Source organism: Nocardioides sp. zg-1230 (genome assembly GCF_013155335.1).
Taxonomy (GTDB): Bacteria; Actinomycetota; Actinomycetes; order Propionibacteriales; family Nocardioidaceae; genus Nocardioides.
On sequence record NZ_JABJQZ010000006.1, the window covers coordinates 1 to 114,435 of the forward strand.

Below are 114,435 nucleotides of genomic sequence, written 5' to 3' on the forward strand. Positions count from 1 at the left end.
CTGGCCCATATTTGCGGTTGGGGCGCCCCACCCTCGTTGTTGATGCCCCGACTCGACGTGCTGAGAGCGTCAGGACTAGCCAGCTCGACGTGCTGTGAGCGTCAGGACCAGTCCACTCGTCAGTGGAACCGCTTGCCGGTCGCCTTCTCCGAGATGCCCTTCACGTCGAGCATGAAGGTGAGCCCGCCGTTCCAGAACGAGAACCCGGCGCCCGTGATCATCGCCAGGTCGATGTCCTGCGGAGCGGCGACGACACCCTCGTCGAGCATCAGGCGCGCCTCCTCGGCCAGGCCGGCGAGCGTGCGCTCGCGCACCTCGTCGGCCGTCAGGACGACCGGGTGCTCGGGCTTCTCGAGCAGCTCCTCGACCTCGGGGTCGAGGCGGCCGTCGGGGCCGTAGTAGGCGCCCTTCCTCGCCGCGACGATCCGCTCGAGGGCGGGGGAGACGTAGAAGCGGTCGGGGAACGCACCCTTCAACGTCTCGTTGTTGTGCAGCGCGATGGCCGGCCCGACCAGCGAGAGCAGCACGAACGGCGGCATGGGCGCGATGCCGGCGAAGGCGCTGTCGGCGACGCCGACGGAGGTGCCCTCGTCGACGATGCGGCCGACCTCGCTCATGAAGCGACCGAGCAGTCGGTTGACGATGAACGACGGGCTGTCCTTGACCAGGATCGTGGTCTTCTTCAGCGCCTTGCCGGTGGCGAACGCCGTGGCCAGGGTGGCGTCGTCGGTGGCGTCACCCTTGACGATCTCCAGCAGCGGCATGACCGCGACGGGGTTGAAGAAGTGGAAGCCCACGACGCGCTCGGGGTGCTCGAGGTCGGCGGCCATCTCGGTGATCGACAGCGACGAGGTGTTCGTCGCCAGCACGCACTCGCTGCTGACGACCTTCTCGACGTCGGCGAAGACGGTCTTCTTGACCGACATCTCCTCGAAGACGGCCTCGATCACGAAGTCGGCGTCGCCGAAGGCGACCTGCTTGTCGGTCGCCCCGGACACGAGCGCCTTGTGGCGATTCGCCTTGTCCTGGTTGATCCGGCCCTTGGCCAGCAGCTTGTCGATCTCGGCGTGCACGTAGGCCACGCCCTTGTCGGCCCGCTCCTGGTCGAGGTCGGTCAGCACGACCGGCACCTCGAGGCGCCGAACGAAGAGCAGCGCGAGCTGGCTGGCCATCAGGCCGGCACCCACGATGCCCACCTTGGTCACCGGCCGGGCGAGCGACTTGTCCGGTGCGCCGGCGGGGCGCTTCGCCCGCTTCTGCACCAGGTCGAAGGAGTAGAGCGACGCGAGCAGCTCGGCGGTCTGCGACATCGCCTCGAGGGCGTCGTCCTCCGCGGCGAAGCCCGTGTCACGGTCGGTGTCACGCGCTGCGGCGATGAGCTCGACCGCCTTGGCCGCGGCGGGGGAGCCGCCACCGGTCTTGGCCGCGACGATCGCGGTGGCCCGCTCGATCGCAGCGTCCCAGGCCTCACCGCGGTCGACCTCGGGCCGGTCGACGACCGTCTCGCCGCGCAGCACGGACGCCGCCCAGAGCAGCGACTGCTCCAGGAAGTCCGCACCGTTGAAGACCGCGTCGGCCAGCCCGAAGTCGTACGCCGCCTGCCCACCCAGGGTCTTGCCCTGGTTGAGCGGGTTCTCGACGATCAGGGTGACCGTCTTGTCGGCGCCGACGAGGTTGGGCACGAGCCACGCGCCGCCCCAGCCGGGCACGAGCCCGAGCATGACCTCGGGCAGGCCCAACGCCGGCGCGGAGTCCATCACGGTGCGGTAGGTGCAGTGCAGCGCCACCTCGAGGCCACCGCCGAGGGCGAGGCCGTTGATGAGGCCGAACGACGGCTTGCCGCCGTCCTGCAGCTTGCGGAACACGGCGTGCCCGAGCTCGGCCACGGTGCGTACGGCGTCGGGGCCGCCGCCCTGGATGGCGTTGAGGTCGGCGCCGGCGGCCAGGATGAACGGCTTGCCGGTCACGGCGATCGCGTCGATCGCGTCGTCGGCCAGCGCCGCGTCGATCGCGGTGTTGAGCGCGAGGAGCGACGCGGGACCGAACGTGTTCGGCTTGGTGTGGTCCTCGCCGTTGTCGAGGGTGATCAGGCCGATGGTCGCGCCGGGCAGGGCGACCGTGCGCAGATGGGCCTGCGTCACGCGCTCGGCGTCGGAGACGATCGCCTGTGCGCGCTCGAAGATGCTGGAGTCGTTCACTTCGTCTCTCCGTTCGCGTCGCTGGAGCCGGTCCAGTGCGGGTTCTCCCAGATGACGGTGCCGCCCATCCCGATGCCGATGCACATGGTGGTGAGGCCGTAGCGGACCTTGGGGCGCTCCTCGAACTGGCGCGCCAGCTGGTTCATCAGGCGTACGCCGGACGACGCGAGGGGGTGCCCCATCGCGATCGCGCCGCCGTAGGGGTTCACCCGCGCGTCGTCGTCGGCGATGCCGTAGTGCTCGAGGAAGGCGAGCACCTGGACGGCGAACGCCTCGTTGACCTCGAACGCGTCGATGTCGTCGATGGTGAGGCCGGCCAGCCGGAGGGCCTTCTCCGTCGCCGGGATCGGGCCGGCGCCCATCACCTCGGGCTCGACGCCGACGAAGGCGTAGGTGACCAGGCGCATCTTGACGGGCAGGCCGAGCTCGCGCGCGGTCTCCTCGTCGGCCAGCAGGGCGGCGGTGGCGCCGTCGTTGATGCCGGCCGCGTTGCCGGCGGTGACGTTGCCGTGCGAGCGGAACGGCGTCTTCAGCCCGGCCAGCGACTCCATCGTGGTCTCGGGACGCATCGGCTCGTCGGTCGTGGCGAGGCCCCAGCCGGCGTCGGCGGAGCGGGTGGCGACGGGGACGAGGTCGGGCTGGATCTTGCCCGCGTCGTAGGCCGCCTTGGTCTTCTGCTGGCTGCGCACGGCGTACTCGTCGACCCGCTGCTTGGTGATGCTGGGGTAGCGGTCGTGGAGGTTCTCCGCGGTCTTGCCCATGACCAGCGCGTCGGGGTTCACGATCCGCTCCGACAGGATGCGCGGGTTGGGGTCGACGCCCTCGCCCATCGGGTGGCGGCCCATGTGCTCGACGCCGCCGGCGATGGCCACGTCGTAGGCCCCGAAGGCGATGCCCGACGCGGTGTTCGTGACGGCCGTCATCGCGCCGGCGCACATGCGGTCGATGGAGTAGCCCGGGACGCTCTGCGGCAGGCCAGCGAGCAGCGCGGCGGTGCGGCCGATGGTGAGGCCCTGGTCGCCGATCTGGGTGGTGGCGGCGATCGCCACCTCGTCGACCCGCTCGGGCGGCAGGGACGGGTTGCGGCGGAGCAGCTCGCGGATGCTCTTGATGACGAGGTCGTCGGCCCGCGTCTCGGCGTACTGGCCCTTGGCCTTGCCGAACGGGGTGCGCACGCCGTCGACGAAGACGACCTCACGCTGTGGTCGGGACACTTGGCTTCTCCCAGGCTCTGAGGGGGACGGGGTGCGCTCACGTTACCCCCGGGTAACAATGCCTGCCCACCAGGCCGGGTGTGTGTCGGGTCACGGACGTCGACTCACTAGGCTCTCCCCATGGCCGACCGACTCGTGCACATCGTCGACGACGCCGAGGTGCTCGCCGACGCCGGTGACCTCACCCTCGTCGTCGTCCTCACCGGATTCCTCGACGCGGGCAAGTCTGCAGAGCTGGCCGCGCGACACCTGGCCGACCTGTCGGACGGCAAGGTGGTGGCCACCTTCGACGTCGACGCCCTGCACGACTACCGGGCCCGTCGCCCACCCGTCACCTTCATCCGCGATCACTACACCGACTACGAGGCGCCCCGGCTGGTCGTCCGCGCGCTGCGCGACACCGGCGGCACGCCGTTCCTGCTGCTGGCCGGGCCCGAGCCCGACATCCGGTGGGAGGCCTTCGCCCGCGCCGTCCGCGAGGTCGTCGAGCGCTTCGACGTGAGCCGGGTCGTCAGCATGGGCGCCGTGCCGATGGCGGTGCCGCACACCCGGCCGATCGCGATCACCCCGCACGCCAACCGACCCGACCTGGTCCCCGGGGAGAGCCCGTGGCAGGGCGAGCTGCGGGTGCCGGCAAGCGCCCAGGCGCTGCTGGAGATCCGGCTGGGGGAGTGGGGCATCGACGCGTTGGGCTTCGTCGCCCACATCCCGCACTACCTCGCCCAGATGGAGTATCCCCAGGCCGCACTCGTGCTCCTCGAGCACCTCGAGATCGGCGGTCACCTCACCATCGACCTCGGCGAACTCCGCGAGGCTGCCGAGATCACCGAGACCGAGGTCGACCGCTACCTCTCCACCCACGACGAGGTCGGTGAGGTCGTCCGGGGGCTCGAGCAACAGTACGACTCCTTCCGCGAGGCCGAGGCCAGCGGGTCGTCGCTGCTCTCCGACGACGAGCCGCTGCCCACGGGCGAGGAGATCGGCAGCGCCTTCGAGGCCTTCCTGGCCGACCTCGACGACCAGGGCCGGGACCAGTCGAAGGACAACGGCGACGACGCCGGCGGCTGGGACGGCCGCTGATGGCGGGCAGCGCCGACGAGCTGGCGACCCTCCTCGACCTCGAGCGCCTCGAGGTCGACCTCTACCGCGGGGCGCAGGCACGCACCGAGCGGCAGCGGGTCTTCGGCGGGCAGGTGGCCGCCCAGGCGGTCGTGGCCGCGACCCGCAGCGTGGACAGCCAGTTCGTCCTGCACTCGCTGCACTCCTACTTCCTGCGGCCGGGTGACACGACCGTGCCGATCGTGTACGACGTCGAGCGCATCCGCGACGGCCGCTCGTTCGTCACCCGACGGGTGTCGGCCCGCCAGCACGGCCGCCCGATCTACTACATGACGGCGAACTTCCAGATCCCGGAGCCGGGACTGGAGCACCAGGACCGGATGCCGGAGGTGCCCAGCCCCGAGCAGGGGATGCCGCTGGTGGAGCTGGCCCGCTCGCGCGGCCCCGAAGCCGCTGAGCACTGGGAGCGGGAGTGGGCGGCGCTCGACATCCGCCACGTGGGCGTCACGGGACAGGGCCTGCCCGAGGACCCCGACCACCCGGCGCGGGCCCGGCTGTGGATCAGGGTGGACGGCGACCTCGCCGCCGACCCGACGGTCCAGCAGGCGGCGTTCACCTACGCCAGCGACCTCACGCTGCTCGGCGCCGCGCTCGTGCCGCACGGCATCCACATCGCCTCGCCGCGCCTGCAGCCGGCCTCGCTCGACCACACGATCTGGTTCCACCGGCCCTTCCGCGCCGACGAGTGGTGGCTCTACGACCAGTTCTCGCCGTTCGCCGGCGGCGCGCGCGGCCTGGCGCTGGCCCGGGTCTTCTCGCAGTCGGGCGAGCTCGTCGCGACGGTCGCCCAGGAGGGCCTGATCCGGGTCCGCGACGACCGCTCCTAGCCGAGACCCGGGCGGTCTCAGGCCGGCGTGGCGCGTCCGAGCAGGTGCGGGGAGCCGTCCTTCGGGTTCGTCATCGCGAAGGCCCAGCCACCGTCGTCCTGATGCGCGGAGTAGCGCACGGTGCCCGGCAGGAAGACCGGCTTCTTGAACGCCACCTCCACGGTGACCGCCTCGGGAAGACGGTTCTCGATCGCGGCGACCGAGCGCGCCAGCGTCCACATGCCGTGGGCGATCTGGCGCCGGAAGCCCAGCGCCCTGGCAGTCACCGGGGTGAGGTGGATCGGGTTCGCGTCACCGGACACCCGGGCGTACGAGCGCCCGAGGTCACCGGGCAGCCGCCACTCGACGCCACCGGCCGGCGGGTCCGGCACCTCCAGCCCTCGGGCAGGGTCACCCTCGACGGACCGGCCGCGGCGCAGGTAGGTCGAGGTCGACTCCCACGCGGTCTCGCCCTCGGCGGCCACGGTGGTGGTGAAGTCGAGCAGGACGCCCCGGACGTGCGGGCGCGGCGCGGCGACCGAGGTGGTGACGTCCAGCGCCTCGCCGATGCCGATCGCGCGGCGAGCGGTGATGACGTTCTCGACGTGGACCATCCCGATGGCCGGGTAGGGGAAGGCCGCGTCGCCCATGATCGCCATGTGGAGTGGGAACGCCAGCAGGTGCGGAAAGCTCACCGGTACGACGTCGCGGCGCGGGAAGCCGCACACGGCGGCGTACGCGTCCACGCGGGAGCGCTCGACGACCACGGCCTCGCGGGCGTAGGAGAGGCCGGTGAAGTCACGCTCGGGTCCCTTGCGGATCCCGGGGAGGCGGTTGACGACCGGGACGGCCGGCAGCGCGGCGCGGGCGAGGGTGGCGAGCCCGCCCGGCTCGCCGGTGAGCATCCGCGGTTGCTCGAGGGCCATCAGGCGCCCAGCATCATCTGGCCGCACACGCGCACGACGTTGCCGTTCACGGCGCCGGAGCCGGCGCTCGCGAACCAGGCGATCGTCTCCGCCACGTCGACGGGCAGGCCGCCCTGGGCCATCGCGTTGAGGCGCTGGCCGACCTCGCGGGTCGCGAACGGCACGGCGGCGGTCATCTGCGTGATGATGAAGCCCGGCGCGACGGCGTTGACCGTGATGCCGTCGGCGAGCTCGTCACGCAGGCTCTCGACGAGGCCGATCACGCCTGCCTTGGACGTCGCGTAGTTGGTCTGGCCGACGTTGCCGGCGATGCCCGCGATCGAGGCGACACCCACGATGCGCCCGCCGGGGTTGATGACACCCTGGTCGAGCAGCTCGCGGGAGATCAGCTCGGGTGCGGTGAGGTTGACGGCGATGACACTGCTCCACCGGTCCTCGGCCATGTTGGCGAGCTTCTTGTCGCGGGTGATGCCCGCGTTGTGGACCACGACGTCGACGCCGCCGTGGTGCTCGCGCAGGTGGTGGGCGATGCGCTGCGGTGCGTCCTTCGCGGTGATGTCGAGCACGAGGTGGTCGCCGTCGAGCTCGCCCATCAGGGTCTGGAGCTCGCTGGCGGCCTGCGGCACGTCCACCCCGACGACGGTCGCGCCGTCACGGTGCAGCACGCGCGCGATCTCCTCGCCGATGCCGCGGCTGGCGCCGGTCACCAGCGCGACCTTGCCGGCCAGGGGACGGCTCCAGTCGGTGATCTCGTCGGTGGTCACGGCGCCGTGCGCACCGATGCGGACCACCTGGCCTGACACGTAGGCCGACTTGGGGGAGAGGAGGAAGGCGAGCGTGGAGGCGATCGCCCCGTCGGCGGCAGGGGCGACGTACACGAGCTGCGCGGTGCCGCCGCGGCCGATCTCCTTGCCGAGGGAGCGGGTGAAGCCCTCGAGCGCGCGCTGCGCCACGCGCTCGGATCCGGTGCGCTGCTCCGGCGGCGTACCGATCACGACCACTCGCGGGCAGGTCTCGAGGCGGCGCATGAGCGGGGTGAAGAACTCCTGCAGGGCGACGAGCCCGGCGGTGTCGGTGATGCCGGTGGCGTCGAACACCAGCGCCTTGGCGCGTACGCCGTCCGCCAGCGCGGTGGCCGAGGCGATCCCCAGCCCGTCGAGCGTCGTGGGCAGCGCCTCGGTGAGCCGGCCCTCGCCGCCCAGCACGACAAGCCCGTCGACCAGCGGTGACCCGTCGGTCCACCGCTCCAGCGGCGTGGGGTTGGGCAGGCCGAGGTTGTTGACGAGCAGCTTGCCGATCGGGGTGGACACGAAGCCCTGGTAGCGGTCGCTCATGGTGGCGGTGTTCCCTCTTCGCTGGTGGGACGGGACGGTGGTGTCGATGTGTAACGCCTGCTGTAACTCGGAGTCCACTTTTCGTGACGTGGCCCTCACGCCGTTGGCGGTGGGCGCCTCACCGGCAAGGATAGGAACATGCAGCCCACCACCCGTCCGGTCGCCGTCGTCGGCGGCAACCGCATCCCGTTCGCCCGGTCCAACACCGTCTACGCCGGCGTCTCCAACCAGGAGATGCTGACCGCCGCGATCGACGGCCTCGTCGACCGGTTCGAGCTGCGCGGTGAGCGGCTCGGCGAGGTCGTGGCCGGTGCGGTGCTCAAGCACTCGCGCGACTTCAACCTCACCCGCGAGTGCGTGCTGGGCTCCCGGCTGGCGCCCGAGACCCCGGCCACCGACATCCAGCAGGCCTGCGGCACCGGGCTGCAGGCGGCGATCCAGGTGGCGAACAAGATCGCCCTCGGCGTCATCGACGCGGGCGTGGCCGGCGGCACCGATACGACCTCGGACGCCCCCGTCGCGATCAGCGACAAGCTGCGCAGGAAGCTGATGAGGGTCAACTCCGCCAAGGACACCGCCAGCCGGCTGAAGGCCCTCGGCTCCATCCGTCCCGGAGACATCGGCCTCGACATCCCCCAGAACGGCGAGCCCCGCACGAAGCTCTCGATGGGCGAGCACGCCGCGCTCACCGCACTCGAGTGGCGGATCACCCGGGAGGCGCAGGACGAGCTCGCGGCCCGCTCCCACCACAACCTGGCCCGCTCCTACGAGGAGGGCTTCCACGACGACCTCGTCACGGCCTTCCGTGGCGTCGAGCGGGACAACAACCTCCGCCCGGACTCGACGGTCGAAAAGCTCGCCACCCTCAAGCCGGTCTTCGGCAAGGGCACGGCCGCCACGATGACCGCCGGCAACAGCACCCCACTCTCCGACGGTGCCTCCGCGGTGCTCCTCGCCAGCGACGAGTGGGCCGAGCAGCGGGGACTGCCGGTCCTGGCGCACCTCGTCGACGCGGAGACCGCCGCGGTCGACTACGTCAACGGCCACGAGGGCCTGCTGATGGCGCCGGCGTACGCCGTCCCCCGGATGCTGGAGCGCAACGGCCTCACGCTGCAGGACTTCGACTACTACGAGATCCACGAGGCCTTTGCCTCCCAGGTGCTGTCCACGCTGGCCGCGTGGGAGGACCCGGTGTTCTGCAAGGAGCGCCTCGGCCTCGACGCGCCCCTCGGTGCGATCGACCGCGAGAAGCTGAACGTCAACGGCTCCTCGCTCGCGGCCGCGCACCCGTTCGCCGCCACCGGCGGCCGCATCCTCCCCGTCGCCGCCAAGCTGCTCGCCGAGCGGGCTGAGTCGACGGGCAAGGGGGGCCGGGCGCTCATCTCGATCTGCGCCGCCGGCGGCCAGGGCGTCGTCGCGATCCTGGAGCGCTGACGGGGCGGTTCCTCGCGCGCGACCCGGGACGGGTGCCCGCTCGGTGGTCGTAGCGCGAGGAACCGCCCGCTCGGTCAGGTACGGGTGAGTCGGAACCACTCGCCGCTGCGGGCGTCCGACGCCCGGTCCGGTGCGGTCGTGTCGGTCGAGCCGACCCCCGAGATGGCGGTCACGGTCCAGCCGCGATAGGCCCGCTCGATGTCGTGGCGGACGACCTGCTTCGGGCGCACGGGCCAGGCCCGAGGGCCTCCCGTGCGCATGAGGATTGTGGCGTCGGACACGGCGAGCTCGGTGACGCCACCCGCCATGAGGGTGCGACCGGCGTCGTCGAGGCTCTGGAAGCAGCCGATGTCGAGGAAGAGGTCGAACCGGCTGCCGACACCCGAGTGGACCAGGTGGCGCACGTCGCCGATGACGAAACGTGCGTCCTCCAGGCCGTTGCGACGCACGGCGACGTCGACGGCCTGGCGCACGTTGTCGACCCCCATGGCGTCCCAGCCGCGATCGAGCAGGAGCTTGGTGTTGAAGCCGCGGCCGCAGCCGAGGTCGATGGCGCGACGCACCCGGTCGGGCCGCAGCGCTTCCTCGCGCTCGAGGAGGTGCTCGAGGGTGGGCCGGTCCTGTCGGCTCGCCTTCTCCCACGGGGTGATCCCGGTGCGGTATGCGGTGGCGTAGCCGATGCTCATATGGAGTTCCTGACCTGCGTGAGCGGAAGGTACCGCTTCTCTCGAGCGTACTCCTGTCCCATCCCGGGGCCCGCCCGACTGCTAGGGTCACGAGCGATCGACATCCTTTAACGAGCCGTCCCGTGAGGCGGAGAAGGAGGTCCGGCGAGCAGATGCCTGCCACCACCAGCAGTGACACCAACCCGGGGACCGGCCCCGAGCACAACAGCGAGCGGCCGGACCGCACCGTCCTCGACGCCCGTGACATCTCCCGGGCGCTGACCCGGATCTCGCACGAGCTGCTCGAGCGCAACAAGGGCGCCACCGACCTGGTGCTGCTCGGCCTGCACACCCGCGGCGTACCGCTCGCGAAGCGGATCGCCGAGAAGATCGCGACCGTGGAAGGCGCCCCGGTCGCGGTCGGCGAGCTCGACGTCACGATGTACCGCGACGACCTGCGCTCGCAGCCGACCCGACGCGCCCACAAGACGGCGCTGCCCCCCGGCGGGATCGACGAGAAGGTCGTGGTCCTCGTCGACGACGTGCTGTTCTCCGGGCGCACCATCCGGGCCGCCCTCGACGCGCTCGCCGACCTCGGCCGCCCGGCCGCGGTGCGGCTGGCCGTCCTCGTCGACCGCGGGCACCGCGAGCTGCCCATCCGCGCCGACCACGTCGGGAAGAACCTCCCCAGCGCCCTCGCCGAACGCGTCAGCGTGCGGCTGGCCGAGGTCGACGGCAGCGACGAGGTGACCATCTCGTGAAGCACCTGCTCTCCATCGACGACCTCTCGACCGACGAGATCCACCAGCTCTTCGAGACCGCGGCCGACATGCACGACGTGCAGAGCCGCGAGGTCAAGAAGCTGCCCGCGCTGCGCGGCCGGACAGTCGTCAACATGTTCTTCGAGGACTCCACCCGCACCCGGTCGTCGTTCGAGATCGCCGGCAAGTGGCTCTCCGCCGACGTGATCAACGTCAGCGCCAAGGGCTCCAGCGCGTCCAAGGGCGAGAGCCTGCGCGACACGGTGCTGACCGTCTGCGCGATGGGGGTCGACGGCCTCGTCATCCGTCACCCCGCCAGTGGCGCCGCCGTGCAGGTCAGTCAGTGGGTCGATGCCGCGGTCGTCAACGCCGGCGACGGGATGCACGAGCACCCCACGCAGGCGCTGCTCGACGCCTACACCCTCCAGCGCCACCTCGGCTCGCTCGAGGGCCGCCACGTGGCGATCATCGGCGACCTGACCCACAGCCGGGTCTTCCGCTCCAACGTCCAGTGCCTGACCCGGCTCGGCGCCCGCGTCACCGTCGTCGCGCCGCCGACGCTGATGCCCAGCGGCATCGGTGCGTGGTCGGCCGCGGCCGGGTTCGAGACGTCGTACGACATCGACGCCGTCCTGCCGGACGCCGACGCCGTGATGATGCTGCGGGTGCAGCGGGAGCGGATGTCGGGCGCGTTCTTCCCGAGCCCGCGGGAGTACACCGTCGGCTACGGCCTGACGCGCAACCGGCTCGCGCTGCTCAAGCCGGACGTTCCCATCTGCCACCCGGGGCCGATGAACCGCGGCCTCGAGATCGCCGCCGACGCCGCCGACGCGGCCCAGTCGGTCGTGCTGGAGCAGGTCTCCAGCGGCCTGGCGATCCGGATGGCCGTGCTCTACCACCTGCTGGCCGGGGACACCCGGGGAGGGATTGCCTGATGTCGCTGGTGATCAAGGGAGCCTCGCTGCTCGGCGAGCAGACCCGGGACCTGTACGTCGACGACGCGGGCGTGCTCGTCGACGAGGCGCCGTCCGGCGCGGAGACGATCGACGCCGACGGCCTCGTCGCCCTGCCCGGGCTCGTCGACCTGCACACCCACCTGCGTGAGCCGGGACGCGAGGACGCCGAGACCATCCTCACCGGCTCCCAGGCCGCCGCGCTCGGCGGCTACACCGCCGTGCTCGCGATGGCCAACACCTCGCCCGTGACCGACACCGCCGAGGCCGCGACCCGCGTGTGGGAGCTCGGCCGCGAGGCGGGCCTGGTGCACGTGCAGCCGGTCGGTGCGGTGACCCGCGGGCTCGCCGGAGAGGAGCTCGCCGAGCTCGGGCTGATGCACCGCTCGCGCGCCGCCGTGAAGGTCTTCTCCGACGACGGGAAGTGCGTCCACGACGCCCGGGTGATGCGCCGGGCGCTGGAGTACGTCAAGGCCTTCGGCGGCGTCGTCTCCCAGCACTCGCAGGACCCGTCCCTGGCCGGCCCCGCCGCCTGCTGCCACGAGGGCGAGCTGTCCGGCCGGCTCGGGCTGCCCGGCTGGCCCGGGATCGCCGAGGAGGTCATCGTGGCCCGCGACGTGATGCTCGCCCGGCACACCGGGTCGCGGGTGCACGTCGCCCACGTGTCCACCGCCGGCTCCGTCGAGGTGCTGCGGTGGGCCAAGGCCCAGGCGGAGCGCGACGGCACGTGGGAGGTCACCGCGGAGGTCACTCCCCACCACCTGCTGCTGACCACCGACCTGCTCACCGGCTACGACCCGACCTACAAGGTCAACCCGCCGCTGCGCCCGCAGGAGGACGTCGACGCACTGCGCGAGGCCCTCACCGACGGCACCATCGACGCCGTCGCCACCGACCACGCCCCGCACGCGCGCCACGACAAGGAGCATGCGTTCGTCGACGCGGCCTTCGGGATGCTCGGCATCGAGACGGCGCTGGGCGTGGTCCGCACCGCGCTGCCCGAGCTGTCGTGGACCGATGTGGCCCAGGTGATGTCGGTGACGCCGGCGCGGATCGCCGGGCTGGCCGAGCAGGGACAGCCGCTGGAGCCCGGGTCGCCGGCCCACGTCGTGCTCGTCGATCCCGAGGCCGCCGTCACGGTCGACCGTGACGCCTCGGCCTCGCTCTCGCGCAACAACCCCTGGCACGGCCGCAGCCTCACCTCACGGGTGGTGCACACGGTCCACGCCGGCCGGGTGACCGTGCGCGACGGCGCGCTGGCTTGAGCCGGCGTACCTCCACCCTCGACGGTGAGTCGCCCAGAGACTCAACCTGCATCCCGGGCGTGTCGCGCGTGGACGAGCGGTCCGAGGGCTCAGCGGCGGCGCGGGCGAAGGTCGAGGACGTTGTCCTGCCCGCGGTCGCGCAGCGTCGTACGACCGCGGGCGACGGTGACGGCGTTGCGGTCGCCGGTGAGCGCGACCTTGTCGGCGCGGCGCAGCCCGAGGTCGTTGTCCGAGCCGGTGATCCGCGTGCGGTACGCCTTGCGGGCCGTCACGGCGTCGGCGCCACGCAGCCGGAGGGCGTTGACGACGTCGGCGGTGAGCGACGAGGAGGTGCTGGCCAGCTTGGCCGACTCGACGAGACCTGAGACGGTGACCCTCGTGCCGGCCCCGGTGACGAGCAGGGACCGCGCGGACGGGGTGGTGAGGCTGTTGCCGGCGCCCGTCACCTCGACGTCGTAGAGAGGCTTGGCGGTGACCGTGTTGCCCGTGCCCTCCAGGACGAGGCGGGTGGCGGCCGGCATCGTGACGGTCGCGTCGTCGGCGGTCACTCGTACGACGCCGCACGCGCCGCGCAGGTCGTAGGCCACGTCGTCCCACGCGAGCACCGTCTCTGCGCCGGTCTCGCACTGGACGGGCAGCGCGAGCCCGACGGCCTGCGCGGGAGCGGCGATCACACCTGCCGCCAGCGCGGCAGCGAGGGCGGTGGGCAGGACGCGGTGGCGAGAAGTCACATACCGACAGTACGCAGGGCAGCGGGCGCGTGGGTGGTGGGCTCGGTCACACGTCGGCCGCGCTCCCGGTCGCCGGGTCGCGGTCGGTGAGGCAGTAGACCTGGCCACCGGGGGCGGTCAGGACGGTCCAGTGGTCGAAGACCTCCTCGAGGCGTGCGCCGAGGCGCACGTGCTCCTCGGTGTCGGCGGCACGGTCGGCCGTGGCGAGGTCCGGGTGCGCGCGCACCGGGCCGTCGGGCTCGTCGAGGCGCTGCAGCAGGATGCGCAGCCGGCCGTACTCGACCAGCCGGGCGAACTGGGGGAGCGTGCCGACCTGGACCCCGCGGCCCGTCAGCCCGGACCAGAAGGCGACCTCCGACTCCCAGCGCGCTGCCGGGATGTCGAGGCAGACCTGGTCGAGCACGGTCGAGCCGTCGCGGACCAGGCTCGGCTCGCCGTCGACGAGGGTGTGGCAGAAGACCAGGCCGCCGGGGGATCGCATGACCTCCACGTCGTGGTAGCGCCACGCGACCGTGGCGCCGAGCTCACGGCTCCGCTCGGCCAGGGCGGGCCGGTCGGCCGAGTCGAGGTCGAGGTGCACGCCCGCGGGCCCGTCGACGGCCTGCACCTTGACGTACGCCGCTCCTCCCGGCGGCAGCAGCGTGAGGAACTGCCCGTCCTCGCCGCGCCGCTCGGACGGCGTCCAGCCGGTGACGGCGGACCAGAACGCGACCGCCTCGTCGTACGCGCCTGCCGGGGTGTCGAGGAAGAGCTGGATCCAGTCGGGTCGGGCGGTCATCGAACGATGATCACACGCCGTAGGGTCGAGCGATGGACGCCCGTCATCCCGCCGACTTCCCGCCTGCCGTTCCGCAGCTGCTGCACACCGTGCTCGACGCCACGGACGTGCGCCGGGAGGCGGAGTTCTGGCGGATGCTCCTCGGGCTGACCTACCGGCCCGGCGACGAGGCGCCCGACGAGGGCGCGGACGGCGACGACGACGACAGGGACTGGCTCGTCCTCACCCACCCCGACGGCCGTCGCTGCCTGGCCGTGCAGGAGGTGGCGGAGCTGCCGGAGAGCCGGTGGCCGGAGCCGGGCCACCCGTCGGTCTCGCACCTCGACACCACCGTCCCGTCGCGGTCCGCGCTCGACGCGGTGCACGACCTCGTGCTCGAGATCGGCGGCGAGCTACGGCTCGACCGCACGGACGACCCGGACGAGCCGCTGCGCGCCTACGCCAGCCCCGAGGGCCACATCTTCTGCGTGTTCGTCGCCTGAGCACCGCGATCGCTCAGGCGAGCCCGAGCCCGCGGGCCTCCTCCCAGAGGTCGTCGCAGACGCTCGGATGGGCGGCGTGCTCGATCAGGTTGCGCGCCTGCTCGCGCTCGCTGCGCCCCCACATCCAGGCGATCCCCTGCTCGGTGACGACCGCTCCGTGCTGGAACGACGTCACCGGCTCGTCGACCAGTGGCACGATCGTGGAAACGTCGGCGCGGGGGTGCCAGCTGCGTAGGGCGAGGAACGCCCGGCCACCGGGTGAGTGGCTGGCGCCGACGGTGAAGTCGGTCTGCCCGCCGAAGCCGCTGTAGATACGGGTGCCGATCCGGGACGCGTTGGCCTGGTCGAACAGGTCGACCTGCAGCGCGGTGTTGATCGACGTCATCGCCGGCTGCTGGGCGATCGAGGCGGGGGAGTTGGTCGTCTCGGTGCGCAGCATCTGCACCCGGGGGTTGTCGTCGACCCAGTCGTAGAGCGCCTGGCTGCCGAACACGAACGACGTACGCAGCGGGGTGCCGCGGTCGAGCGCGCCGGCCTCCTCGAGGACCAGGACGCCGTCGCTGAACATCTCCGTCCACACCTTCAGCCCGCGGCGCTCCAGCACACCGGCGATCGTGGCGTCCGGCACCTCGCCGATGCCGGCCTGCAGGGTCGCCCCGTCGCCGATCTCGGCGGCCACGCGGGAGCCGATCAACCGGGCGTCGTCGCTCGGCGGCCGGGCGACGTGGGTGGTCAGCGGCGCGTCCACCTCGACCCCGAGGTCGATGGCGTCGAGCGGGAGCACCGCGTCGCCGAAGGTCCAGGGCATCCGCGGGTTGAGCTGCGCGACCACGAGAGCACCGCGCTGGCGGGCCGCCTCGATCGCAGCCGGCAGCACGTTGACCTCGAGGCCGAGCGAGACCTGTCCGTCGCGCGGCGTCGTGGTGTGCACCACCACGACGTCGGGGGCGAGGGGCCCGTGGAAGAGCCGGGGCACCATCGACAGCCGGCAGGGCACGTAGACCAACCGGGGGTGACGCCGGAACCCCGGACCCACGAACGTCGTCTCCGGGACCACGCCGTCGTGCAGCGGCAGGTCGGGCTGCGCGTTGAGGGCGTGCAGCCGTGCCGCGGGCAGGTCGCCCAGCAGCGACGCCAGGAGGGTGACCGGCGAGGCGAAGTTGCCGCTCGTCACCACCCTCGGCAGTGCGAAGGGGGCGCAGTGCTCGCGCACCTCACGGGCGGCCTGGTCGATCTCGACGACGCGCATGGGACCAGCGTGGCAGCCGACGCCGGTAAATCGGTGGGCCGTCCGGCCCGGACCGCCTAGGCTGTTGGTCATCATGTGGATCCAGGGCTGACCCGACTCGCGTCCGCGGCGGCGCACACCTGCGCCCGAGGCCCGGCGAGTCCTCCCTCTGATCCGTCGAGGACGTCCGCATGCCTGCTTTCCCCTCCTCCCCGTCCCGCACCACCGTCGCTCCGTCGGTCCTGGCTCCACTCGTGGTCAGCGGGCTGTCGGTCACCTACCCGGAGCGCACCGTCCTGAGCGGCGTCGACCTGCTCGCCCAGCCGGGTCGCCGCATCGGCCTCGTCGGCGAGAACGGCGTCGGCAAGTCGACGCTCCTGCGGGCCGTCGCCGGGCGGCTGCCGACCCGGGCCCGGTCCTCGGGCACCGTCACCGCGCCCGACGACCTCGTGCTGCTCGGACAGGAGGCGCCGTTCCGCGACTCCGCGACGGTCGCCGAGGTGCTCGCCCTCACCTTGGCGCCACTGCGCCGGGCCGTGGTCGACGTCGAGCGGCTCGCCGCCGGGGTCGGTACCCCCGACGGCGCCGCGGCCTACGAGCGCGCGCTCGAGACGGCCGTCGCGCACGACGCCTGGGACGCCGACCGCCGCGCCGAGGTGGCCGCGGCGCGGCTCGGCCTCGCCGGCCTCGGGCCCGACCGCGTCGTCGGCACCCTGTCCGGCGGGCAGCGCACCCGCCTCGCCCTGGCCACGATCATGACGACCCGTCCCACCTGCCTGCTGCTCGACGAGCCCACCAACCACCTGGACGACGACGCGATCGAGGTGCTGACCGGCTTCCTGCGCGACCTGCCCGGCGTCGTCGTCCTGGCCAGCCACGACCGGGTGCTGCTCGACGACGTGTGCACCGACCTGGTCGACCTCGACGCCGGCGAGCTGGGCACCGACGGCAACGGCGGACGCCGCTTCGGCGGCGGTTGGTCGGACTACGAGGCGGCGCGTGCCGATGCCCGCCGGCGCTGGGAGGAGACGTACGCCGCCCAGCAGGAGGAGATCGGCCGGCTTCGGGAGGCGACCCGGATCGGCACCGATGCCATCGCGCACGACAGGGGACCGACCGACGGGGACAAGTACATCTACTCCTTCAAGGGCGGCCGGGTGGCGCAGACCCTGGCCCGTCGCAAGAAGGACGCCCAGCGGCGGCTCGATGTCGCCGAGCGCGAGCAGGTGCGCAAGCCGCCGGCGCCGCTGCGGTTCCGCGGGGACCTCACCGCGCCCGCCTCCGGGTGTCTGGTGCAGGCTCGCGACCTCGAGGTCGCCGGGCGGATGCGGGTCGACCGGGTCGACCTGGCCGCCGGTGAGCACCTGCTGCTGACGGGGCCGAACGGGTCGGGGAAGTCCACCCTGCTCGGCGTCCTGGCCGGTCGGCTGGCACCCACGGGCGGCACGGTGCAGGTCTCGGCCCGCACGGTGCGCGAGCTGACCCAGGACCCGGAGGTCACCGACCGCCACCGCTCCGCCCTGGCGACGTACGACGACGCGGTGCGGCACCTGCCCGGCGCACCGGCCCTGCGGGAGCTCGGCCTCCTCCACCCGCGCGACCACCGCACGCCGGTCGGCAGCCTGTCAGTGGGCCAGCGGCGACGGCTCGGCCTGGCGGTCGCGATCGCGGCGGCGCCCGACCTCCTGCTCCTCGACGAGCCGACCAACCACGTCTCGCTCGCGCTCGCGGGCGAGCTGGAGGAGGCGCTCGCGACGGCACCGGGAGGGGTCGTCCTCGCCTCGCACGACCGTTGGTTGCGCCGCCGCTGGACCGGACCGGAGCTCGCCCTCGTGCCGTGGTGACACGAGCACCGGGGAAGCCGCAGCGCCGGTGGACACGATGCCGTCGCACGACTGCTGCGCTGGTAGGGTCGGCGACGGCTCGAACATCCTTTAACGATCCGTCCCGTGAGGCGGAGAAGGAGGTACGGCATGGCTCTGCCTGCCCCTGCCCAGTCCCGACCGGCACTGCTGGTCCTCGAGGACGGGCGCACCTTTCGCGGTGAGTCGTTCGGAGCCGAGGGCGAGACCTTCGGCGAAGCGGTCTTCTCCACCGGCATGTCCGGCTACCAGGAGACGCTGACCGACCCCAGCTACCACCGCCAGGTCGTCGTGATGACGGCCCCCCATGTCGGCAACACCGGCATGAACGACGAGGACACGGAGTCCTCGCGGATCTGGGTCGCCGGCTACGTCGTGCGCGACCCCGCCCGGGTGCCGAGCAACTGGCGCAGCGTGCGCAGCCTCGACGACGACCTGCGCGACCAGGGCGTCGTCGGCATCAGCGGTGTCGACACCCGCGCGCTGACCCGCCACCTGCGCGAGCGCGGCGCCATGCGCGTCGGCATCTCCACGACCGAGACCGACCCGCAGCGGTTGCTCGATCGGGTGCTCGAGTCGGGCCAGATGGCCGGTGCCAACCTCAGCGAGGCCGTGAGCACCGCCGAGCCCTACGTCGTCCCCGCGGTCGGCGCCAAGCGCTTCACCGTCGCCGCGATCGACCTCGGCATCAAGTCCAACACCCCGCGGATGATGAGCGAGCGCGGCATCGAGGTGCACGTGCTGCCCGCGACGTCGTCCATCGAGGACGTGCAGGCCGTCGCCCCCGACGGGCTGTTCTTCTCCAACGGCCCGGGAGACCCCGCGGCCACGACCGGCCAGGTGCGCCTGCTGCAGGACGCCCTGCGCGCCGGGATCCCCTACTTCGGCATCTGCTTCGGCAACCAGCTCTTCGGCCGCGCGCTCGGCTTCGGCACCTACAAGCTGAAGTACGGCCACCGTGGCATCAACCAGCCCGTGATGGACCGCACCACCGGCAAGGTCGAGGTCACCGCGCACAACCACGGCTTCGCGGTCGACGCCCCGCTGGAGGGGTCGACGACCACCGAGTTCGGCGAGGCGACCGTCAGCCACGTGTGCCTCAACGACGACGTCGTCGAGGGCCTCGAGCTGCGCGACCCCGAGGATGCAGGCGGGCGTCTCAAGAGCTTTTCCGTGCAGTACCACCCGGAGGCCGCCGCCGGCCCCCACGACGCGGCGTACCTCTTCGACCGCTTCACCGCGCTGATGGAAGGGAAGGCCTGAGATGCCGAAGCGCACCGACATCGAGAGCGTCCTGGTCATCGGCTCGGGGCCGATCATCATCGGCCAGGCCTGCGAGTTCGACTACTCCGGCACCCAGGCGTGCCGGGTGCTGCGCCAGGAGGGCCTGCGGGTCGTGCTGGTCAACTCCAACCCGGCCACGATCATGACCGACCCCGAGTTCGCCGACGCGACCTACGTCGAGCCGATCACGCCCGACTACGTCGAGAAGGTCATCGCCAAGGAGCGCCCCGACGCGTTGCTCGCGACCCTCGGCGGCCAGACCGCGCTCAACTGCGCGATGGCCCTCGACAAGGCCGGCGTGCTGGAGAAGTACGGCGTCGAGCTGATCGGCGCGTCCATCGAGGCGATCGAGCGCGGCGAGAACCGCCAGCAGTTCAAGAAGATCGTCGAGCAGCTCGGCGGCGAGTCGGCCCGCAGCGTCATCTGTCACTCGATGGACGACCTGCTCGCCGCCGCCGACGACCTCGGCTACCCGATGGTCGTCCGCCCGTCCTTCACGATGGGCGGCACCGGGTCCGGGATGGCGTACGACGAGGCCGACCTGCGCCGCATCGGCGGCGCCGGCCTGGCCGCCAGCCCGACCACCGAGGTGCTCCTCGAGGAGTCGATCCTCGGCTGGAAGGAGTACGAGCTCGAGGTCATGCGCGACAGCGCCGACAACAGCGTCATCGTCTGTTCCATCGAGAACCTGGACCCGATGGGCGTCCACACCGGGGACTCGATCACGGTCGCCCCGGCGCTGACGCTCACCGACCGCGAGTACCAGAAGATGCGCGACCTCGCGATCGCCATCATCCGCGCCGTCGGCGTCGACACCGGCGGCTGCAACATCCAGTACGCCGTCAACCCGGCCGACGGTCGCCTGATCGTCATCGAGATGAACCCGCGTGTCTCGCGCTCGTCGGCGCTGGCGTCGAAGGCCACCGGCTTCCCGATCGCCAAGATCGCCGCCAAGGTCGCGATCGGCTACACGCTCGACGAGATCCAGAACGACATCACCGAGGAGACCCCGGCGTCCTTCGAGCCCACGCTCGACTACGTCGTGGTCAAGGTGCCGCGGTTCGCGTTCGAGAAGTTCCCCGAGGCCGACCCGACGCTCACCACCCACATGAAGTCGGTGGGCGAGGCGATGGCCATCGGCCGCAACTTCACCGAGGCACTGCAGAAGGCGCTGCGCTCGCTGGAGAGCAAGCACGCGCCGTTCGACTGGCACAAGGAGTACGTCGAGCTCGACAAGGCGTCGCTGCTCGAGGAGATCCGGGTCCCGCACGACGGCCGGCTCAAGAAGGTCATGGACGCCATCCGCGCCGGCGCGACGCCGGAGGAGATCTTCGAGGCGACCGCCATCGACCCGTGGTTCGTCGACCAGCTCGCACTCATCAACGAGGTCGCGGTGCAGCTCATCGAGGCCACCGAGCTGACGCCCGACCTGCTGCGGCTGGCCAAGCGCCACGGCTTCTCCGACGAGCAGGTCGGCAAGATCCGCGGCCTGTCCGCCGACGTCGTCCGCGGGGTGCGACACGCGCTGGGCATCCGGCCGGTCTTCAAGACCGTCGACACGTGTGCGGCCGAGTTCGCCGCGCGCACGCCGTACCACTACTCCTCCTACGACGAGGAGACCGAGGTGCAGCCCCGCGCCGAGGGCAAGGAGGCCGTGATCATCCTCGGCTCCGGGCCGAACCGCATCGGCCAGGGCATCGAGTTCGACTACAGCTGCGTCCACGCCTCGCTCGCGCTGGCCGAGGCCGGCTACGAGACGATCATGGTCAACTGCAACCCGGAGACGGTGAGCACCGACTACGACACCTCCGACCGGCTCTACTTCGAGCCGCTGACCCTGGAGGACGTCCTCGAGATCGTCCACGCCGAGCAGCAGGCCGGCCCGGTCGCCGGCGTCGTGTGCCAGCTCGGTGGGCAGACCCCCCTCGGTCTCGCGCAGGGCCTCGCCGACGCGGGGGTGCCCATCGTCGGCACCACCCCCGAGGCGATCCACCTCGCCGAGGAGCGCGGCGCCTTCGGGCGCGTCCTCGCCGACGCCGGCCTCCCGGCGCCCAAGCACGGCACCGCGACGTCGTACCCGCAGGCGCAGCGGATCGCCCACGAGATCGGCTACCCGGTCCTCGTGCGTCCGTCCTACGTGCTCGGCGGGCGCGGCATGGAGATCGTCTACGACGACGCCGCCCTCGAGCACTACCTCGAGCGCTACGTCGCCAACGGGCTGATCAACGAGCGCCAGCCGGTGCTGGTCGACCGGTTCCTCGACGACGCGGTGGAGATCGACGTCGACGCGCTGTTCGACGGTGAGGAGCTCTTCCTCGGCGGCGTGATGGAGCACATCGAGGAGGCCGGCATCCACTCCGGCGACTCCTCCTGCGCGCTCCCGCCGATCACGCTGGGCCGCGAGGAGATCGACCGGATCCGCCGCTCCACCGAGGCGATCGCCCGCGGGCTCGGGGTGCGCGGGCTGCTCAACATCCAGTTCGCGCTCGCCTCCGACGTGCTCTACGTCCTCGAGGCCAACCCGCGCGCGTCGCGGACCGTGCCGTTCGTGTCCAAGGCGACCGCGACGCCGCTGGCGAAGGCCGCGGCCCGGGTGATGCTCGGCGAGTCGATCGCCGGCCTGCGCGCCGCCGGGGTGCTGCCGGCCGAGGGCGACGGCGGGCACCTGCCCGACGGGTCGCCGATCGCGGTCAAGGAGGCGGTCATGCCCTTCGACCGCTTCAAGACCTCCGACGGTCGCACCGTCGACGCGCTGCTCGGTCCCGAGATGCGCTCGACCGGCGAGGTGATGGGGTTCGACGCCTTCTTCGGCACCGCCTTCGCCAAGGCGCAGTCGGCGGCCTACGGCTCACTGCCGCTGTCGGGCAAGGTCTTCGTGTCGGTCGCCAACCGCGACAAGCGGCACATGATCTTCCCGGTCAAGCAGATCGCCGACATGGGCTTCGAGATCCTCGCGACCGCGGGCACCGCCGAGGTGCTGCGCCGCAACGGCGTCGAGGCCACGGTGGTGCGCAAGCAGTCCGAGGGCGAGGGCCCGGGCGGCGAGCGGACGATCGTCGGGCTGATCCGCGACCGCGAGGTCGACCTGGTGATCAACACGCCGCACGGGGCCACGAGCGGCGGCTCGCCGCGCGCGGACGGCTACGACATCCGGACGGCGGCCGTACTGACCGACATCCCGTGCATCACCACCATCCAGGGACTCGGCGCCGCGGTGCAGGGGCTCGAGGCGATGCGGCGCGGCGAGATCGGCGTGCGCTCGCTGCAGGACTGGGCGCAGCTCGCCGCGGACTCCCGGACCGTGTGACCGTGCGGCCCTACGACGTCCTCTTCGAGCAGGCGCTGACCCGGTTCGACCCCGAGCGGATCCACCACGCGGCCTTCCGTGCGATCCGGGCGGCGGCGCCCGTCACGGGACGGACGGTCCGCGTGCCGTCCGCGCCCGTGCGCGCGCTGGGCCTGACGTTCCCGCACCCGCTCGGCCTGGCGGCCGGCTTCGACAAGAACGCCGTCGGGATCGACGGGCTCGCCGCCCTCGGCTTCGGCCACGTCGAGGTCGGCACCGTCACCGGCGAGGCGCAGCCCGGCAACCCGACGCCGCGGCTGTTCCGGCTGCCCGACGACCGGGCGATCGTCAACCGGATGGGCTTCAACAACGACGGCGCCGAGGTGGTGGCCCGCCGGCTCGCCGCGTGGCGGGCCGGCGGGGGATCGACGATCCTCGGCGTCAACATCGGCAAGACGAAGGTCGTGCCCGAGGAGGAGGCGGCCCGCGACTACGAGAAGTCGACCGGGCTCCTGGCCCGCTACGCCGACTACCTCGTCGTCAACGTGTCCTCGCCCAACACGCCCGGCCTGCGCGACCTGCAGGCGGTGGAGAAGCTCGAGCCCCTGCTGCAGGCCGTACGCCGTCGCGCCGACGAGGTGCGACCCGACGACCGCGTGCCGCTGCTGGTGAAGATCGCCCCCGACCTCAGCGACGACGACGTCCTGGCCGTCGCCGACCTCGCCCTCGCGACCGGGCTCGACGGCATCATCGCCACCAACACGACCATCAGCCGCGACGGCCTCGCCACCTCGACGTCCCGGGTGGAGGAGATCGGCGCAGGTGGCCTGAGCGGGCGCCCGCTCACCCAGCGGTCGGAGGACGTCGTACGCCTGCTGCGCGAGCGCGTCGGTCCCGACCTCACCCTCGTCGGGGTCGGCGGCATCACGACCGTCGACGACGCCCGGCGGCGGCTCGCGGCCGGTGCCGACCTGTTGCAGGGCTACACCGCGTTCGTCTACGAGGGCCCGCTGTGGCCGCAGCGGATCGTGAAGGGCATCGTCCGGGGGCTCGCCACGGATGGCTGAGGTGCGGGGAGCAGGGGAGGGGAAGACCCACCCGAGCGTGCACGTCGACGGCGAGGTGGTCGCCACCAAGCGCGTCGGCGGCTACCGCCACCTGACCCTCACCGCGCCGGGCGTCCCGGAGCGGTTCCGCGCGGGCAACTTCGTCGCCGTCAGCGTGGCCGGACACGTCGCCAGGCGGGCGCTGTGGGTGCACCGCGTCCGGGCGTCCAGCGCGTTCGGCCCCACCCTCGACGTCGTCGTGGAGGAGCGGGGGAGCGGCACCGCCTGGCTCGCCGCGCAGCCCGTCGGCGCCCGGATCGCGATCACGGGCCCGCTCGGCCGGCCCTTCGCGCTGCCGAAGGAAGCCGTGTCGTGCCTGCTCGTCGGTGAGGGCTACGCCGCCGCCCCGCTCTTCCCGCTCGCCGAGCGGCTCCGTGAGCGCGGGTGCGCGGTCTCGCTCGTCGTCTCGGCGCCCGACGAGGCCCGCCTGCTGTCCGCGCTCGAGGCGCGCCGCTCCGCCCGGTCGGTCACCGTCCTGACCGCCGACGGCTCCGTCGGCCAGCGCGGCACCGTCGCCGACCACGTGGACGACCTCGTACGCCGCAGCGACGCCGACGTGGTCTACGCCGCCGGGCCCCACGCCGTGCTCCGCAGCGCCGCCGGCGCAGCCGAGCGGGCCGGCGCCTGGAGCCAAGTTGCGGTCGAGACCCCGACCCCGTGCGGCACCGGCCTGTGCCACGGGTGCCCGCTCCCCGTCGTCGGCGAGGACGGTGTCGAACGGGTCGTCCGCGCCTGTGCCGAGGGCCCCGTGGTCCGGGGCGACCGGGTTCGGTGGGACGCCCTCGGCAATGGGTTGGGAGATGGCTTGTGAGCGCCGGCCTGCCGGGCCCCGTGATGGTCGCCTCCGGGTGCGGCGGCACCGGGCGCGAGCTCGAGCCGTACGCCGGCCCCGACGGCCTCGTCGGCCTCGACCTCGTCACCCGCTCGATCACCCTCGACCCGCGCGCCGGCGGTCCCGGCCCGCGCATCGCCGAGGTGCCGGGCGGGCTCGTCAATGCCGTCGGCCTGCCCAACCCCGGGCTCGAGCACTTCCTCGCCACCGAGCTGCCGTGGCTGGTGCGGGCGGGCGCGCGCGTGCTCGTGTCGATCGCCGGCTCGACGATGGGGGAGTACGCCGACCTCGCCCGTCGCCTCAGCCGCGCCCCCGGCGTCGCCGGGCTGGAGGTCAACGTCGGTGCGCCCGACGAGGCGGGCGCCGGCCTGTTCGAGGTGCGCGAGCCCTACCACTCGGCCAGCGTCATCGCGGCCGTGCGCCGCGAGTTCCCCTCCGACCGGCCCGTCCTCGCCAAGCTGCGCCCCGACGTGTCCCGCATCGTCGAGGGCGCCCGCTCGTGCCACGAGGCCGGTGCCACCGCGGTCGTGATCGGCAACGCCGTGCCCGCCGCGTTCCCCGACGGGCGGGCCGGTGGCCTCAGCGGTCCGGCCGTCGCCCCGGTCGCGCTGCGCTGTGTCGTCGAGGTGCACCGCGCCCTGCCCGACGTCCCGACCGTCGGGTGCGGCGGCGTCCACGACGTCCGGTCGGCCAACGCCTACCTCGACGCCGGCGCGAGCGCCGTACAGGTCGGCACCGCCCTGCTCCACGACCCGACGACCGTGGCCCGGCTGCGGGCCGCGCTCGACCCGTCCCGGTCCCACCCCTCACAGGAGGACGCATGACCCCCTTCGGCACCCGTCTGGCCCGCGCGATCGAGGAGCGCGGACGCTTCTGCGTCGGCATCGACCCGCACGCGGCCCTGCTGCACGAGTGGGGCCTCGACGACGACGTCGCCTCCCTGGAGCGGTTCGCGCTCACCGTGGTGGAGGCGGTCGCACCCGTGGTCGGGGTCGTGAAGCCGCAGAGCGCCTTCTACGAGCGGTTCGGCAGCCGCGGGGTGGCGGTCCTCGAGCGCGTCGTGGCCGAGTCCCGCGCCGCCGGGGCGCTGGTGCTGATGGACGCCAAGCGCGGTGACATCGGCTCGACCAGCCAGGCCTACGCCGACGCCTACCTCGACCCCTCCTCGCCCCTCGGCTCCGACGCCCTCACCGCGAGTCCCTACCTCGGCTTCGGTTCGCTCGACCCGATGGTCGAGGCCTGCCGGCGCCACGGTGGCGGCCTGTTCGTCCTCGCCCTCACGTCCAACAAGGAGGGACCGGAGGTGCAGCACGCGTGCACCGGAGACGCCACGGTCGCCGGGAACGTGCTGGCGCACCTGCGGGCGGCCAACGCGGGCGCCGAGCCCGTCGGCTCGTTCGGCGCGGTCGTCGGCGCCACGATCGGCGAGACCGACGAGGACCTCGACATCAACGGCCCCCTGCTGGTCCCCGGCTTCGGTGCCCAGGGCGGCACGGTCGACGACCTGACGCGCATCTTCGGGCCCGCCGCGCGGTGGGCGCTCCCCAGCTCGTCGCGCGAGGTGCTGCGTGCCGGTCCCGGCATCGGCGCCCTGCGCGACGCCGCCCTGCGGGGCAACGACGCCGTGCGAGGCTTGGGGGCGTGAAGCCCCTCGCTCCGGCGCTCCTGCTGGTCTGCGTGGCCTGCCTGGCGGTGACCGGCTGCTCGAGCGACCCGCAGGCCGACTACTGCGAGGCGGTCGACGAGCACCAGGTCGCTCTCAGCGAGGTCGCGGCGTCCGAGGACGCCGGAGCCGTCTTCGAGGCCCTCGACGACTACGAGGAGCTGGCCGAGGTGGCCCCGCGTGACATCGCCGACGACTGGGCGGCGGTCGTGGAGCCGTTGCGCACGCTCGAGGAGGTGCTCGAAGCGCACGACGTCGATGCGTCGACGTACACCCACGACGAGCCGCCCGCCGGGCTCGACGCCGCGGCCCGCAAGGAGATCGAGGCGGCCGCCCGGGCGGTCGGCGCGCAGCGCACGGTGGAGGCGATGACCGAGGTCGAGCAGCACGCGCTCGACGTGTGCGGGACGCCGCTGTCGAGGTAGTGAAGCGGGAGCGACGGGCCGGGGTGTCGCCCACGTCACCTCGTCCGGGCAATCGCACGGGCTCGATTGCCTGCCCCGTCGCGACGTGACTAGATTGACCCGCACCGTCCGGAGCCTCCTCCGACGTCTCTTGACCGCACGTCCGACCGCACGTCCGACCCCAGAAGGATCGCTTTCGTGGCCTTGCCCCCTCTGACGCCCGAGCAGCGCCAGGCAGCCCTCGACAAGGCTGCGGCCTCCCGACGCGAGCGGGCCGAGGTGAAGAACCGCCTCAAGAACTCGGGCGGCTCGATCGTCGACGTCCTCCGCGAGGGCCAGACCAACGAGGTCATCGGCAAGATGCGTGTCGTCGAGCTGCTCCAGTCGGTGCCCGGCCTCGGCCGCGTGCGGGCGCGCCAGACGATGGAGCGCCTCGGCATCGCCGAGAGCCGCCGCGTGCGCGGCCTGGGCGTCAAGCAGGTCGCTGCGCTCGAGCGTGAGTTCGGCCCCGACGCCTCGTGACCGATCCCGCTGAGACGCCTGCCGCCGGCTCGACCGGCACCACCCCTGCCGGTTCCACCCCCACCCGTTCCCGGCTGATCGTCCTCGCCGGACCCACGGCCGTGGGCAAGGGCACGGTGGCCGCCGCTGTGCGCGAGACGCACCCCGAGGTGTGGATCTCCGTGTCCGCCACGACGCGCGCACCCCGCCCCGGCGAGGAGAACGGCGTGCACTACTGGTTCGTCTCCGACGAGGAGTTCGACGCCATGATCGACAAGGGCGACCTCCTCGAGTGGGCCGTGGTCCACAAGGCGGCCCGCTACGGCACCCCGCGCGGTCCGGTCGACCTCGCCCTGGCCTCCGGCCACCCGGCGATGCTCGAGATCGACCTGCAGGGCGCCCGGCAGGTGCGGGAGACGATGCCCGAGGCCCTGTTCGTCTTCCTCAAGCCCCCGTCGTGGGACGAGCTCGTACGACGTCTCGTCGGGCGCGGCACCGAGACCGAGGCCGAGCGGGAGCGCCGCCTCGAGACCGCCCGGGCCGAGCTGGCCGCCGAGAGCGAGTTCGACGTCACCATCGTCAACCACGAAGTTCACGCCGCTGCCGACGAGTTGGTAGCCTTGATGGTTGGACCTGCTCCATCCGCACCCTGACGAGATCTGACTAGCGAGGCACCCACACCGTGGCTTCTCCCACCATCGCCGCCGAGGGCGTGACCAACCCCTCGATCGACGACCTGCTCACCAAGACCGACAGCAAGTACAAGCTGGTGCTCTACAGCGCCCAGCGCGCCCGCCAGATCAACGCCTACTACTCCCAGCTCGGCGAGGGCCTGCTGGAGTACGTCGGTCCGCTCGTCGACACCCACGTCCAGGAGAAGCCGCTGTCGATCGCGCTCCGCGAGATCAACGACGACCTCCTGACCTGCGAGGACATCGACCCCGCCGCCGAGGCCGCCGCCGCCGAGGCTGCTGCCGGCGACGCCACGGAGTGACGCGAGCCTCCCGATGACCATCAGGGTCGTCCTGGGAGTCACCGGCGGCATCGCGGCCTACAAGGCCTGCGAGCTGCTGCGCCGGTTCACCGAGTCGGGGCACGACGTCACCGTCGTGCCCACGGCCTCGGCGCTGCAGTTCGTCGGCGCCCCCACGTGGTCCGCCCTGTCGGGCAAGCCGGTGGCCACCGACGTGTGGACCGACGTCCACGCCGTGCCCCACGTCCACATCGGCCAGCAGGCCGACGTGGTCGTGGTCGCGCCGGCGACAGCCGACCTGCTCGCCCGGGCCGCCCACGGTCTGGCCGACGACCTGCTCACCAACACGCTCCTCACCGCACGGTGCCCGGTGGTGTTCGCCCCGGCGATGCACACCGAGATGTGGGAGCACCGCGCCACGCAGGCCAACGTCGCCACCCTGCGCGCGCGCGGCGCGCTCGTCATCGAGCCCGCCGTCGGCCGCCTGACCGGCGCCGACACCGGCAAGGGCCGGCTGCCCGAGCCGGCCGAGATCTACGAGCTCGTGCGCGGGCTCCTCGACCGCGGACCCGACGCCACCCAGGACCTCGCCGGGCGCAAGGTGGTCGTCTCCGCCGGCGGCACCCGCGAGTACCTCGACCCGGTCCGCTTCCTCGGCAACCGGTCATCCGGCCTGCAGGGCTACGCCCTCGCCCGGGCGGCAGCCTCGCGCGGAGCCCACGTCACCCTCGTGAGCGCCAACGTGACCCTGCCCGACCCGGCCGGCGTGAGCGTCGTACACGTCGAGACGACCGAGCAGCTGCGCGAGGCGGTCGTCACCGCGACCGCCACGGCGGACGCGGTCGTGATGGCCGCGGCCCCCGCCGACTTCCGGCCCACCGCGGTGAGCCAGGCCAAGATCAAGAAGGCCGACGACGGGTCCGCGCCGGCCATCGAGCTGACGCAGAACCCCGACATCCTGGCCGAGATCTCCCACGACCGGACCCGCGAGGACGCCGTCATCGTGGGCTTCGCCGCCGAGACCGGTGACGCCACCGGCTCGGTGCTCGACCTCGGGCGGGCCAAGCTGGCCCGCAAGGGCTGCGATCTCCTCGTCGTCAACGACGTCAGCGGGGGAGCGGTCTTCGGCAGTGCCGACAACGAGGCGGTCGTCCTGGCGGCCGACGGGGCAGCCGTGGAGGTCCCGCGCGGGTCCAAGACCGCGCTCGCCCACGTCATCTGGGACGAGGTCGCCCGGCGATTCGCCGGGTGAGACACACGTCCCGGATGCTGGTCAGCAGGTACGTTTTGACCGAACCGTTCGACAGAAGAAGCGAGTGACGACGTGGCTGGACGCCTCTTTACCTCCGAGTCCGTGACCGAGGGTCACCCGGACAAGATCGCCGACCGCATCAGCGACTCGGTCCTCGACCACCTGATGGCCGAGGACCCCGACAAGGCCAACCTGCGGGTGGCCGTCGAGACGCTGCTGACCACCGGCCTCGTCGTCGTCGCCGGTGAGGTGCGCACGGGTGCCTACGCCCCGGTGGCCGACATCGTCCGCAAGGCGATCCTCGACATCGGCTACGACTCCTCCGAGAAGGGCTTCGACGGCCACACCTGCGGCGTGCAGGTCGCGATCGGCGCCCAGTCGAGCGACATCGCCGCCGGTGTCGACGCCGGTCACGAGTCCCGCGTGGGCTCGTCCGAGGACGAGCTCGACAAGCGCGGCGCCGGCGACCAGGGCCTGATGTTCGGCTACGCCTGCGACGACACCCCGCAGCTGATGCCGCTCCCGATCACCATCGCCCAGCGGCTCGCGCAGCGCCTGACCGAGGTCCGCAAGGACGCCACGCTCGGCTACCTCCGTCCCGACGGCAAGACCCAGGTCACCATCGAGTACGACGAGAACGACCGCCCCCTGCGCATCGACACCGTCGTGCTCTCCACCCAGCACGACCCCGACGTCGAGCACGCCCAGCTCGAGGCCGACATCAAGCAGCACGTCATCGACGTGGTGCTCGCCGAGCTCGACCTGCCCTCCGAGGGCTACCGGATGCTGGTCAACCCCACCGGCACCTTCGTCATCGGTGGCCCGATGGGCGACGCCGGCCTCACCGGCCGCAAGATCATCGTCGACACCTACGGCGGCATGGCCCGCCACGGCGGCGGCGCGTTCTCCGGCAAGGACCCCTCCAAGGTGGACCGCTCGGCCGCCTACGCGATGCGCTGGGTCGCCAAGAACGTCGTGGCCGCCGGTCTGGCCACCCGCTGCGAGGCGCAGGTCGCCTACGCCATCGGCAAGGCCGCTCCCGTGGGGGTGTTCATCGAGACCTTCGGCACCGGCGTCGTCACGGACGAGCAGATCCAGGACGCCGTCCTCGAGGTCTTCGACCTCCGCCCGGCCGCGATCATCCGTGACCTCGACCTGCTCCGCCCGATCTACGCCCAGACCTCGGCCTACGGCCACTTCGGCCGCGAGCTCCCCGAGTTCACCTGGGAGAGCACCGACCGCGCCGACAAGCTCAAGGCCGCCGTCGGCATCTGAGGCCCGGCGCCCCTCGGGGACTCCCCGCTCGAGCGGGGGGTCCGCACCTGGAGGGGCACACAACCCCCACCAGGTGTCGGAGTTCCCCACCAGGTCGGGGTGTCGGCGCCCGCTGACACAATCGGCCGCATGAGCACCCACGAAGCCCCGGAAGCAGACATGCTCCCGGGGCTTCGTGCTGCCGTCGACGACGCGAAGGCCAAGGCGGCTGCCACCCGGCGCCGCAAGGCCGCGGCGTGGCAGCCGGCCGAGACCGACCCCGTCGCCCGGGTGCTCGTCGACATCGCGCTCGCCCACCTCGACCGCCCGTTCGACTACGCCGTCCCCACCGCGATGGCCCAGTCCGCTGTCCCGGGTGCCCGGGTGAAGGTGCGCTTCGCCGGCCAGGACGTCGACGGCTACGTCGTCGAGCGCGCCAGCACCACCGACCACACCGGCGCCCTGCAGCCGCTGCGTCGGGTGGTGAGTCCCGAGCCTGTGCTCGCCCCCGAGATCGTCGAGCTCAGCGAGGTCCTCGCCCGACGCTACGCCGGTGCCCGGTCCGACGTGCTGCGCCTGGCCGTCCCACCCCGCCACGCCGCCACGGAGAAGGTCGACTCACCTCCCGCACCCGCCCCGCCGGACCTCGACGCGCCCACGGCGTGGTCGGCGGTCGAGCACGCCGACGCGTTCCTCCGGCGCCTCGGCGCCGGGGAGGCGCCCCGAGCCGTGTGGTCGGCCGCACCCGGTGACGACTGGCCCGCCATGGTCGCCGAGGCGGTGGCCACGACGTACGCCACCGGGCGCGGCGTGCTGGTCTGCGTCCCCGACCGCCGCGACGTCGCCCGGGTGGACGCCGCCCTGGCACACCTGCTGCCGGGACACCACGTGTGCCTGACCGCCGACGGCGGCCCGGCCGCTCGCTACCGCGACTTCCTGGCCGTCTGCCGCGGCGCGCGACGCATCGTCGTCGGCACCCGCTCCGCCGCCTTCGCGCCCGTGCACGACCTCGGGCTCGTCGTCATCTGGGACGACGGCGACGACCTGCACGCCGAGCCGCGGGCGCCCTACCCGCACACCCGTGAGGTGCTCCTCCTGCGGGCCGGTCAGCAGGGCACGGCGGCGCTGCTCGGCGGAGTGGCCCGCACCCCGGAGGCCGAGCAGCTGGTCGCCTCCGGCTGGGCGCACGAGCTGACGGTGCCCCGCCAGGTGCTGCGGAGCCGGGCCCGGGTCGAGGTCGTGCCGGCCGAGGACCGCTCCGTCGGCACCCGCGTCCCCCGCGCGGCCTACGACGCCATCCGTCGCGGCCTCGCGGGCGGTCCCGTGCTCGTGCAGACCCCGCGCGCGGGCTACGCCGCCTCCCTGGCGTGCGACACCTGCCGCGCGCCCGCCCGGTGTGTCGTGTGCACCGGTCCGCTGGTCGTCGACGGTCCGGCCGTGCCGCCGCACTGCCGCTGGTGCGGGCACGTCGAGCCGGCGTGGGCCTGCTCCACCTGCGGCGGCCACGGCCTGCGCGCTCCCGTGCGTGGGGAGGCCCGCACCGCGGAGGAGCTGGGCCGGATGTTCCCCGGCACCACGGTGCGCAGCTCCAGCGGCGATCGCGTGGTCGACCGGGTCAGCGCGTCACCCGACCTCGTCGTCGCCACCGTCGGGGCCGAGCCAGTTGCCGAGGAGGGCTACGCGGCCGTCGTCGTCCTCGACACCTGGCTGAGCCTGGCGCGTGCCGACCTGCGGGCTGCCGAGGAGGCCCTGCGCCGGTGGTTCAACGCGGCCGTGCTGGTTCGTCCCGGTGGTCACGTCGTGGCGGTCGGCGACCCGGCGCACCCGGCGCTCCAGGCGCTGGTCCGCTGGGACCCCGCCGGCTTCGCTCGCCGGGAGGTCCACGAGCGGTCCCAGGCCCACCTGCCGCCGGCCGCCCGGCTCGCGACGGTCACCGGTGACCTCGGCGCCCTCGACGACGTCCTCCACCTGCTCGACCTGCCCGACGGCGCCGAGGTGCTCGGCCCCGTCCCGGCCGACGACGAGCACCGGGTGCTGCTCCGCGTGCCACGCTCGAGCGGCGAGGCGCTCTCCCGCTCGCTCGGTGACCTCCAGCGGGTCCGCTCGGCCCGCAAGCTCGACCCCGTCCGGATCCAGGTCGACCCGCTCACCATCTGAGGCCGCCCACAGCCCGGCCCGCCGGCCCGTCGCCTGCGGGGGCGTCGTGCGTCATGGCGCCCGGCCGCCCCGAGGACCACCGGCCATGACGTCATGACGACCGCTCCCTAGACTTGGCCACTGCCCGGTCGACCCCGAGCACGCCCACCACCTCGACGAGCGAAGGAGCTCCGTGGCCGTCCAGCCCATCCGTCTCTTCGGTGATCCCGTGCTGCGCCAGCGCGCGATCGAGGTGGACGACTTCGACCGCGAGGTCCGCCAGCTCGTCACCGACCTGACCGACACGATGCTCGCGGCCCCGGGGGCGGGTCTCGCGGCGCCGCAGATCGGCGTGGGCCTGCGGGTCTTCACCTGGAACGTGGAGGGCGAGGTCGGCCACCTGGTCAACCCGTCCCTCGAGCTCTCCGACGAGACGCAGGACGGCGCCGAGGGGTGCCTCTCCCTGCCCGAGCTGACCTACGACTGCCTCCGCGCGCTGTCGGTGGTCGCGACCGGCTTCGACATGTACGGCGAGCCGCAACGCATCGAGGCCTCCGAGCTCCTCGCCCGCGCCATGCAGCACGAGACCGACCACCTCGACGGCATCCTCTTCATCGACAGGCTCGACACCGCAGCCCGCAAGGCGGCGATGAGGGAGATCCGCCAGTCCGAGTGGTTCGGCCTGGAGCGGCCGACGGTCCGGCTGAGCCCCCACCCGACGAACGGGTTCGCCCGATGAAGGCCACGAGCTGATGCGCGTCGTGTTCGCCGGCACCCCAGAGGTCGCCGTGCCCGCCCTCGACGCGATCGCCGCCAGCCGCCACGAGCTGGTCGGGGTCGTCACCCGGCCCGACGCCCCGAGCGGTCGCGGTCGTCGGCTGGTCGCCAGCCCGGTCGCCCAGCGGGCGGAGGAGCTCGGCGTACCCGTCCTGAAGCCGGAGCACCCGCGCGACCCGGACTTCCAGGCTGCCCTCGCCGCGCTGCGTCCCGACGCCTGCCCCGTGGTGGCCTACGGTGCGCTGCTCCCGCAGTCGGCGCTCGACCTGGTGCCGCACGGCTGGATCAACCTGCACTTCTCGGTGCTGCCGTCGTGGCGCGGCGCCGCGCCGGTGCAGCACTCGCTGTGGGCCGGCGACGAGGTCACCGGCGCGACGACCTTCCGCATCGTCAAGGCGCTCGACGCCGGACCGGTCTTCGGCGTGATGACCGAGACGATCCGGCCCACCGACACCGCCGGAGACCTCCTCGCCCGCCTCGCCGAGGGGGGAGCCGGCCTGCTGGTGCAGACCCTCGACGGGATCGAGGACGGCACGCTCGAGGCACGTGAGCAGCCCGAGGACGGCGTCTCGTTCGCGCCGAAGATCCTCGTCGACGACGCCCGCATCGACTGGACCCACCCCGCCGTCGCGATCGACCGCCAGGTGCGCGCCTGCGACCCCGCCCCCGGCGCCTGGAGCACCTTCGAGGGCGAGCGGATCAAGATCGGGCCGGTGCGCCCCGTCGACCGGGAGCCCCTCGAGCCGGGCGTCATGGAGGTCACCAAGAACGCCGTCCACGTCGGCACCGCCACGTCGCCCGTCGAGCTGGGCCAGGTCAAGGCGTTCGGCAAGAAGCAGATGGCCGCCGCCGACTGGGCCCGCGGCGTACGCCTCGAGTCGGGCACCCGGCTCGGCGAGCAGGACGCCCCGTCGTGAGCACGCCGGCGCGTCCCGAGGACGTCGACGAGATCTGCGGCAGCCTGCCGGAGACCGAGCTCGGCATCTCGTGGGGCGACCGGCCGACGTGGAAGGTCCCCCGCGGCGACAAGGGCAGGGGCTTCGTCCTCTACCGGGCGCCGCACAAGACCGCGGTCGACCCCGAGACGGGGGAGATGTACGACGACCTGGTGGTGATCACGACGCCCACCGAGGTGGAGAAGCACGCCCTGGTCGAGGACGGGTCGACGCCGTTCTTCACCATCGACCACTTCAAGGGCTACAGCGCCGTGCTGGTGCAGCTGTCGCGGCTCGGCGAGATCAGCCGCGACGAGCTGGAGGAGATCATCACCGACGCATGGGCGGCCAGGGCGCCGAAGAAGCTCGTGCAGGAGCACCTCGGTGGGTGAGCGCCGCCGCCCCGTCGACAAACCCCGGCGCGCGGCGCTCGACGTGCTGACGGCCGTGCGCACCGACGACGCCTACGCCAACCTCGTGCTGCCCCAGGTGCTGCGCAAGCACGGGCTCCAGGGCCGTGACGCTGCGCTCGCCACCGAGCTCTCGTCCGGGGCCATCCGGATGCACGGGTTGTACGACGCCGTCATCGACGCCTGCCTGACCAGGCCGAAGCTCCAGCCGGAGGTGCGCGACGTCCTGCGGCTCGGCACCCACCAGCTGCTCTCCATGCGCGTCCCCGACCACGCGGCGATCTCGACCAGCGTCGACCTCGTCCGTGCGACGGTCGGCCAGGGGCCCGCCGGGCTCGTGAACGCTGTGCTGCGCAAGGTCAGCCGACGCGACCTCGACGCCTGGGTCGCCGAGGTCACCCCCGATCGGCAGGACGACCCTCGGGGCCACCTCGCGGTCGCCCGGTCCCACCCGCGCTGGGTCGTCGACGCGCTGGGTGAGGCGCTGACCGCCTCGCTCGGGGCCGACGACGAGCTCGACGCGCTGCTGGAGGCCGACAACGCCCCGCCGCGGGTCACCCTGGTCGCCCGTCCGGGCATGGCGAGCGTCGAGGAGCTGGAGGCCGCGGGCGGCACCCGCACCGGCCGGTCGCCGTACGCCGTCACGCTCGCTGGCGGCGACCCGGCCGCCGTGCCTGCGGTCGCCGAGGGACGAGCCGGCGTCCAGGACGAGGGCTCCCAGCTCGTCGCCCTCGCGCTCGCCGACGCCGCGGTGGACGGCCGGGACGAGCGGTGGCTCGACCTGTGCGCCGGACCGGGGGGCAAGGCGGCCCTGCTGGCCTCCCTCGCCGCGCAGCGCGGAGCCGTGCTCGTCGCCAACGAGCGCCAGCCCCACCGCGCCGGTCTCGTCGCCTCGGCCCTGCGTGCTGCTCCGGCCGGCGCCGCACACGTGCTGGCCGGTGACGGGATACGCCCGGCGTGGCTCCCGGGCACCTTCGACCGCGTGCTCGTCGACGCGCCGTGCTCGGGGCTCGGTGCCCTCCGGCGTCGCCCGGAGTCGCGCTGGCGTCGTACGGCCCAGGACGTCGAGGAGCTGGTCGCGATCCAACAAGTCCTGCTCGACGCGGCGCTGGAGTCGGTCCGCCCGGGTGGGGTGGTGGTCTACGCGACCTGCTCGCCGGTGGTCGTGGAGACCAGCGACGTCGTACGCGCCGTGCTGGAGCGCCGAGACGACACCGACGAGGTCGACCGTTTCCAGCTGTGGCCGCACCGTGACGGCACCGACGCGATGTTCGCCGCCACGCTGCGCCGCCGCGGCTGACGGCGAGACGAGGACCTTGGGGCGTCAGTCGTCCTGCAGGTGACGGAGGTAGGCCCACGGCTCGGCGAGGTAGCGTCGCCAGTGGTCGACGACCTCGAGATCCTCCCAGGCGGACTCGCGCAGCCCCCACGGGCCGACCTCGAGGATCCGGGCGCCGGGCATCGCGGCGAGCACGGGGGAGTGGGTGGCGCAGAGCACCTGTCCCTTGCGGGCCACCACCCGCTGCAGCGCGGCAACGAGCCCGAGCGTGGAGGAGAACGACAGCGCCGCCTCCGGCTCGTCGAGGCAGAAGAAGCCCTGCCCGGTGAACCGCGACTCGAGCACCGCGAGGAACGACTCGCCGTGGCTCATCTCGTGGAAGGCGACGTCGTCGTCACCACTCGTCCTCGGATGGTCCTCGATGTAGGAGTACCAGCCGTGCATCGTCTCGGCGCGCAGGAAGAAGCCCCACCTGCTCGCCCCGGGGCCCCTGACCAGCTGGAGCGCCTCGCCGAGCGGTGACTCCGTCGCCCGCGAGGAGTGCCGGCTGTGCGTGCTGCCACCCTCGGGCGACAGGCCGAACGCGATGGCGACGGCCTCGACCAGCGTCGACTTGCCGGAGCCGTTCTCGCCGACCAGGAAGGTGACACCCGGGCCGAGGTCGAGGCCGTCGCGCAGCACCTGGGCGACGGCGGGGATGGACGCGGGGTAGCGGTGGGCGGCGAGAGCCTGACCGGCGCTCGCCTCGACGCGGCGCACGGGGTGGCGAGCGACGTCCTGACCCCGCAGCGGCATGTCGTCAACCTAGCCGGCGCCTCGGACAGTCCGTCGCCTCAGACGGGCCGAGGCCACAGCCCGGCCCAAGGTTGTCCGTGGATTGGCCACCAATTGGGGTGACTTCCACGCCTGGACGGTTCACATCCTTTGCTTTGACCACCATGATGGAGTCAGCTCGGCACACCGGAGGGGTGTGCCGTGTCACGGGGAGCAGGAATCCATGCACGTGCGCAACATCATGACGGCCGTGGCCGCCACCACCTTGACGATGACCATGGGGACGACCCTGGTCACCGCTCCCGCGCATGCGGCGGGTGGGACGCGCACCGTGTCGGGCCCTGCCACGGGTGACCCCGACGTCTACCTGACCTACGTCGGGTGTGCAGACCTGCTGGGGGCCGCCGCTGCTCCCGCGTCCCGGATCAACCTCGGTCCCTACGCCGCCCCGCTCGGGCGCCGCTCGCTCGGCCTCGTCCCGTCGGGCGCGGGCAGCGCGGCCGGTCCCTACGCCTCGTTCGGCTCTCTCGCCGCCCTCGACACCTCGGTCGCGGTCGCGGCGACCGGTGGGAGCTCTGGCGTCTCGTGGGTCATGGCCGTCACCCGGCAGAGCCCGGCGGGCACCGCATGGCGCGGTCGCGCGGCCGTGTCGGTCCCGGCCGGCTCCTGGACCACGGTCTCCTCCGCCGCGCTGTCCTACGACTGGGCGCTGGTCGACCTCGCCTCCGGCGCCACGGTCGACCGGGTCGGCTCGGCCACGCCCGCCCAGTTCGCCGCAGCGCACGGCGACGGCGCGGGGTTCGCGGTCACCGGCTTCGGCTGTGACGGCAAGGCCTTCAACCTCGACGCCGTGCGCGCATCCGGCTCGACCCTCGACTTCGAGGGTGTCTCGTTGACGACCACCGTCGCAGCCTCCAAGCAGCAGGCCGACCCGGGGCAGGAGGTCGAGCTGATCGGACGGGTCACCGACGGCTCCGGCCGGGTGACCGGCGACCCGCTCGTGCTGGAGTCGCGGGCCCCCGGCGGCCAGTGGGCCCCGGTCGGCAAGGCCGTCCTCGCCGGTCGCGACGGCGTGGCGCGCGTCGTCGTACCCGTCGCGGAGACCACCGAGTTCCGCTGGCACCGTCCCCAGAGCCAGTACGCCGACGAGGGCTGGTCCGACACCGTGACGGTGACGGTTGAGCAGCCGCCGGAGCAGCAGGCCCCGTCTGAGCAGCCAGACGGCCAACAGGACGGCGGCCAGCAGGACGGCGGCCAGCAGGACGGCGGCCAGCAGGACGGCGGCCAGCAGGACGGCGGCCAGCAGGGCGAGTCCGAGGCTCCTGCGCCCTGAGAACCTCTGGCGTCGGCGCTCACGGCTAGGCTCCTCGACATGGCGTCGCCGTTCACCGAGGTCGAGGTCGACGACCGCGTCGTCAAGGTCACCAACCCCGACCGGGTGTACTTCCCGCCCACCGATGCGGCCCCGAGCGGGGCCACCAAGCTCGACCTGGTGCACTACTACCTCGCCGTGGGCGACGGGATCGTCAACGCGCTGTTCGAGCGCCCGTGCATGCTGCATCGGTTCCCCAAGGGCCTGGCCGGGGAGAAGGTGCACCAGAAGCGGCTGCCGGCGGGCGCGCCCGAGTGGGTCGAGACCGTCCAGCTGTTCTTCCCCCGGTGGAAGCGGACGGCCGACGAGCTGTGCGTGACCGAGCTCGCCAGCGTCATCTGGGCGGTGCAGATGTCGACGGTCGAGTTCCACCCGTGGAACAGCCGGCGCGCCGACACCGAGAAGCCCGACGAGTGGCGCATCGACCTCGACCCCGGGCCGGAGTGCGACTGGGCCACGGTGCAGCGGGTGGCCCACGTCGTCCACGAGGTGCTCGACGAGCTGGGTGCGGTGGGCTTCCCCAAGACCAGCGGTGGGTCCGGGATGCACGTCTACGTGCGGATCCCGCCCGACCACGGCTTCCAGGACGTACGACGCGGCGCGCTGGCCTTCGCGCGGGAGGTCGAGCGGCGGGCCGGGGGAGACGTCACCACCGCCTGGTGGCGCAAGGACCGCGACCCCACGCAGCTCTTCGTCGACTACAACCAGAACGCCCGCGACCACACGATCGCGGCGGCCTACTCCGTCAGGGGCGTCCCCGAGGCCCGGGTGTCGGCGCCGATCCGGTGGGACGAGGTCGACGACTGCGTGCCCGACGACTTCACCATCTTCACGATGCCCGAACGCTTCGCGCAGATCGGCGACCTGCACGCCGACATCGACGACCACCCCTTCGACATCGGCCCACTCCTGGAGTGGGCGGTGCGCGACGAGGCCGAGGGCGCCGAGGCGCCCCCGGAGCCTGAGGAGGCGTAGGCCCCACAGCCGGCACACAGGCCGTCCTCATGGTCCTCTCACCCTCGCGACCTACCGTCGAGGGATGCACCAGCACAGCTCGGCCCAGCCCCGCACCGACCGGGTCGCGGTCGTCGTCAACACCGCAGCCCGGCAGGGGGCACGGGCACTGCCGCTGGTCGAGGCGGCGATGCGCGGTGTGTCCGACGACGTGACGGTGCACCCGGTGCACGGCGGTCTCGAGCTGCTGGAGGCGCTCGCAGTCGCTGTCGAGTCCGAGCCGGACCTCCTCGTGGTCGGCGGCGGCGACGGGACGATCGGGTGCGCGGCGGCGATGGTCGCCCACACCTCCGGTGCCCTCGGCGTGCTGCCGCTCGGCACGGCCAACGACTTCGCCCGCACCCTGGAGATCCCCGGCGACCTCGCGGCCGCGGTCGACACGCTCGTCCACGGCCACGTCGTCGACGTGGACCTCGGTCGCGTCGACGGGCGTGCCTACCTCAACGTCGCCTCCGTCGGCCTGTCGGTGGCGGTCACCCAGCGGCTGACCCCGGCGCTGAAGCAGCGGCTCGGGCGCTTCGCCTACCCGGCGGCGACGCTTGCGGCCTACCGCTCCCACCGGCCGTTCGCCGCCCGCCTCGAGCTCGACGACGGCACCACGCTGGAGCTCTCGGACCTCATGCAGGTCGCCGTCGGCAACGGCCGGCACTACGGGGGCGGCCTGACCGTCGCCCCGCAGGCGTCGATCGACGACCACCTCCTCGACGTGTACGCCGTCGAGCAGGGGCGGCTCCGCGACCACCTCTCGGTCGCCAGGCTGCTGCGGACCGGCCACCTCGTCGAGCACGACCGGGTGCACCACGTCACCACCCGACGCATGCGCCTGGTCACCGACGAGCCGCTGCCGGTCAACCTCGACGGCGAGATCGCGGCCACCACGACCGCGACGTTCGAGGTCGGCCGCAACGCGCTCCACGTCGTCGTACCGGCCTCCAGCCGAGCCGCGCGACTCGACGGCACCCGGGGTCACTAGGCTCGTCCCCGTGGGCATCCAGATCACGCCGAGCATCCTCAACGCCGACCTGTCGCGCCTCGCCGACGAGGTGGCCCGCATCCCCAGCGCCGACTGGGTGCACGTGGACGTGATGGACAACCACTTCGTCCCCAACCTCACCCTCGGCCTGCCGGTGATCGAGGCGCTGGGCAAGCACGCCTCCCAGCCCCTCGACGCGCACCTGATGATCGAGGACGCCGACCGCTGGGCACCGGCCTACGCCGAGGCGGGCTGCGGCTCGGTCACCTTCCACGCCGAGGCCGCCAAGGCGCCGGTGCGGCTGGCCCGCGAGATCCGCGCCCAGGGCGCCCGCGCGTCGATGGCGCTCAAGCCCGCCACACCGATCGAGCCCTACGAGGCGCTGCTTCCGGAGCTCGACATGGTGCTCATCATGACCGTCGAGCCCGGCTTCGGCGGCCAGAAGTTCCTCGACCTGTGCCTGCCCAAGATCCGCACCGCGCGCGAGCTGATGCGCAAGCACGGCGTGGAGACGTGGCTCCAGGTCGACGGTGGGGTGTCGCTCGAGACCATCGAGCGGTGCGCCGAGGCGGGCGCCGACGTCTTCGTCGCCGGCTCGGCCGTCTACTCCGCCGACGACCCTGACGCCATGGTGCGCGAGCTGAGGACGGCGGCGGAGGCCGTCTCGACGTGAGCCGTCCGGCGACGGTCGACGACATCCACGCCACGGCTCGTGCGATGCCGCACGTGAGCGTGGCGCGTCCGGACAGGAACCCGGTCTACCAGGTCGGCGGCAAGTCGTTCGTCTTCTTCCGTACGCCGCGACCTGACGCGGTCGACCCCGAGACGGGGGAGCGCTACGACGACGTCGTCGTCATCTGGGTCGCGTCCGAGGGGGACAAGCAGGCGCTGCTCCAGGACGAGGGTCTCCCGTTCTTCACGACCCCGCACTTCGACGGCCACCCGTCGGTGCTGCTGCGTGCCTCGCGGGTGGGTGAGATCCAGCGCGACGAGCTCGTCGAGATCGTCGAAGAGGCGTGGCTCGCGCAGGCGTCGGACCGTCGCGGCCGCGCGTGGCTCGCGTCGCGGGACCTCGAGCCGTAGGAACGGGTCCGTAGATTGGCGGCATGATCGAGTCCGTGTGGGACTACCCCCGTCCGCCCCGGGTGGAGAAGAGCACCGAGCACGTCGTCGTCACGCACGGTGGTCTCGTCGTTGCCGACACCATGTCGAGCCTTCGGGTGCTCGAGACCAGCCACCCGCCGACGTACTACCTCCCGGTCGGCGACTTCACCGGCGGCCTGCTGAGGCCGGGTCAGGGCACGTCGTGGTGTGAGTGGAAGGGCCAGGCCTCCTACTACGACCTCGTCGTCGGGGATGCGGTGCTGCCTGCGGTCGCCTGGTCCTACCTGACACCGACGAAGGGCTTCGAGGCGCTGGTGGACCACGTCGCGCTCTACCCGGGCCGCGTCGACCGGTGCACGGTGGACGGTGAGGTCGTCGAGCCGCAGCCGGGCAGCTTCTACGGCGGCTGGATCACCTCGCGGGTGACCGGCCCGTTCAAGGGCGTCCCGGGCTCGTCGGGCTGGTAGCCCTCCCGGTCGTGCCGACCGCGAGCTCAGTGCAGGCCGCGGTTGTTGACCTGCTGGCTCTCCAGGTGTGGCGCGTGCCGGGCGTGGTCGTCGAAGCGTCGCTGGTCGGCCATGAGGGTCTCGCCCTCGAGCTGGTCGGCGCGCGTCTGCACGCGCTCGAGCCGCGCGGCCCAGGTGTCGACGTCGCGTGCGACGTCGTCCAGCCTGGCCGCCGGCAGCACGATCGCGTCACCCTCGCTGCGGAGGCCGGGCTCCACCGATTCCAGCCCGTCGGCCTCGTACGCCGTGAGCGGGCGGGTCAGCCTGATCCGCACGGGGTAGGTCTCCCGGTCCACGTCGGCCGGGTCGACCGCCAGCTCCACGATCCCGAGATCCGGCCTGTGCCTTCGCGTTGCCATCGTCGTCCCCCTTCACCGGGACCGGGGTGGCCCCGCCTCCCGAGTCGACCACGGCACGCGCGCGATGTCTATGGGGTCCGCGCCCCACACGCCCGGACGGTCAGCCGGCGAAGAGGGTGAGCCGCTGCCGGATGATCTTGCGTCGTAGGACGACGCGGCGCTTGCCGTCGTTGCCGATGCGGAGCCGGTCGAGCTCCCAGCCACCGTGCTCGGCGCGCTCGACGAGCACGCGGGTGACGACGTTGCGGGAGAAGTCCTTGGGGAGGACGAGCGTCTCGAACTCCCACTCCACCCCGCGGCCCGGTGGGCGGCGCTGGATCCTGGTCATCGTCTCTCTCCCGTCTCTCGAGGGGTGGTGCTCAGTCGGCCGACACGTCGTCGAGGGCCTCGATGATCTCCGGGGGCAGCGTCAGCTCCTCGATGCCGAGGGCGCCCTTGAGCTGGGCGGCGGTGCGGGCACCGACGATCGGGGCTGTCACCCCGGGCCGGTCCCGCACCCAGACCAGCGACACCTCGAGGGGCGTCCACCCGAGCCCGTCGGCGGCACGGGCGACCGCCTCCACGATCCCGCGGCCGCGCTCGTCGAGGTAGGCGCCCACGAACCGGGCGAAGTGCTCGGTGGCGGCGCGCGAGTCCGACGGCGTACCGGTGCGGTACTTGCCGGTGAGCACGCCCCTGCCCAGCGGCGACCAGGGGAGGACGCCCAGCCCGAGCGCCCGCGCGGCGGGGAGCACCTCGTGCTCGACGTGGCGGTTGAGCAGCGAGTACTCCACCTGGGTCGACGCCAGCGGCACCCGGCCCGGCACGGCCCGCTGCCACGTCGCGGCCTGCGCGGTCTGCCACCCGGTGTAGTTGGAGATGCCGACGTAGGAGGCGCGGCCGGAGGTGACCGCGAGGTCGAGGGCGCTGAGCGTCTCCTCGACCGGGGCCTCGTCGGTCCAGACGTGGACCTGCCACAGGTCGACGTGGTCCACCCCGAGGCGCTCCAGCGACGCGTCGAGCGTGGTGAGGAGGCTCCCGCGGGAGGTGTCGGTGACGCGCTCGCCCGTACGACGGGAGATGCCCGCCTTGGTGGCGAGGACGACCTCGTCCCGGGCGACGACGTCGCCGATGAGCGTCCCGATCAGCTCCTCGCTGGCACCGTCGCCGTAGCCGGCGGCGGTGTCGACCAGGGTGCCCCCGGCCTCGGCGAACGCGATCAGCTGGTCGCGCGCCTCGTGCTCGTCGGTGTCGCGGCCCCAGGTCATGGTGCCGAGGCCGAGCCTGGAGACCTTGAGACCGGTCGCGCCGAGGGAACGCTGCTGCATGGTGGTGAGGGTAGCCACGGGTGGTGCGCGGAGGGCACGGGACGCGCCCGTAGGCTCACCCCCTGTGATCGATCTCCTCAAGGCAGTGGTCCTCGGCGTCATCCAGGGGCTGACCGAGTTCCTGCCGATCTCGAGCAGCGCCCACCTGCGCATCTTCCCCGAGCTGTTCGGCTGGGGGGACCCGGGAGCCGCGTTCACGGCCGTCATCCAGATCGGCACCGAGCTCGCGGTGCTCATCTACTTCCGCAAGGACATCTGGCGCATCGGCAGCGCCTGGACGCGCTCGCTGTTCCGGGCCGAGCTGCGCGGCACCTTCGACGCCCGCATGGGCTGGTTCATCATCGTCGGCTCGTTGCCGATCGTGGTGCTCGGCGTGCTGCTCAAGGACGTCATCGAGCGCGACTTCCGCAACCTGTGGATCGTCGGCTGCACCCTGGTCGTGATGGGCGTCGTGCTCGGCATCGCCGACCGGGTGGGCCGCACCGACCGCGCGCTCAACAAGCTCACGATGAAGGACGCTGTGCTGATGGGCGGCGCGCAGGCGCTCGCGCTGATCCCCGGGGTGTCCCGCTCGGGCGCAACCATCTCGATGGGTCGGTTCCTCGGCCTGGAGCGCGAGGCGGCGACCCGCTTCGCGTTCCTCCTCGCGATCCCCGCGGTCGTCGGCGCCGGCCTGTTCGAGCTCAAGGAGATCCCGCACGGCCACAACGACTTCGGCTGGGGACCCACCATCGTCGCCACGGTCGTGTCGTTCGTCGTCGGCTACGCCGCGATCGCGTGGTTGCTGCGCTACGTCAGCACGAACTCCTACACCCCGTTCGTCATCTACCGCATCCTGCTCGGCACGGGCGTGCTCATCCTGCTCGGCGCAGGCGTCCTGACCGCCTGAACGTGTCGGCCAGCAGCACCAGCGCCACGAGCTGCGTGAGCGCCACCACAGCGACCAGCGCGGGAAGCGACCGGTCGTAGAGCCAGCCGGCGGTGACGCCGCCGACGATCGCGAAGAGTCCCTGGACACCCGCGAAGACGCCGTACGCCGTCGCCCGGCGCGGCGCGGCGACGAGGTCGGCCACCACCGCCTTGACCGTCGAGTCCTGGACGCCCTGGGCGAGGACGCCGACGAGGACGGCGACCAGGGTCGAGCCGAGGGCGAGCGCGGGCACGAGCGCCACGAGGACCGGGACGAGGAGCAGCACCTGCGGGCCGGTGCGGTCGAAGACCGATCCGACGACGAGCGCCGCGACCGCCTCCACACCCATCGCGGCCGCGTAGACGACCGGGACCGCGGCGACGGGGAGGATGCCGTCGACCGTGAGGTGGTAGCCGATGATCCCGAAGGTCACCAGCGCCCCCGTCGTCAGCGAGGCCGCGACCGCGTAGCGGAAGAAGTCGCCCGGCAGCCCCGCTCCGACGACCTCGGCCCACCACCCGCGCCGGGGGGCCGGGTGCTCGGCGGCCGCCGGCGGGGGCGAGTCGTCGTACACGCTCGGGTCGGGCACGCGCCGGCGCAGCGTCAGCAGCAGGAGCATGGCGACCGCCCCCGGCACGGCGAGCACCGCCAGGCCCCACCAGAGGGACGCGAGGGCGACGACACCGGCCACCACCAGCGGTCCGGCGAACGCACCGACCTGGTCCAGCGCCTTGTGCACCCCGAAGCCGCGACCGCGCCCCACGGCGGACGCGACGTGGGCGAGCAGGGCCGACTTGGACGGGGACCGGATCGCCTTGCCGAGGCGCTCGAGCAGGATCATGGTCGCGGCGAAGGCCAGGCCGGCGGCGCCGAGGCGGGGGGCGAGGGCGAGCAGGGGCACGCAGACCGCGGTGAGGCCGTAGCCCAGGATCGTGAGCGACCAGTAGCGCCCGGTGCGGTCGGCGATCGGGCCGAAGGCCAGCCGCAGCACCAGCGCAACGGCCTCGCCGGCGCCGGTCACCATGCCGACCACCACCGCGGACGCGCCCAGCGCCGCGAGGACCGGGCCGTAGACGGAGCGGGCACCCTCGTAGACCATGTCGGCGGCCAGGCTCACGAAGCCGAACCACCAGACCACGCGCCACGCGCTGGGGGAGGTCCGGGCAGGGGTGCTCACAACCACCCGGACTTCTTGAACCAGGTGAACAGGCCGATCGACACCCCGACCATGAGCAGCAGCGCGAACGGGTAGCCGTAGGACCAGTGCAGCTCGGGCATGTGGTCGAAGTTCATGCCGTAGATGCCGGCGATGAGGGTCGGTACGACGATCAGTGCCGCGCCGGCGGAGATCTTGCGCATGTCCTCGTTCTGCTGCACCGAGATGCGCGCCAGGTGGGCGTCGAAGGCCGTCGACAGCAGCACGTCGAGGTTGTCGACCACCTCCGAGACGCGGTGGAGGTGGTCGGACACGTCGCGGAAGTACGTCGCGGTCTCGGGAGTGATGCGATCGTCCACGCCCATCGCGAACTTCCGCATCGGCTCGCGCAGCGGCATCACCGCGCGCCGTACCTCCGCGATCTCCCGCTTGAGGACGTAGATGCGGTTCGAGTCGTTGGTGCGGGCCTCGGAGAAGACGGACGCCTCCACCTCGTCGACGTCCTCCTCGAGGGCCTCGCCGACCTTCTCGTACTCGTCGACCACCCGGTCGCAGATCGCGTAGAGGACGGCCATCGGGCCGTGCTCGAGCACCTTGGCCCGGTGCTCGAGGTCGCGCCGCGAGGCACCCAGGTCGATGCCCTGGCCGTGCCGCACGGTCACCACGAAGTCGTGACCGACGAACATGTTGATCTCACCGGTCTCGACCGCGTCCTCCTCGTCGACGTACCAGAGCGTCTTGAGCACGAGGAAGAGCGTGTCGCCGTAGCGCTCCAGCTTGGGGCGCTGGTGGGAGTCGCCGGCGTCCTCGACGGCCAGGGGGTGCAGGTCGAAGGTGCGGGCGATCAGGTCGAGCTCGTCGGGGCTCGGGTCGTGGATGCCGATCCACTGGAAGTCGCCGGGGTCGCAGGGCACGCGCGCCGACCCGAGGCTCTGGTCGGCGGGGTCGCCGCCCAGCGGGACCCGCTGGCCCCGGTGGTAGAGCGCGTTGTCGACGATCACAGGCTGAGGCTAGCCCCACTAACCTCTGGAGAATGCCCACCGTGATCCTCGTGCGACACGGCCGCTCGTCGGCCAACGCCACCGGAGTCCTCGCCGGGCGCCTGCCCGGGGTCCACCTCGACGACGCCGGCGTGCAGCAGGCGGTCGCGGTCGGCGAGCGGCTGGCGGGCGTACGCCTTGCGGCGGCGGTGACCAGTCCGCTCGAGCGCTGCCGGGAGACCTGTCGCGAGATCACCACCCGCCAGGGCGAGCCGCTCCGGGCCGGCACCGACCGGCAGCTGTCGGAGTGCGACTACGGCGAGTGGCAGGGGCGTCCCCTCAAGGAGCTCGCGAAGGAGAAGCTCTGGAGGACCGTCCAGGCCCAGCCGTCGGCCGCGACCTTCCCGGGGGGTGAGTCGATGCGCGCCATGCAGGACCGCGCCGTGGCCGCCGTACGACGCCACGACGCACGGGTGGCGGCCGAGCACGGCGACGACGCCGTGTGGGTCGCGGTCAGCCACGGCGACGTCATCAAGTCGATCCTCGCTGACGCCCTCGGCACCCACCTGGACCTGTTCCAGCGCATCCACGTCGACCCGGCATCGGTCTCCGTCGTGCGCTACACGGAGTCACGACCGTTCGTCCTCGGCACCAACACGCACGCCGGCGACCTGTCGTGGCTGACCCCGCCGAAGAAGCCCCGCCGCACCTCACGCACCCGGCGCTCGGACGCCGAGGTGGGTGGAGGAGCCGGACCCCAGCCAGCGGGGTCCTAGGGTGAGTGGCATGCCCGTCGTGCACCGCTTCGACCCGCCCGAGCGCTTCGTCGCCGGCACCGTTGGCGAGCCCGGCCAGCGCACGTTCTTCCTGCAGGCGCGCGAGGGCGCGCGGCTGGTGAGCGTCTCGCTGGAGAAGCAGCAGGTGCAGGCGCTCGCGGAGCGGGTCGACGAGCTCCTCGACGAGCTCATGCGGGCCGCGGGCGGTGACGTGCTGATCCCGGCGATCGCGCCGCGCGACCTCACCGACACCCAGCCCCTCGAGCAGCCCATCGAGGAGGAGTTCCGCGCGGGCACGATGACCCTGTCGTGGGACGGGTCCGACGAGCGGGTGGTCATCGAGGTCTTCCCGTTCACCGAGGCTGCGGTCGTCTCGCCCGAGCAGCTCCAAGAGGACCTCGAGGACCTCCTCGAGCCTGAGCCCGACGAGATCTTCCTCGTCCGGATCACGGCCGCCGCGGCCCGCTCGTTCGTGGAGCGCTCGCTGTCGGTGATCGGTGCCGGGCGTCCTGACTGCCCGTTCTGCGGCGAGCCGGTCGACCCCGACGGACACCTGTGCGTGCGGGCCAACGGCTTCCGGCGCCGTGATCCCTGACCTGCCCGATGGCTTCCCCACGGGGGAGCTCACGCTTCACGGCCGCGTGCTGCCGGCGTCCAACGCCACCTTCGTCGGCGAGCTCGGGGGCGTGCGGGTGGTCTACAAGCCGATCGCGGGGGAGCGCCCCCTGTGGGACTTCCCCCACGGCACGCTCGCCGCGCGCGAGGTCGGGTCGTACGCCGTCTCCGAGGCGCTCGGCTGGGACATCGTGCCGCCGACGGTCCTCGGTGACGGACCGCACGGGCCGGGCATGGTCCAGCTCTGGCGCGACGAGGTCGAGGACGCGGCGCCCGTCGACATCGTCGGCGAGGGCGAGCTCCCGCCGGGCTTCCGCCACGTCTTCGACGGCCTCGACGCCCACGACCAGCCGGTGTCCCTGGTCCACGAGGACAGCGAGCCCCTGCGCCGGATGGCGCTCTTCGACGTCGTGGTCAACAACGCCGACCGCAAGGGCGGCCACGTCCTTCCCATGCCCGACGGCCACCGGCACGGCGTCGACCACGGACTGACCTTCCACGTCGAGCACAAGCTGCGCACGGTTCTGTGGGGCTTCGTGGGCGACGCGATCACCGCCGAGGAGGTCGAGGGGCTGCGCCGGCTCGTCTCCGCGCTCGACGGCGCGCTGGGCACGACGCTCTGCGACCTGCTCACCGACGAGGAGGTCGAGACCACGAGGCGGCGGGTCGCCCGGCTGCTGGCCCGGGGCACGTTCCCCGGCCCGCGCTCGTCGTCGTACCCGGTCATCCCCTGGCCGCCCTTCTGATCGGCGATCTCCCTCGCGGGCCCTTCCCGACCGGCCGATAGGCTGCGCCGTATGCGTGCCTGGTCGTCGCCCGACGTTCCCTCACTGCCCGTGGCGGGCCCCGTCGTGCGGGTCCACGACACCGCGAGCGGCGCCCTCGTCGAGACCCGGCCCGAGGGGCCGGCGCGGATGTACGTCTGCGGCATCACCCCCTACGACGCGACCCACATGGGGCACGCCGCGACCTACGTCGGCTTCGACCTGCTCCACCGCGCCTGGCGCAACGCCGGGCACGAGGTGACCTACGTCCAGAACGTCACCGACGTCGACGACCCCCTGCTCGAGCGGGCCGCGAAGGTCCACGTCGACTGGGCCGAGCTCGCCGAGCGCGAGACCCAGCTGTTCCGCGACGACATGGAGGCGCTGCGGGTCCTGCCGCCGGCGCACTACACCGGCGCGGTCGAGTCGATCCCGCAGGTCATCGAGCTGATCCAGCGCCTCGAGGAGGTCGGCGCGGTCTACCGGGTCGAGGACGACCTCTACTTCTCCGTCACCGCCGACGACGCCTTCGGCTCCGTCTCCGGGCTCGACCGCGACGCCATGCTCGCGATCTTCCCCGAGCGCGGCGGCGACCCCGACCGCGAAGGCAAGAAGGACCCGCTCGACTGCCTGCTGTGGCGTGCGGAGCGACCGGGCGAGCCGGCGTGGGACAGCCCCTGGGGCCCCGGCCGACCCGGCTGGCACATCGAGTGCTCGGCGATCGCGCTCGACCACCTCGGCGCCACCTTCGACGTGCAGGGCGGCGGCAGCGACCTCGTCTTCCCGCACCACGAGATGTCCGCCGGCCACGCCCAGGTCGCGCACCCGGGGGAGCGGTTCGCACGGGCCTACGCCCACGCCGGGATGGTCGCCTACGACGGCGAGAAGATGTCGAAGTCCAAGGGCAACCTCGTCTTCGTCTCCGCGCTCCGGATGAGCGAGGTCGACCCGATGGCGATCCGCCTCGTGCTGCTGCGCCACCACTACCGCAGCGACTGGGAGTGGACCGACGACCAGCTCTGGGACGCCGTGGACACCCTCGCCACCTGGCGCCGCGCCCTCGCGCTGGGTGCCGGCGCGCCGTCCGGGCCCGTCGTCGAGCGTGTGCTGGCCGCCCTCGCCGACGACCTCGACGCCCCGACGGCCGTCGCCGCCGTCCAGGAGTGGGTGGAGGCGACGCTCGGCACGACGGGCCTCGCCGACACGTCCGACCCCGAGGCCGCGGCGACCGTCCACCGCCTCCTCGACGCGGCCCTCGGCCTGTCGCTCTGACGTACGCCGCTCCCGTGGGCGGTGGCTGAGCCACACTCCCGGCGCCCGGAATGTGGGTGGACCACCGCTCGGAGGTCGGCCGGGCGCGCTCAGTCGGTGTCGCGACGCTTGAGGTACCGCTCGAACTCGCGCGCGATGGCCTCGCCGGAGGCCTCGGGGAGGTCGGCGGTGTCGCGGGTCTCCTCGAGCGCGCGGACGTAGTCGGCGACGTCCTCGTCCTCGGCGGCGAGCTCGTCCACGCCCCGCTCCCAGGCCTTGGCGTCGTCGGCGAGCTCGCCGATCGGCATGGGCACCTGGAGAAGCTCCTCGAGCTGGCCGAGCAGGGCGAGAGTGGCCTTGGGGCACGGGGGCTGCGCGACGTAGTGCGGGACCGCGGCCCAGTAGGAGACAGCCGGGATGTCGAGCTGGGTGCACGCGTCGTTGAAGACGCCGACGATGCCGGTGGGGCCCTCGTAGGTGGACTGCTCGAGCACGAGCCGGTCGACGAGCTCGGGCTCGCTCGCCGTGCCGGTCACCGGGATGGGACGGGTGTGCGGCGTGTCGGCGAGCAGCGCGCCCATCGTCACGACGAGCTCGGCACCCAGGTCGTCGCAGGCGGCGAGGAGCTCGGCACAGAACTGGCGCCACTTCATGTTGGGCTCGATGCCGCGCACCAGGATCACGTCGCGGTCCAGCTCGGCCGGTCGGGCGACGGCGATGCGGGTGGTGGGCCAGGTGAGCCGGCGGTAGCCGTTGTGGTCGGTGCCGATGATCGGCCGGTTGACCTGGAAGTCGTAGAACTCCTCCGGGTCGATGGCACCGATCACCTCGGCCTTCCACTGCTCGATGAGGTGGTCCACCAGCCCGGAGGCAGCGTCGGCAGCGTCGTTCCAGCCCTCGAAGGCCGCGATCACCACCGGGGACACCAGGTCCTGCACGTCGTCGAACTCGATCACCAGCCCAGCCTAGGGCGCCCCGCCCAGCCTGCCGTCGTGATTTCGCCGCCCGACGCGCCGGGTGCCACCATGTGGGAATCCGGTCCGAGTGTCGGACGACGTTCCTAGGCTGGCCTCACCGCCACCCGAGAGGAGCCACCCACCCGTGGAGCCGCAGCACCGACCAGACGCCACCGCCGCCCTCACGGCGATCCTCAGCGAGCGGATCATGGTGCTGGACGGCGCGATGGGTACGGCGATCCAGCGCGACCGTCCCGACGAGGCGGGCTACCGGGGCGAGCGCTTCGCCGACCACCCGAGCGACCTGGTCGGCAACAACGACCTCCTGACGATCACGCAACCGCAGATCATCCGGACGATCCACGAGGAGTACCTCCGCGCCGGCGCCGACGTCATCGAGACCAACACGTTCAACGCCAACGCGATCTCGCTGTCCGACTACGGCCTCGAGGAGCTCGCCTACGAGCTCAACTTCGAGTCGGCCCGGCTCGCCCGCGAGGCCGCCGACGCGGTGGCCACGCCCGACCGGCCCCGCTGGGTCGCCGGCGCCCTCGGCCCGACCACCCGCACGGCCTCCATCTCGCCCGACGTCAACGACCCCGGTGCGCGCAACGTCACGTTCGACCAGCTCGCCGACGCCTACCTCGTCGCCGCACGCGGCCTCGTCGACGGCGGGGCCGACCTGCTGATGATCGAGACGATCTTCGACACCCTCAACGCCAAGGCCGCCATCTTCGCGGTCGAGACCCTCTTCGAGGAGCAGGGCCGGCGCTGGCCGGTCGTCATCTCCGGCACCATCACCGACGCGTCCGGCCGCACGCTCTCGGGCCAGGTCACCGAGGCATTCTGGGACTCCGTACGCCACGCCCGCCCGCTGGCGGTCGGCCTCAACTGTGCCCTCGGCGCGCGCGACATGCGCCCCTACGTCGCCGAGCTGTCGCGCCTGGCCGACTCCTTCGTCAGCGTCTACCCCAACGCCGGGCTGCCCAACGCGTTCGGCGAGTACGACGAGACGCCCGACCAGACCGCCGCCGTCCTCGCGGAGTTCGCCGACGCCGGCTTCCTCAACCTCGTCGGCGGCTGCTGCGGCACGACCCCCGACCACATCGCCGCCATCGCGAGCGCGGTCGACGGCAAGGGCCGGCGCGAGCCGGTCGACCACGTGCCGGTCATGCGGCTCTCCGGGCTCGAGCCGCTGACGATCACCGAGGACAGCCTGTTCGTCAACGTCGGCGAGCGCACCAACATCACCGGCTCCGCGCGCTTCCGCAAGCTCATCAAGGACGGCGACTACGACACGGCCCTGAGCGTCGCCGCGCAGCAGGTCGAGTCCGGCGCCCAGGTCATCGACGTCAACATGGACGAAGGCATGATCGACGGGGTCGCGGCCATGGACCGCTTCCTCAAGCTGATCGCCGCCGAGCCCGACATCAGCCGCGTGCCGGTGATGGTCGACTCGTCCAAGTGGGAGGTCATCGAGGCCGGCCTCAAGTGCGTGCAGGGCAAGCCGATCGTCAACTCGATCTCGATGAAGGAGGGCGAGGAGGCCTTCCGTCAGCACGCCCGGCTCTGCCGCAAGTACGGCGCCGCCGTCGTGGTGATGGCCTTCGACGAGGACGGCCAGGCCGACAACCTCGAGCGGCGCAAGGCCATCTGCGAGCGGGCCTACCGCATCCTCGTCGACGAGGTCGGCTTCCCGCCCGAGGACATCATCTTCGACCCCAACGTCTTCGCCGTGGCGACCGGCATCGAGGAGCACGCCACCTACGGCGAGGACTTCATCGAGGCGACCCGCTGGATCAAGCAGAACCTCCCCGGCGCCAAGGTCAGCGGCGGCATCTCCAACGTCTCGTTCTCCTTCCGGGGCAACAACCCGGTCCGCGAGGCGATCCACGCCGTCTTCCTCTTCCACGCGATCCGCGCGGGCCTCGACATGGGCATCGTCAACGCCGGCGCCCTGGTGGTCTACGACGAGGTGGACGCCGAGCTGCGTGAGCGCATCGAGGACGTCGTCCTCAACCGTCGTGCCGATGCCGCCGAGCGGCTGCTCGAGATCGCCGAGCGCTTCAACGTGGCCGCTGCCGACGCCGAGGTGACCGAGGACGAGTGGCGCGCCCTTCCGTTGCGCGAGCGGATCACCCACGCGCTCGTGAAGGGCATCGACGCCCACGTCGAGGACGACACCGAGGCCCTGCGGGCCGAGATCGCCGCGGCCGGCGGCCGGCCCATCGAGGTCATCGAGGGCCCGTTGATGGACGGGATGAACGTCGTCGGCGACCTGTTCGGCGCGGGCAGGATGTTCCTCCCGCAGGTCGTCAAGAGCGCGCGCGTCATGAAGAAGGCCGTGGCCTACCTGATCCCCTTCATCGAGGAGGAGAAGGTCAAGGACCCGGCACTGGCCGCGCAGAAGGACACCAACGGCACGATCGTGATGGCGACGGTGAAGGGCGACGTCCACGACATCGGCAAGAACATCGTCGGGGTCGTCCTGCAGTGCAACAACTACGAGGTCATCGACCTCGGCGTGATGGTCCCCGCCCAGAAGATCCTCGACGCGGCCGAGGAGCACGACGCCGACATCATCGGCCTGTCCGGGCTCATCACGCCGTCCCTCGACGAGATGGTCAACTTCGCCTCCGAGATGCAGCGCCTCGGCCTCGAGATCCCGCTCCTCATCGGCGGCGCCACCACCTCCCGCGCCCACACCGCCGTCAAGATCGACCAGAAGTACGACGGCCCGGTGGTGTGGGTCAAGGACGCGTCGCGCTCGGTGCCGACCGCCGCGGCGCTCCTCAGCCCCACCGGCCGCGACAAGCTCATGGGTGACGTCCAGGCCGACTTCGAGTCCCTGCGCACGCGCCACTCGGCCAAGAACGACCGGCCGATGGTGACGCTCGAGCAGGCGCGGGCCAACGCGACCCCCCTGGACTGGTCGGACTACCACCCGCCCAAGCCCCACCTGCTGCTGCAGCAGGACCATGACGTCTCGCCGCTGATCGGCACGGTGGCCAGCCAGCACGTCCGGGTGCTGCGCGACCACGACCTCTCCACGCTGCGCCGCTACATCGACTGGCAGCCGTTCTTCAACGCGTGGGAGATGAAGGGCGCCTTCCCCGACATCCTCAACAACCCCGGCTCCGGTCCCGCGGCCCGCAAGCTCTACGACGACGCGCAGGAGATGCTCGACCGGATCGTCGAGGAGAAGTGGATCCGCGCGCACGGCGTGGTCGGCTTCTTCCCGGCCAACTCGGTCGGCGACTCCGTCGAGCTCTACCTCGACGGCGACCGGAGCACCGTCCACGCCAGGCTCCACCACCTGCGGCAGCAGGGCCAGCACCGCGACGGCGTACCCAACCGGTCGCTGGCCGACTACGTCGCGCCGAAGGACACCGGCCTGCGCGACCACGTCGGTGCGTTCGCGGTCACCGCCGGTGACGGGCTCTCCGAGCGGGTCGCTGCGTTCCGTGCCGAGCTCGACGACTACAACGCCATCCTGTTGGAGTCGCTGGGCGACCGCCTGGCGGAGGCGTTCGCCGAGCGGCTGCACGAGCGGGTTCGCAAGGAGCTGTGGGGCTACGCACCCGACGAGCACCTCGACAACGTGGGGCTCATCAAGGAGCAGTACGCCGGGATCCGCCCGGCGCCCGGCTACCCCGCCTGCCCCGAGCACACGGAGAAGCAGACGCTCTGGGAGCTCCTCGACGTCGAGGAGCACACCGGCATCAAGCTCACGGAGTCGATGGCGATGTGGCCGGGAGCGTCGGTCAGCGGCTTCTACTACTCCCACCCGCAGTCGCAGTACTTCGTGGTGGGCCGTCTCGCCCGCGACCAGGTGGCCGACTACGCCGAGCGCAAGGGCTGGACCCTGGCCGAGGCCGAGCGGTGGCTCTCGCCCAACCTCGGCTACGACCCGGAGGACTGACCACCGGCCGCCGTGGCCGCGCCCGTGCATCGAGCGGTGCCTCACGGGGAACCGACGGCAGGTGACGATCCACCATGCGCGGCACGTCGCCCGAGCGTGGACGAGTGGCCCTACGGAGGAACGCCCAGGTGGTAGAGGACGGCAAGGTCTCGGTGGTGCTGGTCGACGACTCGGTCGAGGTGCGCACCGTCGTACGCATGCGGCTTGAGTCGTCGAAGCTGTTCCGCGTGGTGGGTGAGGCCCCCGACGGCGAGGAGGCCATCGGGCTCATCGTCGAGCACGAGCCGGCCCTGGTGCTGCTCGACGTCTCGATGCCCCGCATGGACGGCCTCGAGACCCTGCCGTCGATCCTCGCGGTGCGGCCCGAGACGTCCGTGGTGATGTTCAGCGGCTTCGGTGGCGCGCACCTGGTCGAGGAGGCCCGCGAGCTGGGCGCGACCGACTTCATCGAGAAGTCCATCCCCCTCGAGCAGCTCCCGGACCGGCTCGTCGAGAGCCTGCGCCGGGCCCCGCTGCTCGCCGCCGCCGACCCTGCCGCACCCGACCCCGACCGAGGGGCCCCCGAGGACGACGAGGACGACGCGGTCGACCCGGTCGACCCGGTCGACGTGGCACGGCTGGAGCAGGACGTCCTCGACGAGCACGTGGAGGGCTTCCGCGCGATCTTCGACCGCGCGGCGATCGGCATGGCAACCCTGACCGTCCATGCCACCATCGTGCGGGCCAACGCGGCCCTCGCCACGCTCATGTCGTGCGAGCCCAGCGACCTGGTCGGGGTCGACTACGGACGCCTCACCGTCGGGCACGGTGACGTCCTGGACCACCACGTGGAGGTGCTGCGGACCTCCGAGGAGGACGTCGCCACCTTCGAGCACCCGGTCCCGGGCCCGCCGGGCGCGCGCCACGGCCGTACGGCGCTGGTGACCCTCGTCCCGATCCGCGACTCGAACGGCCAGATGCTGTACGTGTTCGCCCAGGTGCAGGACATCAGCGGGCAGCGGGCGGCCGAGGCGGAGCTGCACCGCACCGAGGAGAAGTTCCGGCTGCTCGTCGCCGCGGTCGAGGAGTACGCGGTGTTCATGCTCGACCGCGACGGGACGGTGATGAGCTGGAACGCCGGTGCGCGCCGGATCAAGGGCTACGAGACGGACGAGATCATCGGGCAGGACTTCCGGGTCTTCTATCCCGAGGAGCAGCAGCGGAGCGGCCATCCCGTGCGCAACCTGGAGGTCGCCCTGCGTGACGGGTCGTTCGCCGAGGAGGGCTGGCGCGTGCGTCGCGACGGCAGCCGGTTCTGGGCCAGCGTGGTCATCAGCCCCGTCCACGACGACCGGGGCCGGCACATCGGCTTCGCCAAGATCACCCGTGACCAGACTGAGCAGCGCCAGAACGCCGAGGACCGCCTCGAGGCGATGGCCCAGCAGGCGCGCCTGCTGGCCGTGACGGCACACGAGCTCAGGAACCCCACAGCCGTGATCGACGGCAGCTCCCACGCGCTCCAGGCGTCGGACGCGCAGCTGTCCCCGTCCGAGCGCGACCGGCTCCTCCGGGGCATCCGCAGCAGCGCGGACCGGCTCCGCCGGCTGGCGGCCGACCTCACTGCGGCCTCCCAGCTGCAGGGCGGTGTCATGGAGTTCCGGCCGGAGTCCGTCTCGCTGTCCGAGCTCGTGGCGAGCGCTGCCGCGCGACGCGCGGCCACCGACCCCGGCGTCGCCGTCGAGGTCGACGTCCCCGACGGCGCCGTCGTCCGCGCCGACGAGGTGCGCCTCGCCCAGGCGCTCGACAACCTGCTCGACAACGCCGTGCGCCACGGGACCGCGCCCTTGACCATGGGGGCGCGGCTGCGTGACGGGCAGGTCGAGCTCCGCGTCACCGACGCAGGTGGGGGCGTGCCCGACGAGCTGGTCCCGCGGCTGTTCGACCGCTTCGCGGCTGCCGGCGCCACGAGCGGGACCGGGCTGGGGCTCTACCTCGTGCGTGAGATCGCCAGGGGCCACGGCGGTGAGGCCGACTACCTCCCGCCCGACGACGTCCGGGGCAGGCCGACGACGTTCGTGATCCGGTTCCCGGCAGCGGGCGCCGGACGCTGACCCCGGTCCGGGACGGTCAGAGGACGACCGCCGCCAGCATCACCAGCGGCAGCGAGACCACCGAGGCGACCGACGTCACCAGGGTCAGCGTCTTGAGCGTGCCCTTGGTCGACAGGCCGAGCAGCGACTTGAACATCCAGAAGAAGTTGCTGTTCACCTGGAGCGCGAACATCGCACCCGAGGCGATCGCCAGGCCGATCACGATGGGGGAGACGGTCAGCGAGTCGAGGATCGGGGCGATGATGCCGGCCGCGGTGATCGCCGCCACCGACACCGAGCCGATGGCGAGGTGCAGGACGGCCGCGATGAACCACGCCAGCAGGATGCTCAGCACGACGGGAGCGCCCGCGTCGGCCTGGAACAGGTCGCCCAGCACGCTGTCGAGCCCGGTCGCCTCGATGACCGCGCCGAGCGAGCCGCCGACGCCGGTGATGAGGAGGATCTCGCCGGTCGTGTGGAAGCCGTCCTCCATTGCCTCGTTGGTGTGGTCGCGCCCGGACGAGGCGCGCGAGAGGCCGTAGGCACCCAGCAGGCCGATGAAGAGCGCGATGTTGGCGTCGCCGAGGAACGCGATGAAGGCGTTGGACCAGCCGCCGAGCTCGGCGAACGCGCCGAAGGCGATCAGCAGGAGCGGCACCAGGATGGGCAGCATCAGCGTCACGAGGGGGAGCTCGCGCACGCCCTCCTGCTCCTTGGCCGCGGACGCCTCCGACTCGCTGCGTGCCAGCGCCGCCTCGGAGGACTCGGCCTCGCCCGTGAGGTAGGCGCGGTCGGCGGCCTCCTGCTCGGCCATCGCTTCGTCGACCTCCTCGTCGGTCTCCGGGTTCCAGAAGCCGCCGGCCGAGAAGAGCAGGCGCATCAGGAGCGTGGAGACGAGAGCGGTCACGAGGCCGATGACGACGCCGTACACGAGCCAGTCTCCGAGGCGGACGTCGAGCAGGCCGGCGATGGAGATCGCGGCGAGGCCGGGGATCACGAAGACGTAGCCGGCGAAGATCCCGCAGCCCAGCGCAGACGCGAGGACGGGGAGGCCGACCTTGCCGATGAAGGGCGACGCGGACCGGGCGACCGGTGCGGCGAGCACGACCTGCACGTCGACGTAGATCGAGGGCATCACCACGGCCAGCATCGAGGTGAGGGCGTACGGCAGCCGCGCGGAGCCCACCCGCTGCACCAGGAGCGCCACCAGGCGCCGGAAGGCGCCCGTGGAGTGCAGCAGCGACCCGATCAGCACCCCGAAGCCGATCAGCAGCCCGACCTCCGCCATGATCCCGCCGAAGCCGGTGGTGATGGCCTCGACGGTCCCGGCGAAGCCGACGCCCCCGGCAAGGCCGAGGTAGAGGGATCCGAGGATCAGCGAGATCACCGGGTCGATGCGGCCCTTGATGATCAGCGCGATCACCAGGACGATCGCGATGGTGGTGTGCAGGGCGACCATGCGCGCTCCCCGAGAGTCGACGTCCCCGAGGGGCGAGTGGCCCTCTGTCTACCGGTGCAGGAGGGGCGTTGGCCAGCCGGCCGTCCGGGGCTGGCTCAGCCGGCCTCGGCGTCGGACCGCGTGAGGCGCGCGACGACGCGCTCGGCCACCCAGGTCAGGGCGACCGAGAACACGGTCACCATGAGCGCGAAGGTGATCGCGGCGATGATGTTGTCGATCTGCAGGCGCGTGGTGAAGGCCGAGGCGAGCCAGACGGCGCAGCCGTTGACCACCAGGGTCGTCGCCGCGACGACCAGCATGCTGTCCGAGGTCGGTAGCCAGCGGAGCAGCAGCTGGGCCACGACGTTGGCGGCGGCGACCAGGGCGGCCACCACCAGCGCGGAGAGCGGGCCGCCGCCGAAGTCGACGTCCGGCGTGACCCAGGCGGCCAGGACCACGGCCACGGCGAGGAGCACCCATCTCAGCAGCACCATCACGATGCCCATGCGTCCTCCCACCCGGCCGGGTCACTGGCCAGCCCACCCTGGTCCGCGTCGCGGCGCACTCTTCCGACCGGCGGGCGCGCGGGCCTCCCCCGAACCGGGGGAGATGGCTCGACGTCCGGACGGGCGTCGGTCACCGGGAGATGCCGGCCAGGCGCTCGCGCAGCTCTGCGAGCCGTGCCGCGTCCCAGCTGGGCGGTCGGACCACGGCGTACCAGGCGCTCAGCGGCTGGGTGCCGTACTTGTGGCCGTGGTCCTCGTCGAAGTCGTTGCTCACGGCCATGTCGACGGCGAGCTGGAGGAAGGTCGTCACCGGTGTCCAGCGGATGGCCGGGTTGACCGACGCGTCGAGCGGCTCCTCGAGCCAGTCGGGCTCGTCGGCGAGGGTGTCCCAGTCCCACCACACGATCGGGTCGTCGCCGTGCTGCAGGAACACCGAGTGGGGGGTCGTGCCCTCGACGTCCGCCACGCGGTTGGCGAAGACGAACGTCCCCCCGTCGTCGACCACGGGTCGCACCTGTGGCGACCCCGGCGCTCGTACGCGCTCGGCCTCGCGTCTCAGCCGCATCGTCTCGGGCGGACCGACCCACACCGCGCCGTCGACGCGCTCGCGGCTGTCGGCCAGCGAGTCGAAGACCTGCGATCCCCCGAACGAGCCCAGGCTCTCCCCGGCGATGTAGAGGTCGGGGCGCTCGCCGCCCGCGCTCGCGAGGCGGTCCTCGACCGCCTCGAAGAGCGCCACGGCCGTGTCCCCGGCAGCGGCCGACTCCGAGATGAACGCCAGCGGGCTGGGCAGGTGGGAGTACTGCACGGTCACGGTGGCGATGTCGCCGTCGTAGAAGTACTCCAGCGGTTGCACGAGCTGTTCGTTGATCCAGCCCGTGCCTGTCGGGATGACCACCAGCAGCGCACTGCGGTCGAACCCGCCGAAGCGGTCCATCTCGCTCATCGCGAGGTCGACCCGCTCCTCGACGGTGGCGGCGGACGCGCGTCCGACGAACACCCGGACGGGCTCGACGACCGGACCGGGGGCGAGGTCCTCGAGGTCCTCCGTGGTCGGCCCGCGAGTCAGGAAGCGACGGCCCTCACGGCCGGCCTCCTCCCAGACCACGACGGAGTCCGGGCCGCCCGAGCGCACCTGCGAGGTCGGGGGAGCGGGCGCACCGTCGAGGTCACGGTCGCCGAGGGCGAACCCGGCGTTGAGCCCGTCGAGCGTGCGCTCGAGGACGAAGGTGTTGAGTGCGGCGAGCACGACCCACCCGACCAGGACCAGCGCGAGCGCACCGGCGATCCAGGCCGGCAGCATGCGCGTCCCCACCCGCGTGGTCGCCAGCCAGACGATCTTCAGCAGGCGAGCCAGCAGGAAGAGCACGAGGGCCACGACCGCCGCCAGGAGCAGCGACCCGCCGAAGACGATCCAGTACGACGACCGCGCGTAGCCGAGCCGCTCCCACGTCCACCGGTGGGCGTCGACGGCCTCGAGCGCGGCCCACGTCGCGAACGCGAAGCAGAGGAGGAGCACCACCAGGCGGACCCGCCGGTCCACCGAAGGGGTGAACGGGCGCCACGGCCAGACGAACCTCACCCGCAGGCGTGTCGCGAGCCGGGTGAGGCCGAGCCCGACGCCGTAGCCCAGCGCGAACGAGATGCCGGTCAGCACGCCTTGGAAGAGCCACGACCGGACGAGGAGGGACGGCGCCATCGACTGCGCGACGAACCAGGTCGCCAGCACCACGCCCAGCAGGCTCGGACGGCGGAGCAGGCGCGACCAGCGGGGCTCTTCCTCACTCACCACTGCTCACCGCACCTCGAAGACCAGGCCGTTGCCGTCCTTGACGACCAGCAGCACCCAGCCGTTGTAGGTCAGGTAGTCCGAGCGTCCGTCGACGACCGACAGGACGATGCGCTCGATCGTCCGGTCGGGTTCGCGGCAGCCCACGCGGGTGACGGTGGGCGGCGCGAACGAGACCGAGACGCGGTCGACCTGCACCCGGGTGCGACCGGTGTTGCAGCCCGTGTCGAGCCGGGCCAGCCCGTCGTCGCCCACGACCAGGCGTGGCGTACGGACGCGTGACGGCAGGCGCGAGGTCGTGCCGTCCGTCAGCGTGCCGACCACCGACCACGTGCGTCCCAGCAAGCTCTCCAGCGCGACCGGCGGCTCCCGCTCGAGCACCAGGCTCACGTCCCCGGACGCCAGGTGCAGGTCGGCGCCGTCCGTCGTGACCGCCACCCCCGTGGTCAGCAGGTCCGCGACCCACGCGTCCTGCTCGGCCTCCTCCTCCGAGCACGCGATCATGGTGGACGCAGGGTCGGACTCCCAGCCCAGGGTCCCGTCGTCGAGGGTGAACGCGCCGAAGGACGTGTTGCACCCGCCCGACACGGCCAGGGTCTCCTCGTCGAAGGACAACCAGACCTCGGTGCCGGGGAGCAGGTCGCGTCCCTCGACGGACGTGGAGACGAAGGAGGCGGCCTCGAGCAGTGCCATGTCGCTGCGCAGGGGCTCGCGTCCGGAACCTCCGGACCCACCGGACTCACCTGCCGCCTCGCCGTCCCCGTCCGAGCCGCACGCTGCCAGGAGCACCACGGCGACGAGGGTCACGACCGCCCGCACGGGAGGACGCGTCCCGCGCAGCTGCCCGCGCCTGCTCGACGGCGTCCCCATGTCGGCCTCCTCGTCAGCCCCAGGAGCGCACCGACCCGTGCGCCTGGGGCAAACCTCACCACCGACGGGTGATGCCGGCCCTCACGCGTTTCGGGTGAAGGTCGGGCCAGGGTCGGGCGTGCTGCCGGTCAGAGCGGCCAGACGATCGGGACCACGACCAGCGCGACGACGAACCACCAGACCATGACGGGCAGGCCGAGCCTCCAGTAGTCGCCGAACCGGTAGCCGCCCGGGCTCATGATCATCATGTTCCCCGGCGTCGAGATCGGGGTGAGGAGCGCGGCGCACCCGGCGATCGCCACCGCCATCAGCAGCGGCTTCGCGGCGGTGCCGGTCGCCTCCGCCGCGGCCAGGACGATCGGTACGACGACGAGGACCGTCGCGGTGTTGCTCACCACCTGGCCGAGGACAGCGGTGAGGACGAAGAGCGCGGCCAGCAGGACGACCGGGCGCCCCGACCCCACTGCGTCGATGAGGAACGACGCCACGCGGTCGGCCGCCCCGCTGGTGCGGATCGCGGTCGAGAGCGGGATGAGGGCGCCGACCAGCACGACCGTCTGCCAGGAGACGGACCGGTAGGCCTGTGCCACCGACACCACCCGCAGCAGGACGAGGGCGACCACCGCGGCCAGGCCGGCGATGGCAGGTGGCACCCGGCCGGTGCCGAGCATCACGACGAGGCCGGCCAGCACCAGGACGGCAAGCGTGGCGCGCGGTCCCCACGCGACGGTCTGGCGGCGGACGAGGTCGGGGGAGTCCACCAGCAGGACGTCGCGGTCGCGATTGAGCTTGTCGAGGGCCGACCACCGGCCGTGCAGCAGGATCGCGTCACCCTCCGCGAGCTCGATCGGCCCGTCGCCCTGGTCGGCGCCGAGTCGCTGGACGGCCAGGATGATGAGCGCGTTCTCGCGCTTCATGCCGCGGTGCACCCGCTCCCCGACCAGGCGCGAACGAGGCGGGACGACCACCTCAGCCGCGCCCGCTTCCCGGTTCATCAACCCGGTACCGTCGCCGAGGCCGACCATGCTGACGGCCAGGCCGTGGTTCAGTGCGAACCGCGTGACGTCGTTCGGCTCCCCGGTCACCACGAGGGTGTCGTCGTCCCCGACCGCGCCGACCACGACCTGGCCCTCGGGCGACTCGGCAGCCACGACGCGGACGCGGTCCTCACCGCCGAGCGTGCGCGGCGGCCCGCGCCCGATCAGGTCCGAGCGCGAACGCACCCGCAGGCGGTAGAAGCCATCGGTCAGCTGGTACTGGGCCTCGAGCGTCTCGGCCAGGGCTCCGAGGTCGGGCGGGGCGTGCTCGGGGGTGCGCTGGGGGAGCAGGCGGGCACCGAGGAGCACGCACAGCGCGACCGTGCCGACCAGCAGCGGCACACCGACGAGCGCGAACGAGAAGAACGGGAACGGTCCCTCGCCGGCATCGTTCGCCGCGTCGGAGATGATGACGTTGACCGGGCTGCTCATCAGCAGCAGCATCCCGCCGGCGCTGCCCGCGAAGGCCACCGGCATCAGCAACCGCGACGGCGGCAGCCCGATGCGGTGACCGACCAGCACGACGAGCGGCAGCAGCGCAGCGACCGCCCCGTTGAGCGTGATGAGCGACGTCAGGACCGCGGACAGCAGGCACACCGCGACGAGCACCCGGGTCGCCCCGGTCCCGGCCCGCTCCAGCAGGACCCGGCCGGCCCACGTCGTGACGCCCGTCGAGTCGATGGCCTCGCTCACCACGAAGAGGGTGGCGATGAAGATGACGACGGGGTCCCCGAACCCGGCCACCGCCTCCTCGGTGGTGACCAGCCCGGTGGCCCACAGCGTGAGCGCCGCCAGGATGGCGACCACGCCGACCGGGAGGCGGTTCCACACGAACAGCGCGACCACGAGCCCCAGCACGACCAGCGCCGTGGTCGCATCGTCCAGCGCCATACCCGCGGGCCTAGTCGAGCTGGACCGGCGAGCCGGGACCCCAGGGGATCTCGAGGAGGTACCAGCCGGTGAACAGCAGCGTCCAGGTGACCAGCACGACGACCGTGTAGGGGATCATCATCGAGATCACGGTGCCCATCCCCGCGGACGCTCGGTAGCGCTGGCAGACCAGGATGATGAAGGGCAGGTAGACCATGAGCGGGGTGATCACGTTGACCGGCCCGTCACCGACGCGGTAGGCGGCGAGGACCGTCTGCGGCGCGATGCCGAGGTTGTAGAACAACGGGATGAAGATGGGCGCGATGATCGCCCACTTGGGGATCACCCCCGGCATGATGATGTCGATGACGAAGACCAGCAGGATGAAGCCGATCAGCAGCGGCAGGGCACCGATGTCGGCACTCCCCAGCAGGTCGGCGAGCTGCGTCGCCACGACGTTGGAGATGTTCGAGTAGTTGAAGAACGCGATGAACTGGGCGATCAGCAGCATCAGGAAGATGAGTCCACCCAGGCCGTTGAAGGTCTTCACGATCGCGTTGATCACGTTGGTGCTGCCGGTGAGGCTGCCCGAGCCCCGGCCGTAGCCCAGACCGGCTGCCAGGAAGAACATCGAGATGATCAGCAGCAGGCTGCTCATGAACGGGGAGTTGCCGAAGATCTCGCCGGTCTCGGGGTTGCGCAGCGGTGCGCCGGGGATGAACGTGAGCGCGGAGATGAGCGCGACCGCGACGAGCGTGTAGATGCCGGCGAGGCGCAGGCCGCGCGACTCGTGGGACAGCTCGTCACCGCTCGGCACGTGGTCGACCGGCGCGTCCGGCGGCCGCTCGGCCGGGTCCCAGACCCCCGCCCTCGGCTCGACGTAGCGTTCGGTGAGGACCGTCATCACGGCCGCGGTGAACAGTGTCGACACGATGGCGAAGTAGAAGTTGTTGGTGACGTTGAGCGGCTCGGCGTCGGGAGCGACGCCGGCAATGATCTCGTTGGTGACCTCGGTGATGATGCCGTCGGCCGGCGTGATGAGGATGTTGACGAAGAACGATGCGCTGACACCCGCGTACGCCGCCGCGATGCCGACGAGCGGGTTGCGCCCCAGGCTGGCGAAGGCGGCGGCCCCGAGGGGGATCAGCACCAGGTAACCGGCGTCCGAGGCGACGCTGGAGATCCCGCCCAGCAGCACGATGATGAAGGTGACGGCCCCGGCGGGGGCGACCTGCACCATCTTGCGGATGAGGGCCGCGATCAGGCCCGCCTCCTCGGCGACACCGACACCGATCATCGCGACCAGGATGACCGCGACGACGCCGAAGTCGTTGAAGTTCTGCACCGCCGTGGTGAACATGTAGCGGATGCCGTCGCCGTCGAGCAGGCTCTCGACCTCGATGGTCTCGGTGCGGACCTCGTAGTCGGGGATCGCCTCCTCCGGCTCGTGGCCCAGCGACGGGTACGAGCTGCCCCCGGCGTCGTACTCCTGGCTGACTCCTGTCTCCTCCGCCTCGGCGACCTCGGTCGTGACGCTCACCCCGACCCAGGCGAGCACGGCCGAGAGGACGATGACGCCGACGATCAGCGCCAGGAAGATGATGGCGGGGTGCGGGACCTTGTTGCCGACGCGTTCGATCCAGCCCAGGAACCCGCCGGTGCCCCTGTCCTCGGCCGCCGCGGTGCTCACCGGGACGACCCCGGCGTCTCGAACCTCGTCGCGAGCTCGACAAGCAGCCTCGCTCCGAAGCCGCTCGCGCCCTTGTTGCGCCAGGTGCGCTCCGTCGGTTGCTGGGCCGTGCTGGCGATGTCCACGTGTGCCCACGGGATGCCGTCGGTGAACTCCTCCAGGAACAGCGCCGCCGTGATCGACCCGGCGTTGGGACCACCCATGTTGGTCATGTCGGCGACCTGGGACTCCAGCTGGGAGCGGTAGTTGCGATGCAGCGGGAGCTCCCACACCGGTTCGTCGGCGACCTCCCCGGCTCGGCGCACCTGGTCGACGACCCCGGCGTCGCTGCCCATGACCCCGGCGATGTCGACGCCGAAGGTGCGCAGGCACGCACCGGTAAGGGTGGCGACGTCCACCACCGCATCGACACCGTCCTCCACCGCCAGGCACAGGCCGTCGGCCATCACCAGCCGTCCCTCGGCGTCGGTGTTGAGCACCTCGACCGTCGTGCCGTTGCGCAAGTGAAGCACGTCGCCGAGCTTCATCGCCGAGCCCGACGGCATGTTGTCGGTGCAGCAGAGGTAGGCCGTGACAGCGGCGGTGCACCCGAGGTCGCGCAGGGCCGTCATCGCTCCGAGGATGGCGGCGGCGCCGGTCATGTCGTTCTTCATCTGGGCGTGCGACTCGTCGCTCGGCTTCAGGCTGATGCCGCCGGAGTCGTACATGATCCCCTTGCCGACCAGGCCGAGGTGGCCGGTGGGGGAGTCGGGGCGGTAGGAGAGCTTGATCAGCCGGGGCTCGTCGACGCTGCCCCGGTTGACGCCGAGGATGCCGCCGCACCCCATGTCCTCGAGCTGCTGGCGGTCGAACAGCTCGACCTCGAGGTCGGCGAGCGGAGCCACCTCGGTGGCGACCTCGCCCATGCGCTCGGCCGAGAGCGTCGCGGCCGGGCAGTTCGACAGGTCACGGCTGATCGCGGCCGCGCGGGCGGTCACCTGGCCCCGCGCCGCTCCGGCGCGCACCTCCTCGAGGACGTCGGACGGGACCACGAGGGTCAGGCGGGTGAGCTGCGGCTCGTCGCCTCCGCGGCCGAGGAAGAAGCGCCACCGGGCCAGGAGCACGCCCTCCACCACGGCCTGGGCGAAGTCACCCGGTGACAGGGCGAGGTCGGGGCCGGGCAGCTCCACCGCGAGGGTCTTCTGGAGCGGCACCGCCCGGGCGTACGTCGCCGCGAGGTCGCGGACCAGTCGCGCATCCACGGCGGAGGCCTCGCCGACCCCCAGCGCCACCAGCGCACGTCCTCCGGGGTCCGGGAGCACGACCACCTCGTGCGGCGCGCCGGTGAAGCCCAGCACGGCCAGCTGGGGCTGGTCCGTGCGCAGGTCGCTGGGCGGGGCCGCGCCGGCGGTGACCGGCACCGCCAGCGCTGCCGCCTCCGTGACCGGGGGCAGCGTGTCGCTGACCACCACCTCCGGAGGCCGGCGCAGCGACGGGACGGGATCGATGTCGCGGGTCGCTCGGGTGCTCACCGTGGACCTCCTGGCGGGGCTGTGGGCGTGCGTCGAGGATGCTCAGGTGCCCGACGGCGACGGCTCCCCCAAAACGGGCGAATCGCCCCCCTCCGCGGGTGTCGGTGGCGCCGCCTCGGACGCGAGGATGTCGAGGCCGAGCCGCCGGGCGAGGTGTCGGGTGGCGAGCTGGCCCCGCACGCTGTTGCCGGCCTCGTCGAGGAGGGGCGAGAACGTGGCGAGTGCCCCCTTGCCGGGGGACACGGTGACGAGCCCGCCCCCGATGCCGCTCTTTCCGGGCATGCCGACGTCGAAGAGCCAGTCGCCGGACGTCTCGTACATGCCGGCGACCGTCATCACCGCCAGGGTTGCGTGGGCGGTCTCGGGGTGGACGACGCGTCCGCCGGTGAGGGGGTTGGTGCCGCCGTCGGCGAGGGTCGCTCCCATCACGGCGAGGTCGGTGGTCGTCACCGACAGGCAGCTCTGCCGGGTGTACAGCTCGACGGCATCCATGGCCTGCCCCTCCAGGGCGCCGGCCGCGGCCAGCATGTTGGCGAGGGCCCGGTTGCGGTGGTTGGTCGCGCGGGCGGACCCGAGGATGTCGTCGTCCAGCTCGAGCCGGCGCCCGGCGAACCGGGAGAGCGTGCTGCGCAGCACCTCCCACCGCTCCTCGACCCCCCGGCCGGTGACGAGGCTGGTGGTCGCGATCGCTCCGGCGTTCACCATCGGGTTGGTCCGACCGTGCGGGTCACGCTCGAGCGGGACCGTGGAGTTGAACGGCATGCCCGTGGCGTTGACGCCCACGCGGCGTCGTACGCGCTCGACGCCGTGGAGCTCACAGGCCAGCGCGAAGACGAACGGCTTCGCGACGCTCATGATCGAGAAGGGGACCCGGGCGTCCCCGGCGGCGGCAACGGCACCGGACGCGGCGACCAGGGCCAGACCGAAGCGCTGCGGCTCGGCGGCGGCGAGCGCGGGATAGACCGTGGAGACCGCGCCGTCGGGGACGGACCGGAAGAGCTCGTACGCCTCGTCGAGGCAGGCCTGGGTCGTCTCGCGGGCCGGCAGCAGCCCGGTGGAGACGTGGCGCGGCTCGTGGCTCATGTCGGTGACGTCTCGTCGTGGGGACCGTCCGCGACCGGCGACCGCTCCGGTCTCGGCGGCACCAGCCCGACGCGCCACGCGAGGAGCATGAACCCGCCCAGCACGATCGGACCCCCGAGCGTGACGGTGCGCCACGCGACGAGACCGGCCACGGCCGCGGCCTCGATGCCCTCCCCGCCGAGGTCGACGAGCTCCGCGAGCAGGAGCCCGTCGACGATCCCAAGGCCCATGAACGGGAACAGGGTGAAGGGGTAGACCAGGCAGAAGGTGACGTAGACGTCGAGGGCCGGCACGGACTCGGGCCCGACACCGACGAAGCGCAGCGCGAGGAGGACGATGCTGGCGTCGACCAGCACCATCGCGATCAGGCCGAGCAACGACGCGGCGAGGTGGGACCGGAAGCCCGCTGCGACGTGGTGGCGGAAGGTGACGGCCCGGCGGCTCCACTCCTCGGGTCTCGTCGACCTGCGGACGCGCGAGACGGCGCGGCCCGCAGCCTCCCCGACCCGGGCAGCGGTCGTGTCGTGCCGTACGGCGGCCAGCGCGAGGGCCAGGATCGTGGCGGCCACCAGCCCGCTCAGCAGCACGCGCCCGAGGGGACCGGCCTCCCAGCGGGTGACCACGAGGAGCAGCACTCCCACGACCGGGACGGCGAAGCGGACCGTGTAGAACGCGACCATGTTCGCCGTCGTGCCCGCGAGGGCGACAGCGTGCGGGACGCCCCACGAGGCGAACACCTTGAGCCGCAGCACGAGGTCGCCCGGTGGTGGGGCGACGACGGCGAGCAGGTGGGCGGCGAGGTCGTTGACGAGGGCCCTCACCATCCCGACCCCGGGGATGAAGAGGGCGAGGGGGAGTGCGTTGAGGGTGTTGCGCACCACCATCAGCCCGACCAGTACCCCGAGCTCGCTCCACGACAGCCTGCCCAGCGCCGAGCGCACCGCGCCCCAGTCGATGTCACCCACGAGGCGTGCCGCCAGCCAGACGACGACGACGCACAGCGCCACCGTCAGGATCCTGCGACCCCCGGGCCGGAAGTCGGTCACTCGGCGCCCTCCGTCCCTCACCGGTCGGTGCGACCGCGCACGGGCCACCGTGACGCCGTCGGCGCCGAGGTGCACCCCCTGAATCGGGTGAGCCGACCCTGCTGCGCCGAGCCGCGAGTCACTCACCCGGATCGGGGGAGCCCGTGCCCTCCCGGCACGCGCAGCATCGTCGTACGCCATCGACGAAAGGGATCGATCCATGGGAACGCTGACGGTCTGGAAGTTCGACACCGCCTCGGGCGCCGACGACGCCACGGAGACCCTGCGACAGCTCTCCTCGCAGCACCTGATCACCATCCACGACGCAGCCACCGTGCGCTGGGACGAGGGGAAGAAGAAGCCCAAGACCAGGCAGCTGGCCAACCTGACCGGTGCCGGGGCCCTGGGGGGCGCCTTCTGGGGCATGTTGTTCGGACTGATCTTCTTCGTGCCGCTGCTCGGGGCCGCGATCGGCGCCGCGTCGGGCGCCCTCGCCGGGTCGCTGAGGGACGTCGGCATCGACGACGGCTTCATCAACCGGGTCCGGGACGAGGTCACGCCCGGGACCTCGGCGTTGTTCGTGCTGAGCTCGGACGCCGTGATGGACAAGGTGCGGGAGGCGTTCTCCGCGAACCGGCCCGAGCTGATCTTCACCAACCTGAGCACCGAGCAGGAGAACGCGATCCGCGAGGTCTTCGCCGAGGAGGAGTGACTCCGAGCGGACGGTTGTCTCAGAGCAGCTGCAGCCGGCGCGCGACGGACAGGGCCTCGCTGCGCCGGCTGGCTCCGAGCTTGCTGTAAAGGCTCGACACGTGCGTCTTGACGGTGTTCTCGGAGACGAACAGGCCGTCGGCGATGTCTGCGTACGTCGCACCCCGCGCGAGCTCGCGCAGCACGTCGCGCTCGCGAGGGCTCAGGTGCGCCGTGACGAGCGGGTCGCCCTCCGACGAGCGCTCCCGGCTGGTCGCGGTGGAGGGCGCGAGGTCGGCCGTGATGTCGGAGTGCGCCCCGGTGAGGTCACGGAGGGCTCCCAGCCACGCCGCGGGTCCGGCGCCCTCCAGGTCACCCAGGAGCGTGTGGACGGGCGTGCCGTGGCGGGTCCAGCCGAGGAAGGGCACGTAGTTGCCCCGGCTCTCCGTCGCCCGGACGGCCTCGAGCACCACCTCGCGGGCGGACTCCCTGTCACCGAGGGCGTGGAGGAGCTGAGCACGACACACGAGCGCCAATGCCCGGCAGGGCGGCTGGTCGAGCACCCGGTGCTCCACGGCCGCGGCGAAGTGCTCGACAGCAGCGCGCAGGTCACCGACCAGGTCGGCCTCCACGCCCCGCAGCAGCAACGCCTCGCCGGGCGAGCCGTGGTCGTGCAGCTCGTCGCCGAGGCCCCTGAGGGTCGTGCGGTCGCCGGACAGGAAGGCGAGGAACGCTCGTTCGATGAGCACGGTGGCGCGCAGGTGGTGCGGGAGGCCGGGGACGTCCATGATCGCCTGGAGGGTCTGCTCGGCCCGGACCACGGACCGTCGTGACAGGTGCACGCGGGCGTCGTGGACCTGCTGCCAGAAACGCGTCGTCGTGTCGGCGGGGTGCAGGACCGCGCCGGTCGGGACATCGGTGGGGCCCTCGGTCAGGCCCTCGGGCGCACCCTCCGTTCCCGCGGCGGGTGGCACCGTGGACATCGCGGCCAGCCGGCCGTAGAGCTCGGCCCGGTGACGGGTCACCGGGAAGACGGTCACCAGGTGCTCCATGGCGCGCAGGCTGCGCTCGGCGAGGCGGCGGGCGACGTGCTCACGTCCGCGCATGTAGTAGAGGCCGGCGAGGTGGGTGTAGGCGCCCGCGGCGTGCGCAGGCATGCCCAGCTCGTCGCCGAGTCGCGCCGCACGCAGCAGGTTGGCCTCGGCCGGGACCGGCATCCCCAGCGCGAGCTGGGCGATGCCGAGCTCGGCCAGGATGTGGGGTTGCAGGTCGGAGGGGGTGCTGGAGAACGCACCGGACTCCACGTGGTGCTGGCCCTCCGCCGCCGCTGCGGCGAGGGGCTCGAACCCGGCTCGCGCGCGCATGAGGCGCGCACAGAGCAGCTGCGTCGTCCATCGGGGCGTAGCACCGGCCCCGTCCGCCCTGGCGACCAGCAAGCGGTCGATCCAGTGCATCGCCGAGGTGATGTCCCCGTGGATCCAGCGCTCGACGGCGAGGACGAACCAGGACTCGGGGCGCGCGTCGACGACAGCGGGCCAGCGGTGGGAGAACGCGACCACGTCCCTGCTGCGACCGCGGGTCAGGATGCGGGTGCCCTCGTCGACCAGCTGGTCGGCCGCCGCTTCCGCGAGACCGAGGTCGACCAATCGGCCGAAGGCGTCGTCGACGGCCCCCGCGCTGGCGTCGAGCCGTACGGCCCGCAGGACCGTGGACCTCGCGCGCTCGACATCGACACCACCGGCGCTGATCCGACGGCGCACGACCTCCGCGAGGAGCGGGTGGATCCGGAAGTGGGGTCCACCGGCGGATCGCGGGCCGATGCCGGGCCGTGCGGCGACAGGGCTGCGTTCGGACCGCGTGACGAGCAGCCCGGTCGACTCGAGACCGGCGAGGACGCCCCCGGCGTCCCGGTCCTGGGTCAGGTGGGCTGCGGTCTCCGCGGACACCTCCCGCTCGCTCGCCGTGCAGAGCAGGAGGTGTCGCTCCCGCGACGTGAGCGCGGCGAAGACCTCGTTGACCACCTGGTCCGCGACCGTCCAACCACCCTGCGACATGCGGCGGACGGCGCCCCGCTGGTCCGGGGACGCCGCCACCAGCCGCGAGGCCAGCACCACGACGGCGCACCACCCCTCGGCGCGGGTGGCGATCGCGGACACCACCTCAGGCGTCGCCGGCCCGACGTGGAGCTCGATCAGTCGTGAGCTCTCGGCGGACGAGAGGCGGAGCACGTCGCCCCTCAGGTCGGTGAGGTGGCCGAGCAGCTGGGCCGCGAGCCGGCTGAGCGGCAGGTCCCACCGACACAGCAGGAGGACGCGCATGGACCGCGGCGCGTCGTTGAGGCGGGTGTCGAGGAGCCGGACGGCCGAGGCGGGGAGGGCATGGGCGTCGTCGACGACGACCAGGCGCGGCGGGCCGCTGCGGTCGCCGTCCGGGTCCCCGAGGGCGGCGTCAAGGCCGGTGTGGTCCACGCCGCGACCGGCGTCGAGCCACACCACGTCACCGGACGACGCAGGCGCCCGCGCGTTGCGCAGCCACCCCGCAACGCCCAGGGTCTTGCCTGCTCCGGCAGGTGCGACCAGCGTGACGACCGCTGAGTCGCCGGCGGCGTCGAGGCGCCGCCACAGCTCGTTGCGGGGCACGTAGGTCCGGGGCAGGCGGGGAACGCCGGCCTCGTCGAGTCCAACCGCGGGGCGCACTCGCCCCGTCGATGCCGGGTCACCCATGGGGTCACGCCTCCCGCCGCAGCGTGCGTGGACGACACGCGTCTCGCCCTCGCACCCTCCCAAGCGCTCGAAGCGGGCGACCGCAGGTGTCCAAGCACCTCACCCGTTCGGGTGAGATCACCCCGAGGGTAGCCCAGTCGGCGCGGGCACCGTCAACACGTCGACCACCTCGACGCCGAGGCTGACGAGGAGGCTGATCACGCCCTGGAGCTCCTCCTGGTCGGCCACGTCACCCGACAGCACGGTCTGCGGGCGCTGGGGCACTGCGACCAGGTGCGGGAACGCCGAGAGCGCGTCCGGGGACAGCTCGGCATCGACACGGATCATCATCCTCGGCACCGGGTTCCTCCTCGCACGGGACCGGACCAACCGTGCCCCAGAGGCGGCCCAACCACCTCAGGGAACCGCGAGCGGCGAGTCCAGGTGCCGTGCACGCTAGGCGCGAGGGCCGGCGGCTGCCTCCCACATATCGGGGGAGGTCGTCGTGCCGCTCCGCGGACGGCGTCCCGGCTCCGCGGGACGTCCTGCTGGACGTCGGGGATGCGTCCGACGCCGACACCCCTCGATAGGGTCTGGCAGGTGACTTCTCCGGTGCCGCCGTCCCTGCCAGCCGCTGTCCTGTGGGACATGGACGGCACGCTCGTCGACACCGAGCCCTACTGGATCGCGACCGAGTTCGCGATGGCGGAGAAGTACGGCGGCACCTGGTCCCAGGAGCACGCGCTGAACCTCGTCGGCAACGCGCTGCTCGAGTCCGGCGACTACATCCGGGCCCACATGGGCATCGACCGCACGCCCCAGCAGATCGTCGACGAGCTGCTCGACGGGGTCGTGGCGCGGGTCGAGGTGGAGGTGCCGTGGCGCCCGGGCGCGCGCGAGCTGCTCACCGACCTGCACGGACGGGGCGTCCCCTGTGCGCTGGTCACCATGTCGTGGCAGCGCTTCGTCGACCCGATCCTGGCGCAGCTGCCCGAGGGGGTGTTCGCGAGCGTCGTGACCGGTGACCGCGTCGAGCTCGGCAAGCCGCACCCCGAGCCCTACCTCACCGCGGCCGCCGAGCTGGGCCTGGATCCTGCCGACTGCCTCGCGATCGAGGACTCCAACACCGGCGCCACGTCGGCGGTCGCTGCCGGCTGCACCGTCGTGTGCGTGCCCAACCACGTTCCGATCCTCGAGGGGGAGCGACGCATCTTCACCGGCACGCTCGACGGCCTCGACACCGCCGGGCTCGCGTCCCTGGTGAGCGGCCACGCGCGAGGCGTCGAGGTTGCGCACACGTGACCGGACCGTGACCGTGTCGGTGTGGCCTGGCTCACATTCGCCGGTCTAGTCTGCTGGGGACGACCCTGACCGGATACCGGACGGAAGGACCCCTGATGTCCCCGAAACGCACCTTGGCGACATGGACCACCGCACTCCTGGCGGCCGCCACCCTCGCGAGCTGCGCCGAGAGCGAGCGCGACGGCGGTGGTGAGGGCGGCGCCAGCGAGGACGCCGGGACGTTCATCTTCGGCGCCGCCGGCGCCCCCGAGATGTTCGATCCCTACTACGCCACGGACGGTGAGACGTTCCGCATCACCCGTCAGATGTTCGAGGGGCTCCTCGGCATCGAGCCCGGGAGCGCCGAGGTCGTCCCCGAGCTCGCCACCGAGTGGACTCCCAACGAGGACGGCACCGAGTGGACCTTCACGCTGCGTGACGACGTGACCTTCCACGACGGTGAACCGTTCAACGCCGAGGCCGTCTGCTACAACTTCGAGCGGATGTTCGACCAGAACGAGGCCGGCCAGGTCGCCGGTGAGTACTGGGGCTACGTCATGGGCGCCTACAAGAACAACGCCGCGGACGCCCTCTACCAGGGTTGCGAGGCGACCGGGGAGTTCGAGGCGGTCATCACCATCAGCGGCCCGACCTCCGGGTTCCCGACCATGCTGACCCTCGAGTCGCTGTCGATGCAGTCACCCAAGGCGCTCGAGGAGGGCGACGCCAACGGCATCGCTGCCGAGGGCGAGGGCTTCAGCTTCCCGGCGTACGCCGACGCTCCCGTCGGCACGGGCCCGTTCACCTTCGGCGAGTTCGACGAGGCCAACGGTGAGATCACCCTCGAGCGCAACGACGACTACTGGGGTGAAGCGGCCAAGGTCAGCGAGATCGTGTTCCGTGTGATCCCCGACGAGAGCACCCGGCGCCAGGAGCTCGAGGCCGGGAGCATCAACGGGTACGACCTGCCCAACCCGGTCGACTGGGCCGGCCTCGAGGAGGACGGCAACAGCGTCGAGGTGCGCGACCCGTTCAACATCCTCTACCTCGGCCTCAACCCCGAGGCCAACCCGCAGCTCAAGGACCTCAAGGTCCGGCAGGCGATCTACCACGCCCTCAACCGTGAGCAGCTGGTCCAGAGCCAGCTTCCCGAGGGAGCGGCCGTCGCGACCCAGTTCATGCCTGACACAGTCAGCGGCTACAACACCAGCCTCGAGCCCTACCCCTACGACCCCGACGAGGCCAAGCGGCTGCTGGCCGAGGCCGGCGCCGAGGGGATGACGCTCGAGTTCGCCTATCCGACCGAGGTCACCCGGCCCTACATGCCGGACCCGGAGAAGATCTACGAGGCGCTGCGCACCGACCTCGAGGCTGTGGGCATCAACGTGAAGGTGGTGACGGCCTCCTGGAACGGTGGCTACCTCGACAACGTCTCCGGTGAGCCCGGCAAGTACGACGCCTACATCCTGGGCTGGACCGGCGACTACGACTCCGCCTACAACTTCATCGGCACGTTCTTCGGCAACCTGAAGGACAACGACTTCGGCACCGACACGATGCCGTGGGGCAAGCAGCTGGCCGACGACCTCAAGGCGGCCGACGCGATCGTCGACGACGGCGAGCGGGGTGCGGCCTTCGAGGAGATCAATCGCCAGATCATGGAGGAGTACCTCCCGGGCCTGCCGATCAGCCACTCCCCGCCCGCCCTGGTCGTCGGCCCCGGCGTCGAGGGCGTGATCCCCAGCCCCCTGACGGCCGAGGAGTTCGACACGGTCACGGTGGGAGGGGAGTGACTCCCACTCGTCACTGACCGACCTGCGTCAGGTCCGGGGGTCGTCGTGACCGACGGCCCCCGGATCGTGCAGGCGTGGGAGGAGAACCATGCTTCGCTTTGTCCTACGACGGCTGATCCAGATGGTCTTCGTCGTCCTCGTGTTGTCGATGCTCCTCTTCGTCTGGCTGCGGTCGCTCCCGGGGGGACCGGTCTCAGCGATCCTCGGAGAGCGGCAGACCACCGAGCGGCGGCTGGCGCTCGAGGCCGCCCTCGGGCTCGACCAGCCGCTGCCGGTGCAGTACCTGAAGTTCATGGAGCGCGCCGTGCAGGGCGAGTTCGGCACCTCCACCAAGGTGCTGCCCGGCGAGGACGCGCTCGTCGTCTTCTGGTCCAGGCTGCCGGCGACCGTCGAGCTGACCCTGCTGGCGCTCTTCATCGCCATCACGCTCGCCATCCCACTGGGCTACATCGCAGCGCGCCGGGTCGGCTCCCTGAGCGACACGAGCGCGGTGATCTTCTCCCTGATCGGTGTCGCGGTGCCGGTGTTCTTCACGGCGTTCCTCCTCAAGTACTTCTTCGCCGTCGAGTGGCAGGTCCTCCCGGTGTCGGGCCGCCAGACCACGGGACTCGACGCCACCCGGGTGACGGGCATGTTCGTCCTCGACGGGCTGCTCACCCGCGAGTGGGACGCCTCGTGGGACGCGCTCAAGCACCTCATCCTGCCGGCGCTCGCCCTGGCCACGATTCCCTTCTCCGTGATCTTCCGGATCACCCGCGCCTCGGTGCTCGACGTGCTCGACGAGGACTACGTCCGCACCGCCGAGGCCAAGGGGCTCACTGCCAAGGTGATCCGTGGCCGCCACGTGCTGCGCAACGCGATGCTTCCCGTGGTCACGACCATCGGGCTCCAGGTCGGCGGGCTCCTGGCGGGCGCGATCCTGACCGAGACCGTGTTCTCCTACCGCGGGATCGGCGATGCACTCGCAATGTCCTTCCGGGAGAAGGACTATGCCGTGTTGCAGGTCCTCATCCTGGCCACGGCCGTCATCTACGTGCTGGTGAACCTGCTCGTCGACATCGCCTACGCGGTCCTCGACCCGCGGATCCGGACGAGGTGAGCTGACATGAGCGACCACAAGCCCGGCTCCACGTCCGCCTCGACGAGCCCTCCGGACACCCACGAGGCACCTCGCCGACCGTCGTACGGCCAGCGCCGCCGCGACCGCATCGACGCACTCGCAACAGCCGGCACCGCCGACGAGCAACCGGGGGTGTCGCTCATCCGCAGCGCGTGGAACCGCCTGCGTCGCAACCCGGTGTTCCTCCTCGGCCTCGCCATCACCATCGCGTTCGTCGTGCTGGCGATCATCGCTCCGTGGATCGCGCCGTGGGACCCGACCGACCGGCCGTTGCTGCCGAAGGTGCGTCCTCAGACGAACCCCGTGCCAGGACCCGAACCCGGCCACCTCCTCGGCGGCGACGACCGCGGTCGCGACCTGTTCTCCCGGCTGCTCGTCGGCAGTCGGCAGACGTTGATCGTGGGCGTCTTCGCAACGCTGTTCGGCCTCCTCGGCGGCCTCGTCCTCGGCACCCTGGCCGGCGCGATCGGCGGCTGGGTCGACTCGTTCGTCATGCGCGTCGTCGACGTGATGCTGTCCTTTCCCTCGCTGCTGCTGGCCTTCACCATCGCCTCGCTCGCCCGCAGCCCCAGCCAGTGGACCCTGATCGTCGCGATCGCGGTGGTCCAGGTGCCGATCTTCGCCCGGCTGCTGCGCGGGTCGTTGCTGGCGCAGCGCACGAGCGACCACGTCCTCGCGGCACGCTCGCTGGGCGTGAAACAGCGCGCGATCGTGTTCCGCCACATGCTGCCCAACGCGCTCGGTCCCGTCATCGTCCAGGCAACCCTCTCGCTGGCCATCGCCATCATCGACGCGGCGGCGCTGTCGTTCCTGGGTCTGGGCAACCCCGACCAGCGACAACCGGAGTGGGGGCAGATGCTCGGCCTGGCACAGCGCTACATCTCCGAGGCTCCCCACCTGGCGTTCTACCCGGCCGGGTGCATCATCGTGGTCGCCCTGGGTTTCACGCTGATGGGCGAGTCGCTCCGCGAAGCGCTCGACCCGAAGTCGAGGAGATGAACATGACGCAGCGCCAGGCGATCCGCCACCCGTCAGGCTCGACGGAGCCTCTGCTGTCCGTCCGTGACCTGCGTGTCACCTTCCAGCGACAGGGCGAGAAGGCGTTCCGCGCCGTCGACGGCGTGAGCTTCGACGTGCGGCCCGGGCAGACCGTCGGCCTGGTCGGTGAGTCAGGCTGCGGCAAGTCCGTCACGTCGCTGGCGATCATGGGGCTGCTGCCCTCACGCGGCAACACCGTGGAGGGCGAAGCCGTCTTCGACGGCGAGGACCTGCTGTCCCTGTCGCCCGGGCAGATGCGCGACCGCCGGGGCGCCGACATCGCGATGATCTTCCAGGACCCGCTGTCGTCGCTCAACCCGGTCGTCACGGTCGGTCGCCAGGTCACCGAGGTCATGGAGCGACACCGGGGCATGAGCCGCAAGGAGGCGACGCCGAAGGCCGCCGAGCTGCTCGACCGCGTCGGCATCCCCGACCCGACGGCGCGCTTGGCCAACTACCCCCACCAGCTCAGCGGCGGCATGCGGCAACGCGCCCTCATCGCCATGGCGCTGGCCTGCAACCCACGCCTGTTGATCGCCGACGAGCCCACGACGGCCCTCGACGTGACGATCCAGGCGCAGATCCTCGCCCTGCTGAAGGAGCTGGTCGTCGACACCGGCACCGCACTGGTGATGATCACCCACGACCTCGGCGTCGTGGCGGGACTGTGCGACGAGGTCAACGTCCTCTACGGCGGCAAGATCGTCGAGCGCGGCGGCCGGCACGGCCTGTTCAAGCGCCCGCGCCACCCCTACACCGTCGGGCTGCTGCACTCGATCCCGCGGCTCGACGCAGCTCGCGGGGAGAAGCTCAACCCGGTGCCGGGGTCAGTTGCCGACAACCTGCCTTGGGACTCGGCGTGCGCCTTCGCCCCGCGGTGCTCGAACCGCGTCGACGTCTGCACCCGGGAGACGCCACAGTGGGACGGCGACGACGTGGTCGGGTTCCGTTGCTTCAACCCGATGGGAGGACCCCGATGAGTGAGTCCACCACGACGGCGAGCGCGCCTTCAGCCTCCGACGTCCTCGTCGAGGTGCGCGGCCTCGAGGTCCACTTCCCGATCAAGAGTGGGCTGCTGTTCGACCGCACGGTGGGCCACGTCCGTGCCGTCGACGGCGTCGACCTGAGCATCCGGCGCGGCGAGACCTACGGACTGGTCGGGGAGTCCGGGTGCGGCAAGTCCACGCTCGGCAAGGCCATCCTCAACCTCGAGCCGCCGACCGCGGGCTCGGTCGTCTTCGACGGGGTCGACATCGCCTCCCTGCGGGGCGAGGAGCTCCGGCGCGCGCGCAAGCGGTTCCAGATGGTGTTCCAGGACCCGCTCTCCAGCCTCGACCCGCGCCAGACCGTGGAGTCCCTCCTCCGCGAAGGCATGGGCGCACACGGCCTCGACACCGACAAGGCCGCCACGCACGCGCGCTTGCGGGAGCTGATGTCGGACGTCGGCCTGCCTGTCGCCGGGCTGCGCAAGTACCCGCACGAGTTCTCCGGCGGCCAGCGACAGCGCATCGGCATCGCCCGGGCCCTGTCGGTCCGCCCGGACCTGATCGTCGCGGACGAGCCGGTGAGCGCCCTCGACGTCTCCATCCAGGCGCAGGTGATCAACCTCCTGCAGGACCTGCAGGACAAGCTCGGCCTGACCTACCTCGTCGTCGCGCACGACCTCGCCGTGGTCCGCCACATCAGTGACCGGATCGGTGTGATGTACCTCGGTGGCCTGGTGGAGGAGTCCGGCGCGGCGGAGCTCTACGACGTACCGCTCCACCCGTACTCACGCGCGCTCATGTCCGCCGTGCCCGTGCCCGACCCAGAGGTCGAGGACTCACGGGAGCAGATCCTGCTCAGCGGTGACCTGCCGTCTCCCGCCAACCCGCCCAGCGGCTGCCGATTCCACACGCGGTGCCCATGGCGTCAGGAGACCCGGTGCGACACCGAACGACCCGAGCTGCGGGTCGTGGAGGTCCCCGGCGCGACCGCGCAGCACCGCGTGGCCTGCCACTTCGCCGAGGAGATCGCGGCCGGGGCGATCCAGCCGCACGAGGTCGAGCCCGCGCTGGTCGCCGAGGGATTCGGCGGGCCGGTCGCCGTGCCCCGGCCGCCCCCGGACGCCTACGCCTAGCCCTGACCCTGTCGTCGCGACGCTGCTCCCGTCAGTCGGAGGACTCGTCCACCGAGGCGTCGGCAGCGGGTGGCTCCGGCTCGGGCAGCGGCGGGATCGTGCCGCCCTTGGTCGGGCAGAACTGGTGGAAGGAGCACCAGTCACACAGGCGTGACGGGCTCGGGCGCCAGTCGCCTGACTCCTGGGCGAGGCGGATCGCCCGCCACACCGCCTCGACCTTGCGCTCGGTGGCGCGGAGGTCGTCCTCGTCGGGCTCGTAGCGGAGGATCTCGCCGTTGCCGAGGTAGATGAGCTGGAGGACCGACGGCACGACGCCGCGCAAGCGCCAGATGACGAGCGCGTAGAACCTCATCTGGAACAGCGCCTTGGCCTCGAACCCCTCGGTGGGGGACCTGCCGCTCTTGTAGTCCACCACCCTGATCCGGCCGTCGGGCGCGACGTCGACCCGGTCGACGAACCCGCGCAGCAGCAGCCTGGAGTCGAGCAGCGCCTCGACGTAGAGCTCGCGCTCGGCGGGCTCGAGCCGGCGCGGGTCCTCGAGGTCGAAGTAGCGGTCGAGCACGGTGCGGCAGGAGGCGAGCCAGGCGGCGAGGTCGGGCCCCTCGGCACCGAACATCTCGGCCAGCCCCGGCTCGGCCTCGAGCAGCCCCTCCCAGGCGGGCACGAGCATGTCGCGCGCGCGCTCGGGTGTGCGGTCGGCGGCCGGGGCGTCGAAGAGGTCCTCGAGCACCTTGTGGACCACCGTGCCGCGGACGGCGTCGGGCGACGGAGGCTCGGGCAGGCGGTCGATCGTGCGGAAGCGGTACATCAGGGGGCAGGCCATGAAGTCGCCGGCCCGGCTGGGGGAGATCGCCCCCAGCACGTCGACGCCGTCGACCGGCGTCGAGACCCGCTCGGCCGGGGACTCGGTCGCTGCGGGAACGTGCTCGGGGAGGGGGATCGTCATGGCGCGGCTCACCCTAGGCGAGACGTACGACAGCGCTGCGGGCCACGCCCTCGCCGTCGGGGCCCTTGGCTAGGGTTGGGAGGTGGCCGACCCGAACGATCCAGCCCACGCCGACGGACCGCGGCGGTCCGCGCCGCGCGCCCCGGGCACGATCCGGATCGGGTCGATCGTCGGGATCGACGTGCTCATCACGACCTCGTGGTTCGTGGTCGCCGCACTGATCTCGCTGATCTTCGGGCCGCGCATCGAGGCGGCCCAACCGGGACTCGGGTTCTGGAAGTACGTCGCCGGCCTCGCCTTCGCGGTCGTGCTCTACCTGTCCGTGCTGCTCCACGAGGCCTCGCACGCGGTCGTCGCCAAGCGGCTCGGCTACGGCGTCAACTCGATCACGCTGCACTTCCTCGGCGGGATGACGGAGGTCGACGGGCAGTCCAAGCGGCCGCGGCACGAGTTCTGGATCGCCGTGGTGGGCCCGCTCACCTCGATCGCCGTCGGCGGTGCGGCCGGTGTCGTCGCCTATCTGATGTCCGACAGTCTCCTCCAAGAAGCGATGCTCCTCCTGGCCGGCGCCAACCTGCTCATCGGCGTGCTCAACCTCGTCCCGGGCTTGCCTCTCGACGGTGGGCGCGTGCTCAAGGCGCTCGTGTGGGGCGCCTCCGGCGACCAGCACCGCGGCAGCATCGTCGCCGGCTGGGGTGGCCGGATCACCGCCCTGGCCCTGCTGGCCTGGCCGTTGGTGCAGGAGCGGGTCACCGGTGAGCCGCCGACGATCCTCGACCTCGTCCTCGTCTTCATCCTGGGGCTGTTCCTCTGGACCGGAGCGACGGCGGCGATGGCCCACGCCAGGCTCCGGCAGCGGCTTCCCGCCCTGGTCGCGCGCCCGCTCGCCCGCCGTACGCTCACCGTCCCCGAGGACCTGCCGCTGGCCGAGGCCGTACGCCGCGCGCAGGAGGCGCAGGCCGGCAGCATCGTCACCGTCACCCCGGACGGCACCCCCGTGGGCATCGTCAGCGAGGCCGCCGTCACCGCCATGCCGGCCGACCGTCGCCCGTGGGTGCCCACCTCCGCGGTCGCCCGCACGATGGAGGAGGGACTGACGCTCCCGGCCACCGTCGCGGGCGAGGACCTGATCCTGGCCATCAGCCGCCGGCCCGCGGAGGAGTACCTCCTCGTCGAGGCCGACGGCCGGATCTACGGCGTCCTGTCGACTGCCGACGTCGACCGGGCCTTCCGCGACAACGCTCGCCGCTGAGGGAAATCGCCGCTCGGAATACTAGGGTTCGCGGCATGTCCGAGCCCCTCACCGATGACCGAGCCGACGTCCCCGCCGAGGCCTGGTCCGGCGTCCACCGCGGCCCCCTGCGCGAGGGGGAGTGGGTGCGGCTGACCGACCAGAAGGGGCGCAAGCACAACTTCGAGCTGGTCGCCGGCAAGCGGTTCTTCTCCAACAAGGGCCACCTCGACCACGACGAGATGATCGGCCGCGACGAGGGGTTCACGGTCACCTCCTCGGCCGGCGGCCAGTACCTCGTGTTCCGGCCCCTCCTCAACGAGTTCGTCGTGTCGATGCCCCGCGGTGCCGCGGTGGTCTACCCCAAGGACGCCGCCCAGATCGTGGCGCTGGCCGACATCTACCCCGGCGCTCGGGTCGTCGAGGCGGGTGCCGGGTCGGGAGCGCTGACCTGCTCACTGCTGCGCGCGGTCGGCCCCTGGGGCCGCGTCACGTCGTTCGAGCTGCGCGAGGAGTTCGCGGAGGTCGCCCGCCGCAACGTGCACCAGTTCTTCGCCGCGCCCGAGGGCCGCACGCACCCCGCCTGGGACCTGCGCCTCGGCGACCTCAAGGAGGGGCTGCCCGGGCTCGGGAGCCAGGTCGACCGCGTCATCCTCGACATGCTCGACCCCTGGAACTGCGTCGACGCCGTCGCCGACGCCCTGGTCCCCGGTGGCATCGTCTGCGCCTACGTGGCCACGACGACCCAGCTGTCTCGGGTGGTCGAGACCCTGCGCGCGCACGGCGGCTTCACCGAGCCGCAGCCGTGGGAGTCGCTGGTGCGCGACTGGCACGTGGAGGGCCTCGCCGTCCGCCCGGGCCACAAGATGATCGGCCACACCGCCTTCCTCGTCACCGCCCGCCGGATGGCGCCGGGGGAGAAGCCGCCGCGCAAGACCCGACGTCCCGCACCCGGCGCCTACGGCCCCGACTACACCGGCCCCCGCCCCGCCGACGTACCTCCGCTGGAGCCCGCAGAGACCGACGCGTGAGCATTGAGGTCGTCGACTGGTCCCCGCGGTGGGCGGAGCAGTTCGACGAGCTGGCGGCCGTGCTGCGCACCGCCCTCGCCGGCGTGGCGTCGGCCCGGGTCGAGCACGTCGGCTCGACGTCGGTGCTGGGGCTGGCGGCCAAGCCGGTCCTCGACGTCGACGTCATCGTCGCCGTGCGGGACGTCCTGCGCTCGCGCGACGACCTGCGCGAGGCGTACGCCGCAGTGAAGCGGGCGCTGGCGGCCGACCCCGGCATGGACATCGACACCTACCTCGCCGGGAAGTCGGCGGTGCTGCAGCAGGTGCTCGAGGCGTCGGGGCGGATGACGCCGGAGGAGCTGGACGCCATCCGGCGTCTCAACGGCGGCTGACGCGACACCTGGCACCCCGCCGACGCCAGAGTTGCGAAACGGTGACCAACACAGCGAGATATCCGCTTCCGTCCCATGGATCCATGAGTAGTGTCATGTGGCAGGAGGTGCGAGATGTCTGAGCCGTCACGCGAGCAACTTGCCACTCAGGTGCGCTACCTGGAGGCCGAGGTCACCGACCTGCGCCGCCGTCTCGAGGACCTGCCCGGTCAGTCACGAGGGCTGGAGACGCGCCTGGCCGACGCGCAACGCTCCCTCGCGGCCGTCTCGAGCCAGAACGAGCGGCTCGCCCAGACGCTGCGCGACGCCCGTGACCAGATCACGACGCTCAAGGAGGAGGTCGACCGCCTGGCGCAGCCGCCGGCGGGGTTCGGCACCTTCCTCGGGCGCAACGACGACGACTCCGTCGACGTCTTCACCGGCGGTCGCAAGCTGCGCGTCAGCGTGAGCCCCGCCGTGGAGCTCGACGGCCTCGTTCGTGGGCAGGAGGTCATGCTCAACGAGGCGCTCAACGTGGTCGCGGCCCTCGACTTCGAGCAGGTCGGCGAGGTCGTCATGCTCAAGGAGATCCTCGCCGACGGTGAGCGGGCGCTGGTGATCGCCAACGCCGACGAGGAGCGCGTCGTACGCCTCGCGGAGCCGCTGTGCGCCGAGGACGTCACCATCCGGGCCGGCGACTCGTTGCTGCTCGACACCCGCGCCGGATACGTCTACGAGGTCGTGCCGAAGTCCGAGGTCGAGGAGCTCGTCCTGGAGGAGGTGCCCGACATCGACTACACGCAGATCGGCGGCCTCACCACCCAGATCGACGCCATCCGCGACGCCGTCGAGCTGCCCTACCTGCACCCCGAGCTCTTCAAGGACCACGAGCTCAAGCCGCCCAAGGGCGTGCTGCTCTACGGTCCGCCCGGCTGCGGCAAGACGCTGATCGCCAAGGCCGTGGCCAACTCGCTGGCCAAGAAGGTGGCCGAGCGCACCGGCGCGTCGGGGAAGTCCTACTTCCTCAACATCAAGGGCCCCGAGCTGCTCAACAAGTACGTCGGCGAGACCGAGCGCCACATCCGCCTGGTCTTCCAGCGGGCGCGCGAGAAGGCGTCGCTCGGCACCCCGGTCATCGTGTTCTTCGACGAGATGGACTCCCTGTTCCGCACGCGCGGCTCGGGCGTGTCCTCCGACGTGGAGAACACGATCGTGCCGCAGCTGCTCAGCGAGATCGACGGTGTCGAGGCGCTGGAGAACGTCCTCGTGATCGGCGCCTCCAACCGCGAGGACATGATCGACCCCGCCATCCTGCGTCCGGGTCGCCTCGACGTGAAGATCAAGATCGAGCGCCCCGACGCCGAGTCGGCGCGCGACATCTTCTCCAAGTACCTCACCCCGACGCTGCCGCTGCACGCGGAGGACCTCGCCGAGTTCGGCCAGGACCGCACGGCGACGGTCAACGCGATGATCCGCGCCACCGTGGAGCGCATGTACACCGAGTCGGAGGAGAACCGCTTCCTCGAGGTGACCTACGCCAACGGTGACAAGGAGGTCCTCTACTTCAAGGACTTCAACTCCGGCGCGATGATCCAGAACATCGTCGACCGAGCCAAGAAGATGGCGATCAAGGACTTCCTCGACAGCGACCTCAACCCGGCGCAGCGCGGCCTGCGGGTCCAGCACATGCTGCAGGCCTGCGTGGACGAGTTCAAGGAGAACGAGGACCTGCCCAACACCACCAACCCCGACGACTGGGCGCGGATCTCGGGCAAGAAGGGCGAGCGCATCGTCTTCATCCGCACGCTCATCACGGGCAAGCAGGGCACCGAGCCGGGGCGGTCGATCGACACGGTCGCCAACACCGGCCAGTACCTGTGACGGGTCCGGAGCGCGCGATGGGTCGCGAGGACGACCTCGGCCACGGCGACATCGAGGCCGCCCTCGCCGCGCGCCGCGAGCTCGGCGCCCGCTACGACGCCGAGCTCGTCGACGGCTTCGCCGAGCGCATCGAGCGCGCCGTCGAACGACGGGCGGCCGAACGCAGCGAGCTGCAGCAGCGTCGTACGGCGGCAGTGGCGGGAGCCGGGGGACGCCAGCTGGCGCTCGGCATCATCTCCCTCGTTGCCTGCATCCCGATCACCATCGTGCTGGGACTCAACGGCGAGCTGCTGGCCCTGCTCGTCGCGCTCGCAGCGATCGTCAGCGTCAACTTCGCCCACGCCTGGCAGTCGCGACGCGACTGACCCGCCGCGACACCCCTCCGGAGGAGTTGCCCGATTACCTGCTGGCACTAGGTTGGCCGGATGCGAACCATTCTGATCATCGTCGTCATCGTCGTCATCGTGCTCTTCCTCGCCGGGTTCCTCCGCCGCGGGCGCTGACCGCCCCAGGCCCCCGGCTCTCGACTCGCCGCCGGGGGTGGTTCAGTCAGCCACCAGCCGGTAGACGTACGTCCACGGTCGGACCAGGGCCGGTCCGGGCAGGTAGTCCTGCTCCCGGTCCTCGACGTGCCACCCCGCCGACTCCAGCAGGGCGGGGACGTCGCGGGTCAGGTGACATCCGCCGGCAACCGCGCCCCACGGAGGCTCGATGCGCCGCTGCCAGCGACGTACGGTCTCCTCGGGCGCGACGCCGTGCTCGAGGGCATGCAGCCGCCCGCCCGCACGCACCACCCGTCGCGCCTCCCTCAGGGCCAGCAGCGGGTCGGGCACCGTGCACAGGCTGAACGTCACCAGCGCGCTGTCGTGCGAGTCGTCCGGCAGGTCGAGCCGCTGGCCGTCGAGCCCGGCACGGTGGACGGGTACGTCGCTGCGGGAGCGGCGCTTCGCAGAGAGCTCCCAGCCGAGGTCGGAGGGCTCGATCGCGGTAACGGACGAGACGCCCGGGGGATACCAGCGCACGTTGAGCCCGCTGCCGAAGCCGATCTCGAGCACGCGGCCGGTGAGCCCTGCGCAGGTGGCCCGGCGCAGCTCGCCCACGTCGTGGCCGCGGAGGGCCCGGTCGGTCAGGCGCGGCAGCGCGCGCTCGTCCCACACCCGTAGGCTCATGCCATGAGCGTACGACGCGTGATGGGCACGGAGGTCGAGTACGGCATCTCCGTGCAGGGGCAGCCGTCGGCCAACCCGATGGTCGCCTCCTCCCAGGTCGTCAACGCCTACGCCAGCTCCACCGTCAAGGCACGTCGGGCGCGCTGGGACTTCGAGGAGGAGTCGCCGCTGCGCGACGCGCGTGGCTTCGACATGGCCCGCCAGGTGGCCGACCCGAGCCAGCTCACCGACGAGGACCTCGGGCTCGCCAACGTCATCCTGACCAACGGCGCGCGGCTCTACGTCGACCACGCCCACCCGGAGTACTCGTCGCCCGAGGTGACGACCCCGCTCGACGTGGTGCGCTGGGAGAAGGCGGGCGAGCAGGTGATGCTCGACGCGTCACGCATGGCGGCGCAGGTGCCGGGGAGCACGCCGATCCTGCTCTACAAGAACAACACCGACAACAAGGGCGCCTCCTACGGCGCCCACGAGAACTACCTGATGCGTCGCTCGACGCCGTTCGCCGAGATCGTCCGTCACCTCACCCCGTTCTTCGTGTCCCGTCAGGTGGTCACCGGCGCGGGGCGCGTGGGCATCGGCCAGGACGGGCGCGACACCACGCCGGAGCGCGGCTTCCAGGTCAGCCAGCGCGCGGACTACTTCGAGGTGGAGGTCGGCCTCGAGACGACCCTCAAGCGGCCGATCATCAACACCCGCGACGAGCCGCACGCCGATCCGGCGCTCTACCGGCGCCTCCACGTCATCCTCGGCGACGCCAACCTCGCCGAGGTCTCCATCTACCTCAAGTCCGGCACCACCTCGCTGGTGCTCGCGATGATCGAGGACGGCTTCATCGACCGCGACCTGAGCGTCGAGGGGGCCGTCAGGGCGCTGCGCGAGGTCTCGCACGACCCGACACTGCAGCACCTCGTCACCCTGCGCGACGGCCGGCGGCTCACCGCGGTCCAGCTGCAGCTGGAGTACCTCGACCTGGCCCGCAAGTACGTCGAGGACCGCTACGGCGCGGACGCCGACGAGCAGACCGTCGACGTCCTCGCCCGCTGGGAGTCGGTGCTGACCCGCCTCGAGCGCGACCCGATGGAGTGCGCCGGCGAGCTCGACTGGGTCGCCAAGCTCAAGCTGCTCACCCAGTACCGCGACCGCGACGACCTCGACTGGGACGATGCAAAGCTGCACCTCATCGACCTGCAGTACGCCGACGTACGTCCCGACAAGGGGCTCTACCACCGCCTCGCTGCGGCCGGGCGCATCGAGCGGCTGCTCGACGACGCCACCATCGAGGCGGCCATGCACGACCCGCCGGTGGACACCCGCGCCTACTTCCGTGGCCGGTGCCTCGACAAGTACGCCGACTCGGTGGCCGCCGCGTCGTGGGACTCGGTCATCTTCGACCTCCCCGGTCGCGAGTCGCTCCAGCGGGTGCCGACCATCGACCCGCTCCGCGGCACCCGCGCCCACGTCGGCGAGCTGATCGACCGCAGCGACTCCGCCCAGGCGCTCGTCGCGGCCATCACCCGCTGACGCTGCCCCGCCGGCCGCGACTCGCCCCGTCCGCCGACGGTGAACGTCCTTGTGGCGTCGGTGGGAGTGGATAGGGTCGAGACATGGCCCAGGAGCAGAAGCAGCCGCGCAAGTCCTCGCAGGAGGAGACGGCGACCGAGGAGGTCGTGGAGACCGACGTCGCCGAGCGCAAGGAGATGATCGACGAGGACGTCGACGCGATCCTCGACGAGATCGACGAGGTCCTCGAGACCAATGCCGAGGACTTCGTGAAGTCGTTCATCCAGAAGGGCGGGCAGTAGCCGCATGAGCGACTCCCGCCTGCCGACGTCGTACATGACGCCGGGCACGTCGAGCTTCGCCGACTTCCTGGGCGCCGAGGCGCCCGACCTGCTCCCGTCGCGGCGCGCCGTGCCCACCGGCAGTGCCGGCGACCTGGCGCCCCACGGCACCACGATCGTCGCGGCCACCTTCGAGGGTGGCGTCGTCATGGCCGGCGACCGCCGCGCGACGATGGGCAACATCATCGCCCAGCGCGACATCGAGAAGGTCTTCCCGGCCGACGAGTTCTCCGTGGTCGGCATCGCCGGCACGGCGGGCCTGGCCGTCGAGATGGTGCGGCTGTTCCAGACCGAGCTCGAGCACTACGAGAAGATCGAGGGCACCACGCTCTCGATGGACGGCAAGGCCAACCGCCTCGCCGCCCTCATCCGCGCCAACCTCGGCCTGGCGATGCAGGGCCTCGCTGTCGTGCCGCTGTTCGCCGGCTACGACCTCGCCGCCGGCCAGGGCCGCATCTTCAGCTACGACGTGACCGGCGGGCGCTACGAGGAGACGGCCTTCCACTCCGTGGGCTCGGGCTCGCTGTTCGCCCGAGGGTCGCTCAAGAAGCTCTACCGTGACGACCTCGACACCGAGGGAGCGGTCACGGCCGTGGTCCAGGCGCTCTACGACGCCGCCGACGACGACTCCGCCACCGGCGGTCCCGACCTCACCCGGCGCATCTTCCCGGTCGTCCACGTGATCACCCCCGACGGCGGCCGCCGCCTGCCCGACGACGAGGTGTCCGCCATCGCCGACCGCATGATCGCCGCCCGGATGCAGCGGCCCGACGGCCCGGTCGCACCCCTCACCTGACGTAGGAGTCCAGACACATGTCCATGCCGTTCTACGTCTCGCCCGAGCAGCTGATGAAGGACCGGGCCGACTTCGCCCGCAAGGGCATCGCCCGCGGTCGCTCGGTCGTCGCCGTGCAGTACGCCGACGGCGTGCTGTTCGTCTCGGAGAACCCGTCCCAGGCGTTGCACAAGGTCAGCGAGATCTACGACCGGATCGCCTTCGCGGCGGTCGGTCGCTACAACGAGTTCGAGAACCTCCGCATCGCCGGCGTACGCCTCGCCGACATGCGCGGCTACGCCTACGACCGACGCGACGTGACCGGCCGCGGGCTCGCCAACGCCTACGCCCAGACGCTCGGCACGATCTTCTCCTCCGGGGGCGAGAAGCCCTACGAGGTCGAGATCTTCGTCGCCGAGGTCGGCGACACGCCCGAGGCCGACCAGCTCTACCGGCTGACCTACGACGGGCAGGTGGCCGACGAGCACGGGTACGCCGTGATGGGCGGCGCCGCCGACGTCGTCGCGGGCCACCTCGCCCAGCACTACGTCGCCGGCGCCTCGCTCGAGGAGACGCTGCGGGTGGCGGTCGCGGCGCTGGGCCACAGCGAGACCGACGACCGCGTCATCCCGGCAGGCGACCTCGAGGTCGCCGCGCTCGACCGCACCCGCAGCCAGCCCCGCAAGTTCGTGCGGCTGCGGGAGGCCCGGCTCACCGAGATCCTCGGTGCCCGCAGCAACGAGCAGGCCGACACCCCCGCGCCCGAGGACGCCCTCGCCGGGTCCGGGCCCCGACACTCCGGCCAGGACGACCCGGCCGACCCCACCGACCAGGTCTCCGGGGCCACGCCGCCCCTCGAGGACCCCGTCACGGCGGAGCCGCCGGTGGCCCCGCCGGTTTCACCCCCGGTCGCCCCACCGGTCGCCCCGCCTGCCGAGCCGACCGACCCGGCAGCTCCCGGCGAGCCGAGCCCCCCGGCGCCGCAGCCGCCGACCCCCGGTGCGCCTCCGCCGCCCACGGAGCCCGGCGAGCTCTGAGCGGCCCCGGCGTCAGCGCAGGTTGAGCCCCGGCCACTCCGCGGTGGGCTCCGTGGGGATGCCGCTCAGGCGTCGGCGGTAGCGCACGAGCGGGCCGAACTCGTCCAGGGCGGTCCACAGGCGTTGGTGGGCGGCCCAGGGGAGGGGCCCGGAGGGACGCACGTTGCCGTCCGGGCCGAACTCGTGCCAGGCGTCGCCGAAGCCGATCCAGGCGGGCGTCCAGTCGGCGGCGTCGTCCCACGCTCCCTGCCGCTGCTCGACCAGGCGCCGGCGGAGCTGGAACTCCGTCCGGGGCCCGTCGACGACGACGGGGGCCGAGCGCACGGGCCACAGCCACAGGTCGTCGGTCATCACCCGCAGCTCGAGGTCGGCCACGCTCCGCGGCTCGACCAGCACGGTCGCGACGAGATGACGGGGCCCCATGGGAGGACGCTCACCCGGGCGGGCCGGCGGCGTCAAGCGCTGCGTCCACCACCCCGCGCCCCAGCCGGACCTGGGTGGCGCGCCACATTTCGCCGCCGGATGACGCCCGAGGCGTGGTCCGCGGTCCTAGGGTGTGGTCATGGACCGGCGCATCTTCGGCATCGAGAACGAGTACGGCGTCACGTGCACGTTCAAGGGGCAGCGCCGGCTGAGCCCGGACGAGGTCGCCCGCTACCTCTTCCGCAAGGTCGTCAGCTGGGGACGCTCGTCCAACGTCTTCCTCCGCAACGGCGCCCGGCTCTACCTCGACGTCGGCAGCCACCCGGAGTACGCCACCCCGGAGTGCGACGACATCGTCGACCTCGTCACGCACGACAAGGCGGGCGAGCGCATCCTCGAGGGCTTGCTCCTCGACGCGGAGGCCCGTCTGCACGAGGAGGGCATCGCCGGCGACATCTACCTGTTCAAGAACAACACCGACTCGGCCGGCAACTCCTACGGCTGCCACGAGAACTACCTGGTCGGTCGGGCGGGCGAGTTCAGCCGGCTCGCCGACATCCTGATCCCGTTCCTGGTGACGCGGCAGATCGTCGTCGGCGCGGGCAAGGTCGTGATGACCCCGCGCGGGGCGTCGTACAGCGTGAGCCAGCGTGCCGAGCACATCTGGGAGGGCGTCAGCAGCGCCACCACCCGCAGCCGGCCCATCATCAACACCCGCGACGAGCCGCACGCCGACGCCGAGCGGTTCCGCCGCCTGCACGTCATCGTCGGCGACTCCAACATGAGCGAGACCACGACGCTCCTCAAGGTGGCGTCCTGCGACCTCGTCCTCCGGATGATCGAGGAGGGCGTCGTGATGCGCGACCTCACGATGGAGAACCCGATCCGCGCCATCCGGGAGATCAGCCACGACCCGACCGGCCGGCGCAAGGTGCGCCTGGCCAACGGCCGCGAGGCGAGCGCGTTGGAGATCCAGGCCGAGTACCTCGCCAAGGCCCGCGACTTCGTCGACCGCCGGCAGATCTCCACCCCGACGATCGAGCGGGCGCTCGACCTGTGGGAGCGCGGACTCAAGGCCGTGGAGTCCGACGACCTCGGTCTGGTGGACCGCGAGATCGACTGGGTCATCAAGCTCAAGCTCATCGAGCGCTACCGCGCCAAGCACGGCCTGTCCCTCGGCGATGCCCGCATCGCCCAGCTCGACCTCGCCTACCACGACATCCACCGCGGTCGCGGGCTGTACTACCTGCTCGAGAAGCGCGGTGCCGTCGCCCGGGTGAGCAGCGACCTGAAGATCTTCGAGGCCAAGAGCGTCCCGCCGCAGAACACCCGCGCACGCCTGCGCGGCGAGTTCATCCGCCGCGCGCAGGAGCGCCGTCGCGACTTCACGGTCGACTGGGTGCACCTCAAGCTCAACGACCAGGCGCAGCGCACGGTGCTGTGCAAGGACCCCTTCAAGGCCTACGACGAGCGCGTCCAGCGCCTCATCGACGGCATGTGACCGCGTCACGTAGCGGCGCGCACCTGCACGCGCCGGTGTCGTGGCGTGGCGCGTGGGGTCTGCTGGATAGGGTGTCCGGGCAACGCCGACCGATTGAACAGGTGAATCCGTGTCTCGTGTACGTTCCGCTGCCCTCAGCGGTGTCCTCTCCCTCAGCATGCTCGGACTGGCCGCCTGCGGCTCCGGGTCCAGCGACGCCGAGGAGGGCGGCGCCCCCCTCAGCTCGGTGACCATCGAGGGCGAGCAGGGCAAGGAGCCGAAGGTCACCTTCGACGGCCGCCTCGACGGCTCCGAGGCGGAGACGGAGGTCCTGGTCGAGGGCGACGGCGAGGAGGTCGCCGACGGCGACACCGTCGAGGCCCACTGGTGGATCGGAAACGGCTTCACCGAGGAGGAGGCGCAGACCACCTGGACCAAGGGCGGTGCGCCCCAGTCGGTCGAGCTGAACGACGAGGTCCTGCCGTTCCTGCGCGAGGCCGTCATCGGCAACCAGGTCGGTGACCGCATCGTGATGCTCGCCGGCGCCGAGGACGCCTTCGGCGAGGGCGGCCGTCCCGACATCGGCATCGGCAACCGCGACGCCGTGCTGGCAGTCGTCGACATCCTCGGTCGCTCCGAGACGGTGCCACCGGTGCCGCCGCTCGACGGCCCCCAGGGCGAGGAGAAGAAGCCGGCTGGCTGGGCCCCGGAGCTGATCGAGGAGGACGGCGTCATCACCGGCCTCGACTTCAGCACCGCCCACAAGCCCACCGGCAAGCTGATCGCCACCACGCTGGTGAAGGGCGACGGCGCCAAGGTGGAGTCCGGCCAGACCCTCACCGTCGACTACCTCGGGCAGGTCTACAACGCCGAGGAGCCCTTCGACGAGTCCTACAGCAAGGAGCCGGCGGAGTTCCCGATCGGTGTCGGCCAGGTCATCCCGGGCTGGGACGAGCGGCTCGTGGGTCGCACCGTGGGCTCGCGCGTGATCCTGGAGATCCCGCCCGCCGACGGTTACGGCGAGCAGGGCAACGAGCAGGCCGGCATCAAGGGCACCGACACGCTGTTCTTCGTCGTCGACATCCTCGGCGCTTCCTGACCCGTCCGGACAGCGCACGACACGAGCCAGGGGAGAGGGGGAGGTCAGGCATGGTGCAGCCACGGGCGGAGCGGCTGATGAACCTCCACATCCTGCTGCTCGGCGCCAAGCGCTTCATCGGCAAGGACGCGATCCGCGAGGCGTGCTACCCCGAGCACGCCCGCGGGCCGGCCGGTGACGAGGCGTTCGAGCGCGCCTTCGAGCGTGACAAGGACGCGCTGCGACAGATCGGTGCCGTCATCGAGGTCGGCAGCGCCGACGCGTTCTTCGACGACGAGATCGGCTACCGCATCCCGACCGAGCAGACCTCGCTCCCCGAGATCCGCTTCGAGTCCGACGAGGCGGCTGTGCTCGGCCTCGCGGCCCAGGTCTGGCAGCACGCGACGCTCGCCAAGGCCACCGGTCGCGCGCTCGCCAAGCTCAAGGGCCAGGGCGTCGAGATCGACCCGTCGCGCCTCGAGGTCGTCGCACCGGCCATCAGCGCCGACGAGCCGGCGTTCGAGCCCCTGTGGGACGCCATCGGCAAGCGACGCCAGGTCAGCTTCCCCTACCAGCGCGCCGACGAGGCGCAGCCCACCACCCGCCGGGTCCAGCCGTGGGGCCTCGCCCGCTCGTCAGGACGGTGGTACGTCGTCGGCTTCGACGTCGACCGCGGCGCCGAGCGCGTCTTCCGGCTCTCGCGCATCGTCGGCACCGTCCGCGCGACCGGCAGGTCCGGGGCGTACGACGTCCCCGCCGGCACCGACGTGCGCGAGACCGCCCGGCGGCTCTCGCCGTCGTACCCCTCCGTCCGGGCGCAGGTCCGGGTGCGGCAGGGCACCGGTGTCGGCCTGCGACGGCGCGCCGAGTCGGTGACTCCCATCGAGGACCGTCCGGGCTGGGACGCCCTGGTCGTCGAGGGCCCCGTGCAGGAGCTGTCCGACGAGGTGCTGACCTACGGCGCCGACGTGGTCGTGGAGGAGCCGCGGTCGCTGCGCGACGACGTCGTCGCCCGGCTCCGCGCCGTGGCCGGGGCCGGTGAGGCCTCGTGACCACGCAGACCGGTGACACCGCTCCCGACCAGGTCGCCCGCCTGCTCGCGCTCGTGCCCTACCTCCTGGCCCGCGGCGAGGTTCGGCTCGAGGACGCCGCCGCCCACTTCGGCACCGACGCCGACCAGATCGAGCGCGACCTGCGCCTGCTCTTCATGACCGGTGTGTCGCCGGGGCTGCCCGGCGACCTCATCGAGGTCGACCTCGAGGCGCTGGAGGGCGACCGGATCATCCGGGTCGACAACGCCGACTACCTCGCCCGCCCCGTGCGCTTCTCGCCTGCCGAGGCCACCTCGCTGGTGGTGGCGCTCCGGACGATGGTCGACACCGCGCCCGCCGAGGCCCGCGAGGTCATCGAGCGGACCCTGGCCAAGCTCGAGGAGGCCGCCGGCCAGGACGGTGAGGGACTGCTCCGCCTCCACGTGACCCCCACCCCGCTCGAGAGCAGCGCCGTCGTCCCCGTCCTGGAGTCGGCCCTCGCCCGCGGCCACCAGGTCGAGATCACCTACCACGTGCCCTCGCGCGACCGGGAGTCGCGCCGGGTCGTCGACCCTCGTGGCCTCGCCCGGGTCGAGGACCTGCTCTACCTCGACGCCTGGTGCCACACCGCCGGCGGCGACCGCGCCTTCCGCGTCGACCGGATCGTGGCCGCCACCGAGCTCGACACCCCGGTGGCCGACCCCGGAGCGCGCGCCCGCGACCTCACCGGCGGCTGGTTCACCGACGCAGAGACCACGACGGTCACCTTGCGCCTGGCCCCGCCCGCGCGCTGGGTCGTCGAGTACTACCCGGTGACCGACCGGCGCCCGGGGCCCGACGGCACGATCGACGTCGACCTCGAGGTGGCCAGCGAGGAGTGGGTGAAGTCCCTGCTGCTGCGCCTGGCCCCGCACGCCGAGCTCCTCGCGCCGGCGGCGTACGCCGAGGCGTTCCGGACCGCTGCACGGGCGGCGCTCCGGCTCTACGACGAGGACGGCGTAGACTCCGAGTGACGTCCTGAACGTGATCCACAACACCACCACCAATGACGGAGTGACCAAGATGATCCCGATGATCGGCATGCCGCAGGGCCTCGAGTGGCTCGTGATCCTGGCGATCGTGGTGCTCGTGTTCGGTGCCGCCAAGCTGCCCGACCTCGCCCGCAGCTCCGGCCAGGCACTGCGCATCTTCAAGACCGAGACCAAGGGCCTCCGCGACGACGAGAAGGACGAGTCGGAGACGATCGAGGCGCAGCGCGAGATCGAGGCCCGCAACGAGGCCGAGCGCCAGACGCGCACCGAGACCTCGGGCGAGGTGCTGCGCGAGCGGCGCGACGACACCACCGCCTGATCGACGGAGTCCCGAAGAGCGTGAGGATCGCCCCTCTCGTCGGCCTGTTCAAGGGGCCGCCGCAGGACGCTGTCGGCCCCGACGGCCGGATGGCTCTCGCCGACCACTTCCGCGAGTTCCGGGCGCGGCTGCTGCGCAGCCTGCTCGTGTTCTCCGCCGCCCTGGCGGTGGCCATCGTGTTCCGGCACTCGATCTACGACGCCGTCTACGGCCCCTACCAGGACGCGCAGGAGACCCTGGCGGAGGGCACGTCGATCGCCACGACCAGCGGCGCCGGCGCCGGCCTGCTGCTGTGGCTCACGCTGTGCGGCTTCGCCGCGGCAGTGGTGACGGCTCCCTACTGGCTGTACCAGATCTGGGCGTTCGTGCTGCCCGGGCTCTACGCCCAGGAGCGCAAGATGAGCCGCGTCTTCGTGGCCGTCGCCGGTCCGCTCTTCCTCATCGGCATCGTGCTGGGCTACGTCACCCTGCCGATCGCACTGGAGGTGCTGATCGGCTTCAACCCCGACGGCGTCACCAACCTCATCGACTTCAACGACTACCTCCAGTTCTTCACGCGCACGCTCTTCGTGTTCGGGCTGGCCTTCAACATCCCGGTCTTCGTGGTGCTGCTCAACTTCGCCGGGGTGGTCAAGGGGTCCTCCCTCAAGGCCTACCGGCCCTGGATCGTCATCGGCACGTTCATCTTCGCGGCCGTGGCGACGCCGTCGGCCGACCCGTTCACCATGACGCTGATGGCGGTGCCGATGGTGCTGCTGTTCTTCGCCTCGGAGGCGATCGCGCGGTTCAACGACAAGCGTCGCGCCCGTCGCGCCCCCAACGCCGGGCTCTCGCCCGACGAGCTGTCCTCCATCTGAACCGGCCGCGGGCGGGCTCTGACAGGGTGGACCCATGCAGGGCACCATCACCGACATCGACCCGTTCGACCTGCCGGAGTGGCTCGGCACCGACGACGTGGTCTGGCGCGCCGACGCCGGCCTGCAGACCGGCCACCTCGTCCGGGGGCGGCTGACCGCCGACCCGACCGGCGCCGACCCGACCGGGCCCGGTGTGTCCGACGATCCGGGCGAGATCGTGTGCGACCTCCTCGCCGTCGACGAGGCCTATCCCGCACCCGTCGTGGACGACGCGACGCGACTGCGGGTGCACCAGGCGTGGCGCCACGGGCAGGTCGTCATCGGTGAGCACGGCTCGCGGATGGTGCTGGCCGTCCCCGGGACCCGGTTCGGCCCCGAGCTGGTCCTGGAGGCCCTCAGCCGGCTGGCCCGTGCGGTGGGCGCCCGCGCCGAGCGGTACGCCGCCCTGCTGCGGCTCGGCTGACCCGTCGGCTGACCCCAGTCCGGCCGAGGTGCTCCGGCGCCCGGAGCGTCGGGCCGGACGGTCGGTGCCGGGGGATAGGGTCGCGCCATGCACGACCCGGCTGTGCCCGACCGCCCCGTGCGGGGGCGCGAGATCGCCCTGCTGACCAATCCCACGTCGGGCCGCGGCCGCGGTGCGCGGCACCGTGACGCCGCCCTGGCACGCCTCCGGGAGAGCGGCTTCGTGGTCCGCAACCTGCAGGGCCGCGACGCAGACGAGGCCGCCGACCTGGCCCGCGCGTGCGTCGCCGACGGGGTCGATGCTCTCGTGGTGTGCGGCGGCGACGGGCTGGTCCACCTCGGCGTGCAGGCCGTGGCCGGCACCGGCACGCCCCTCGGCCTCATCCCCAGCGGCACGGGCAACGACGTCGCCCGCTACCTCGGTCTCCCGCGCACCGACCCCGTCGCGGCCGCCGACCGGATCATCGCCTCGCGACAGCGGACCATCGACCTGGCCCGCAGCGGCCAGCGGTGGTTCGTGACCGTGCTCGCAGCAGGCTTCGACGCGATCGTCAACGAACGGGCGAACGCGATGACGTGGCCCCGCGGGCAGATGCGCTACAACCTCGCGACGCTCGCCGAGCTGCGCACCTTCCGTCCGATCCCCTACGTGCTCGAGCTCGACGGCGAGACGATGGAGCACGAGGCGATGCTCGTCGCCGTGGGCAACGGCCCGTCGTTCGGGGGCGGCCTGCGGATCACCGAGGGCGCCCTCCTCGACGACGGCCTGCTCGACGTCGTGGTGATCACCCGGATGAGCAAGCCCAAGCTGGTCCGCTCCTACCCGCGGCTGTTCACCGGCCGGATCGACGGCGTGGCCGAGTACGTCCACCGGCGGGTCCGCACCGTGACCATCGCGGCGCCCGGCATCGTGTCGTACGCCGACGGTGAGCGCTTCGGCCCGCTGCCCCTGACGGTGGAGTGCGTCCCCGGCGCCCTGGACGTGATTGCATGAGGACCCCATGAGCGAGCCCGACGACCAGCCCACGCCCGCCGAGCGCTACGCAGCCTTCCAGCGCGACAAGCCCTACCCGATGCTCAAGGACTTCGAGGGCCTCTACGGCTTCGAGCTCGACGACTTCCAGCTGCGCGCGTGCCGCGAGATCGAGGACGGCCGCGGTGTCCTCGTCGCGGCCCCGACCGGGTCCGGCAAGACGGTCGTCGGCGAGTTCGCCATCCACCTCGCCCTGCAGACCGGGCGCAAGGCGTTCTACACCACGCCGATCAAGGCGCTGTCCAACCAGAAGTACGCGGACCTGGTGAAGCGATACGGCGCCGACAACGTCGGCCTGCTGACCGGTGACAACGTCGTCAACGGCGAGGCGCCCGTGGTCGTGATGACCACCGAGGTGCTGCGCAACATGCTCTACGCCGGGTCGCGCACGCTGCTCGGCCTCGGCTTCGTGGTCATGGACGAGGTCCACTACCTCGCCGACCGGATGCGTGGCGCGGTGTGGGAGGAGGTCATCATCCACCTGCCGGAGTCGGTGACGCTCGTGTCCCTGTCCGCGACGGTCTCCAACGCCGAGGAGTTCGGTGAGTGGCTGGCCACCGTCCGCGGCGAGACCACCACGATCCTCGAGGAGAAGCGCCCCGTCCCGCTGTTCCAGCACGTCATGGTGGGGCGCCGCCTGCTCGACCTCTTCGCGTCCTCCGACGTCGACGCGAGCGCGGGCTTCGTCAAGGAGGGCGCGCCGGTCAACGACGAGCTGACCCGCATCGCCCGCGACGACTGGGCCAGCTCACGGCTGATGCGCGACCGTCGCTCGCCCCGCAAGGGCAAGCCCGGGTCGTCGAAGAACCCCCGCGCCGTCGGAAACGGGCGCCGCGTGTGGATCCCCAGCCGCGTCGAGGTCGTCGAGCGCCTCGACCGCGAGGGCCTGCTGCCCGCCATCGTGTTCATCTTCAGCCGCGCCGGCTGCGACGCCGCGGTCACCCAGCTCGTCCAGGCCAACACCCGCCTCACGACCGCCGCCGAGCGCGACGAGATCTTCGCCCGCGTGGAGGAGGCCTCGCGCACGCTGCCCGAGGAGGACCTGCACGTCCTGGGCTACCACGAGTTCCTCGACGGCCTCACCCGCGGCGTCGCCGCGCACCACGCCGGGTTGCTGCCGGCCTTCAAGCAGGTGGTCGAGGAGCTGTTCCAGGAAGGTCTGGTCAAGGTCGTCTTCGCGACCGAGACCCTCGCGCTCGGCATCAACATGCCCGCCCGCACTGTCGTGATCGAGAAGCTGTCCAAGTGGAACGGCGAGACCCACGCCGACCTGACGCCGGGGGAGTACACCCAGCTCACCGGGCGTGCCGGGCGACGCGGCCTCGACATCGAGGGCCACGGCGTCGTGCTCTACCAGCCGGGCATGAACCCGCGCGAGGTCGCCGGCCTCGCCTCCACGCGCACCTACCCGCTCCGATCGTCGTTCCGGCCGTCCTACAACATGGCGGTCAACCTCGTGCACCAGTTCGGTCGCGCGACCTCACGCGAGCTGCTCGAGCAGTCCTTCGCGCAGTTCCAGGCCGACAAGGCCGTCGTCGGGCTCGCCAGACAGGTGCACAAGGCCGAGGAGGCGCTCGAGGGCTACCGGGAGGCCGCGACGTGCCACGTCGGCGACTTCATGGAGTACGCCGCCCTGCGGCGCAGGATCTCCGACCTGGAGAAGGGGGCCGCGCGGGAGCGTCGGCAGGACCGGCGCGAGGAGGCGATGCGCTCGCTCGGCAAGCTGCGACCGGGCGACGTGATCCACGTGCCGGCCGGCAAGTTCAGCGGCCTTGCGGTGGTGATCGACCCGGGCCACTCCGGCGACGAGCCGCGCCCCTACGTCCTCACCGCCGACCGGCAGGCGCGGCGTCTGGCGCCGATGGACTTCCCGACCCCCGTGGAGGCCATCGGCCGGCTGCGGATCCCCAAGTCGTTCAACGGTCGCAACCCCGCCATGCGCCGTGACCTCGCGACCGCCCTGCGCGCCAAGGCCCACGGGCTCGACGCCCCCGGCGAGCGGCGTACGAGGCAGCGCGACTCCTTCAGCGACACCCCGACGGACCGCGAGATCGGCCGCCTGCGCGCCGACCTGAAGGCCCACCCCTGCCACCAGTGCCCCGAGCGCGAGGACCACGCCCGGTGGGCCGAGCGCTACTTCAAGCTCGAGCGCGACACCGAGACCCTCAAGAGGCGGGTGGACAACCGCACCAACACCGTCGCCCGCACCTTCGACCGCGTCTGCGACGTCCTGACCGCGCTCGGCTACCTCGAGGGCGACACCGTCACCGAGAAGGGCTCGCACCTGAGGCGGATCTACACCGACATGGACCTCGTCGCAGCCGAGGCGATCCGGGCCGGCCTGTTCGACGGTCTCGCCCCGTCCGAGCTCGCGGCGGTGCTGTCCGCCCTCGTCTTCGAGGCACGGCGCGCCGATGACTCCTCCTCACCCAAGATGCCCGGCGGCCAGGTGCGACCCGTGCTGGGCGAGCTCGTCCGCCTCTGGGGCCAGCTCGATGCGCTCGAGCGCGACCACCGCCTCGACTTCCTCCGTGAGCCCGACATCGGCTTCGCCTGGGCGGCGTGGCGCTGGGCCGAGGGCGACGACCTCGACGACGTGCTGATGGTGACCGGCCTGTCGGCCGGCGACTTCGTGCGCTGGATGAAGCAGCTGCTCGACCTGTGCGGCCAGGTCGCCGACGCCGCGGGGGAGCGGGAGCTGCGCGACACCGCGCGCGCGACCGCGCGGTTGCTCAAGCGCGGCGTGATCGCCTACAGCGTCCTGGCGGAGTAGGCGCCGCTGGCGTGAGGCTCAGGGCCCCGGAGCGCCTGGGTGACACTGCTGCCCAGCTCTGGTACTGGTTGGACCGTGACCTCCCCGACCCAGCCCCGCGGCGAGGCCCCGGCAGCCGCTGAGATCGTTGCCGGCATCGACCGCGTCACGCAGCACCACGGACCCTGGACGACGAACTACTCGCTGGTCCCCGGTGTACGCACCCGGGACGACGAGCCCGACCCGAACGACCGCACCCGGATCAGACGGCTGGTCCAGCTCGTGTCGGACGTCGCCGGACGCCCGGTGGCAGACCTGCGGATCCTCGACCTGGCCTGCCTCGAGGGTCAGGTCGCCCTGGAGTTCGCGCGACTCGGAGCCAGGGTCGTGGGCATCGAGGGGCGGGAGTCCAACGTCGCCAAGGCGCGGTTCGCGGCCCAGACGTTGGGTCTGACCAACCTCGAGCTGCACCACGACGATGTGCGCAACCTGAGCCGGGAGACCTACGGCGGCTTCGACGTCGTGCTCTGCCTGGGCATCCTGTACCACCTGGACGACGAGGACGTCTTCACCTTCCTGCAGGCGGTCGGCGAGGTGTGCGACGGCGCCGCGGTGGTCGACACCCATGTCGGCCTCGCGAACGAGCGCACCTACGTCTTCGAGGGGCAGACCTATGCCGGCGCGTCGTACGTCGAGCACGATGCGGACGCCGAGGACGAGGACAAGCTCGCCAACCGATGGGCGTCGCTGGACAACCCACTGAGCCTGTGGCTCACGCGCCCGTCGCTGTACAACTTCCTCTCCGAGTGCGGATTCACCTCCGTCTGGGAATGTCACCAGCCTCGATGGGAAGGCATGCACGACGACAGGGTCACCCTGCTGGCGGTCAAGGGCGGCCGGGTGACAAGCCTGCCGAGCGAGCCCGAGGTCGAGATCGGCGCATCGGCGTGGCCCGAGCTGGAGCCCGCGGTGCAGTCGGACCCGGGCCTCGACACGGGTGCCACGTCGGAGGCGACTGTCCAGGCGCTCGCCGACACCGACGAGCGGCTGCAGGAGGCCCGGCGCAAGGTCCGCCGGCTGCGCACGAGGGTGCGCACGCTCCGCACCCGGGTGCACACGCTGCGCGCGAGGGTGCGCACGCTCGAGGGCGAGCTCGAGGAGATCCGCGGTTCGAAGGTGGGGCGAGCACACAGCGCCGCTGTGCGACTCCGTGACAGGTGGTCGTCCCGGCGACGATAGGGTCACGACATGGTGCCCGGCGACCGTCTCCTGCTGCTCGACACCGCCTCGCTCTACTTCCGGGCGTTCTTCGGTGTGCCCGACTCGGTGCAGGCGCCCGACGGCACGCCCGTCAACGCCGTGCGCGGGCTGATGGACTTCATCAGCCGATTGGTGGGGGAGTACGACCCGACACACCTGGCGTGCTGCTGGGACGACGACTGGCGACCGCAGTGGCGCGTCGACCTGCTCCCGTCCTACAAGGCGCACCGGGTCGTGCGCGAGGTCCCGGGTCCCCGCCCCGACGTCGAGGAGGTGCCGGACCCGCTCGAGGCCCAGGTGCCGATCATCCTGTCGGTGCTGGAGGCCTACGGCATCCCCGTCGTGGGCCATGCCGAGATGGAGGCCGACGACGTGATCGGCACCCTCGCCACCGGCGCCGGCATGCCGGTCGACATCGTCACCGGTGACCGCGACCTGTTCCAGCTCGTCGACGACGACGCCGAGGTCCGCGTGCTCTACGTCGCCCGCGGCGTCAGCAAGCACGAGCGCGTCGACAACGCCTGGGTGCGGGGCAAGTACGGCGTCGACGCCCACCAGTACGCCGACCTCGCCACGCTGCGTGGCGACGCCTCCGACGGGCTCCCGGGCGTCGCCGGGGTCGGCGACAAGACCGCCGCGACTCTCCTCAACCGGTTCGGCACGATCGAGGCGATCATCGCCGCTGCCGGCGACCCCGACTCCGACATGGGTCCCGGACCCCGCGGCAAGATCAAGGCTGCCGCCGACTACCTGGCCGTCGCGCCCCGCGTGGTCGCCGTACGCCGCGACCTCGACCTCGACGGTCACGACCTGAGCCGGCCGCGCACCCCCGCCGACCACGACGCCGTCGTCGAGCTCGACGCGCGGTGGGGCCTCGGCTCGTCTGCCGTGCGCCTGGTGGAGGCACTGTCCGGCTCCCACTAGGGTGTCGCGCGTGAGCACCTCCGAGGTCGAGTCCAAGGACCGGCAGATCCTCGCGCTGCTGGCCGCTGACGGGCGCATGTCGTTCACCGACCTCGGGAAGGCCACGGACCTGTCGACGTCGGCGGTGCACCAGCGGGTCAAGCGGCTCGAGCAGCGCGGCCTGATCACGGGCTACGGGGCGACCGTCGACCACGACCGGCTGGGCCGGCCGCTCACCGCGTTCATCTCGATCACGCCGATCGACCCCTCGCAGCCCGACGACTACCCCGACCGGCTCAAGGGCATCACGGAGATCGAGTCGTGCTGGTCGGTGGCCGGCGAGGAGTCCTACATCCTCAAGATCCGCGTGGCGACGCCGCTCGCGCTCGAGGAGCTCCTGGCCCGGATCCGCGGGGCGGCCAGCGTCTCGACACGCACCACGATCGTCCTGTCGACGCCCTTCGAGAACCGCCCCGTCGACTGACCCGGATGGGATCGGGATGGCCGACCGTCGCACCCTGCTGCTCGATGCGGCCCTCGAGCTGGTCGGGTCGCAGGGGATGCGCGGGCTGACGCACCGCGCGGTCGACGCCGCGGCCGGCCTGCCGCCGGGGTCGACGTCCAACCTCTTCCGCACCCGAGAGGCCCTCGTGCTGGGCATCGTCGAGCGGTTCATCGTCCGTGAGCGGGCCATGGTGACCGGGCCGCGCGACGAGGTCGACCCGACGCCGGACGGCGTGGCCACGGCGCTCGGCCGGTTCGTGGACCGGGCACTGGGCCCGGACCGCACGGTCACCCTCGCGCGCTACGCGATCCTCGTCGAGACCGCCCAGAACCCCGACCTGAGGGAGCTCATCGCCCCAGGCGCCGGCCAGGTCGACACCTGGACCCTCGACCTGGTCACCCACGCCGGGTCGCGATACCCCCACCGCGACGTCGGCGTCCTCTCCAACTACGTCACCGGCCTCCTCCTCCACGAGCTGGCGCTGCCCTCGGCCGACCTGGACGCGGCAGCCCGGGTCCGTTCCGTGATCGACACCCTGGGCTGGACCAGCGCGGAACGCCGTTGACCCCGCTCAACTACAGATGTAGTTTCACAGGATGGCAGACCGCCGCACCGTGTTGCTCGACGCAGCTGTCGAGGTCGTCGCCGACCAAGGGCTCGGCGGCCTGACCCACGACGCGGTGGACGCGCAGGCCGGGATCCCCATCGGCTCCACGGCGGAGCTATTCCCGACCGATCAGACGCTGGTCGAGGGAGTCACGCAGCGTTGCATCGAGCGGGAGATGCAGATGGCCACCGGCCCGCACGCGGAGGTCGAGGCGTCACCCGAGGGCCTCGCGTCGGCCTTCGGAGCCTTCGCCGACCGCGCCCTCGGCGAGGACCGCGCGGTCACCCTCGCTCGCTACATGCTCCACGCCGAGGCAGCCCGCACGCCCTCGCTGCGCCCGTTCTACGCGGTCGGTGCCGACGAGGCCGACACCTGGGCGCTCGACCTCGTACGCCGTGCCGGTTCCCAGCACCCCGAACGGGACGTCGGGATCATGGCGAACTACGTGACGGGACTCGTCTTCCACGAGCTCGCGTTGCCCACGCCCGACCCCGACGTCGCCGGTCGCGTGCGGACCCTCATCGACGCCCTGGGGTGGCGAGCAGCATGAGGGGGACCGCCACCGTGCCGGAGCTCACCCGCGCGCAGCGCGACGGGTTCGTCGAGACGCTCAAGGCTCTCGAGCCCGAGCAGTGGTGGGCCCCCTCGCTGTGCACGGCGTGGCGGGTCGTCGACGTCGCCGCGCACCTCGCCTGGGCGCCGGTGATGGGTGTGGGCGCCGGGGCCCTGGCGATGGCCCGCAACGGCTTCTCGATGAACCGGATGATCGCCCGCTCGGCCGTCGCCTGGGCCGACCGTGGGCACGACGCCATCCTGTCCCAGCTGCGCGACAACGCCCGGTCCGGCGCGACCCCGATCGGCATGCCGCCGGTCGCCGCGCTCGCCGACGCCGTCGTGCACGGGCTCGACGTACGCCGCCCCCTCGGGCTGCCCGGCCAGGTGCCAGCCGAGGCGCTCGCCCCGCTGGCCGACTTCACCCTCGGCACGCCCTGGCCGTTGAACTCCGTCGTCGGGGGGAGCGCGCGACGCCGCGTCGCCGGCGTACGCCTCGTGGCGACCGACACCGACTGGACCCACGGAGACGGCCCCGAGGTGCGGGCGTCCGCCGAGGCGCTCCTGCTCCTCCTCTACGGCCGCCCCCTTGACCCCGCCGACCTCACCGGCGACGGCGCCCCCACCCTCCGCGCCCGCCTCCACTGACCCGCGAACTGCTGCGGCGTGCGCGCAGAAGAGCCTGACAACTTCAGCGATCCCCGGCCAGCCGGCTCCTCCTGAAGATGTCAGGTCGTGCACGGGCCGACAAGTTCAGCCGCCGCGGCCGCAGGACGTCGCAAACGAGCCCCGACTGCGCGATCGTCACGCTGCGGCGGTCGGGAAGAGCGCACGGATTCGTGCGGCGACCTCTGCCGGCCGGTAGAGGTCGGCCCAGGTGATGCGGAGGCAACGCCACCCGGTGATCTCGCAGATCAGGGACTCCCGCTGCTTCTCCCGGAGCACGCAGTCCACGAGCGACTCACCCTCGCGGCGCCGGCTCTCGTACTTCACCTTGCCGTCGAACTCGAGGAAGACGCCCAGCTCGGGCCACGCGAGGTCCACGCGGGCGACCTCGACGCCCAGCGCGTTGCGGATGGGGAAGTTGGGGACCGGAGCCGGCAGGTGCTGGCTCCAGCAGAGGAACCGTGCGCGAGTCTCGCCGACCGACTCGCTCCGACCGTCTGCCAAGCGGAGGACGAGGTCGGTGGCCAGCGTGCGCGGCCAGCGGGTCATGGCGGCGTAGCGCTGGTGCAGGTCCTCGATCGTGGTGAGGCGCTTGTGCAGGAGGAAGTCGATCTCCACGAGCGCGTGCTCAAAGTCGAGGATCGTCGTCAGCTCGAGAGCGGTGCGGGTCGCCGACATCCGGTGGAGTCCGTCTACGTCGACCACGTCCCCCTCTGCGATGACGCCGCGGTGCTGCACGATGCCCGACTCTGCGCGCCCGGCCCGCTCGTCGATCCGGGTCAGGTGCACCCGGCTGAGATCGCACTCCCACAGCGGACACCCGTACTCGTTGGCCGAGCTGAGGTGGCTCAGGACGACGTCGGTGCGCGCTTGGCGCAGCGCGGCACGGCAGAGAACGGCGTACCGCTCGCTCTCGCTCATCGCGGCCCACTCAGGCCCGAGCACGTACGCCCCGCGGCGCACGCGCACCCAGTCACCCGCCTTCACCAGCATCGCGATCGCGTGATCGTGATAGCCGAGTGCGACGGCCTCCTTGCGAGTGAACACGCCATTGGCTTCGACGAGTGCGCGCAGTCGGGCTTCCATGGCGCGCCAGCCTGCAGGAGCTCTCCCACGGCGCGCCGCCCGCTCGACGGCAAGGTGTGGAGAACCCGCACATGGGGCCCTCTGTGGACTTCTACCGGCCACGTACGGCGATCCGCCACGGCCGGCTGCTGAACTTGTCAGGCCGTGCACGGGCCGACATGTTCAGGAACCCCCGGCCGCCCGGGGATTCCTGAACATGTCCGGCTCTTCCGCGGGAACTGCGCCAGCCGCGGCCGCACGGCCGCCGGGCGGGTCAGTACGCCTGGAGGGCGGCGGTGCGGCGGGAGGCCTCGGCCATCTCGGCGGCCTTGAGGGAGGCCTCGTCGAGGCGGCCGTGCTGCTCCCACCACTCCTGGCCGGACTCGGGGAGGGTGTGGATCGGGTCGTAGTACTCGTAGTAGCGGGAGAGGGCCTCGACGTCGTCGGCCTCGATGGACGTGCGGTAGTTCTTCGTCCAGTAGGAGATGCCGTGCTCGGTGTCGTAGTCGGCGTTCTGGTGCACCCAGCGCTTGCCGACGAACGGCACGTCGCACACGATGCGCGGCGTCGCAAAGCCCGGCAGGTAGCCCATGATGTGGTGCTGGAGGCGCTGCGCGTCGGCGAGCGAGACCCGCCAGTGCTCCGAGAACGGGATCATGTCGCACATGTAGAAGTAGTAGGGCATGATCTGCGCGCCGTCGAGCAGGCGGAAGCACAGGTCGAGCAGGGCGTGCGGGTCGGCGTTGACGCCGTTCAGCAGCACCCCCTGGTTGCGTACGTCGCGCAGGCCGGCGTCGAGCATCGCGCGCGAGGCCTCGGCCACGATCGGCGTCACGGAGTTCGCGTGGTTGGCGTGGGTGTGCATCGCCAGCGAGACGCCGCGCGAGCGGGCGACCGCCGCGACGCGGGAGACGCCCTCGACCACGTCGGGCTGCAGCCAGTGCTGCGGCAGGCCGATCAGGGCCTTGGTGGCGAGGCGGATGTCGCGGATGTTCTCGACCTCGAGCACCGACAGGAGGAAGGCCTCCAGGCGGGGCCACGGCATGTTGGCGACGTCGCCGCCGGAGACCACCACGTCGCGCACCGACGGCGTACGACGCAGGTAGTCGAGCATGTCGCCGAGGCGGTCGTTGGGCTTGCCGGCGAACTTGAGCTTGTCGATGACGACCGTCGAGTTGCCGACGAGGTCCATGCGGGTGCAGTGGCCGCAGTACTGCGGGCAGGTCGGCAGCAGCTCCGCGAGCACCTTGGTGGGGTAGCGGTGGGTGAGGCCCTCGGTGGCCCACATGTCGTGCTCGTGCAGCGAGTCGCGTGCGGCGTGCGGGTGGGAGGGCCAGTCGGTGCGGCGGTCGCTGAAGACCGGGATCATGTAGTGGCGCACGGGGTCGGCGTAGAACGCCTCGGTGAGCGAACCCGCGCCGGCGGGCGTCACCGTCGGCACCATGGTGTTCATCATCTGCGGCGGGACGAGCATCGACATCGTGGCCCGCTCGGCCTGGTCGCGCTCGAGGTCGGCGTAGAAGCGCTCGTCGAGCAGGTCGCCCATCAGCTCGCGCAGCTGCTTGACGTTCTTGATGCAGTGGGCGCGTTGCCACTGGACCGAGGCCCACTCGTCGGCGGTGACGGCCGCCCAGCCCGGGAAGCGGGTCCAGTCGGGCTCGACGAGCTCGACCCGCTGGTAGGGGTAGGGCTGGCCGGCGAGGCCGGTCTCGATGGCGGAGCCGTCGTGGGTGGCGGTCTCGATGCTCATGGGGTCTCCTTGCAAGCAGCAGTGCGGCGCGCCGGTTGTGTGTGCGGCGACACATCTGGGAGAGTACGTGGAGAACCTGCGGCCAGTCCAATGCCACGCCGCAAGATTTCCGGTTCTAGACGTTGAACCTAGAAGGATGCCCTGCATGAACACCTCCTCGGACATCCAGGCGGACGTCCGCACCAGTGACCCGACCGGCCTGCACCGCGTCCTCGACGAGCGAGCGGTCCTGCCCCAGGCCGCGCAGCGCCTCGACACCCGTGCCGAGCTGTGGCCCGACGAGGTCCGCATCCGCGTCGAGCGGCTCAACCTCGACGCCGCGTCGTTCCGCCAGCTCGAGCGCGCGCACACGAAGTACGGCGAGCAGCACCCCGACGCCGTCCGCGCAGAGGTGCTCGACATCGTCGCCACCCGGGGCAAGATGCAGAACCCCGTGACCGGTTCCGGCGGCATGCTCGTCGGCACCGTCGAGGAGGTCGGCCCCGAGTCGCCCCTCGGCCTCGCGGTGGGGGACCGGGTCGCGACCCTGGTCAGCCTCACGCTGACCCCGCTCGTCATCGAGGACGACCTGGCCCGCTGGGACGGCTGCAGCGAGCAGGTGCCGTGCGACGGCTATGCGATCCTCTTCGGCCGCTCCATCGCCGCCGTCATCCCCGACGACCTCGACCCGGCGCTCTCGCTGAGCGTGATGGACGTCTGCGGCGCCCCGGCGCTCACCGCGCGCGTCGTGGAGGAGTACGTCGCCCGCGGGCACGCCCCGACCGTCGCGGTGATCGGCGGCGCCGGGAAGTCCGGCTCCCTCAGCCTGGCCGCGGCCCGCCGGGCGGGCGCCTCCCGCACCATCGGTGTCGTGCCCCACCAGGACGAGCACGACCTGCTCACGGGCGCGGGCCTCGCCGACGCGGTCGCGATCGCCGACGCCCGCGACCCCATCGCCCTGCGCGACGCGGTCGCCGCGGCCGGCGGCCCGGCCGACGTGACCGTCGTCTGCGTCGACGTCCCCGGCTGCGAGGGCGGCGCGATCCTGGCCACCGCCGAGGGCGGCACCGTCATCTTCTTCTCGATGGCCACCAGCTTCAGTGGCGCGGCTCTCGGGGCCGAGGGGCTGGCCGCCGACGTGCGGATGCTCGTCGGCAACGGCTACGTCCCGGGCCACGCCGCCCACGCCATGGACCTGCTGCGCAGCGACGCCGGCGTCCGCGCCCTCTTCGAGCGGAGGCTCTGATGGCCGCCCGGAAGCCCGCCAGCCAGCTCGGCATCGACCACGCCGACGTACGCCGGGCGCGCACCCTCGCCCGGCAGGTCGGCAAGCCGATCGTCGACCTCGCCCAGCGCCACACCACCGTGAGCGTCGAGCGCGCCACGCTGCGCCTCGCCGGCCTCGGCGGGGCCGACCCCGACGGCACGCCGTGGGTCAACCGGCTCGCCGACGTCGTACGTGCCGACGTGGGGCTCGAGCACGGCGTGAGCCTGCCGGTGTGGGACGCGCTGGTCCGCGGCGAGGGCGACGACCTGCTCACCCTGGCCCAGAAGGCAGCGGCCGGCTCGATCACCTTCCGCGTGCCCGAGGGCAGGGACGCGAAGCGCGCCGGCGCTGCCGCCCGCAAGGCGGTCGGTGCGGGCATCAAGCAGATCGACCGGCAGCGCACCGCCCGCGAGCGGATGATCGCGAAGGTCGGCGACACCCCGAGCAAGCCGTGGATCTACCTCATCGTCGCCACCGGCGACATCCACGAGGACATCCCGCAGGCGCAGGCCGCCGCGCGCGAGGGCGCCGACGTCATCGCGGTGATCCGCTCGACGGGTCAGTCCCTGCTCGACTTCGTGCCCGAGGGCGCGACGCGCGAGGGGTTCGCCGGCACCTACGCCACCCAGGAGAACTTCCGCCTGATGCGCGCGGCGCTCGACGAGACGTCGAAGGAGCTCGGCCGCTACGTCCGGCTCACCAACTACGCCTCCGGCCTCTGCATGCCGGAGATCGCGGCGCTGGCCGGCCTCGAGCGGCTCGACATGATGCTCAACGACTCGATGTACGGCATCCTCTTCCGCGACATCAACCCGATCCGCACCTTCGTCGACCAGCGCTTCAGCCGCCAGGTCCACGCCCGCGCCGGGATCATCATCAACACCGGCGAGGACAACTACCTCACCACCGCCGACGCGATCGAGGCCGCCCACACGGTCACGACGAGCCAGCTGCTCAACGAGTACTTCGCCAAGGAGGCCGGGCTCGAGGACTGGCAGCTCGGCCTGGGACACGCCTTCGAGATCGACCCCGAGGTGCCCGACTCGTTCCGTCTCGAGCTGGCTCACGCCCTGCTGGCGCGCGAGCTGTTCCCCGACGCACCGCTGAAGTGGATGCCGCCTACGCGCCACATGACCGGCGACATCTTCAAGGGCTACCTCCTCGACGGCTTCTTCAACCTCGTCGGCGCCCTCACCGGCCAGGGCATCCTGCTGGTCGGCATGATGACCGAGGCCGTCGTGACGCCGTGGATCTCCGACCGCGACCTGGCCCTGCAGAACGTCCGCTACGTGATGAACGCCGCCGGCAGGCTCCACGAGGACTTCCGTCCCGCGCCCGACGGCTTCATCGCCGGCCGTGCCCGCGAGGTGCTCGGCGAGGCGATCGACCTGCTCGAGGAGATCAAGGCCGACCGCAGCGTGCCCGGCGAGCCGCCGCTGCTCTCCGCCATCGCCGACGGCACCTTCGGCCTGATGAAGCGCCCCGCCGACAAGGGCAAGGGCCTCGACGGCGTCGCCCGCAAGGCCGGCGACTACTACAACCCGGCGACCGAGATCCTGGAGGGCAAGTGAGTCTCATTCGTCCGTACGGCGACACCACCGGCGACGGCATGGTGCAGCTGTCCTTCACCCTCCCCATCGAGCACTCGAAGGTCGCCGAGGGCGCGGCCGTCCAGCTCGCCAACAAGATGGGCATGGACCCGGCCCTCGTCGTCCACGCCAAGCCGATGGGGGAGGGGTTCACGTTCTTCGTCGTCTACGGCCGCGTCAACCACCTCGTCGACCCCAGCACCGTCGAGGTCGTCGAGCGCGACTACCCGCTGCTGACGCCCAAGGAGGCCAACGCGGCGATCAAGCGGTCGTTGCGCCGGCGCCTGGTGGTCGTGGGCGGCTGCATCGGCACCGACGCCCATACCGTCGGCATCGACGCGATCCTCAACATCAAGGGGTTCGCGGGGGAGAAGGGCCTGGAGTACTACCGCGAGCTCAAGGTGGTCAACCTCGGCGCGCAGGTCTCGGTCCCGCAGCTCGTCGAAGCGGCACGGGAGGAGAAGGCCGACGCCGTGCTCGTCTCGCAGGTCGTCACCCAGCGCGACGCCCACCTGCTCAACACGCGCGAGATGTCGGCCGCCTTCCGCGAGGCCTACCCGGCCGCCCGGCGCCCGCTCCTGGTCGTCGGCGGTCCGCGCTTCGACGAGACGATGGCCGACGAGCTCGGCGTCGACCGCGTCTTCAGCAGGGGTACGACGCCGGGCGAGGTCGCCTCGTTCATCGTCCACCGGCTCACCCAGGAGAAGGCCTCATGAGCGACCGCACCGGCACGGTGGTGACCCACCGTCGCTACGTCCCCTACTCCCATGCCCACTACGCCGGCAACCTCGTCGACGGGGCCTACAGCCTCGGCCTGTTCGGCGACGTCGCCACCGAGATGTGCATCGTGCTCGACGGCGACGAGGGACTCTTCGCGTCCTACTCCGACGTGCAGTTCCGTGCCCCCGTCCGCGCGGGCGACCTCCTCGAGATCACCGCGACGCTGGTGAAGGAGGGCACCCGCAGCCGGGTGATGGACTTCGCCGTGAACGTCGTCGGGCGGGGCGCGCCGACCGACGACGCACCCGGCCGCGCCGAGGTCCTGGAGCCACCCATCGTGGCCACCACCGCCACGGGAACGGTCGTCGTACCCCCCGCCTCGCGCGACTGATACCCCCGACCTCGGCGTGTCATGCATCGACACGCCGACGGCCCCGAGATTTGTCGGAAGACTTTCCTCCGGGGGCCGTGGCGTTGACCTGCGACAACGCGCGTCGTCGCAGGTCAGGGACGTGTTGACACCGGTCCCGCGGGGAGGGAGGGTTCCCGGGTCCGCCTGTGCAGCTCGCGGGTGGCGCCTTCGACAGAGCGGAGACGAGCGTGGGGCACGCAAGGCCAGCGGTGCCCACCGCCCGTCGACCGGTCGCGGGTGCCCCGCGGGGGCTGGATGCGGGAGGGACCCCGGGGCCGTAGACAACTTCGCGTGCTCGTCAGCCAGACGGGTGCGCGTTGGTCCGAAGCCCCCCGGTTCCTCCCGCACCGCTGCAGGCGCTCAATCCGACGTTCCGCGCGGTCGGCTACGGTCTGTGCGTGTCACTGCGCTGCCTCCTCGCCCTCGTCGGCGGGCTCGTGCTGGCAGCCGCCTTCGAGCCGGTCGGCCACTCCTGGGTGATGCCGCCCGCGATCGCGGCCCTGGTGCTCTCCGTGCGAGGCCTCGAGCCGCGACGCGCGTGGCTGCCGAGCCTCGTCTTCGGAGTGGCCTTCATCTTCACCGTGATGGTCTGGATGCGCTCGGTCGGCACCGACGCGTGGCTCGCGATGTGCGCGATGGAGGCGGCGTTCTTCGTCCCGCTCGGCATCGGGCTGTCGTGGAGCATGCGCTCGCGAGCGTGGCCCGTCCTCGCCGCGCTGTGGTGGGTCGGGATCGAGACGTTGCGCAGCGGCTTCCCGTTCAGCGGCATGCCGTTCGGCCGACTGGTGTTCGCGACCGCCGACACGCCCTGGGCCGACGCCGTGCCGTGGATCAGCATGACCGGGGTCAGCTTCCTCGTGGCGCTCACGGGTACGACGCTCGCGTGGCTGCTGGTCGAGCTGCGCTCGCCGTCACGTGCGACGTACGCCGCGGTGGCGGGGCTCGCGGTCGTCACCCTGGCGCCGACGCTGGTGCCGTTCCCGCTCGAGCGCAGCGGCACCGCCACCGTCGCGGCGGTGCAGGGGGACGTGCCCGGCACCGGGCTCAACGTGCCGGCCGTGCACCGCGAGGTGACGGCCAACCACGTGCGGCTGACCGAGGAGCTCGCCGAGGCGGTGGCCGCGGGGGAGCAGCCGCGGCCCGACTTCGTGGTGTGGCCGGAGAACTCGACGGCCGTCGACCCGTTCCTCGACACGGAGATCAACGCCGGCATCGTCGCGGCCTCCGACGCGATCGGCGTACCGATCCTGGTCGGCGGCACCAACAGCAACCCGCTCGACGACGCCCAGGTCCTCAACCAGGGGATCGTCTACCAGCCGGGTCTCGGCAGCGGAGACCGCTACACGAAGCGGCACCCGGTGCCCTACGGCGAGTACATCCCGTTCCGCGGCAGCAGCTGGATGCCGTCGACCTACGGCAGGCTCACCGAGGTGCCACGCGACATGGTCCGCGGCACCAGCCTCGAGCCGATCCGGGTCGGCGACCTGCGCGTGGCCGACGCGATCTGCTTCGACGTGGCCTACGACGAGGGCATCGCCGGCCAGGTGGCACGCGGCGCGGAGCTGGTCACGGTGCAGACGAGCAACGCGATGTTCAGCCGCACCGGACAGCTCGCCCAGCAGTTCGAGATCAGCCGGCTCCGGGCCCAGGAGACCGGCCGGTGGGTCGTGGTGGCCGCCATCAACGGCATCTCGGGCGTCGTACGCCCCGACGGCACGGTGGTCGCGTCGGTCCCGGCGCGCGGGCAGGAGGTGCTCGTGGAGGCGGTCGGGCTCAGCACCACCCAGACCCTGGCCGTACGCCTCGGCGTCTGGCCCGGACGACTCGCGCTGATCTTCCTCGTCGTGCACACGGCGGTCGTGCTCATCACCTATCGTCGTCGCCGGCAGCGCGACCGCGACGGCCATCAGCGCTCCGGGCCCGGGCAGGCCGTGGAGCGACCGAGACCCCTGGAGCGAGGTACGCCCGCGTGAGTGTCGACGGACTCGGCAGGTGCGTCATGGTCATCCCGACCTACGACGAGGCGGACAACCTCGAGTGGATCGTCGGGCGGCTGCGCGAGGCCCAACCCGGCGTCGACGTGCTGGTCGTCGACGACAACAGCCCCGACGGCACCGGCGACATCGCCGACAAGCTGGCCGCCGCCGACCCGGCCGTCAGCGTCGTGCACCGCACCGAGAAGGCGGGGCTGGGCGCCGCCTACCTCCACGGCTTCGACGTCGCGCTCCGTGCAGGCTACGACGTGATCGGCGAGATGGACGCCGACGGCTCGCACCAGCCCGAGCAGCTCCATCGTCTCCTCGACGCGCTGCACACGGCCGACCTCGTCATCGGCTCGCGCTACGTCCCGGGCGGGTCGGTCGTCAACTGGCCCCTCCAGCGGCTCCTGCTCTCGCGCGGCGGCAACCTCTACGTCCGCCTGCTGCTCGGCATCCGGGTCAAGGACGCCACCGCCGGCTACCGCCTGTTCCGACGTACGACGCTCGAGGCCATCGACCTTGGCTCGGTGAGGTCTACTGGATACGTGTTCCAGACCGACCTCGCCTACCGCACCGTCAGCCGCGGGCTCCGGCTGACGGAGGTCCCGATCGAGTTCATCGAGCGCGAGCGCGGTGACTCCAAGATGAGCGGCCAGGTCGCGAGCGAGTCACTGCGGAAGATCACCCGCTGGGGGCTCTCCGAGCGACGGGAGCAGCTCCACAGGAGCAGGGGCAGGAGCAGGAGCCGGGCATGACGACGCCGACCCCGCCTGCAGGACCGCGCCGGCGACGCCGGTGGGTGCGTCCCGCCCTCGCCGCCGCGTTCGTCGTGGTGCCGCTCGTCGAGATCTGGGCCATCCTCCAGGTCGGCCAGCTCGTGGGGCCGTGGTGGACGATCCTGCTGCTCGTGCTCGACAGCCTGCTCGGCGCGTGGCTCATCAAGCGCGAGGGCGGCCGGGCCTGGTCAGCCCTGCGCACGGCACTGCAGCAGGGGCGCATGCCGGCCCGGGAGATCGCCGACGGTGCCCTGATCCTCATCGGCGGCACCCTGATGCTGAGCCCCGGCTTCGTCCTCGACATCGCGGGGATCCTGCTGATCCTGCCCTTCACCCGCCCGGTCGCACGGCGGCTGTTGACCACGGTGGTCGAGCGCCGGCTCGTGGTCGCCCCGACCTTCGGCGGGGGCCCCGGATTCGGCCCCGGATTCGGTACGGGGTTCGGCCCGGGTTTCGG

Annotated in this window: 107 protein-coding genes (1 of these 107 only partly in view); 76 read left to right on the forward strand and 31 right to left on the reverse strand. The window is 72.0% G+C overall.

The features are described 5' to 3' along the window. Positions 1-119: 119 nt before the first annotated feature. Together HOO61_RS18250 and HOO61_RS18255 are read right to left on the reverse strand one after the other, a co-directional pair. Positions 120-2,198, reverse strand: a complete 2,079-nt coding sequence (locus HOO61_RS18250; RefSeq protein WP_172261104.1) for a 3-hydroxyacyl-CoA dehydrogenase NAD-binding domain-containing protein — start codon at positions 2,196-2,198, stop codon at positions 120-122. Further along, on the reverse strand, positions 2,195-3,412 hold the full coding sequence (locus HOO61_RS18255) for an acetyl-CoA C-acyltransferase (protein ID WP_172261106.1): 1,218 nt from the start codon (positions 3,410-3,412) through the stop codon (positions 2,195-2,197). Before HOO61_RS18255 ends, HOO61_RS18250 begins: the two co-directional genes overlap by 4 nt. Before the next feature lie 120 nt (positions 3,413-3,532). Here HOO61_RS18255 and HOO61_RS18260 point away from each other — a divergent pair, with 120 nt between their 5' ends. Continuing rightward, positions 3,533-4,492, forward strand: a complete 960-nt coding sequence (locus HOO61_RS18260) for a proteasome assembly chaperone family protein (protein WP_172261108.1) — start codon at positions 3,533-3,535, stop codon at positions 4,490-4,492. Continuing rightward, complete coding sequence (locus HOO61_RS18265; RefSeq protein ID WP_172261110.1) at positions 4,492-5,358, forward strand: acyl-CoA thioesterase II; 867 nt, start codon at positions 4,492-4,494, stop codon at positions 5,356-5,358. Before HOO61_RS18260 ends, HOO61_RS18265 begins: the two co-directional genes overlap by 1 nt. A 17-nt stretch (positions 5,359-5,375) precedes the next feature. Here the strand turns inward: HOO61_RS18265 and HOO61_RS18270 are convergent, their stop codons facing one another. Beyond that, positions 5,376-6,263, reverse strand: a complete 888-nt coding sequence (locus HOO61_RS18270; protein ID WP_253942608.1) for a MaoC/PaaZ C-terminal domain-containing protein — start codon at positions 6,261-6,263, stop codon at positions 5,376-5,378. Continuing rightward, entirely contained in the window at positions 6,263-7,597 is a 1,335-nt protein-coding gene (locus HOO61_RS18275) for a 3-oxoacyl-ACP reductase (protein WP_172261112.1), read from the reverse strand. The genes HOO61_RS18270 and HOO61_RS18275 overlap by 1 nt, the downstream gene beginning before the upstream one ends. Before the next feature lie 138 nt (positions 7,598-7,735). Between HOO61_RS18275 and HOO61_RS18280 the strand changes: the two genes are divergently transcribed. Beyond that, entirely contained in the window at positions 7,736-9,031 is a 1,296-nt protein-coding gene (locus HOO61_RS18280) for an acetyl-CoA C-acetyltransferase (RefSeq protein ID WP_172261114.1), read from the forward strand. 74 nt (positions 9,032-9,105) lie between these two features. On the opposite strand, the gene HOO61_RS18285 is transcribed toward HOO61_RS18280, so the two are convergent. Then, the gene (locus HOO61_RS18285) at positions 9,106-9,717 is read right to left on the reverse strand and encodes a class I SAM-dependent methyltransferase (RefSeq protein WP_172261116.1); all 612 of its coding nucleotides are present in this window, start codon (positions 9,715-9,717) and stop codon (positions 9,106-9,108) included. 152 nt (positions 9,718-9,869) lie between these two features. On the opposite strand from HOO61_RS18285, the gene pyrR reads away from it, so the two are divergent. From pyrR to HOO61_RS18300, 3 genes are read left to right on the forward strand one after another with little or no spacing between them, the layout of a single operon-like run. Continuing rightward, positions 9,870-10,457, forward strand: coding sequence for a bifunctional pyr operon transcriptional regulator/uracil phosphoribosyltransferase PyrR (gene pyrR, locus HOO61_RS18290; protein ID WP_172261118.1), 588 nt, complete (start codon positions 9,870-9,872; stop codon positions 10,455-10,457). Beyond that, on the forward strand, positions 10,454-11,392 hold the full coding sequence (locus tag HOO61_RS18295) for an aspartate carbamoyltransferase catalytic subunit (RefSeq protein WP_172261120.1): 939 nt from the start codon (positions 10,454-10,456) through the stop codon (positions 11,390-11,392). The genes pyrR and HOO61_RS18295 overlap by 4 nt, the downstream gene beginning before the upstream one ends. Next, positions 11,392-12,675, forward strand: a complete 1,284-nt coding sequence (locus HOO61_RS18300) for a dihydroorotase (protein ID WP_172261122.1) — start codon at positions 11,392-11,394, stop codon at positions 12,673-12,675. The genes HOO61_RS18295 and HOO61_RS18300 overlap by 1 nt, the downstream gene beginning before the upstream one ends. Before the next feature lie 89 nt (positions 12,676-12,764). On the opposite strand, the gene HOO61_RS18305 is transcribed toward HOO61_RS18300, so the two are convergent. Both HOO61_RS18305 and HOO61_RS18310 read right to left on the reverse strand, forming a co-directional pair. Continuing rightward, positions 12,765-13,406 (reverse strand): DUF3060 domain-containing protein, encoded by a 642-nt coding sequence (locus HOO61_RS18305; protein ID WP_172261124.1) that lies wholly within the window; start codon positions 13,404-13,406, stop codon positions 12,765-12,767. A 46-nt stretch (positions 13,407-13,452) separates the two neighbouring features. Beyond that, positions 13,453-14,184 carry a VOC family protein gene (locus HOO61_RS18310; RefSeq protein ID WP_172261126.1) on the reverse strand — a complete coding sequence of 244 codons (732 nt, stop codon included), beginning with the start codon at positions 14,182-14,184 and terminating at the stop codon, positions 13,453-13,455. Between the two features lie 32 nt (positions 14,185-14,216). Between HOO61_RS18310 and HOO61_RS18315 the strand changes: the two genes are divergently transcribed. Then, a complete protein-coding gene (locus tag HOO61_RS18315; RefSeq protein ID WP_172261128.1) occupies positions 14,217-14,666 on the forward strand; it encodes a VOC family protein in 450 nt (149 codons plus the stop codon). A gap of 13 nt (positions 14,667-14,679) precedes the next feature. Here HOO61_RS18315 and HOO61_RS18320 read toward each other — a convergent pair whose 3' ends face one another. After that, positions 14,680-15,843, reverse strand: coding sequence for an acetyl-CoA hydrolase/transferase family protein (locus tag HOO61_RS18320; protein ID WP_367650254.1), 1,164 nt, complete (start codon positions 15,841-15,843; stop codon positions 14,680-14,682). Positions 15,844-16,085: 242 nt separating this feature from the next. Here HOO61_RS18320 and HOO61_RS18325 point away from each other — a divergent pair, with 242 nt between their 5' ends. The 18 genes from HOO61_RS18325 to HOO61_RS18410 all read left to right on the forward strand — a co-directional run bounded on the left by HOO61_RS18325 (position 16,086) and on the right by HOO61_RS18410 (position 35,869). Continuing rightward, positions 16,086-17,738: an ABC-F family ATP-binding cassette domain-containing protein gene (locus tag HOO61_RS18325; RefSeq protein ID WP_172261132.1), complete on the forward strand. Its 1,653-nt coding sequence runs from the start codon at positions 16,086-16,088 to the stop codon at positions 17,736-17,738. A 129-nt stretch (positions 17,739-17,867) separates the two neighbouring features. Next, the gene (gene carA / locus HOO61_RS18330; protein WP_172261134.1) at positions 17,868-19,019 is read left to right on the forward strand and encodes a glutamine-hydrolyzing carbamoyl-phosphate synthase small subunit; all 1,152 of its coding nucleotides are present in this window, start codon (positions 17,868-17,870) and stop codon (positions 19,017-19,019) included. A gap of 1 nt (position 19,020) precedes the next feature. Then, entirely contained in the window at positions 19,021-22,347 is a 3,327-nt protein-coding gene (gene carB / locus HOO61_RS18335; protein WP_172261137.1) for a carbamoyl-phosphate synthase large subunit, read from the forward strand. A gap of 2 nt (positions 22,348-22,349) precedes the next feature. Beyond that, positions 22,350-23,393: a quinone-dependent dihydroorotate dehydrogenase gene (locus tag HOO61_RS18340; protein WP_367650246.1), complete on the forward strand. Its 1,044-nt coding sequence runs from the start codon at positions 22,350-22,352 to the stop codon at positions 23,391-23,393. After that, positions 23,386-24,243 (forward strand): dihydroorotate dehydrogenase electron transfer subunit, encoded by an 858-nt coding sequence (locus HOO61_RS18345; protein ID WP_172261141.1) that lies wholly within the window; start codon positions 23,386-23,388, stop codon positions 24,241-24,243. Before HOO61_RS18340 ends, HOO61_RS18345 begins: the two co-directional genes overlap by 8 nt. Further along, complete coding sequence (locus tag HOO61_RS18350) at positions 24,240-25,088, forward strand: nitronate monooxygenase (protein ID WP_172261143.1); 849 nt, start codon at positions 24,240-24,242, stop codon at positions 25,086-25,088. The genes HOO61_RS18345 and HOO61_RS18350 overlap by 4 nt, the downstream gene beginning before the upstream one ends. Then, positions 25,085-25,909, forward strand: a complete 825-nt coding sequence (gene pyrF / locus HOO61_RS18355; RefSeq protein ID WP_172261145.1) for an orotidine-5'-phosphate decarboxylase — start codon at positions 25,085-25,087, stop codon at positions 25,907-25,909. The genes HOO61_RS18350 and pyrF overlap by 4 nt, the downstream gene beginning before the upstream one ends. Then, positions 25,906-26,352, forward strand: coding sequence for a hypothetical protein (locus HOO61_RS18360; RefSeq protein WP_172261147.1), 447 nt, complete (start codon positions 25,906-25,908; stop codon positions 26,350-26,352). Before pyrF ends, HOO61_RS18360 begins: the two co-directional genes overlap by 4 nt. Positions 26,353-26,529: 177 nt before the next feature. Then, entirely contained in the window at positions 26,530-26,853 is a 324-nt protein-coding gene (gene mihF / locus HOO61_RS18365; RefSeq protein WP_172261149.1) for an integration host factor, actinobacterial type, read from the forward strand. A gap of 74 nt (positions 26,854-26,927) precedes the next feature. Continuing rightward, positions 26,928-27,485, forward strand: coding sequence for a guanylate kinase (gene gmk, locus HOO61_RS18370; protein WP_216659123.1), 558 nt, complete (start codon positions 26,928-26,930; stop codon positions 27,483-27,485). Positions 27,486-27,514: 29 nt separating this feature from the next. After that, the gene (gene rpoZ / locus HOO61_RS18375) at positions 27,515-27,826 is read left to right on the forward strand and encodes a DNA-directed RNA polymerase subunit omega (RefSeq protein WP_172261153.1); all 312 of its coding nucleotides are present in this window, start codon (positions 27,515-27,517) and stop codon (positions 27,824-27,826) included. A gap of 13 nt (positions 27,827-27,839) precedes the next feature. Next, positions 27,840-29,057 carry a bifunctional phosphopantothenoylcysteine decarboxylase/phosphopantothenate--cysteine ligase CoaBC gene (gene coaBC / locus HOO61_RS18380; RefSeq protein ID WP_172261155.1) on the forward strand — a complete coding sequence of 406 codons (1,218 nt, stop codon included), beginning with the start codon at positions 27,840-27,842 and terminating at the stop codon, positions 29,055-29,057. Positions 29,058-29,129: 72 nt separating this feature from the next. Beyond that, positions 29,130-30,332: a methionine adenosyltransferase gene (gene metK / locus HOO61_RS18385; RefSeq protein ID WP_172261157.1), complete on the forward strand. Its 1,203-nt coding sequence runs from the start codon at positions 29,130-29,132 to the stop codon at positions 30,330-30,332. Between the two features lie 129 nt (positions 30,333-30,461). Beyond that, entirely contained in the window at positions 30,462-32,468 is a 2,007-nt protein-coding gene (locus tag HOO61_RS18390) for a primosomal protein N' (protein WP_172261159.1), read from the forward strand. A gap of 172 nt (positions 32,469-32,640) precedes the next feature. Continuing rightward, on the forward strand, positions 32,641-33,186 hold the full coding sequence (gene def, locus HOO61_RS18395) for a peptide deformylase (protein ID WP_172261161.1): 546 nt from the start codon (positions 32,641-32,643) through the stop codon (positions 33,184-33,186). A 13-nt stretch (positions 33,187-33,199) separates the two neighbouring features. Next, positions 33,200-34,141 (forward strand): methionyl-tRNA formyltransferase, encoded by a 942-nt coding sequence (gene fmt, locus HOO61_RS18400; protein ID WP_172261163.1) that lies wholly within the window; start codon positions 33,200-33,202, stop codon positions 34,139-34,141. Next, positions 34,138-34,551 (forward strand): MmcQ/YjbR family DNA-binding protein, encoded by a 414-nt coding sequence (locus tag HOO61_RS18405; RefSeq protein WP_172261165.1) that lies wholly within the window; start codon positions 34,138-34,140, stop codon positions 34,549-34,551. Before fmt ends, HOO61_RS18405 begins: the two co-directional genes overlap by 4 nt. After that, the gene (locus HOO61_RS18410; RefSeq protein ID WP_172261167.1) at positions 34,544-35,869 is read left to right on the forward strand and encodes a transcription antitermination factor NusB; all 1,326 of its coding nucleotides are present in this window, start codon (positions 34,544-34,546) and stop codon (positions 35,867-35,869) included. Before HOO61_RS18405 ends, HOO61_RS18410 begins: the two co-directional genes overlap by 8 nt. A 24-nt stretch (positions 35,870-35,893) precedes the next feature. Here the strand turns inward: HOO61_RS18410 and HOO61_RS18415 are convergent, their stop codons facing one another. Further along, positions 35,894-36,643, reverse strand: a complete 750-nt coding sequence (locus tag HOO61_RS18415) for an AAA family ATPase (protein ID WP_172261169.1) — start codon at positions 36,641-36,643, stop codon at positions 35,894-35,896. Positions 36,644-36,845: 202 nt separating this feature from the next. Here HOO61_RS18415 and HOO61_RS18420 point away from each other — a divergent pair, with 202 nt between their 5' ends. The 6 genes from HOO61_RS18420 (at position 36,846) to HOO61_RS18445 (ending at position 41,552) form a co-directional block, all read left to right on the forward strand. Further along, complete coding sequence (locus HOO61_RS18420) at positions 36,846-37,955, forward strand: hypothetical protein (protein WP_172261102.1); 1,110 nt, start codon at positions 36,846-36,848, stop codon at positions 37,953-37,955. A 39-nt stretch (positions 37,956-37,994) separates the two neighbouring features. Further along, positions 37,995-38,969 carry a non-homologous end-joining DNA ligase gene (gene ligD / locus HOO61_RS18425; RefSeq protein ID WP_172261171.1) on the forward strand — a complete coding sequence of 325 codons (975 nt, stop codon included), beginning with the start codon at positions 37,995-37,997 and terminating at the stop codon, positions 38,967-38,969. A 64-nt stretch (positions 38,970-39,033) separates the two neighbouring features. Continuing rightward, the gene (locus HOO61_RS18430; RefSeq protein ID WP_172261173.1) at positions 39,034-39,981 is read left to right on the forward strand and encodes a lipid kinase; all 948 of its coding nucleotides are present in this window, start codon (positions 39,034-39,036) and stop codon (positions 39,979-39,981) included. A 10-nt stretch (positions 39,982-39,991) separates the two neighbouring features. Then, complete coding sequence (rpe, locus tag HOO61_RS18435; RefSeq protein WP_172261175.1) at positions 39,992-40,654, forward strand: ribulose-phosphate 3-epimerase; 663 nt, start codon at positions 39,992-39,994, stop codon at positions 40,652-40,654. Then, positions 40,651-41,064, forward strand: coding sequence for an MmcQ/YjbR family DNA-binding protein (locus tag HOO61_RS18440; RefSeq protein ID WP_172261177.1), 414 nt, complete (start codon positions 40,651-40,653; stop codon positions 41,062-41,064). The genes rpe and HOO61_RS18440 overlap by 4 nt, the downstream gene beginning before the upstream one ends. 23 nt (positions 41,065-41,087) lie before the next feature. After that, complete coding sequence (locus HOO61_RS18445) at positions 41,088-41,552, forward strand: DUF427 domain-containing protein (RefSeq protein ID WP_172261179.1); 465 nt, start codon at positions 41,088-41,090, stop codon at positions 41,550-41,552. A gap of 26 nt (positions 41,553-41,578) precedes the next feature. Here the strand turns inward: HOO61_RS18445 and HOO61_RS18450 are convergent, their stop codons facing one another. The 3 genes from HOO61_RS18450 to HOO61_RS18460 form a co-directional block, all read right to left on the reverse strand. After that, the gene (locus HOO61_RS18450; protein ID WP_172261181.1) at positions 41,579-41,950 is read right to left on the reverse strand and encodes a hypothetical protein; all 372 of its coding nucleotides are present in this window, start codon (positions 41,948-41,950) and stop codon (positions 41,579-41,581) included. A gap of 100 nt (positions 41,951-42,050) precedes the next feature. Continuing rightward, a complete protein-coding gene (locus tag HOO61_RS18455; RefSeq protein ID WP_172261183.1) occupies positions 42,051-42,278 on the reverse strand; it encodes a DUF5703 family protein in 228 nt (75 codons plus the stop codon). 31 nt (positions 42,279-42,309) lie between these two features. Beyond that, positions 42,310-43,257 (reverse strand): aldo/keto reductase, encoded by a 948-nt coding sequence (locus tag HOO61_RS18460; protein WP_172261185.1) that lies wholly within the window; start codon positions 43,255-43,257, stop codon positions 42,310-42,312. A gap of 67 nt (positions 43,258-43,324) precedes the next feature. Between HOO61_RS18460 and HOO61_RS18465 the strand changes: the two genes are divergently transcribed. Further along, the gene (locus HOO61_RS18465) at positions 43,325-44,146 is read left to right on the forward strand and encodes an undecaprenyl-diphosphate phosphatase (RefSeq protein WP_172261292.1); all 822 of its coding nucleotides are present in this window, start codon (positions 43,325-43,327) and stop codon (positions 44,144-44,146) included. Here HOO61_RS18465 and HOO61_RS18470 read toward each other — a convergent pair. Together HOO61_RS18470 and corA are read right to left on the reverse strand one after the other, a co-directional pair. Beyond that, complete coding sequence (locus HOO61_RS18470) at positions 44,112-45,344, reverse strand: MFS transporter (protein ID WP_367650247.1); 1,233 nt, start codon at positions 45,342-45,344, stop codon at positions 44,112-44,114. The two genes, HOO61_RS18465 and HOO61_RS18470, sit on opposite strands and share 35 nt — an antisense overlap. Beyond that, positions 45,341-46,324 carry a magnesium/cobalt transporter CorA gene (gene corA, locus HOO61_RS18475; protein ID WP_172261188.1) on the reverse strand — a complete coding sequence of 328 codons (984 nt, stop codon included), beginning with the start codon at positions 46,322-46,324 and terminating at the stop codon, positions 45,341-45,343. Before corA ends, HOO61_RS18470 begins: the two co-directional genes overlap by 4 nt. Before the next feature lie 32 nt (positions 46,325-46,356). Here corA and HOO61_RS18480 point away from each other — a divergent pair, with 32 nt between their 5' ends. The 4 genes from HOO61_RS18480 to mshC are packed head-to-tail and all read left to right on the forward strand — an operon-like array spanning position 46,357 to position 49,730. After that, positions 46,357-47,079: a histidine phosphatase family protein gene (locus tag HOO61_RS18480; RefSeq protein WP_172261190.1), complete on the forward strand. Its 723-nt coding sequence runs from the start codon at positions 46,357-46,359 to the stop codon at positions 47,077-47,079. A 10-nt stretch (positions 47,080-47,089) separates the two neighbouring features. Next, a complete protein-coding gene (locus HOO61_RS18485) occupies positions 47,090-47,674 on the forward strand; it encodes a DUF3090 domain-containing protein (RefSeq protein WP_172261192.1) in 585 nt (194 codons plus the stop codon). Next, positions 47,664-48,440, forward strand: a complete 777-nt coding sequence (locus HOO61_RS18490) for an SCO1664 family protein (protein WP_367650248.1) — start codon at positions 47,664-47,666, stop codon at positions 48,438-48,440. The genes HOO61_RS18485 and HOO61_RS18490 overlap by 11 nt, the downstream gene beginning before the upstream one ends. A 51-nt stretch (positions 48,441-48,491) precedes the next feature. After that, on the forward strand, positions 48,492-49,730 hold the full coding sequence (mshC, locus tag HOO61_RS18495) for a cysteine--1-D-myo-inosityl 2-amino-2-deoxy-alpha-D-glucopyranoside ligase (protein ID WP_172261194.1): 1,239 nt from the start codon (positions 48,492-48,494) through the stop codon (positions 49,728-49,730). 89 nt (positions 49,731-49,819) lie between these two features. On the opposite strand, the gene HOO61_RS18500 is transcribed toward mshC, so the two are convergent. Next, entirely contained in the window at positions 49,820-50,665 is an 846-nt protein-coding gene (locus HOO61_RS18500; protein ID WP_172261196.1) for a PAC2 family protein, read from the reverse strand. Positions 50,666-50,810: 145 nt separating this feature from the next. Here HOO61_RS18500 and metH point away from each other — a divergent pair, with 145 nt between their 5' ends. Next, positions 50,811-54,587 carry a methionine synthase gene (gene metH / locus HOO61_RS18505; protein WP_367650249.1) on the forward strand — a complete coding sequence of 1,259 codons (3,777 nt, stop codon included), beginning with the start codon at positions 50,811-50,813 and terminating at the stop codon, positions 54,585-54,587. 128 nt (positions 54,588-54,715) lie between these two features. Beyond that, positions 54,716-56,677, forward strand: coding sequence for a PAS domain S-box protein (locus HOO61_RS18510; RefSeq protein ID WP_172261198.1), 1,962 nt, complete (start codon positions 54,716-54,718; stop codon positions 56,675-56,677). Positions 56,678-56,693: 16 nt separating this feature from the next. On the opposite strand, the gene HOO61_RS18515 is transcribed toward HOO61_RS18510, so the two are convergent. From HOO61_RS18515 to HOO61_RS18555, 9 genes are all read right to left on the reverse strand, one after another. Continuing rightward, positions 56,694-58,115 (reverse strand): GntP family permease, encoded by a 1,422-nt coding sequence (locus HOO61_RS18515; protein ID WP_172261200.1) that lies wholly within the window; start codon positions 58,113-58,115, stop codon positions 56,694-56,696. Between the two features lie 95 nt (positions 58,116-58,210). Further along, positions 58,211-58,600 carry a phage holin family protein gene (locus tag HOO61_RS18520; RefSeq protein ID WP_172261202.1) on the reverse strand — a complete coding sequence of 130 codons (390 nt, stop codon included), beginning with the start codon at positions 58,598-58,600 and terminating at the stop codon, positions 58,211-58,213. Positions 58,601-58,730: 130 nt separating this feature from the next. Beyond that, the gene (locus HOO61_RS18525; RefSeq protein ID WP_172261204.1) at positions 58,731-60,389 is read right to left on the reverse strand and encodes an alpha/beta-hydrolase family protein; all 1,659 of its coding nucleotides are present in this window, start codon (positions 60,387-60,389) and stop codon (positions 58,731-58,733) included. A 6-nt stretch (positions 60,390-60,395) separates the two neighbouring features. Further along, the gene (locus HOO61_RS18530; protein ID WP_172261206.1) at positions 60,396-61,259 is read right to left on the reverse strand and encodes an META domain-containing protein; all 864 of its coding nucleotides are present in this window, start codon (positions 61,257-61,259) and stop codon (positions 60,396-60,398) included. Positions 61,260-61,387: 128 nt separating this feature from the next. Then, complete coding sequence (locus tag HOO61_RS18535; RefSeq protein ID WP_172261208.1) at positions 61,388-63,187, reverse strand: SLC13 family permease; 1,800 nt, start codon at positions 63,185-63,187, stop codon at positions 61,388-61,390. A gap of 10 nt (positions 63,188-63,197) precedes the next feature. Beyond that, positions 63,198-64,856: an AbgT family transporter gene (locus HOO61_RS18540; RefSeq protein ID WP_172261210.1), complete on the reverse strand. Its 1,659-nt coding sequence runs from the start codon at positions 64,854-64,856 to the stop codon at positions 63,198-63,200. Beyond that, the gene (locus HOO61_RS18545) at positions 64,853-66,367 is read right to left on the reverse strand and encodes a leucyl aminopeptidase (RefSeq protein WP_216659114.1); all 1,515 of its coding nucleotides are present in this window, start codon (positions 66,365-66,367) and stop codon (positions 64,853-64,855) included. The genes HOO61_RS18540 and HOO61_RS18545 overlap by 4 nt, the downstream gene beginning before the upstream one ends. Before the next feature lie 42 nt (positions 66,368-66,409). Continuing rightward, complete coding sequence (gene glsA, locus HOO61_RS18550; protein ID WP_172261212.1) at positions 66,410-67,450, reverse strand: glutaminase A; 1,041 nt, start codon at positions 67,448-67,450, stop codon at positions 66,410-66,412. After that, positions 67,447-68,496 carry a hypothetical protein gene (locus HOO61_RS18555; RefSeq protein WP_172261214.1) on the reverse strand — a complete coding sequence of 350 codons (1,050 nt, stop codon included), beginning with the start codon at positions 68,494-68,496 and terminating at the stop codon, positions 67,447-67,449. The genes glsA and HOO61_RS18555 overlap by 4 nt, the downstream gene beginning before the upstream one ends. 199 nt (positions 68,497-68,695) lie before the next feature. Between HOO61_RS18555 and HOO61_RS18560 the strand changes: the two genes are divergently transcribed. Beyond that, complete coding sequence (locus HOO61_RS18560; protein WP_172261216.1) at positions 68,696-69,187, forward strand: DUF1269 domain-containing protein; 492 nt, start codon at positions 68,696-68,698, stop codon at positions 69,185-69,187. A 19-nt stretch (positions 69,188-69,206) separates the two neighbouring features. Here the strand turns inward: HOO61_RS18560 and HOO61_RS24305 are convergent, their stop codons facing one another. Together HOO61_RS24305 and HOO61_RS18570 are read right to left on the reverse strand one after the other, a co-directional pair. Beyond that, positions 69,207-71,888 carry a LuxR C-terminal-related transcriptional regulator gene (locus HOO61_RS24305; protein WP_172261218.1) on the reverse strand — a complete coding sequence of 894 codons (2,682 nt, stop codon included), beginning with the start codon at positions 71,886-71,888 and terminating at the stop codon, positions 69,207-69,209. 117 nt (positions 71,889-72,005) lie between these two features. Continuing rightward, entirely contained in the window at positions 72,006-72,227 is a 222-nt protein-coding gene (locus HOO61_RS18570; RefSeq protein WP_172261220.1) for a hypothetical protein, read from the reverse strand. A 240-nt stretch (positions 72,228-72,467) separates the two neighbouring features. Between HOO61_RS18570 and HOO61_RS18575 the strand changes: the two genes are divergently transcribed. The 6 genes from HOO61_RS18575 (at position 72,468) to HOO61_RS18600 (ending at position 79,218) form a co-directional block, all read left to right on the forward strand. Then, complete coding sequence (locus HOO61_RS18575; protein WP_367650250.1) at positions 72,468-73,169, forward strand: HAD family hydrolase; 702 nt, start codon at positions 72,468-72,470, stop codon at positions 73,167-73,169. 95 nt (positions 73,170-73,264) lie between these two features. Next, positions 73,265-74,941, forward strand: a complete 1,677-nt coding sequence (locus tag HOO61_RS18580) for an ABC transporter substrate-binding protein (protein WP_172261222.1) — start codon at positions 73,265-73,267, stop codon at positions 74,939-74,941. Positions 74,942-75,029: 88 nt separating this feature from the next. Then, positions 75,030-76,040, forward strand: a complete 1,011-nt coding sequence (locus HOO61_RS18585) for an ABC transporter permease (protein WP_172261224.1) — start codon at positions 75,030-75,032, stop codon at positions 76,038-76,040. A 6-nt stretch (positions 76,041-76,046) separates the two neighbouring features. Continuing rightward, positions 76,047-77,060: an ABC transporter permease gene (locus HOO61_RS18590; protein ID WP_172261226.1), complete on the forward strand. Its 1,014-nt coding sequence runs from the start codon at positions 76,047-76,049 to the stop codon at positions 77,058-77,060. Positions 77,061-77,062: 2 nt separating this feature from the next. Then, positions 77,063-78,079, forward strand: coding sequence for an ABC transporter ATP-binding protein (locus HOO61_RS18595; protein ID WP_172261228.1), 1,017 nt, complete (start codon positions 77,063-77,065; stop codon positions 78,077-78,079). Further along, a complete protein-coding gene (locus tag HOO61_RS18600) occupies positions 78,076-79,218 on the forward strand; it encodes an ABC transporter ATP-binding protein (RefSeq protein ID WP_172261230.1) in 1,143 nt (380 codons plus the stop codon). Before HOO61_RS18595 ends, HOO61_RS18600 begins: the two co-directional genes overlap by 4 nt. Positions 79,219-79,249: 31 nt before the next feature. On the opposite strand, the gene HOO61_RS18605 is transcribed toward HOO61_RS18600, so the two are convergent. Further along, positions 79,250-80,164: a PD-(D/E)XK nuclease family protein gene (locus tag HOO61_RS18605; protein WP_172261232.1), complete on the reverse strand. Its 915-nt coding sequence runs from the start codon at positions 80,162-80,164 to the stop codon at positions 79,250-79,252. An 82-nt stretch (positions 80,165-80,246) separates the two neighbouring features. On the opposite strand from HOO61_RS18605, the gene HOO61_RS18610 reads away from it, so the two are divergent. From HOO61_RS18610 to HOO61_RS18630, 5 genes are all read left to right on the forward strand, one after another. Continuing rightward, positions 80,247-81,416 carry a site-2 protease family protein gene (locus HOO61_RS18610; RefSeq protein WP_172261234.1) on the forward strand — a complete coding sequence of 390 codons (1,170 nt, stop codon included), beginning with the start codon at positions 80,247-80,249 and terminating at the stop codon, positions 81,414-81,416. A gap of 35 nt (positions 81,417-81,451) precedes the next feature. Then, positions 81,452-82,426, forward strand: coding sequence for a tRNA (adenine-N1)-methyltransferase (locus tag HOO61_RS18615; protein WP_172261236.1), 975 nt, complete (start codon positions 81,452-81,454; stop codon positions 82,424-82,426). After that, a complete protein-coding gene (locus tag HOO61_RS25020; RefSeq protein WP_172261238.1) occupies positions 82,423-82,797 on the forward strand; it encodes a GrpB family protein in 375 nt (124 codons plus the stop codon). Before HOO61_RS18615 ends, HOO61_RS25020 begins: the two co-directional genes overlap by 4 nt. A 114-nt stretch (positions 82,798-82,911) precedes the next feature. Further along, on the forward strand, positions 82,912-84,657 hold the full coding sequence (arc, locus tag HOO61_RS18625) for a proteasome ATPase (protein ID WP_172261239.1): 1,746 nt from the start codon (positions 82,912-82,914) through the stop codon (positions 84,655-84,657). A 17-nt stretch (positions 84,658-84,674) separates the two neighbouring features. Continuing rightward, positions 84,675-85,022 (forward strand): hypothetical protein, encoded by a 348-nt coding sequence (locus HOO61_RS18630; RefSeq protein ID WP_172261240.1) that lies wholly within the window; start codon positions 84,675-84,677, stop codon positions 85,020-85,022. 180 nt (positions 85,023-85,202) lie between these two features. Here HOO61_RS18630 and HOO61_RS18635 read toward each other — a convergent pair whose 3' ends face one another. Further along, on the reverse strand, positions 85,203-85,826 hold the full coding sequence (locus HOO61_RS18635; protein WP_172261241.1) for a class I SAM-dependent methyltransferase: 624 nt from the start codon (positions 85,824-85,826) through the stop codon (positions 85,203-85,205). A gap of 3 nt (positions 85,827-85,829) precedes the next feature. Here HOO61_RS18635 and dop point away from each other — a divergent pair, with 3 nt between their 5' ends. The 4 genes from dop to prcA all read left to right on the forward strand — a co-directional run bounded on the left by dop (position 85,830) and on the right by prcA (position 89,482). Further along, positions 85,830-87,350, forward strand: coding sequence for a depupylase/deamidase Dop (dop, locus tag HOO61_RS18640; protein WP_172261242.1), 1,521 nt, complete (start codon positions 85,830-85,832; stop codon positions 87,348-87,350). 83 nt (positions 87,351-87,433) lie between these two features. Further along, positions 87,434-87,631, forward strand: coding sequence for a ubiquitin-like protein Pup (locus tag HOO61_RS18645; protein ID WP_172261243.1), 198 nt, complete (start codon positions 87,434-87,436; stop codon positions 87,629-87,631). Between the two features lie 4 nt (positions 87,632-87,635). After that, positions 87,636-88,466, forward strand: coding sequence for a proteasome subunit beta (prcB, locus tag HOO61_RS18650; protein WP_172261244.1), 831 nt, complete (start codon positions 87,636-87,638; stop codon positions 88,464-88,466). A gap of 17 nt (positions 88,467-88,483) precedes the next feature. Continuing rightward, positions 88,484-89,482: a proteasome subunit alpha gene (gene prcA / locus HOO61_RS18655; RefSeq protein ID WP_172261245.1), complete on the forward strand. Its 999-nt coding sequence runs from the start codon at positions 88,484-88,486 to the stop codon at positions 89,480-89,482. A 12-nt stretch (positions 89,483-89,494) separates the two neighbouring features. Here the strand turns inward: prcA and HOO61_RS18660 are convergent, their stop codons facing one another. Next, positions 89,495-89,905, reverse strand: a complete 411-nt coding sequence (locus tag HOO61_RS18660; protein WP_172261246.1) for a hypothetical protein — start codon at positions 89,903-89,905, stop codon at positions 89,495-89,497. Positions 89,906-90,044: 139 nt separating this feature from the next. Between HOO61_RS18660 and pafA the strand changes: the two genes are divergently transcribed. From pafA to HOO61_RS18735, 15 genes are all read left to right on the forward strand, one after another. Continuing rightward, a complete protein-coding gene (pafA, locus tag HOO61_RS18665) occupies positions 90,045-91,406 on the forward strand; it encodes a Pup--protein ligase (protein WP_172261247.1) in 1,362 nt (453 codons plus the stop codon). 109 nt (positions 91,407-91,515) lie between these two features. Beyond that, a complete protein-coding gene (locus HOO61_RS25025) occupies positions 91,516-92,484 on the forward strand; it encodes an FKBP-type peptidyl-prolyl cis-trans isomerase (RefSeq protein ID WP_172261248.1) in 969 nt (322 codons plus the stop codon). 50 nt (positions 92,485-92,534) lie between these two features. After that, positions 92,535-93,515: a YafY family protein gene (locus HOO61_RS18675; RefSeq protein ID WP_172261249.1), complete on the forward strand. Its 981-nt coding sequence runs from the start codon at positions 92,535-92,537 to the stop codon at positions 93,513-93,515. Further along, positions 93,512-94,507 carry a WYL domain-containing protein gene (locus HOO61_RS25030; RefSeq protein WP_172261250.1) on the forward strand — a complete coding sequence of 332 codons (996 nt, stop codon included), beginning with the start codon at positions 93,512-93,514 and terminating at the stop codon, positions 94,505-94,507. The genes HOO61_RS18675 and HOO61_RS25030 overlap by 4 nt, the downstream gene beginning before the upstream one ends. A gap of 49 nt (positions 94,508-94,556) precedes the next feature. Continuing rightward, positions 94,557-94,844 carry a Sec-independent protein translocase subunit TatA gene (tatA, locus tag HOO61_RS18685; RefSeq protein ID WP_172261302.1) on the forward strand — a complete coding sequence of 96 codons (288 nt, stop codon included), beginning with the start codon at positions 94,557-94,559 and terminating at the stop codon, positions 94,842-94,844. Between the two features lie 20 nt (positions 94,845-94,864). After that, positions 94,865-95,701, forward strand: coding sequence for a twin-arginine translocase subunit TatC (gene tatC / locus HOO61_RS18690; RefSeq protein WP_367650251.1), 837 nt, complete (start codon positions 94,865-94,867; stop codon positions 95,699-95,701). A 34-nt stretch (positions 95,702-95,735) separates the two neighbouring features. After that, the gene (locus tag HOO61_RS18695; RefSeq protein ID WP_172261251.1) at positions 95,736-96,164 is read left to right on the forward strand and encodes a hypothetical protein; all 429 of its coding nucleotides are present in this window, start codon (positions 95,736-95,738) and stop codon (positions 96,162-96,164) included. Positions 96,165-96,251: 87 nt separating this feature from the next. Then, positions 96,252-97,157, forward strand: a complete 906-nt coding sequence (locus HOO61_RS18700; protein ID WP_172261252.1) for a diacylglycerol kinase — start codon at positions 96,252-96,254, stop codon at positions 97,155-97,157. Positions 97,158-97,164: 7 nt separating this feature from the next. Further along, positions 97,165-99,969, forward strand: a complete 2,805-nt coding sequence (locus HOO61_RS18705; RefSeq protein ID WP_172261253.1) for an RNA helicase — start codon at positions 97,165-97,167, stop codon at positions 99,967-99,969. A gap of 75 nt (positions 99,970-100,044) precedes the next feature. Beyond that, on the forward strand, positions 100,045-101,187 hold the full coding sequence (locus HOO61_RS18710; protein WP_216659116.1) for a class I SAM-dependent methyltransferase: 1,143 nt from the start codon (positions 100,045-100,047) through the stop codon (positions 101,185-101,187). Positions 101,188-101,196: 9 nt separating this feature from the next. Then, positions 101,197-102,132 carry a 5'-3' exonuclease gene (locus HOO61_RS18715; protein WP_172261254.1) on the forward strand — a complete coding sequence of 312 codons (936 nt, stop codon included), beginning with the start codon at positions 101,197-101,199 and terminating at the stop codon, positions 102,130-102,132. Between the two features lie 10 nt (positions 102,133-102,142). Next, on the forward strand, positions 102,143-102,595 hold the full coding sequence (locus HOO61_RS18720) for an Lrp/AsnC family transcriptional regulator (RefSeq protein WP_172261255.1): 453 nt from the start codon (positions 102,143-102,145) through the stop codon (positions 102,593-102,595). A gap of 16 nt (positions 102,596-102,611) precedes the next feature. Beyond that, positions 102,612-103,181, forward strand: coding sequence for a TetR/AcrR family transcriptional regulator (locus HOO61_RS18725; protein WP_172261257.1), 570 nt, complete (start codon positions 102,612-102,614; stop codon positions 103,179-103,181). A 31-nt stretch (positions 103,182-103,212) separates the two neighbouring features. Then, positions 103,213-103,773 (forward strand): TetR/AcrR family transcriptional regulator, encoded by a 561-nt coding sequence (locus HOO61_RS18730; protein ID WP_172261259.1) that lies wholly within the window; start codon positions 103,213-103,215, stop codon positions 103,771-103,773. Next, positions 103,770-104,423: a maleylpyruvate isomerase family mycothiol-dependent enzyme gene (locus tag HOO61_RS18735; protein WP_172261261.1), complete on the forward strand. Its 654-nt coding sequence runs from the start codon at positions 103,770-103,772 to the stop codon at positions 104,421-104,423. The genes HOO61_RS18730 and HOO61_RS18735 overlap by 4 nt, the downstream gene beginning before the upstream one ends. A 156-nt stretch (positions 104,424-104,579) precedes the next feature. Here HOO61_RS18735 and HOO61_RS18740 read toward each other — a convergent pair whose 3' ends face one another. Continuing rightward, on the reverse strand, positions 104,580-105,527 hold the full coding sequence (locus HOO61_RS18740; protein ID WP_172261263.1) for a type IV toxin-antitoxin system AbiEi family antitoxin domain-containing protein: 948 nt from the start codon (positions 105,525-105,527) through the stop codon (positions 104,580-104,582). A 253-nt stretch (positions 105,528-105,780) separates the two neighbouring features. Continuing rightward, positions 105,781-107,256, reverse strand: a complete 1,476-nt coding sequence (locus HOO61_RS18745; RefSeq protein ID WP_172261265.1) for a KamA family radical SAM protein — start codon at positions 107,254-107,256, stop codon at positions 105,781-105,783. Positions 107,257-107,401: 145 nt separating this feature from the next. Between HOO61_RS18745 and HOO61_RS18750 the strand changes: the two genes are divergently transcribed. The 7 genes from HOO61_RS18750 to HOO61_RS18780 all read left to right on the forward strand — a co-directional run. After that, positions 107,402-108,481: an L-erythro-3,5-diaminohexanoate dehydrogenase gene (locus HOO61_RS18750; protein ID WP_172261267.1), complete on the forward strand. Its 1,080-nt coding sequence runs from the start codon at positions 107,402-107,404 to the stop codon at positions 108,479-108,481. Next, entirely contained in the window at positions 108,481-110,073 is a 1,593-nt protein-coding gene (locus tag HOO61_RS18755; RefSeq protein WP_172261268.1) for a lysine 5,6-aminomutase subunit alpha, read from the forward strand. The genes HOO61_RS18750 and HOO61_RS18755 overlap by 1 nt, the downstream gene beginning before the upstream one ends. Continuing rightward, the gene (locus HOO61_RS25035; protein ID WP_172261269.1) at positions 110,070-110,807 is read left to right on the forward strand and encodes an OAM dimerization domain-containing protein; all 738 of its coding nucleotides are present in this window, start codon (positions 110,070-110,072) and stop codon (positions 110,805-110,807) included. The genes HOO61_RS18755 and HOO61_RS25035 overlap by 4 nt, the downstream gene beginning before the upstream one ends. Continuing rightward, complete coding sequence (locus tag HOO61_RS18765; protein ID WP_172261270.1) at positions 110,804-111,202, forward strand: hotdog domain-containing protein; 399 nt, start codon at positions 110,804-110,806, stop codon at positions 111,200-111,202. Before HOO61_RS25035 ends, HOO61_RS18765 begins: the two co-directional genes overlap by 4 nt. Positions 111,203-111,621: 419 nt before the next feature. Continuing rightward, positions 111,622-113,196 carry an apolipoprotein N-acyltransferase gene (lnt, locus tag HOO61_RS18770; RefSeq protein WP_172261271.1) on the forward strand — a complete coding sequence of 525 codons (1,575 nt, stop codon included), beginning with the start codon at positions 111,622-111,624 and terminating at the stop codon, positions 113,194-113,196. A 26-nt stretch (positions 113,197-113,222) separates the two neighbouring features. Then, positions 113,223-113,957: a polyprenol monophosphomannose synthase gene (locus HOO61_RS18775; RefSeq protein ID WP_172261305.1), complete on the forward strand. Its 735-nt coding sequence runs from the start codon at positions 113,223-113,225 to the stop codon at positions 113,955-113,957. After that, on the forward strand, positions 113,954-114,435 hold the 5' portion of the coding sequence (locus HOO61_RS18780) for an FxsA family protein (protein ID WP_172261272.1). The gene runs 82 nt beyond the window's last position; only the first 482 of its 564 coding nucleotides appear in the window; its start codon is at positions 113,954-113,956; the stop codon falls past the right edge of the window. The genes HOO61_RS18775 and HOO61_RS18780 overlap by 4 nt, the downstream gene beginning before the upstream one ends.

Excerpts from the sequence above, each read along its gene's own strand:
- HOO61_RS18260 (WP_172261108.1), top strand. The coding sequence starts at position 3,533 with ATGGCCGACCGACTCGTGCACATCGTCGACGACGCCGAGGTGCTCGCC.
- HOO61_RS18265 (WP_172261110.1), top strand. The coding sequence starts at position 4,492 with ATGGCGGGCAGCGCCGACGAGCTGGCGACCCTCCTCGACCTCGAGCGC.
- HOO61_RS18270 (WP_253942608.1), bottom strand. The coding sequence starts at position 6,263 with ATGGCCCTCGAGCAACCGCGGATGCTCACCGGCGAGCCGGGCGGGCTC.
- HOO61_RS18275 (WP_172261112.1), bottom strand. The coding sequence starts at position 7,597 with ATGAGCGACCGCTACCAGGGCTTCGTGTCCACCCCGATCGGCAAGCTG.
- HOO61_RS18280 (WP_172261114.1), top strand. The coding sequence starts at position 7,736 with ATGCAGCCCACCACCCGTCCGGTCGCCGTCGTCGGCGGCAACCGCATC.
- HOO61_RS18285 (WP_172261116.1), bottom strand. The coding sequence starts at position 9,717 with ATGAGCATCGGCTACGCCACCGCATACCGCACCGGGATCACCCCGTGG.
- pyrR (WP_172261118.1), top strand. The coding sequence starts at position 9,870 with ATGCCTGCCACCACCAGCAGTGACACCAACCCGGGGACCGGCCCCGAG.
- HOO61_RS18300 (WP_172261122.1), top strand. The coding sequence starts at position 11,392 with ATGTCGCTGGTGATCAAGGGAGCCTCGCTGCTCGGCGAGCAGACCCGG.
- HOO61_RS18310 (WP_172261126.1), bottom strand. The coding sequence starts at position 14,184 with ATGACCGCCCGACCCGACTGGATCCAGCTCTTCCTCGACACCCCGGCA.
- HOO61_RS18315 (WP_172261128.1), top strand. The coding sequence starts at position 14,217 with ATGGACGCCCGTCATCCCGCCGACTTCCCGCCTGCCGTTCCGCAGCTG.
- HOO61_RS18325 (WP_172261132.1), top strand. The coding sequence starts at position 16,086 with ATGCCTGCTTTCCCCTCCTCCCCGTCCCGCACCACCGTCGCTCCGTCG.
- carA (WP_172261134.1), top strand. The coding sequence starts at position 17,868 with ATGGCTCTGCCTGCCCCTGCCCAGTCCCGACCGGCACTGCTGGTCCTC.
- carB (WP_172261137.1), top strand. The coding sequence starts at position 19,021 with ATGCCGAAGCGCACCGACATCGAGAGCGTCCTGGTCATCGGCTCGGGG.
- HOO61_RS18345 (WP_172261141.1), top strand. The coding sequence starts at position 23,386 with ATGGCTGAGGTGCGGGGAGCAGGGGAGGGGAAGACCCACCCGAGCGTG.
- pyrF (WP_172261145.1), top strand. The coding sequence starts at position 25,085 with ATGACCCCCTTCGGCACCCGTCTGGCCCGCGCGATCGAGGAGCGCGGA.
- coaBC (WP_172261155.1), top strand. The coding sequence starts at position 27,840 with ATGACCATCAGGGTCGTCCTGGGAGTCACCGGCGGCATCGCGGCCTAC.
- HOO61_RS18390 (WP_172261159.1), top strand. The coding sequence starts at position 30,462 with ATGAGCACCCACGAAGCCCCGGAAGCAGACATGCTCCCGGGGCTTCGT.
- fmt (WP_172261163.1), top strand. The coding sequence starts at position 33,200 with ATGCGCGTCGTGTTCGCCGGCACCCCAGAGGTCGCCGTGCCCGCCCTC.
- HOO61_RS18415 (WP_172261169.1), bottom strand. The coding sequence starts at position 36,643 with ATGCCGCTGCGGGGTCAGGACGTCGCTCGCCACCCCGTGCGCCGCGTC.
- HOO61_RS18420 (WP_172261102.1), top strand. The coding sequence starts at position 36,846 with ATGCACGTGCGCAACATCATGACGGCCGTGGCCGCCACCACCTTGACG.
- ligD (WP_172261171.1), top strand. The coding sequence starts at position 37,995 with ATGGCGTCGCCGTTCACCGAGGTCGAGGTCGACGACCGCGTCGTCAAG.
- HOO61_RS18430 (WP_172261173.1), top strand. The coding sequence starts at position 39,034 with ATGCACCAGCACAGCTCGGCCCAGCCCCGCACCGACCGGGTCGCGGTC.
- HOO61_RS18445 (WP_172261179.1), top strand. The coding sequence starts at position 41,088 with ATGATCGAGTCCGTGTGGGACTACCCCCGTCCGCCCCGGGTGGAGAAG.
- HOO61_RS18450 (WP_172261181.1), bottom strand. The coding sequence starts at position 41,950 with ATGGCAACGCGAAGGCACAGGCCGGATCTCGGGATCGTGGAGCTGGCG.
- HOO61_RS18455 (WP_172261183.1), bottom strand. The coding sequence starts at position 42,278 with ATGACCAGGATCCAGCGCCGCCCACCGGGCCGCGGGGTGGAGTGGGAG.
- HOO61_RS18460 (WP_172261185.1), bottom strand. The coding sequence starts at position 43,257 with ATGCAGCAGCGTTCCCTCGGCGCGACCGGTCTCAAGGTCTCCAGGCTC.
- HOO61_RS18480 (WP_172261190.1), top strand. The coding sequence starts at position 46,357 with ATGCCCACCGTGATCCTCGTGCGACACGGCCGCTCGTCGGCCAACGCC.
- HOO61_RS18485 (WP_172261192.1), top strand. The coding sequence starts at position 47,090 with ATGCCCGTCGTGCACCGCTTCGACCCGCCCGAGCGCTTCGTCGCCGGC.
- mshC (WP_172261194.1), top strand. The coding sequence starts at position 48,492 with ATGCGTGCCTGGTCGTCGCCCGACGTTCCCTCACTGCCCGTGGCGGGC.
- HOO61_RS18515 (WP_172261200.1), bottom strand. The coding sequence starts at position 58,115 with ATGGTCGCCCTGCACACCACCATCGCGATCGTCCTGGTGATCGCGCTG.
- HOO61_RS18520 (WP_172261202.1), bottom strand. The coding sequence starts at position 58,600 with ATGGGCATCGTGATGGTGCTGCTGAGATGGGTGCTCCTCGCCGTGGCC.
- HOO61_RS18530 (WP_172261206.1), bottom strand. The coding sequence starts at position 61,259 with ATGGGGACGCCGTCGAGCAGGCGCGGGCAGCTGCGCGGGACGCGTCCT.
- HOO61_RS18535 (WP_172261208.1), bottom strand. The coding sequence starts at position 63,187 with ATGGCGCTGGACGATGCGACCACGGCGCTGGTCGTGCTGGGGCTCGTG.
- glsA (WP_172261212.1), bottom strand. The coding sequence starts at position 67,450 with ATGAGCCACGAGCCGCGCCACGTCTCCACCGGGCTGCTGCCGGCCCGC.
- HOO61_RS18560 (WP_172261216.1), top strand. The coding sequence starts at position 68,696 with ATGGGAACGCTGACGGTCTGGAAGTTCGACACCGCCTCGGGCGCCGAC.
- HOO61_RS24305 (WP_172261218.1), bottom strand. The coding sequence starts at position 71,888 with ATGGGTGACCCGGCATCGACGGGGCGAGTGCGCCCCGCGGTTGGACTC.
- HOO61_RS18580 (WP_172261222.1), top strand. The coding sequence starts at position 73,265 with ATGTCCCCGAAACGCACCTTGGCGACATGGACCACCGCACTCCTGGCG.
- HOO61_RS18585 (WP_172261224.1), top strand. The coding sequence starts at position 75,030 with ATGCTTCGCTTTGTCCTACGACGGCTGATCCAGATGGTCTTCGTCGTC.
- HOO61_RS18590 (WP_172261226.1), top strand. The coding sequence starts at position 76,047 with ATGAGCGACCACAAGCCCGGCTCCACGTCCGCCTCGACGAGCCCTCCG.
- HOO61_RS18595 (WP_172261228.1), top strand. The coding sequence starts at position 77,063 with ATGACGCAGCGCCAGGCGATCCGCCACCCGTCAGGCTCGACGGAGCCT.
- HOO61_RS18600 (WP_172261230.1), top strand. The coding sequence starts at position 78,076 with ATGAGTGAGTCCACCACGACGGCGAGCGCGCCTTCAGCCTCCGACGTC.
- HOO61_RS18605 (WP_172261232.1), bottom strand. The coding sequence starts at position 80,164 with ATGACGATCCCCCTCCCCGAGCACGTTCCCGCAGCGACCGAGTCCCCG.
- HOO61_RS18615 (WP_172261236.1), top strand. The coding sequence starts at position 81,452 with ATGTCCGAGCCCCTCACCGATGACCGAGCCGACGTCCCCGCCGAGGCC.
- arc (WP_172261239.1), top strand. The coding sequence starts at position 82,912 with ATGTCTGAGCCGTCACGCGAGCAACTTGCCACTCAGGTGCGCTACCTG.
- HOO61_RS18630 (WP_172261240.1), top strand. The coding sequence starts at position 84,675 with ATGGGTCGCGAGGACGACCTCGGCCACGGCGACATCGAGGCCGCCCTC.
- HOO61_RS18635 (WP_172261241.1), bottom strand. The coding sequence starts at position 85,826 with ATGAGCCTACGGGTGTGGGACGAGCGCGCGCTGCCGCGCCTGACCGAC.
- dop (WP_172261242.1), top strand. The coding sequence starts at position 85,830 with ATGAGCGTACGACGCGTGATGGGCACGGAGGTCGAGTACGGCATCTCC.
- HOO61_RS18645 (WP_172261243.1), top strand. The coding sequence starts at position 87,434 with ATGGCCCAGGAGCAGAAGCAGCCGCGCAAGTCCTCGCAGGAGGAGACG.
- prcB (WP_172261244.1), top strand. The coding sequence starts at position 87,636 with ATGAGCGACTCCCGCCTGCCGACGTCGTACATGACGCCGGGCACGTCG.
- prcA (WP_172261245.1), top strand. The coding sequence starts at position 88,484 with ATGTCCATGCCGTTCTACGTCTCGCCCGAGCAGCTGATGAAGGACCGG.
- HOO61_RS18660 (WP_172261246.1), bottom strand. The coding sequence starts at position 89,905 with ATGGGGCCCCGTCATCTCGTCGCGACCGTGCTGGTCGAGCCGCGGAGC.
- pafA (WP_172261247.1), top strand. The coding sequence starts at position 90,045 with ATGGACCGGCGCATCTTCGGCATCGAGAACGAGTACGGCGTCACGTGC.
- HOO61_RS18675 (WP_172261249.1), top strand. The coding sequence starts at position 92,535 with ATGGTGCAGCCACGGGCGGAGCGGCTGATGAACCTCCACATCCTGCTG.
- tatA (WP_172261302.1), top strand. The coding sequence starts at position 94,557 with ATGATCCCGATGATCGGCATGCCGCAGGGCCTCGAGTGGCTCGTGATC.
- HOO61_RS18695 (WP_172261251.1), top strand. The coding sequence starts at position 95,736 with ATGCAGGGCACCATCACCGACATCGACCCGTTCGACCTGCCGGAGTGG.
- HOO61_RS18700 (WP_172261252.1), top strand. The coding sequence starts at position 96,252 with ATGCACGACCCGGCTGTGCCCGACCGCCCCGTGCGGGGGCGCGAGATC.
- HOO61_RS18705 (WP_172261253.1), top strand. The coding sequence starts at position 97,165 with ATGAGCGAGCCCGACGACCAGCCCACGCCCGCCGAGCGCTACGCAGCC.
- HOO61_RS18715 (WP_172261254.1), top strand. The coding sequence starts at position 101,197 with ATGGTGCCCGGCGACCGTCTCCTGCTGCTCGACACCGCCTCGCTCTAC.
- HOO61_RS18725 (WP_172261257.1), top strand. The coding sequence starts at position 102,612 with ATGGCCGACCGTCGCACCCTGCTGCTCGATGCGGCCCTCGAGCTGGTC.
- HOO61_RS18730 (WP_172261259.1), top strand. The coding sequence starts at position 103,213 with ATGGCAGACCGCCGCACCGTGTTGCTCGACGCAGCTGTCGAGGTCGTC.
- HOO61_RS18735 (WP_172261261.1), top strand. The coding sequence starts at position 103,770 with ATGAGGGGGACCGCCACCGTGCCGGAGCTCACCCGCGCGCAGCGCGAC.
- HOO61_RS18740 (WP_172261263.1), bottom strand. The coding sequence starts at position 105,527 with ATGGAAGCCCGACTGCGCGCACTCGTCGAAGCCAATGGCGTGTTCACT.
- HOO61_RS18745 (WP_172261265.1), bottom strand. The coding sequence starts at position 107,256 with ATGAGCATCGAGACCGCCACCCACGACGGCTCCGCCATCGAGACCGGC.
- HOO61_RS18750 (WP_172261267.1), top strand. The coding sequence starts at position 107,402 with ATGAACACCTCCTCGGACATCCAGGCGGACGTCCGCACCAGTGACCCG.
- HOO61_RS18755 (WP_172261268.1), top strand. The coding sequence starts at position 108,481 with ATGGCCGCCCGGAAGCCCGCCAGCCAGCTCGGCATCGACCACGCCGAC.
- HOO61_RS18765 (WP_172261270.1), top strand. The coding sequence starts at position 110,804 with ATGAGCGACCGCACCGGCACGGTGGTGACCCACCGTCGCTACGTCCCC.
- HOO61_RS18775 (WP_172261305.1), top strand. The coding sequence starts at position 113,223 with ATGGTCATCCCGACCTACGACGAGGCGGACAACCTCGAGTGGATCGTC.